The sequence below is a fragment of the Micromonospora sp. NBC_00330 genome (assembly GCF_036136635.1).
GTDB lineage: Bacteria > Actinomycetota > Actinomycetes > Mycobacteriales > Micromonosporaceae > Micromonospora > Micromonospora salmantinae.
In genome coordinates this window covers 2,918,067-3,029,390 of record NZ_CP108012.1, presented here as the reverse complement: position 1 = coordinate 3,029,390, position 111,324 = coordinate 2,918,067, and the positions used below count along the sequence as shown (strand labels likewise).

Here is a 111,324-nt window from a genome sequence, read left to right as displayed (position 1 = left end):
CGCGAGGACAGCATCCGCCGGGAGGGCGCCGTGTTGGATCGTCCCCGGTTCGACCGTGTCGGGCAGGCGTTGCGCGCCGGCTACGGCTGGCGCTGAGGTCTATTCGCGGCTCGGGCCCACCGCGGCACTCTTCGCGTCCGGCGGCGGGTACGGCTGGTCGGCGAGGAGTCGGGCCAGGTGCGCGGAGTTGAGCGCCAGGGCCTTCGTGGTGCGGCCGGTGGTGTCGGGCTTGGGGCCGGCGTCGCGGTAGTCCACGGTCTGCAGTGCCTCACCGACCCAGTAGGTAGCGGCGGCGGCGGCGATGGTGAACCCGACCTCGTTGAGCGCCTGCTGCACCTCGCCGATGGTGTGGTGGGCGCCGTCCTCGTTGCCGACCACTGCGACACCGGCCACCTTGCCGTAGGTGAGGAGCCGGCCCTCGGCGTCGGTCTCGGAGAGTTCGGCGTCGAGGCGTTCGAGGACCATCTTGCAGACGCTGGAGGGCTGGCCGAGCCAGATCGGCGTGGCGATGATCAGCACCTGGGCCGCCATCAACTTGGCGCGGATCGCCGGCCAACCGTCGCCGTCGCCCTCGTCCGTGGACACCCCGAAACGCACGTCGTGATCGACGACGCGGATCATCTCGCCCTCCACGCCCTGCGCGGCCAGTTCGGCGAGCACCTCCCGACCGAGCTGCTCGGCGCTCGACGGCGTCGGTGACGGCTTGAGGGTGCAGTTGAGTACGAGGGCGCTGATGGTCGCCACGTCGGTTCCTCCCGGCGGTCGTGATTCGGGTACCGACTTCCCATACCCGGATAGGACGTCTCAGAACGCCCCGGCGACCGGCAAAACCGCTGGGTCGGCGGCGGGTGCGCTGGCATGGTGTCCGCATGGTGCAGGACGTCGCACTGGCCGAACAGGTGCGGACGGGCTTCGGCCTGCGCCTGTCCACGATGGAGCCGGTCACCTCCGGCGCGGACCAGCACGCCCGACTGTGGCTGGCTCAGACCGCCGACGGCGCTCGGTACGCGGTCAAGCTGAGCGGTAGCGGCACCCCGGCAGGCCTGGCCGTGACGGCGTACCTGGCCGAACAGGGGGTGCCGGGCGTCGCAGCGCCGCTGCGGGCCGACGACGGACGGCTGTCGCTCGACCACGACGGCCGCCGCCTCTCGGTGGTGCCGTGGGTCTCCGACCAGCGGGCGCTCGACGGCCCGATGACCGGCGCGCACTGGCGTGCGTACGGCGAGGTGCTGGCCGCCGTGCACGAGGTGCCGGTGAGCGACGAGCTGAGCCGGCTGCTGCCGGCGGGCGGCGCCGCGTACCCCTCGATCGTGACCGCGACCCGCGCGATGGCCGCGCGGCTGCGCGACCCGGACCCGGCCGACCTCGTGGACCCGCTGGTGGCGGAGCTGGCGGGGGTGTGGTCTGCGGTGGCCGACCGGCTGGGGGTGCTGATTCGCGAGGTCGAGCGACGCGCCGTCGACCAGCGCGACAGGCCCGGCTCGAATGTCGTCTGCCACGGCGACCCGCACCTGGGCAACCTGCTGCTCGGCGCGCACGGGCGGGTCTGGTTGATCGACTGGGACGACGCTGTGCTCGCCCCGCCCGAGTGCGACCTCATGTTCGTCCTCGGTGGGGTGCTCGCCTTCGCGCCGATCACTGCCGAGCAGCAGCAGGCGGTGCTCGCCGGTTACGGCAGGACCGACGTCGACCCGGTGCGCCTGGCCTGGTTCCTCGCGGTCCGCGCGCTGGACGACCTCAGCGACTGGACCCGTCAGGCCGTGGACCTCGACGCCGAGGCGGCCGACCGGGATCGGGCGGCGCGGATCGTGCGAGGGCTGGTGTCACCGATGGGTCTGGTCACCCTCGCCGACGCGGCGTTGCACGACAGTGACCGGCGGCTGTGAGCGGCGATCACGCCGTCTACCTGGGACAAAAAGTAAGGCAAAGAGCGGATTCGCTCTCTGCCACCTCCAACATATATCGCACCGGGGGCCTTGCGGCAAGACCCGGGTGGTGCCGCAGAATCTCCAGCCGACGCCCAAATCTGGGAAAATCGGGGGATTCCATGATCGATGTCATCATTGCTGGCGGCGGACCGACCGGCTTGATGCTTGCCAGTGAGTTGCGGCTGCATGGGCTGCACGCGCTCGTGCTCGATAAGCAGACCGAGCCGACCAGCTACGTCCGCGCGCTCGGCCTGCACGCACGCAGCATCGAGGTGATGGACCAGCGAGGTCTGCTGGAGCGGTTCCTCGCCCTCGGACAGCAGCACCCGGTCGGGGGCTTCTTCGCCGCGATTCCCAAGCCGTCGCCGGGCGGGCTGGACACCGCCCACGCGTACGTCCTCGGCATTCCGCAGACCACCACCGACCGTCTCCTGAACGAACACGCCAGCGAGGTCGGCGTCGAGATCCGGCGCGGCAGCGAACTCGTCGGGCTGAGCCAGGACGACAACGGGGTGGGCGTGCGGCTGGCCGATGGTACGCAGTTACGGTCGCGCTACCTCGTCGGCTGCGACGGCGGTCGCAGCACCGTACGCGGGCTGCTCGGTGTCGGCTTTCCCGGCGAGCCCAGCAGCGTCGAGACGCTGCTGGGCGAGATGGAGGTGGGCGTGCCGCCGGAGACGGTGGCCGACGTGGTGGCCGAGGTCCGCAAGACCCATCTCCGATTCGGTCTCGGGCCCCTCGGAGACGGGGTGTACCGCGTCCTGGTCCCGGCCGAGGGGGTGGTCGAGGACCGCACGGTCCCGCCGAGCATCGACGACTTCAGACACCAACTGCGGGTGTACGCGGGCACCGACTTCGGTGTCCACTCACCACGCTGGCTCTCCCGCTTCGGTGACGCCACCCGGCTGGCCGAGCGTTACCGGGTCGGCCGGGTGCTGCTGGCCGGCGACGCGGCGCACATCCACCCGCCGACCGGCGGGCAAGGGCTCAACCTCGGCATCCAGGACGCGTTCAACCTCGGCTGGAAACTGGCCGCCGAGCTCAACGGCTGGGCGCCGGAGGGGCTGCTGGACAGCTACCACAGCGAACGGCATCCGGTGGCCTCGGACGTGCTGAACAACACCCGGGCGCAGATGCTGCTGCTCTCACCCGAGCCGGGGCCGCGGTCCGTGCGCCACCTGCTGTCGGAGCTGTTGGACTTCGAGGACGTCAACCGGTACCTGATCGAGAAGATCACCGCGATCGGGGTCCGCTACGACTTCGGCACGGGCCACCACATGCTCGGGCGCCACATGCGTGACGTACGGCTGGGACGGGGGCGCCTCTACGAGCTGATGCACGGCGGCCGGGGTCTGCTGCTCGACCAGACCGGCCAGCTCTCGGTCGCCGGCTGGGCGGAACGGGTCGACCACGTCGTCGACGTCAGTGAGGAACTGGAGGTGCCCGCCGTGCTGCTACGGCCCGACGGTCACGTGGCGTGGGTGGGCGACGACCAGGCCGGCCTGCTCAGCCAGCTGCCCAGGTGGTTCGGCGCGCCCGTCACCTGAACGGTCAGCGCTCGCCGAGGAACGCGCTGTCGACCAGTTGGCGGGGTGATCGGGCGCCGCCGAGGCTCTTTGCCTGGTACATGGCCGCGTCGGCGCGGCTGAGGGCGTCGGTGAGCTGGGCCGGGCCGGTCACCGGGGCGAGCCCGACGGAGGCGGTGACCCGGACGCTGCATCCGCTCAGCCGGATCGGCGCGGCGACGGTCTCGCTGAGCCGGCGGGTCGAGTGCTCGATCCAGCGCCGGTCGACTGTGGGGCTGGAGAGCAGCCCGGCGAACTCGTCGCCTCCGAGGCGGGCCACGAGGTTGTCCCCGGCGAAGCCGGCGAGGCGTTCGGCAACACTGATCAGCACCTGGTCGCCGGCGGCGTGCCCGTACCGGTCGTTGATCTGCTTGAAGTCGTCCAGGTCGAGCACCACGGCGATCAGCGGCTGGCCGGCGGCGTCGGTGAGCAGGGCGGCTGCCAGGCGGTAGAAGGCGCGTCGATTGGGCAGCCCGGTGAGCGGGTCGTGGCTGGCGGCGTGCCGTTCGGCGGCCAGCTCGGCCTGGAGGTGACCGATCTCGGCCTCGGCGCGCACCGCCCGTCGGCGTAGCTGCCAGGAGGAGAGCAGCGCGCCCGCCGCGCAGACGCCGGAGGCGACACTCATCGGATCCGGCACGAACCCTCCCATCGCCGCGACCGCCTCCAGCCTTCGGTTGACGCGGCACGCCGCGTCGGGCCCAGTTTTGCCTGATCGTTGCCCGTGTCGGGGTAACTCAAAGTGAACGGATGGGCACCGATCATGTGCGTTATCATGCTCGCCGTCGGATGCAGATGCAATAGCAGATGCACGTGCAGAACCGTCCAATGTCGATACCGCACCCCCTCGCCGTCACCGCTCCTCCCACGGCCACCGGCGGGCTCGTAACAGAAAGACGCCCCCATGCAGCAGCCACCCAATGGCGTACCGATCCACCAGTTGCCTCCGCTGAGCTGGCAGAAGAGTCGCCGCAGCAACCCCAGCGGCAACTGCGTCGAACTGGCCGAACTGCCCGAGGGAGCGGGCATCGCGGTCCGCAACTCACGACACCCGGAAGGGCCGGCGTTGATCTACACGGTGGATGAGATCGCCGCCTTCGTTCTCGGTGCGCGGGACGGAGATTTCGACCACCTGATCAACTGACCGTCCGGGGGTGGGTCGTCCCGGTGACGGGACTTATTCACCGGCGCGGAGGAGTTCACCTCACTGTCGGTCCATGGCATGCTTACACGTCGGCCGGGCCGGGGCGCCCGGCCGTCGTGGGTCGGTGTCCGGAGGTCCGCACGTGACGATGGTTCCCGCCGAGGGTGGCCCGACAACCGGGCCGACAGTGCTGCGCATGCTGCTCGGCGCCCAACTGCGCCGCCTCCGGGAGTCCAGCGGGGTGACCCGGGAGGGCGCCGGCTGGGAGATCCGCTCCTCCGAATCCAAGATCAGTCGGATGGAGCTGGGTCGGGTCGGCTTCAAGGAGCGTGACGTCGCCGACCTGTTGACCCTCTACGGCGTCACCGAGGACCACGAGCGTGACGCGCTACTCAAGCTCGCGCGGGACGCGAACAGCCCCGGCTGGTGGCACCGCTACGGCGACGTGTTGCCGTCCTGGTTCCAGTCGTACCTGGGCCTGGAGGCCGCCGCCGCGCTGATCCGCAGCTACGAGGTCCAGTTCGTGCCCGGCCTCCTGCAGACCCGGGAGTACGCCCGGGCGGTCGTGCTGCTCGGGCACGGCGCGGCCGGCCCGGGCGAGATCGACAGGCGCGTCGGGCTGCGGATGCAGCGTCAGCAGCTGCTCCAGCGGCAGAACCCGCCGCAGCTCTGGGCCGTGGTGGACGAGGCGGCCCTGCGTCGCCCCATCGGCGGCGCCGAGGTCATGCGCGGTCAGCTCACCGCGCTCATCGAGGCGACCAAGTCGCCCCACATCCGGTTGCAGGTCATCCCGTTCGCCGCCGGTGGCCACGCCGCCGCCGGGGGCGCCTTCACCATCCTGCGCTTCGGCGACCAGGAGCTTCCGGACATCGTCTACATCGAACAGCTCACCAGCGCCATCTACCTGGACAAGCGCGACGACCTGGATTACTACGCGGTGGCCATGGAGCGGCTCTGCGTCGAGGCCGAGCCGCCCGAGCGTACGGCGGAGATCCTCGGCGACCTGCTGGACGACCTCTACCCGGCCTGACTCCCGACTGACGTCCGTCCACCGTCCATGGTCGTCGAGCACGCTGTGGCCGTCGCCCGCCTGCCCTGACCGCTGCGGCCCCGCGGGGTCTCTCAGTCCACGTATTGACCGACGCCGACCGGTCGGGCTAGTCTCTGTATCGATACAGACTGGATCGATACAGAGAGGTGCCGGTGAAGCCAACACTGCAAGCCGTGGCCGACGCCGTCGGCGTCTCGCGCAGCACCGTGTCCAACGCCTACAGCCGCCCCGACCAGCTCTCCGCCGCCCTGCGCGAGCGGATCCTGGACGCCGCCCGGCAACTCGGGTACCCCGGCCCCAACCCCACCGCCCGCTCCCTGCGCCGAGGTTTCGTCGGTTCGATCGGGGTGCTGTTCACCTCGCAACTGTCGTACGCCTTCACCGACCCGTTCGCGGTCCGCTTCCTCGCCGGTGTCGGCGCGGCGGCCGAGCGGCACGGCACCAGCATGCTGCTGGTGCCGCTGCCCCCGGCGGTGACCGACGCCCGACAGGCGGTGGAGAACGCCGCCGTCGACGGGTTCTGCGTCTACTGCGTCGCCGACGAGGAATGGGCGTTGGACGTGATCCGCCAACGCGGGCTGCCGTTCGTCAGCACTGCCGCCCGCGACGAAGCCGGCGCCGACGAACGGTTCGTCGGCATCGACGAGCGGGCCGCCGCGCGCAGCGCCGCCGCGCACGTCGCAGGGCTCGGGCACCGTCGGGTGGCGCTGCTCGCCGACTCCGTGCTGCCCGACGCGCCGGCCGGCCCGCTCACACTGACCGGGGTCGACCAGGTGCCGCACCCGACCACCCGAGGTCGGCTCAGCGGGTTCGCCGACGCCTTCGCCGAGGTCGGCGTCGGCTGGGCCGAGCTGACGCTGGTCAACGTCCCCGGCAACAGCCGACCGGCGGCAGCCGCAGCCATCGCCGGTCTGTTCGACCAACCCGCGCCCCCGACCGCCGTGCTGGCCGGCTCCGACGTCCTCGCGCTCGGTGTGCTGGACGCCCTGGCCGCGCGGCCCGCCCATGATCGTCCCAGCGTCTCGGTGACCGGCTTCGACGACGTCCCCGAGGCCGCCGCGGCCGGCCTCACCACCGTCCGGCAACCGGCCGAGGAGAAGGGTCGGATCGCCGCCGAGCTGCTGCTCGACCCGCCCGCGGACGCCGCGGCCGGCCACGTGTTGCTGCCCACCGCACTCGTCGTCCGGGGCTCCACCGGACCTGTCCCGAGGAGTTGACCATGGAACTTCCCACCGGATACATCACCGCGCTCGACGCCATGAACCGGCACGTCAACTCGGCCCGACCGGATGCTCCGGTCCAGGTCGAACACCCCCGCCGGGCCCTGCTCGCCCCGACCCGACAGGTCACCGCCCTGGCCCTGCGTCGGCTCGCCGACCGCATCCAGCCGCGACCGCTGCCCGCCAGCCCGCGCTGCTCCTGACCCGCACCAATCCCATTCCGGTACGCACGGGACGAACAGTGTGGGTCCGGGCACGCAGAGTGGTCGACTGCGGTGTTGCCAGGCAGACTGGTGAAGCCATGTCGCCGCTCACGCCTACTCTCCGCCTCCACGACCGCTACGTACTGCACGAGCGGATCGGTCTCGGTGGCATGTCCGAGGTGTGGCGAGGCGACGACGAGGTGCTCGGGCGGCCGGTCGCGATCAAGGTGCTCGCCGGGCAGTTCGCCACCGACCCGCAGCTGCGGGCCACCATCCAACGCGAGGCCCGCGCGGCCGCCCGGCTGACCCACCCACACGTGACCCAGGTGTACGACTACGCCGAGGCGACCCTGGCCGGCGGCGTCGTGGTCCCGTACCTGGTGATGGAGCTCGTCGACGGTCACAACCTGGCCGACCGGCTGCGGACCGGGCCTCTGCCCTGGCCGGAGGCGGTCCGGGTGGCCGGGCAGATCGCCGCCGCGCTGGCGGCCGCGCACCGCATCGGCGTCGTGCACCGCGACGTCAAGCCCGGCAACGTGATGCTCACCGACACCGGCGCCAAGGTGCTCGACTTCGGCATCGCCGCGCTCGGCGGCCTCGACAGCCAGTCCGGCGAACCGCTGATGGGCACCCCCGCCTACTTCGCCCCGGAACGGCTGACCGCCGGCCCTCCCGACCCGGCGAGCGACGTGTACGCCCTCGGCGCACTGCTCTACCGCACCCTCACCGGGCGGGCGCCACTGCCCGTGCAGAGCTGGGAGGACGCGCTGGAGGTGCACCGGCGGGGCACCCCGGTGCCGCCGCTGCGGGTGCCCGGTCTTCCTGCCGACATCGCCGAGCTGACCGTCGCCTGCCTGGCCGCCAACCCGGCCGACCGGCCGAGCGCCGCGCATCTGGCCCGCCGCTTCGGCGCCGGACAGCCGGTCGAGCCGCCCACCGAGCTGCTGCGCATCCGGCCGGCCGCCCACCCGCCCACCCTGATCGACAGGTCGGTGGTGGCCCGCCCCGTCCCCGCACCCGTCGCGCCGGCCCGACGCCGTTCGCGTCGGCCCCTCGCCGTGCTCGTCGCGGCAGTGCTCGCCGTGCTGATCGGCGTCGGCGTCCTGTTCGTGGAGGATCCGCTCGGCAACCCGGGCACACCCGACCCGGCCGAGATCGCCGCTGCGCCGTCGACCTCCGCCCCGGCCCCCGCACCCACGACACACTCGCCGACGCCGGCCGCACCGTCCTCGCCACCCCCCGCCGCCAGCACCGCGCCCTCGACCGTCGGACAGCAGCTACCGGTCAGCTTCCGGGAGGTGAGCAGCGAGTTCGCCGCCGTCCTCGCCACAGCGGTCGCCCGTGGTGACGTCGACCCGAAGATCGCCGAAGATCTGCGTGACGACCTGGCCGACCTTAACCGCCGCACCAGGGACCGCGCCGAGCGCGTCGCCGACCTACGGGACCACATCGCCGAGCTGGTGCGGCGGGACCGTCTACCAGCGCAGACGGGCGCGAAACTGGACGCTCTGCTCGCCCGGGCCGACAGCTTCTCCACCAGCCGTACGGACGACTGATATCCCCGTCGATACCGCTGGCATGATGTCCCGATGCGGACACGTCTGATCTTCGTGCGACACGGCGAGTCGGTCCACCAGCTCGAAGGAATCATCGGTGGGCCACGTGGCTGTCGGGGCCTCACCGCCCTCGGCCACGAGCAGGCACACGACCTCGCCAACCGGCTCACCGCCGAGGTCGCCACCGACGGTCCGGTGGCGGTCTACTCGTCGGTGCTGCGCAGGGCCGTCGAGACCGCGCAACCGATCGGCGCGGCGTTCGGGGTTCGGCCCGTGGCCGACTGTGGCCTCTGCACCTGGCACACACCCCCGTACGCCGACGGCCTGCCGACCGCCCTCTTCCGCACCGACCACGCGGTGGCGGGTGGCGGCGTGTTCCGACCGTTCGAGGAGGGCAACGAGAGCTGGGCAGAACTGGTGGTCCGCGTCAGCCGCGCGATCATGGAGATCGCCCACCGGCACCGGGGCTCCACAGTGGTCCTGGTCGGCCACAGCGAGACCGTCGAGGGCGCCTTCCACGCGTTGGCCGCGCAGCCGGTGTTCCGGGCGTTCGACCTGGACGTGCCCCCGGCCTCGATCACCGAATGGACCACCGACCACGACCCCGGCGGTTGGCCACCGGCCCGATGGACGCTGCGCCGCTTCGCCGACACCGGCGGGTGGGTCAGAGGCTGACCCAGCCCACGCGGCCTTCAACCCGCCCGGGCTGGGGCGGTGCTAGTCGGCGGCCAGGATCTGCTCGCGCAGGATCTCCGCGTGCCCGCAGTGCTGCGCCAGCTCGCGCAGCACGTGCAGGTAGACCCAGCGCAGCGGCAGTGGGCCGCGCCGGTTGCCGCGAAGCAGGTCGTCGAGACCCAGGCTGGACGTGGCGCGGCGGGAGGCTTCGCAGGCATCCCGGTGCGCGCGCTGGACGGTGGCGATCGTGTCGCCGTCATCGAGGATGAACGACTCGTCCGGCGTGGCCGGGATGCCGATCTCGGTCCGGGGCCGACACGTGACGGCCTCGTCGAACCAGACCCTCTCCACGAACGCGGCGTGCTTCACCAGACCCAGCAGCGTCGTCCGGGACGGCACCAACGACCGGCGCGCCTGCTCCTCGGTCAGCCCGTCCAGGTAGCCGTTGAGCGCTCTGCGGTGCTCGTCGATGAACGCCTCGAACTGCGCCTGGGCCGACTGCCCGACGACATCATCGGCGAAGGTCGGAGGAAAGGAGGTCATTCCCGAAGCATTTCAAGGTCATTGCCGCCGCGCAAACAGCACACTCAGCCAAAGGAGAGAAGAGCGCCGCGCTCGTCGAAGCGGGCGGTGCCCGCCCAGGCGATCTCCCAGCGGTTGCCCTCCGGGTCGGCGATGTAGCCGGAGCGCCCACCCCAGGACCGGTCGGTCGGCTCCGCCACCACCGTCGCCCCCGCCGCGACGGCGGCTCCGAACGCCGTGTCGACCTCGTCGCGGCTGTCGACGTTGCAGGCCAGCGTGACCCCCGACCAGCCACCGGCCGGCGCGGGCACACCCGGCGCCGCCTCGGCGGCCAACTCCGGCAGCGGGTAGAGCGCCAACAGCACACCACCGAGCAGGAAGGCCGACCAGCCGTCGTCACTGGCTGGCAGCTCGGGCCAACCCAACGACCGGTAGAACGACCGCAGCGCGGCGACATCGCGCGCTCCCAGTGTGACCACTGACAGCCGGGAGGGGACAGTGCTCATGGGCCGACCGTAACGTGGTCGCCGTCCGCCACCCGCCCGGAGCGGACCACGGTGGCGTACGCGCCGACACACGGCTGGGGACCCATTCCGGGTGAGCAGGTCGCGCCAGCGATGGGGTTGCTTGGCGCTGGCCACCCGTCCACTGGCCCGATCCAGCAGGGCCAGCACGCGGTCACCCGCGACGCCGGTCTCGCCGATGTCGGCGGCCGAGGTCCGCTCTCCGAGCAGCGACTTGACCGGGTACCGCCGCAGCTGCACCACCCGTCCGGAGATCATTCCGTCACCCTAACCGCGCCCGCCGCCGCCCCGGTCGGGCGACGTGAGGCTGACGCTGACCGACTCGCCCGGGTCGGTGCCCGCGCGGGCGTACACCTCGCCGTCCGGCGTCCAGACGCCCGACCGCCCCGCCGCCTCGGTGTAGCCACCGCCGGTCGACCCGGCGAAGCTCGCCACCGCCACCCAGACCCGGTGCGCGGCGGTGATCCGGTGCGCCCGCTGGTCTATCACGGCGGCGTCGCCGGCCGTCTCCAGGACGCCCGCCGCGTACACGTCGATCCCGAGCGCGGCCGTCCGGTCCGCGTGCGCGGCCACGCCGGTGTCCTTGCAGATCGCCAGCCCCACCCGCCAACCGTCCACATCGAGCACGACCGGGGCATCGCCGGGCCGGAACCGGCGGGCCTCGGCGTCCCCCAGCCACATCTTCCGGTACGCCACCGTCGCACCGCCGCCGGTCACCGCCAGCATCGCGATGTGGTCGCCGGTGACCGGCGCACCGACCAGGGCCAGCGCACCCGCCTCGGCGCACGCCTCGACCAGCGGCGCCAACCGCGGGTCGTCGACCGACACGACCGGCGCGTCCAACTCGTACCCGGTCAGCGACAGCTCCGGAAAGACCACCACCCGGGCGCGCGCCGCGCGGACCGCGGCGGCGTGCGCCCGCGCGTTCGCCGCGACATCCAGGGGTACGCACGGCGGCTGGACCACAGCGAGCCGCAGCGGGGTGCGGCTTTCCACACCCCCACCGGTGTGGTCGACCCGCGCTGTCGGGCGGTCGGCCCCATGGTCGGCTCTCAGGATGACTTCGTAACGTGGGCGCATGATTCGAACGTCCCACGCCGTGTTCGCCACCGGAACCCCCGCCGCCGCAGCGGAGCCACCACAGGACGGGATCGTCGGCTACGTCACCGACCTGGTGGAACGACTCGGTGGGCCGGGTGCCGGCCTGGCAGTGGCGTTGGAGAACCTCTTCCCGCCGATCCCCAGTGAGGTGATCCTGCCGTTGGCCGGGTTCGTCGCCGCGCAGGGACGGATGAGTCTGATCGGTGCGATCTTCTGGACCACGCTGGGTTCGGTCGTGGGCGCGCTCGCGCTCTACCTGATCGGCGCGGCCCTGGGGCGCGACCGGATGCGCGCCATCGTCTCCCGGCTTCCGCTGGTCAAGCTCAGCGACGTGGACCGGACCGAGGCGTGGTTCCTGCGGCACGGTGTGAAGGCGGTCTTCTTCGGCCGGATGATCCCGATCTTCCGGAGCCTGATCTCCATCCCGGCGGGCGTGGAGCGGATGCCGGTGACCACGTTCCTGCTCTACACCACACTGGGCAGCCTGATCTGGAACACCACATTCGTGCTCGCCGGCTACCTGCTGGGCGACAACTGGCACCTCGTCGAGGGCTACGTCGGCACGCTCCAGAAGGTGGTGATCGTGGTCTGCGTGGCGGCGGCCGCCTGGTTCGTCGGGTCCCGCGTGCTGAAAGCCCGTCGCGCCGCCCGCAACCCCGAGCCGACCGAGCCCGAGCAGAGCGCACTGAACGGGATGCCCGACCCGGGCGGTCGCGGCACCCTCTACCGAAGCGGATCCTGGGCCTCGGACGAGCGCTAGTCAGCCCTCTTCTTCTACTTCACTCACGCGCCACCCGGGTCGCCTGCGGGCGGGTCAGATGACGCAGAGCAGGGGGAACGGGCGTGGTGCGGAAGGCGGGCGAGGTGGTGGGGGAGCGGCGTATCGGCAGGTGGTGCCTTCGGCTCCGGCTGCCGCTCGGCGTCGCCGTCGGCATCGCGACGGCCGCCGTCGAACTCGCCTTCCTCGCCGTCGTGGCCGCCGCATCCAGCGTGCGCGCGGTAGCGCCTGCGGCCGGCCGTCGGATTGCCGGCCTGACCGACCGGTACGGCGGGCGGCTGGCGCGGATGGAACATCGCCGCCTCGTCGGGCTGCTCGCCGCGGAGGATCTGCCCGCGCCGACCACCGTGGCGACCCGGCGGCAGCTCGGCTACCTGGCCGCCCGGCTGCTACCCGGCACGCTCGGCCTGCTGGCGTACGCCGTGCTCGGCGTCGGCCTGGTGCTGGCCGGGATCGTGCTGCGCGCGGCGGTGCGCGGAGAGCTGACCCTCCTCGACGCCCTGTCCCAGGTCGGCGTCGGGGCGGTGCTGTTACTACTCAACGTTCAGGCCGTTGCCAGCATCGCCGCGCTGGACATCCGGCTGGCGCGACGACTGCTCGGGCCGGGAAGTCGGGCGGAGCTGACGCGGCGGGTCCACGAGCTGACCACCAGTCGGGCCGGGGTCATCGCCGCGGTCGACGCCGAACGGCAGCGCATCGAACGCGACCTGCATGACGGCCTCCAACAGCGGCTGGTCGCCCTCGGCATGCTGCTCGGCCGGGCCCGGCGCGCCCGCGACGCCGACCGCACACACGCGCTGCTCGCCCAGGCGCACCAGGACGTGCAGCGGGCCATCGAAGAGTTGCGCGAGGTGGCGTGGCGGGTCTACCCGTCAGCACTTGACGACAGCGATCTGGGCGAGGTCCTGGCCATCGTCGCCCGCGGATCCGAGGTGCCGGTGCGGATCCGTTGCGAGCTGCCCGTCCGCCCCGAGCGGCAGGTCGAGACGGTGCTGTACTTCGTGGCCTGCGAGGCGCTCACCAACGCCGCGAAACACGCCGCCGCTACCCTGGTCACTGTCGAAATCGGAGTACGGGATGGGTGGATCCGGATGCGCGTACACGACGACGGCGTCGGCGGGGCGGAACCGACCGGACGCGGGTTGTCCGGCCTTGCGCGACGGGTCGCCGCGCTGGACGGTCGGCTGCTGGTGACCAGCCCGGCCGGCGGTCCGACGACAGTGGTGGCGCAACTGCCGTGCGACTAGTCCTGGCCGAAGACTCGACGCTGCTCCGGGAGGGTCTGACGCGGCTGCTCGCCGACGAGGAGCACGAGGTGCTCGCGGCGGTCGGGACCGCTGACCAGCTTGTCGAGGCGGTCGGACGATCACGTCCCGACGTGGTCGTCACCGATGTCCGGATGCCACCCAACCACACCGATGACGGCCTACGGGCCGCCCTGGAGATCCGTCGTCGGTGGCCCGACACCGGCGTCCTCGTGCTCTCCCAGTACGTGGAGCGGCGTTACGCCGGGCGGCTGCTCGCGGACCGTCCCGAAGGAGTCGGCTACCTGCTCAAGGACCGGGTCGCCCAGGTAGACGACTTCCTCGACGCACTCGACCGGGTCGCCGCCGGAGGCACCGCCCTCGACCCGGAGGTGGTCCGTCAGGTGGTGGCCGGCTCGGACCGGCCCGACCCGTTCGGTCGGCTCACGCCGCGGGAACGGGACGTGTTGCACGAGATGGCCCAGGGCCACACGAATCTCGCCATCGCCCAGCGGCTGCACGTATCGCAGAGCGCTGTCGAGAAGCATGTCAACGCGATCTTCGACAAACTCGACCTCGCACACGCAACGGGCTACAGCCGACGAATCCTCGCAATCCTGCGCTACCTGGGCAGCTGACCCGCCCAGCTCGTGGGCCGGGCACGGCGGCCGGCCCGGCGTGCGGGATCGCAGGCCTGGGCACGCGTGGGCGGGCAGAAATGCAGGATCGGAATCGGACGCGCGCTCTGGGGCCGGACGCGCGGATCGGAGGCCGGCCACACGGTCTGGTCCGGACGTGCGGGTCGGAGGCCGGCCACACGGTCTGGTCCGGACGTGCGGATCGGAGGCCGGCCACGCGGGGCCAGCCGGCATGCAGGATCGTAGGCCGGGCATGCGCGGGCCGGGGCCCGGCATGATCGACTCGGGTTTCATGAAGTCGGGGTGTCCGGGCGTCCGGGATGCCCCGACTTCCGTGAACCCGAGTGGATCACGCCCGGCCAGGGGTGGTTTGGGGTCGCGCGAGCCTCGCCGTCTGGGCGGTTTGCCCGTTGATGGGTGTTTGTGGGGTGTGGCCGGGTGCACTCGTGGGCCGGAATCATGGCCGGGCCGGGGTCGTTACATACCCTGACGATCGCAGTACCACCGACCCGCCGTCCGACCTCGGGGGCTGGTCACGCCGGTTGGAATGCCAGCCCGCGCCCGGTCGTTACAGTCCCCACGAACGACCGCAGGCACCGCCACGACGAGGGTGCCGGAAGATGGGCCACCCCCGGAATGACCCTGGCCCCCGGGTCGTTACACAGGGACCCGGCGCCACGAGCCCCCCCCGCTCGCCAGGTCGCCGACCCGACGCCCGACATGGCGTCACCCCTCAAACTTTCCCCCTTTGTACCTGCAGCGCCGGACGAGGTGCTCACACCCTGCCGCCGCCCCCCTTGGCGGTGTGGGTGTTCTACCCCCGAAGGAGCTACCCCCATGAACACGATCTTCCGTAAGAGCGTTCTGTCTGTTGCTGGTCTCGCGTTCGCCGGTGGTGTGTTCGCCGGTCCGATCGCCGCCCACGCCAACCCGGTGGATGCCAAGCCCGTCGCGGTGGCCGTGCAGTCGGCGGCGCCGAAGCCGCAGGGCGACCAGTCCCGGATCACGCTCAACGACGAGCAGACCGCGAACGTGAAGGCGATCATCGCCGCCACGAAGAAGGCCGGTCTGCCGGAGCGGGCCGCGGTCATCTCGATCGCGACGAGCCTGCAGGAGTCGAAGTTGGAGAACCTGGGTCACCTGGGTGACATGAACGACCACGACTCGCTGGGCCTGTTCCAGCAGCGCCCGAGCTCGGGTTGGGGTACGCCGGAGCAGATCACCGACCCCGCCTACTCGACGACCGCGTTCCTGAAGGGTCTGAAGCAGGTTGACGGGTGGCAGGACATGGCGCTGACCGACGCCGCGCAGACGGTGCAGGTCTCGGCCTACCCGGACGCCTACGCCCAGTGGGAGCAGCAGGCCACCGACCTCGTCGCCCAGCACTGGAACAGCTGACCCCGCACGCTTGAACCACAGCACCACAGCACCATCGCAAACGAGCACGCAGCACCACCGCACGGCAACACCACCGCAGGACACCGACCACTGGCCGGCACTCGCAAACCGGGGTGCCGGCCAGCGGCACTTCCGTTTCCGCGTGTGGCAGGCGCATGGTGGTTGGTCGCGGATCGTTGCGATGCCGGGTGCCCGCCGAATGCGGATTCGGCGACGCCGGTCCCCGCCGGAGGTGAATGGGGCGACGCCGATCCTCGCCGGATGCGGATGGGGCGACGCCGGTCCCCGCCGGATGCGGATGGGACGACGCCGGGTGCCCGCCGGGGATGTGGGGATGTGGGGATGCGGCGATGCCGGGTGCCCGCCGGGTGTGGATGGCGTGGCCCGGGTCGGTGGCTGCCGGCAGATCTTGGACAGTTTCCGTTACGCGCGAACGGAAACTGTCCAAGATCTCGTGGGTTATGGCCGAAGCGCGGCGCGATGGCGGGTGTCGTGGTCGTGCGGCGAGCGGCAGTGCAGCGATGGGACCCGGCGGCGGAACGGCCCGGCGGGGGTGCGGGAACAACGGCGCAGGCGGGCTGGTTGTGGAGGGTGTCGGTGTGACTCAGTGTCCCCGGGCCTCACCTAATATCGCCCTCGCGGAATACCGTTCGGCTGGAGCCGCGTCGTGCCACTCGCCGAGAGGCGACCTGCACACCGACACCAGCGCCGCCCCCGGCCCACCAGCCGGGGGCGGCGCTGTCTGTGCTCGTCAGTCAGAGCGTCGCGGCACAATGTCCGGATGACTGACGCGCAGCCGTGGTCCGAGCAGTCTGGCGTGCTCGTACTCCCCAGTGGGGCGACGGTGCGCGGACGCCGCGTCGCTGCCGCGACCTCGCCCGCCGACTTCGCCGTGCTGCTGGCACCTGGTCCGGAGCCAGCCTGGCCGCACCGGCGGATCCGGTGGCCCGATTTCTGGGTGCCGCTCGACCGCGCCGAAGCCCTCGACGTCCTAGGGGAGGCGCTGCGACGCGCCCACGACGGTGAACGTGTCGAGGTGGCCTGTCGGGGTGGGGTGGGTCGTACCGGAACGGCCCTGGCCGCGCTGGCGATCCTCGACGGTCTGCCGGTCGAGCGGGCGGTGCCGTGGGTGCGGGCCGGCTACCATCCGAAGGCGGTGGAGACCCCCTGGCAGCGGCGCTGGCTGCGCCGCGTCCCCTGACGGAGCGCCGCCGCCAGACCGCCGCCACCGGATCGCCGCCGACCCGACCGCCGCTGGAGCGCTACCGCCGCCCCGACCGCCGCTGGAGCGCTACCGCCGCCCCGACCCCCGCCGGAGCGCCGCCGCCGTCGCTCCTGCCAGCCGCCCGTGGCGCCGCGTCAGCCGACCGCCGCCGCTGGCACCGTCGAACCACGGTGCACCCGTCGCTGCTGTACTCAGGCCGGTAGCGGGCAGCGGTGTCAGACCTGGCCGATCACCGCCGGGTCGTTGACGTACGCGCGGAGGTGCTTGGCGGTGAGGGTGTCGCCGGTGGCGACCAGCTCGGCCGGTGTGCCGGTGAAGACGATGCGGCCACCGTCGTGGCCGGCGCCGGGGCCGAGGTCGATGAGCCAGTCGGCGTGTGCCATGACCGCCTGGTGGTGCTCGATGACGATCACCGTGTTTCCGGCGTCGACCATGCGGTCGAGCAGGGCCAACAGTTGGTCCACGTCGGCCAGGTGCAGGCCCGTGGTCGGCTCGTCCAGGACGTACGTGGTGGTTTTCTCGGCCAGGTGGATGGCGAGCTTGAGTCGTTGCCGCTCTCCGCCGGACAGGGTGGTCAGTGGCTGGCCGAGGCTGAGGTAGCCCAGCCCGACGTCGACCAGCCGACCGAGGATGAGGTGCGGGAAGAACGCGTACGCCTCGGTGACCGACATGGTCAGCACCTCGTGAATGTTCTTGCCGCGCAGCGTGTACGTGAGCACCTTGTCGGTGAAGCGTCGCCCCTCGCACCGTTCGCAGACGCTCGCGACGCCGGCCATCATCGCCAGGTCGGTGTAGATGAGGCCGATTCCCTTGCAGGTCGGGCAGGCGCCTTCGGAGTTGGCGCTGAACAGCGCGGCCTTGACCCCGTTGGCCTTGGCGAAGGCGGTGCGGATCGGGTCGAGCAGCCCGCTGTAGGTGGCCGGGTTGCTGCGTCGTGAGCCTCGGATCGGTGACTGGTCGACGATGACGACCCCGGTCCGGCCGCGCAGCGACCCGTGGATCAGTGAGCTCTTGCCGGAGCCGGCCACGCCGGTGACCACGGTGAGGACCCCGAGCGGGATGTCCACGTCCACGTCGTGCAGGTTGTGCAGGTCGGCCTGGCGGATGGCGAGCTGCCCGGTGGGTTTGCGTACCGCCTCGCGCAGTGTCACCCGGTGGTCCAGGTGTCGGCCGGTGAGGGTGTCGGAGCGGCGCAGGCCGGGGATGTCGCCGGTGAAGCAGATCCGACCACCGTCGGTGCCGGCGCCCGGCCCTAGGTCGACCACGTGGTCGGCGATGGCGATGGTCTCTGGTTTGTGTTCCACCACCAGCACCGTGTTGCCCTTGTCGCGCAGCCGTAGCAGCAGGTCGTTCATCCGGGCGATGTCGTGCGGGTGCAGGCCGACTGTGGGTTCGTCGAAGACGTACGTGACGTCGGAGAGGCTGGAGCCGAGGTGCCGGACCATCTTCACCCGTTGCGCCTCGCCGCCGGAGAGGGTTGCCGACTCGCGGTCCAGGCTGAGGTAGCCCAGACCGATCTCGACCAGGGAGTCCAGCAGGTCGCGAAGGTTGGCGACCAGTGGCGCGGCCCCCGGGTCGTCGACGGTACGGACGAACGCGGCCAGGTCGCTGATCTGCATGGCCGAGCACTCGGCGATGGTGCGCCCGGCGATCCGCGACGACAGGGCCGCCGCGTTGAGTCGGGTGCCGCCGCAGTCGCCGCAGCTGGTGAAGGTGACCGCCCGGTCGACGAAGGCGCGGATGTGCGGTTGCATCGACTCGCGGTCCTTGGACAGGAGGAGCCGCTTGACCTTGACCGCCAGCCCCTCGTACGTCCAGTTGTTGCTGCCCACCTTGATCTTGGTGGCCGGTTTGTGCAGGAAGTCCTCCCACTGTTGCGGGGTGAAGTCCTGGAGTTTGACGTCCGGGTCGAACAGGCCGGAGCCGACGATGGTCTGCCAGTACCAGGAGTCGACAGCGAAGTTGGGCACGGTGATCGCGCCGTCGTTGAGGGAGCGCTCGACGTCGACCAGCTCGTTGACGTCGAGGTCGGAGACCCGGCCCAGCCCCTCGCAGGTGGGGCACATGCCTTCGGGCAGGTTGAAGCTGTACGCACCGGCGCCGCCGACGGACGGCTGGCCGAGGCGGCTGAAGAGGATCCGCAGCATGGCGTACGCGTCGGTGGCGGTGCCGACGGTGGAGCGGGAGTTGACTCCCATCCGTTCCTGGTCGACGACGATGGCCGCGCTGAGGTTGCGCAGCGAGTCGACGTCCGGCCGGTTGAGGTTCGGCATGAACGACTGGAGGAACGCGCTGTAGGTCTCGTTGATCATGCGCTGGGACTCGGCGGCGATGGTGCCGAAGACCAGCGACGACTTGCCCGACCCGGAGACACCGGTGAAGACGGTCAGCCGGCGTTTGGGGATGTCGACCGAGACGTCGGCGAGGTTGTTCTCCCGCGCCCCGCGTACCTCGATCATGTCGTGGCTGTCGGCGGCGGACCATGCTGGCTGCGACATACGAACCCTTCACGGAATCGTGGCGGGACTTTGCCCCGCCGGGCACTGGCGGGTTCCATTGTCTCATTCATCCCCATGTAGAGACTTTTTGCGAACTCCGAGTGCTCGCGAAAGCACTACACCCCGTAAAGTCTCAAATCACGTCGTAAGCGGTACGGTGGCTCGCGTGGACGTCGCCTCGAACGATCGGCTGCGCGCCGTGGACCTGGCGGCCACCGTCGGGATCTCGGTGCAGCAGGTGCGCAACTACGTCGAGTTGGGGGTGCTGCCGCCGGTGCGCCGCACCACCAGCGGCTACCGGATCTTCACCACCGAGCACGCCCGGGCGCTGACAGTGGCGCGGCGGTTGGCCGAGGGGCACGGCTGGAGCCGTACCCGGGAGATCATGGCGGCGGTGCACGCGGGTGACCTGCCGGCGGCCCTGGCGGCGCTCGACGGCGGCCATGCCGAGCTGGACCGGGAACGCGCCGAGATTCGCCGGGTGCTCGGTGCCTTCGAGACCGTGCTGGCCAGCCCACCGGCGGCCCGACCCGCACCACGCCACGGCGCCCGCATCGGCGAGGTCGCCGCCCTGGTCGGGGTCCGGACCTCGCAGCTGAGGCTGTGGGAGGAGCGCGAGCTGCTGCGCCCGGGCCGCACCCCGGGCACCAACTACCGGGTGTACGACGAGGCGGAGCTACGCGCGGCGCAGGTCATCGCGTTGCTGCGCCGGGGCGCGTACCCGTTCGAGATCATCGCCGCGGTGCTGGGCGAGCTGCGGACCACCGGGAGCGCCCAGCGGGTCCGCGCCGAGCTGGGCCGCCGCGAGCAGGAGCTGCACACCCGCAGCCTGCGCCGGCTGCGGGGCACCGCCGCGCTGCACGACTACCTGCGCGGTCGCGGCGACGCGAGTTGACCGGCTCCCGTCCCGCCGGGCGATCCTCCTGACTAGGGTCGGGCACATGAGAGCTGCGCTGCTGGCGGCCACGACGTCCGCCGTCCTGCTCGCTCCCGTGCCGGTCGGTGCGACGGGAGCGTCCGCCGCGCCGACGGTGGGCTGCCCCCGGGTTCCGGCCCCGGCGGCGTCCCGCCCACCCCGCCCGTCGCCCCCGCCCGCCGTCGGTGAGCAGCGGATGATCGGCGGCGCGGCGCTGGACACGGCCGGCCTGGTCGTGCCGACCGGCGTCGCCGCGCCGCCGAGGGTCACGGCCACGTCGTGGCTGGTCGCCGACCTGGACAGCGGCCAGGTGCTCGGCGGCTGCGGCCCCCACGAGTACGGCACACCGGCGAGCGTGCAGAAGCTCCTGCTGGCGGCCACGATGCTGCCCAAGCTCGACCCGAAACAGATGGTCACCGTCACCGACGCGGACATGAACATCGAACCCGGCTCCTCGGCCGTGGGCCTGGTCGCGGGCGGCCGGTACACCATCGAGACCATCTGGCTCGGGTTGCTGCTCAACTCCGGCAACGAGGCCGCCAACGCGCTGGCCCGACTCGGCAGCGGGACGGACAGCGCCGCCGGTGTGCGCGCCATGAACGAGCAGGCGCACCACCTCGGCGCGCTCCAGACGCACGCGGTCACCCCGTCCGGGCTGGACGGCAAGGGGCAGTTCACCAGCGCGTACGACCTGGCGCTGATCGCCCGGGCCTGCTTCGCCGAGCCGACCTTCCGCCGGTACGCGCTGACCGAGCAGACGTCGATTCCGGCCCAGCCGGCGCAACGCACCAAGGGTTTCGAGATCCAGAATGAGAACCAGCTCATCTACCGGTACCCGGGGGCGCTCGGCGGCAAGACCGGCTTCACCGACCTGGCCCGGCACACCTACGTGGGGGCGGCGGAACGCGGTGGACGGCGGCTGGTGGTGACACTGCTGGGCGCCGAATCGACGCCGGTACGCGGCTGGGAGCAGGGCGCGGCCCTCCTGGACTGGGGCTTCACACTGCCGCGGGACGCCGCAGTGGGTCGACTGGTCGAGCCCGGCGAGCTGACCGCCACCCCGTCGGCGGCGCCGTCCGCGCTGGCGGCGCCCGGTGCCCCCCGACCGGCGGCGGCCAGCGGGCCCGCGCGTACCGGCTCGGAGTGGCTCTGGTCGGTGACCGCTGTGAGCGGCGCGACGGTGATGGCGTTGTTGGGCGGCCTGCTGTGGCGGCGTCGCCGCCGAATGCCCTGACGGATCGACATCGGGCGCTGCCCTCCATAGACTCCGGTCTTTCTGGCACCACCAGTCCAGGAGGATCCCTGTGTCGAGTGAACTCGAACCGCGCCCCGCAGTGGCGGCACCCCGCCGGCCGGTGCGCGCCCTGACTCGCCTCGCGGGGGTGACAGTGCTCGCCGGGGCACTGGTCGTCGGCTCGTCCGCCACCGCGCTCGCCGCCCCGGGCCCGTCGGCCGACACGGTGCGCGTCTCCGCCGCGCCGCCCGCCGCTGTCGACACCGCCACCCGACCGCCGCGCACCACCCACGGTCCGTGCGCGTACACCGAGACCCCGGACGAACCGGCGGCCCGGCCGGTGCCGCTGCCGCCGGACCCGCGACGCACCCCGTCCCGGGGCAGCGTCCGGGTGACACTGGCGACCAACCACGGGCCGATCGGGCTGACACTGGACCGGGCAGCCGCGCCGTGCACCGTGCAGAGCTTCCTGCACCTGGTGAGCAAGCGGTTCTACGACCGCACCCCGTGCCACCGGCTCACCGCGTACCCGACGCTGAGCGTGCTGCAGTGCGGTGACCCGTCCGGCACCGGTGAGGGCGGTCCGGGGTACCGGTACCGCGACGAGTTGCCGACCGACCTGCCGCCCGCGCCCACCGACCCGACCGGGGAGCGCCGGGTGTACGCCCGTGGCGTGCTGGCCATGGCAAACGCCGGGCCGGACACCAACGGCAGCCAGTTCTTCCTGGTCTACGCCAACTCCGCGCTGCGCCCCAACTACACGATCTTCGGCGAGGTCGACGGGGCCGGCCTGGCCACGCTGGACCGGATCGCCGCCGGGGGAGTGGCGCCGACCGCCGAGGACCCGGCGCCGGTCGACGGCGCGCCCGCACTGCCGGTGACCATCCGCAAGGCCGTCCGCTGGCACCACCACCACTGACCGTGCGGCGCGGTGGGTGACAATCGGTCGCTCACCGCGCCCGCCGTGGGTGACTCTCGGCCGGGCCCGGCTTCGCCGGAACTTTCGGGAACGGACCGGAACCGGTCCAACCGGTTTCCGACGCAGTTCCGGCCGTCACGTCGAGGTGGGCGACCCGGTCAGCGGGGCGGCGGTGCTGTCCCGAGTGACCAACTCGGTGGCGAGTTCCACCCGGGGCGAGTCGATGCCCTCACCCTGGGCCAGGCGCAGCACGGTCCGGGCCGCCAACCGTCCCATCTCGACCAACGGTTGGCGCACCGTGGTCAGCGGCGGTGAGGCCCAGCGGGCTTCCGGCAGGTCGTCGAACCCCACCACGCTCACGTCGTCCGGCACGCGCAGCCCGCGGCGCCGGATGGCCTCGTAAACGCCGAAGGCCATCTGGTCGCTGGAGGCGAAGATGCCGGTCGGCGGGTCGGCGAGGTCGAGCAGCGCGGTCCCGCCGGCGAAACCGGAGGCGTGGTAGAAGTCGCCCGGGTAGACCAGCTTGTCGTCCACCGGCACCCCGGCGGCCTCCAGCCCGGCCCGGTAACCGTCGAGCCGGGCCCGGCTGCACAGCAGGTGCGTGGGCCCGGCCACGAAACCGATGCGCCGGTGCCCGATCGCGAGCAGATGTTCGGTAGCGGCGAGTCCGCCGGCCCAGTTGGTGGCGCCGATCGTCGGCACGTCCATGGCCGGCACGCCGGCCGGGTCCACGACCACCACCGGCACGTTGAGGCGACGCAGCTGCGCGTGCAGCGGCGGGCTCAGGTGCGAGGTCACGAAGATGACGCCGTCGGTGGCCCGGGTGCGCAGGTTCTGCAACCACTGCCGGGCCGCTGTGGGCTGCCGGTGGATCGCGGAGACCACAGTGCCGACGCCCGCGCCGTGCCCGACATCCTCCACGCCCCGGATGATCTCCACGGCCCAGGGGCTGTCCAGGTCGTTGAAGACCAAATCGACGAGACCGGCACGGCGAACACTGCGGCTGGTGCGACGCCGGTAGCCGTGGTGGCGCAACAACTCCTCGACCCGCTCCCGGGTGTCCGGGGCCACATCGGAGCGCCCGTTGAGCACCCGTGACACGGTCGGCACCGACACCCCGGCCTCCCGTGCGATCGCGGTGATGGTCACCCTGCGTCCGTCGTCCGCGCCCACCCGCGTCTCCTTCACCGAGCCGGAGGAGCGACCCACAAGTCGTCGCCCACCGTGTGTCCCGAAACGGCGTGCCCGTTCCACGCGTCATCTTGCCTCACCGATGGGGGTTGACGACATGCCAGGCCGAGCGAAGCTTCGCTGGAGTTGCGGAAAAGTTCCGGAGTTTTTCCGGCTACTTTCGGCCGGCGAACCACAGGGATCCTGGGATGGCGACCCTGGTTGGGCTGATAGACAGGACTCGTGCGCTACCGCCTGGCCGTCGTGCTCGCGCTCGCCGCGCTGCTCGGCGGCTGCTCGCGGCCGGAGCCCCGCCCCGCGCCGGCCGCGCCGCCGCCGACGTCGGCGAGCCCCACACCCACACCCGCGCCGACCCCGTCCACCTCGGTGGCAGCCCCGCTGCCGGGGTTCGTGGTGCTGACCGACAGCGACCCGCGCATCCACGCCGACATCCGGTACGCCACACCGCACAACTTCGTCGGCCGACCGATCACCGGCTACCGCGAGCCGCTGTGCCTGCTCACCCGGCAGGCGGCCGCGGCGTTGCGCCGCGTACAGGACTCCGCGCTGGCCGGTGGGCACAGCCTCAAGGTGTACGACTGCTACCGCCCGCAACCGGCGGTGGACGACTTCGTCAACTGGTCGAAGCGCCCCGACGAGCAGCAGACCAAGGCCGAGTTCTACCCGGACCTGGCCAAGAACCGGCTCTTCGCCGACGGTTACATCGGCGCGCCCACCGCGCACAGCCGCGGCAGCACACTGGACCTGACACTGGTCGACGAGCCCGCCACCAGCCAACCTCCGTACCGGGTGGGGCAACCGCTGGTCGCCTGCACCGCGCCGCGCGGGCAGCGCTTCGCGGACAACAGCATCGACATGGGTACGGGCTTCGACTGTTTCGACTCGCGGGCGCACACGGCCGACCCCCGCATCACCGGGACGGCGCGGGACAACCGTCGCTTGTTGCAGCGGATGATGACCGACGCCGGGTTCGTCAACTACGACCGTGAGTGGTGGCACTACAGCCTGCGCGACGAGCCGTACCCGGACACGTTCTTCGCCGCCCCGGTCGCCCGCTCCTCGGTCGGCTGACCCGCCCCTCGCGCGAGGTCAGGTCCAGTAGAGGATCCGGCAGGCCGGCACGCTGGCGGTGAGTTCGGCGGTGAACCAGTCGCGCAGCTCGGTCATCTGCTCGCGGGGGTAGACGTACTTCACCGCGCCGAACTTGCCGTGCTTACGGGTGCGGGACTCCTCGTCCATCTCCAGTCGGGTGCGCGGGTACCAGCCGAGCAGCACCTCCTTGCTGCCCGGCGTGAACCGGTGGGTGATCAGCTCGGCGGTCAGGTCCAGGTCCGGCACCCCGTCGACCGCCGCGCGGACCTGGTCGAGCAGTTCGCCGTAGCGCTCCCGCCAGTCCGGCAGCGCGATGATCGGCGCGATGGTCAGGCCGACGGGGTAGCCGTCGAGGGCGAGCCGGCGCAGCGCGGCCAGCCGGTCCGGCACCCGGGCGGTGCCACCCTCGAACCGCTCGCTGACCGGGGCGCAGTTGACGCTGAAGCGGACCCGGGTCCGGCCGGCGTGCGGCAGCCCCACGAAGGTGTCCACGTCGGCGTACTTGGTGGTCCAGCGCAGTTGTACGGGGGCGTCCCAGTCGGCGAAGTGCTGCACCGCGCGCCGCCAACTGCCGGTCAGGTGCTCCAGGGCGAGCGGGTCGGTGTAGCAGGACGCCTCGAAGGTGGTGCCCTCGTCGGCGCGCCGCGCGTTGCGGCTGGTCACCGTGCCGCGCCCGGCGTACGCGGCCAGCCCGGCCAGGATGTCGTCGAGGTCCGCGTACACCCGGGTCACCGGTGGGCCGGACAGGGATCCGGCGAGGTAGCAGTACTGGCAGTGCGCCGGGCAGCCCTCGGCCAGGTCGACCCGCCAGTCAGCGCTGGGCGCGATGGGTTGCAGGACGCGCCGCGAGGGTGGGCTCACCACGATCGCCATCGTCGACTTGGCCCGGGCGTAGGTCTCCCGGTCGGTCTGCCCGCGTACCCCGGTGAGCCGGTTGGCGCGCAGGTGTTCCACCTCGATGCCGAGTGCCCGCACCCGCTCGACGATCCGCTGGCCGTGCGGGTGGTCGAGCGCGGCGGGGGTGGCCACCACCCGGCTCGGGGTCCAGCGCCGCGCCGACCGGGCCGGCGGCGCGAGGCCGGCCAGGTCGCGGGTCGGCACCCGTTCGCCGCTGGCGTCGTGCGGCGCGGCGGGTACGTCCACGGCGAGCGGCTGGTCGACGTCGACGGCGTCCGGGCTGGTCATCCGGCCGGGGTACCCGTTGCCGCAGGAATCCCACCCGATCGGCCGCCCCGCGATTGACGCCGTCCATCTGAAGCGCATAACCTTTCATCTATCTGTAAACCTTGTGAACAGATGCACATCGACGCGGCGGCGCGCGTCCCGACCGAAGGGACGATCAGGTGATCGCAGAACTCTCCTCCCGTACCAGACGGATCCTGTCGTTGTTCGTCGCCCTGGTCGTCGCGTTGACCGCCGGTCTCGCGGTCAACGCCTCGCGCAGTGCGCAGGCCGCGCCGACGTTCAAGGTCCTGGCCTTCTACAACGGCACCTGGGACGCCGCGCACATCGACTTCGTCAAGGACGCCCGGGCCTGGTTCCCGCAGGCCGCCGCCCAGCACGGCTTCTCCTGGGAGGCCACCAACAACTGGGGCCTGCTGAACACCGCCAACCTGGCCCAGTACAAGGTCGTCATGTTCCTCGACGACGCGCCGCCCGCAGCGCAGCGGGGCGCGTTCCAGCAGTACATGCAGAACGGCGGGGCGTGGTTGGGCTTCCACGTCAGCGCGTGGACCGACAACCCGTCGAGCTGGAGCTGGTACTACAACACCTTCCTCGGCACCGGCTCCTTCCAGACGAACACCTGGGGACCCACCCGGGTCACGATGCGCGCCGACAACCGCACCCACGCCGCCACCCGGAACCTCCCGGCGACGTTCCCGTCGTCGATCAGCGAGTGGTACTCGTGGAGCAACGACCTGCGGCAGAACCCCAACATCGACATCCTCGCCTCGGTCGACCCGTCCAGCTTCCCGGTCGGCACGGACCCCAACCAGTCCTGGTACGGCGGCTACTACCCGCTCGTCTGGAGCAACCGGCAGTACAAGATGCTCTACGCCAACTTCGGCCACAACGCGATGAACTACAGCACCAACACCGGGCTGTCCTCCACCTTCGACAGCGCCCAACAGAACCAGTTGCTGATCGACGGGCTGCACTGGCTGGCCGGCGTCGGCACCGTCCCGCCGACCACGCCCCCGCCGTCCGACGGCATCTCGCCGACCGCCTGGCACACCGCCGTCAACCGGGCCAGCGGCAAGTGCGTGGACGCCCGCGCCGCGGCCAGCGCGAACGGCACCGCCATCCAGCAGTACGCGTGCAACAGCAGCACCGCGCAGCAGTACCAGTTCGTGCCGACCAGCGGCGGGTACCTGCGGGTCAACAACCGCAACAACAGCGCCCAGGTGATCGACGTGACTGACCGGTCGACAGCCGACTCTGCACGCATCCAGCTCTGGTCCTACAGCGGCGGGAACAACCAGCAGTGGCGCGCCGAGCCCGAGGGTGGCGGTTACTACCGCCTGGTCAACCGCAACAGTGGCAAGTGTCTCGACGTGCCCGGAGCATCCACCGCGGACAGCGTCCAGCTCATCCAGTACACCTGCAACGGCACCGCGGCGCAGTCCTTCCGGCTGGTGCCGCAGTCATAGCTCCACTGCCACGTCCGCGCCGGGGTGAACCGCGACTCGCCCCGGCGCGGGGCCGGCGGCACGAGCGAACCGGGCGGCGACATCCCGGACGACGGCACGCAGCTCCGGCGGGTCGAGCACGTCGAAGTCGACAGCCAGAGTGCTGAGGAAGGCGGCGAGATTGCCCAGCGACTCGCCGCCGGTGTGCAGCAGGCAGGTCCGCTCGTCGATCGCCTCCAGCAGGCCCGCCGTGGTGGGGACCCGCCGCGCCATCGCCTCGGCCGACGCGTGCAGGCGTACCCGGGCGGGGTGTGGCCAGGCCGTGGAGCCGACGCCGCGCAGCACGTGCGCGACCGCGTCGCCACCTGGCGGCTCCCGCGGCGCGAAGCGTGGACCGGTCGGCACCCGGGGTTGGATCCGGTCGCCGCGGAACGTCCGCCAGTCGGCCCGGTCGGTGTCCCACCCCAGCAGGTACCACCGCCGCCCGGTGTAGACCAGACGGTACGGCTCGACGTCGCGCACACTGACCGTGCCGTCATGGCCGGCGTAGTCGAACCGCAGCCGCTCCCGACGGTGCGCGGCAGTGGAGACGGCGGTGAGAGTCTCGGCGTCCACTGTCGGGCCACCGCCCGCGGCGGAGACCGTCGCCGAGCGCAGGGCGTCCACCCGGTGCCGCAGCCGTGACGGCAACGACTGCTCCAGCTTTGCCAACGCCCGCAGCGACGTCTCCTCGATGCCGGTCACCGAGCCGCCAGCCGCCGCCCGCAGCCCGACGGCCACCGCCACGGCCTCGTCGTCGTCGAGCAGCAGCGGTGGCAGCGCCGACCCGGCACCGAGCCGGTAGCCGCCGGCGACCCCCGGGTGCGACTCGATCTGGTAGCCCAGCACCCGCAGCCGCTCCACGTCCGTGCGTACCGTGCGGGTGGTGACCGCGAGTCGTTCGGCCAGCTCGGCGCCGGTCCACTCCCGGCGCACCTGCAGGAGAGTCAGCAGCCGCAGCAGGCGCACGGAGGTCTCCACCATGCCCGCGAGTCTGCACTACGGCTAGCGGCGATATCCATTGCGGACGCGCCGTGGCCCTCCTAGTCTCGTCGATGCAAGGTCAACCGATCACACCCGGAGGGGAGTACGCCATGTCGCGACGCGTCCGCACCGATGCCCGCTGGTGCCTGCTCTCCACCGGCACCCCTTTGCAGCTCACCGCCAATACCCGTGCCTACCGCCCAGCGCGGCGCAACGACCCGGGGTGGCGCGACTGACGCCGACGCTGACGCGTCCGCCGGCCGCCCATCCCACCGGGATCGGGCGGCCCTTTCGTATCCGCGCACCGCCGCTCGCCGCCAAATATGATCATTAACGGTCACCGCACGACAGAAGGAGACCACTATGGGATTCACCCCCCTCGCCGGTACCCGGGCACCGGTCCGGGTCTGGACCGACCCGTACGCCATCGAGCCGCAGGCCGCCAAGCAGCTGCGCAACATCGGCGCGCTGCCCTGGGTGCAGGGTGTCGCCGTCATGCCCGACGTGCATTTCGGCAAGGGCGCCACTGTCGGCTCGGTGATCGCGATGCGGCAGGCCGTCTCGCCGGCCGCGGTCGGCGTCGACATTGGCTGCGGGATGTCGGCGGTCCGTACCTCGCTGACCGCCGCCGACCTGCCGGACGACCTGGCCGGGCTGCGCTCCGCGATCGAGGCCACCATCCCGGTCGGCTTCGCCCAGCGCAAGGACTCGGTCGACACCCGTCGGATCCGGGGCCTGGAGCAGGCCGGCTGGGACGACTTCTGGGGCCGGTTCGCCGGCCTGGACCGGCGGGTGGCGCAGCTGGAGACGCGGGCGCAGCGGCAGATCGGCACCCTCGGCGGTGGTAACCACTTCATCGAGGTCTGTCTGGAGCAGGGCGGCGCCGACGAGGGGCGGGTCTGGCTGATGCTGCACTCCGGGTCCCGCAACATCGGCAAGGAGCTGGCCGAGCGGCACATCGGGGTGGCCCGGGGGCTGCCGCACAACGCCGACCTTCCGGACCGGGACCTGGCCGTGTTCCTCGCCGGGACGCCGGAGATGGACGCGTACCGGCGGGATCTGTGGTGGGCGCAGGAGTACGCGCGGCGCAACCGGGCGGTCATGCTGGCCCTGCTCTGCGGCGTGGTGCGGGAGCACTTCCCGCAGGTCGGCTACGACGAGCCGATCTCGTGCCACCACAACTACGTGTCCGAGGAGAGCTACGACGGGGTGGACGTGCTGGTGACCCGCAAGGGCGCCATCCGGGCCGGCCGGGGTGACCTGGGCATCATCCCCGGGTCGATGGGCACCGGGTCGTACATCGTGCGGGGGCGGGGAAACACCGACGCGTACTGCTCGGCGTCGCACGGGGCGGGGCGTCGGATGTCTCGGGCGCAGGCCAAGCGGACGTTCAGCACGGAGGACCTGGCCGCGCAGACCGCCGGGGTGGAGTGCCGCAAGGACGCCGGGGTGGTCGACGAGATCCCCGGCGCGTACAAGGACATCACCGAGGTGATGGCCCAGCAGGAGGACCTGGTCGAGGTGGTCGCGCACCTCAAGCAGGTGGTCTGCGTGAAGGGCTGACGTGCCGTGCGGGCCGGGGAGACCGGCCCGCACGGCCGCTGGTCAGAAGCCGACGAAGACCCGGCGCAGGTCGTCGACTGTCACCGAGCCGGTCACCTGCACCCCGTCGGGGGTGTGCTGGGGGCCCAGCCGTCCGGTGGCCAGCCGCAGCCACGCCTCGGCCGGGGCCACCAGCTCCCCGTCGGGGCGCTCCGGCGCGTCGACGATCTCGACCTTCTCGCCCAGCCGCAGCCCGAACGTCCGCTCGGGCGCGTGCAGCCGGACCAGCACCGTGGCCTCCCGGCCGGCCAGCTCCTGGGGTCGGCTGGTCCAGGCCAGCATGCCGCCGATCTGGTCGAGCAGCAGCGCCACCGCCCCCGGCGTCACCGCCGCGAACGAGTTGAACGCCACCTCGGCGTCCCACTGGTGCAGGGCGAACTCGCTGAGCCGGAACCGGGCCGCGGTGGCCACGTCGACCGGCTCCGGCAGGAAGCCGAGGTCGATCCGCATCGAGGCCCGGGTCTCGGCGTCCAGCGCCTCGTACGCCTCGACCAGCCGCTCGTTGGTGGCCAGGAACCCGGCGGCGTGCTCGGCCGGGGACATCGCGTCCCAGCGTGCCCAGACGCCACGGTTGAAGTCCCCGTCCGGGCCGGGCGCGCCGGAGCGTGCGGCGTCCAGCGTCGCCAGGTTGATCTCGGCGCCGCTGCCCAGGTGGCTCAGCACCTGGGAGACCTGCCACTCGCTGGCCCCCGACGGCCGGAGCAGGTCGTCCTCCTTGAGGTCCCGTACGAGCGCGGCGAGCTCCTCGTGGCCCGCGCGCAGAGCTGTGATGATCTGGTCAGCAGGGGTCGACATGGATCTCCTCAAACGGATTTTCGACGATGGTCGGGACGTTACCGGACGTGGCCGCCGGCCGGCCCGCCCCGGGGTCGGGGCGCTCCGGCCGGCGGCCACGTCGGTCAGGCTCAGCCCATGTGCACGGTGTTGCCGGTCGGGATGTCCTCCTTGCGGACCTTCACCAGGACCAGGGTGGCCAGTCCGGCGAGCACGATCAGCGCCGCGCCCCAGGCGAAGGCCACCCGGTAGCCGTGCACCAACGCCTCGACCTGGTTGACCGGGTTCGGCGCCCGCCCGACCAGATAGGCGGCGACCGCGCTGGTGTAGAAGGTGTTCAGCAGCGCGGTGCCGAGCGAGCCACCGATCTGCTGGGTGGCGTTGAGCGTCGCGCTGGCCGCGCCGGCGTCGTGCTCCGGCACCCCGACCAGGGCGAGGCTGGACAGCGGGACGAAGGTGAAGCCCAGCCCCAGGCCCAGGACGACCTGCGCGGGCAGCAGGTGGGTGAGGAACGAGGTGTCCACGTCGATCTGGGTCAGCACCAGCATGCCCAGGGCGGCGAGCGCCGAACCGGCGACCATCAGCGGCTTGGCACCCAACCGGGGCATGAGCTGGCTGGCGCCACCCGCGGCGATCAGCACACCGGCGGTGACCGGCAGGGAGGCGAGACCGGCTTCGAGGGGCTTGTACTGCAGCACCACCTGGAAGTAGAAGGTCAGGAAGAGGAACGCCCCGAACAGGCCGGCGCCGATCAGCGTCGAGGTGAGGAACGCGCCGCCCCGGTTGCGGTCCAGCAGGATCCGCAGCGGCAGCAGCGGGTGGCTGGAGCGCAGCTCGATCACCACGAAGACGGCGAGCAGCACCACGCCCGCGGCGATGAAGCCGAGCGTCGCGGTGGCGTCCCAGCCGTCCTCGGCGGCCTTGGTGAAGCCGTAGACCAGGGAGACCAGGCCGGCGGTCACCACGATCGCACCGGGCACGTCGTAGCGGGTGTTGCCGTGGGCCCGGCTCTCCGGCACCAGCGGCAGCGCGAACGCGATGGCGACGGCGGCGACCGGGATGTTGACCAGCAGGCACCAGCGCCAGTCGGCGTACTCGGTGAGCACCCCGCCGAGCAGCAGGCCGACCGCCGACCCACCGCCGGCGATCGCGCCGTACACAGCGAAGGCCTTGGCCCGCTCGGTGGCCTCGGTGAACAGGACGGTGAGCAGCGCCAGCGCGGCCGGGGCGAGCAGCGCGCCGAAGGCGCCCTGCAACGCGCGGGCGGCGAAGAGCATCTCACCGGTGGTGGCCAGACCGCCCAGGGCGGAGGCGAGCGCGAAACCGGTCATGCCGACGATGAACGTGCGCTTACGGCCCCAGTAGTCGGCGATGCGACCGCCGAGCAGCAGCAGACCACCGAAGGCCAGCGTGTAGGCGGTGATCACCCACTGCCGGTTCGCGTCGGTGATCCCCAGGTCGGCCTGGGCCTGCGGCAGCGCGATGTTCACGATCGTGGCGTCCAGGACGACCATCAGCTGTGAGACCGCGATGACCGCCAGCGCGATCCAGCGCCGCGGGTGCGGTGCGCCTGTCGACGCCCCGGCGTTGGGCGCGCCGGGCGCGGTCGAGGTGGTTCCGGGCATGGTGAAGCCTTCCGTGTTGCGAATATCGGTGAATCAGGTCGGCTACGGACGGCCGTGCTGATAGCGGAGTACCGGGATCAGCACCTGGTCGACGACCTGGGTGAGGAACGCGTCATCGGCGGGTAGGCCGTGCGCGACGATGCGGGACATGGTGAGCGCGGGCGCCAGATCGTGGAACAGCTCCCGCTCGCCGGCCTCCGGCGGGATCTCCCCGCGGGAGGCGGCCCGGACCAGGATGGCGGTGCTTGCCACCCGCCCGGCCGGCAGCACCTGGTGACGCACCAGGCGTTCCAGCTCGGGGTTGGTCCGCATGGCGAAGGTCAACGCCTGCATGAGGTCGCAGTCGGCAGTGCAGATCGCGGCCGTGGCCCGCAGCAACTCGATCAGGTCCCCGCGGAGGGAGCCGGTGTCGGGCGGGTTGTGTACACCCACCTGCCGGTCGCGCAGGGCGGCGACGACCAACTCGGCCTTGCCGTCCCAGCGTCGGTAGATGGTGGCCTTGCTGACGTGGGCGCGGGCCGCGACGGCGTCGATGGTCATCCGGTCGAAGCCGACCTCGCGCAGGGTGTCGATGACGACGGTGAACAGGTCGCTGTCGGTGCAGCGCGGACCCCGGGCTGCCGGAACCCCGGCACCCGCGCCCACCTGCTGACCACCCAGCATCCCGACCCCCCGCGAAACGATGTCGTACTGACCTTAGTTCGCGGTTGGCTGATCGTGCAGGTTTTCGTGAGTTGCCTCGCACTCAGCCGACGAAACGGTCACGTTTCACGTGGCGTCAGCCCAGGTGTCAGATTCAGCACGGGTCGCGTGGTCAGGAACCCAGCGCCACTTCCACCTTCTTGCGGGTGCCCCAGCCGGTGCGCCAGCAGGTGGCGATGCCGTACCAGCGGATCGCCCGCAGCACGACCAGGGCGAACACCACAGCGACGGGCGTGAGGAGCCAGGTGCCCCACTGGTAGGCCGTCGACTGGTCCGATCGTCGTACCGTCATGTAGCGGAGCGCCTGCCCGTACCCGACGATCAACGGGACGGCCACCAGCCACGGAATCGCCCGCGGATCGGGGTCGATGATCGGCGACAGGATCGCCACCGCCACGAACAGCACCGTCGCGACCACCGTGGCAGCCCAGCGCAGCAGATGCAGCCACCACGCGATCGACCGCAACGACAGGTACCGGACCCGCCACCAGGTCCTGATGAAGCTGCCGCGCATCCAGCGCAGGAACATCCGGCAGAAGTGCCCGGCGTTCTCCGGCATGAGGGAGAACGCGAACGCCGACGGCTGCTGCACGGTACGTCCCCGGACCATCGCGAAGAGGGTGAGCAGTGAGTCGTCGGAGAAGGGCACCCGCTGGCCGAAGAACGTCTCCGTCAGATACGCGCCGAGGTTGTCGCGAACCACCTCCGCGCGGTAGGCGGCGATCGGGCCCGAGTTCACCCACACGCACCCGAACACCGACAGCGACGACCGGTCGGTGAGCTGCCCGGTCACCAGCCACAGGTCGGTGAACCGGGTGAGGAAGCTGCTGCGCACGTTGGCGGCCATCACCACCCCCGCGACGGACTGCACCGCCGGATCGGCGAAGGGCTTCAACAACTCCCTGAGGGCGTCCGGGTCCGAGATGGTGTCCGAGTCCACCGTCCAGTAGACGTCGGCTGCCGGTGTCGACCGCACCGCGGCGGCCTGGGCGTGCCGTTTCCCGGCATTGGGTTGGATGTGCCAGGCGGCGATGATCCCGTGTACGGGGGCGACGTCGAGAAACCACCGCTTGATCGGCTGGTAGCCCTCGGTCAGCTTCGACCCGTCATCCACCACGTAGATGGTGTTCGGTTTGCGGGTTTGGAAGATCATGGATTCGAGGCAGGCCCGCAGCGCGCCCGGATCCTCGTTGTACGCCGGCACGATACCCACCACGTGCAGAGCGTCGAGGTGCCCCTGCATCCGGTCGGTGACAACTGCGGGCTTCTCCAGATAGGAGGTGCCGAGCTGCCAGATCAGCAGCAGGAACATGGCGGCGTACGCGTAGGTGAAGCGGTGACCGCCTCCGTCGATGGCGCCGATCACGGCGAGGACGTGATGGGCGGTCCACGCCGCCGCGGCGGCCAGGACGACCGCCGCGGCGAACAGGACACGACCTCTCGTGACGCTGGCGGTCACTGGCCGACCGACTGCTTACGACGGAACGTCATCCGGATCATGATGAAGCCGATGAGGACGGCGGTCGCTCCGGTGAGGGCGATGGTGAGCGGCAGGGGGAGGGCGTAGCTGCCGATACCGGCCGCGCCGCCGATCGTGACGACGCCCATACCGGTACGGGGAAGGCTGCCACCGGACATGATGTATCTCCGCTCTGCGAGGGATGGTGAGGCTGTCGCGGCGACCGGTGCGACTCCAGTGTGGCCCGGTAGTCACGGGGCTGAACAGCGAATATGACTGTGCGCAATGACGCGCTCACGTTGGCAAACATGTCTACTCAGGTCAATCTCGAAGGTCACGTGAACGGTCGTCCGGCCAGGCCCGACGAGCCTTCCCGCTGCCGGCGTGTCGGAGACGTTCTCACCGGCTCCACGGGGTCTGGCCTGCGCTTTCGCCGCGTGGCCGCGCGAGCCCGGGGAATGCCGACGAGGATCTGCTCTGTCGGGTAGACGTCAGGGCCGCACGTCGCTGTCGACAAACGGATGACGCATCCGGTTAACACCCGCCCTGGCGAGGCGGTCAGTCGCGGGGTGCGAGGACCACCGGCACTGCCATCGTGTTGACCCGCGCGCCGTTCTCGGCGGACACCTCGTACACCTCGACAGTGCCCTTCTGTTCGCGGACCGGGCGCCAGCCGACCACGACGCGGTAGCCGCCCCGGCAGCCGCTGCCGCAACTGGCGGTGCCGAAACCGGTGGCCACCTCCCGGCCGGTGGCGTCCAGCACCCGGACGCTCACAGTGGCCTCGAACACGGTCGCGGTGCCGGTGACGACGAGCGGGGCGGACACGCGCTCGCCGGGGATCGGGCCGGTGACCACGATCGGTGGCAGCAGGTCCGCGTAGTCCGCCCGGTCGACCGGGGCCGCGCCGTCGAGTCGAACCTGACGCACGCTGGGGAACTGGGTGAGCGTCCAGACCACCTGCGCCTCGCGCAGCCGCCGGGTGGCCGGGTCGCCGACGGACGGCACCCGCAACGTCGCCACGTCGTCGGCGATGCGGGTGACCTCGACGCCGGCCGGAAGCAGGGTGATCATCCCGGAGGCGGCCTCGGCCGGGCTCGGCCCGGCGGCCAGTTCGGTCAGCGCCAGCCGGGATGTCGCGACAGTGGCCGGCCGGGTGCGCCGGGTCGGCACGAGCAGCCCGGCGCGGACGTACCACAGCTCGATGGTCACCGGGTCCGGCCGGCGCGTGCCGGTGGACGCCGCCGTCAACGGACCCGGCGGCCGGTTCGTGGGCTGTGGTGTCGGTGCCACTGCCCGGGTCGGGATGGGTTCCGGGCGGTCGGTGGGTGCGACGCTCGGCGGCGGCGCCGTGGGCGCCGGGCCGAGGTCACCGGAGCGGGGAGTGCCGCAGCCGCCGAGCAGGAGCGCCGCGACCAGCGCCGATGCTCCCAGCCCGACCGCGCCGTGGCCGGTCATCCCACACCGCCCGGCGTGCCGGCGGGACCGGCAGCGGGCAACTCCAGCCGGAACCGGGTGCCCTCGCCCGGCTCGCTGCGCACGCTCAGCGCGCCGCCGAGCAGCTCGGCGTGCTCCCGCGCGATGGCCAGCCCGAGCCCACTGCCCGGCGCGGAGCGAGACGGATCGACCTGGTGGAACCGGTCGAACACGCGGGGCAGATGCTCGGCCGGGATGCCCGGCCCCTCGTCGGTGACCTCGAAGACGACCAGGGGGTCGGCGTCCGCCACGCTGGCAGTGATCTCGCCACCGCCGTGCTCGACCGCGTTGGCGACCAGGTTGGCCAGCACGCGCTCCAGCCGACGCCTGTCGGTGCGCGCCTCGACCGGATCACCGGTGACCCGCACCCGCGGCGACCAGCCGCGCGCCGCGACGATGCCGTGCAGCATCGCCAACGCGTCGACCGGCCCGACGGCCAACTGCTCCCGCCCGGCGTCCAGCCGGGAGATCTCCATCAGATCCTCGACCAACCGGCGCAGCCGGACCACGTCGCCGACCAGCAGCCGGGCCGCCGGTCGGGCGTCGTCGGGCAGCTGGTCGAGGTGCTCGCGCAGCAGCGACGCCGCGGCCACCAACGCGGTCACCGGGGTACGCAGCTCGTGCGCGACGTCGGCCGTGAACCGCCGCTCGCGGGCCTGCGCCGCCGACAGCGCCGCGATCTTCGACTCCAGGGCCTCGGCCATCTCGTTGAACGTCGCCGCCCAGACGCTGAACTCGTCGCGCCCGCGTACCGGCAGGCGGGTGGCGAGCAGGCCCTCGGTGAGCGCTCGGGCGGCCCGGCTGGCCCGGCCCACCGGCTCCAACGTGCGGCGGGCCAACGCATGACCCACCGCGGCGGCGAGCAACACCACGAGCACCCAACCGGCCACCAGCGCGGTGCGTAGCTGACCCAGGTCGCCGGCGACGTCGTCTTCCACTGTGATGACGTACAGCTCGGCGGTCGAGCCGGGAACGCGTCCACCGATCACCAGCAGCCGAGGACGCTCCTTCGGCGCGGAACGCTGATAGCCGAGCCGCCCGCCCGCGACGACGGCCCGCAACCGGGTGCCCAGCACCGGGGCGTACGCGGGGTGCGAGGCGCGGGTCGGGCCGTCGACGAGCAGCACGTGCCGACCGCTGGCCTCGAAGCTGGTGAGCAGTTCGGTGCTGCGTTGCTCGGTCAGCGGCAGGAACTGCCCAGCGAGAACGAGTTGGTAGCGGGCGTCGGCGGCGGCCTCGTGCAGCGACGCGTCCAACCAGGACTGCCGCAGCAACAGCCCGGTCCCGCCGGCGAGCAGCCCGGCCGAGACGCCGGCGACCAGGACGAACGCGACCGTCAGCCGGCGCCGCAGGCGCCCGGGGAACACCGCGCGTCCGGCCATCGCCGCCCCCGTCAACCCGTCGACAGTTTGTAGCCGGCGCCGCGTACGGTCCGGATCAGCAGTGGCTGCGCCGGGTCGTCCTCGACCTTGGCGCGTAGCCGCTGCACCGCCACGTCGACCAGTCGGGAGTCGCCGAGGAAGTCGTGGTTCCAGACCAGGTCCAGCAGCAGTTCCCGGGTGAAGACCTGACCGGGCCGGCGGGCCAGCTCCAGTAACAGGCGGAATTCGGTCGCGGTGAGCGCCACCTCCCGGCCGCGCCGGCGGACCACGAAGCCGCCCGGGTCGATCTCCAGGCCGCCGACCTCGATGACTGTCGAGGGGGCCGGCACGCTCACCCGGCGCAGCACCGAGCGGACCCGGGCCACCAGCTCGGGCAGGTCGAAGGGCTTGCGCAGATAGTCGTCCGCGCCGCACTCCAGGCCGACCACCACGTCGATGGTGTCGGTGCGCGCGGTCAGCATCAGGATCGGCACCTGGCTGGTCCGCCGGATCTCCCGGCAGACCTCCAGACCGTCCAGGCCCGGCAGCATGATGTCGAGCACGATGAGGTCGACCGGGTGGGCGCGGAACGCGGCCAGCGCCTGTCGCCCGTCGACGGCGGTGTCGACCCGGAAACCGGCGCGGCGCAGACCGAGGGCGGTGACCTCCCGAATCGAGAAGTCGTCCTCGACCACCAGCACGCGGCCCTCCATCACCCGAGGGTAGACCCGGCGCCACAGTGCGTAGTCCTGGCGAAACGGCCGACATCGGCGGCCGGCTGGCCCCCTCCGGGCACTGCCCAACCGCTACCTTCAGGTGCCTTCGGCACCCCTGAAACAGCTCACACGAAAGGGCACGACGTGAAACGTCATGGCTGCGTGATCCGACTCCGCCCCGAGCAGCGGGAGACCTACCTGCGGTTGCATGCCGCCGTCTGGCCGAGCGTGGAGAAGACGCTGCGCGAGGCGAACTTCCGCAACTACACCATCTTTCTCCACGACGATCTGCTCTTCGGCTACTACGAGTACGTGGGCGACGACTACGAGGCCGACCTGCGGCTGATCGCGGCGGACCCGCAGACGCAGGAGTGGTGGAAGCTGACCGACCCGTGTCAGGAGTCGATCGCCGAGCCCGGCTCGGGGGACTTCTGGGCCCCGATGCGCGAGGTCTGGCACCTGGCCGACGAGGCGGTCGGGCCGGGCTCTGGCAGCTAGTTGACACGGATGGTCGGGGCCGGCCGGTCCCGACCATCCGAGTCGACCGGCGGTAGGCGATCCCGAGGACGTTCGTACGCCCCAGCGGGGTGACAACTCAGCTCCCGCATTGAAGAATAGCTTCATTCCGTCATGTGAATTCGTCAATATATTACGGAGGAAGCGTGCTCACGAGAAGGAACCTGCTCGTCGCCGCCGGTGCGGCGGTGGTCGGCGTCGTACCGCTGGCCGGCCCGGCCACTGCCGCGTTGCCGCAGCTGGACATGGAGGCGTTGATCAAGGCGGCGCAGATCGACCCGCGTCGGCCGGACACCGCGCTGACCGAGGGGGCCAAGGACAGCGTCCTGCTCGTGGAGCGCGCACTCCAGGCGAGAGGGCTGCTCTCGTCGACGTACGTCGACGGTCATTTCGGCACCAGCACGATCGCCGCGTACGCCGCGTACCAGCGGTCGCTGGGCTACACCGGTCTCGACGCCACAGGTCTTCCCGGCCCGTCGTCGCTGCGGTCGCTGGGGGAGGGCCGTTACGCAGTGGTCAGGGCGATCTCGCCCGGCAGCGTGGTGACTCTGCGCGGTGTGCAGGTCAACACCCGCACCAGGTCGATGCTGCTCGAGGCCGAACGCCTGCTCGGCCGCCAACTCGGCATCACGCAGGGCTCGTACAGCAGCGGTGTGGGCGCCTCCGCCGGCACGCACGACGGCGGCGGCGCGCTCGACCTGTCGGTCAGCGGTCTCTCCTCGGCGGTCCGGACGGACGTGTTGCGTCGGCTGCGCACTGTGGGCTTCGCCGCGTGGCTGCGGACCCCGGCCCAGGGGGACTGGGGCTACCACATCCACGCCATCGCGCTCTCCGACACCGACCAGTCGACAGGTGCGCAGAACCAGGCCGGCGACTATTACCTCGGTCGTAACGGCCTGGCCAACCGGGGCGTCGACGATGGACCGGCGGTCAGCCCGAAGCGGACCTGGGAGGAGTACCAGCGGTCGCTCTGAGGCGCAGTGACGCCGACGCCGAGCCCGAGGACGCGGGCTGGTGAAACGACGCGGCACCGCACGCCGAGCGGCGTGCGGTGCCGCGGCCGGTCGAGCTGCGAGAATCGGTGGTCGGGCTCGTCCGCTATGTCCTGAGACTCCGTCGTCTCACGCCGACGTCAAAATCGTCGAGAAAAAGTTCGAGCGTGCTGTCGATTGGGATCGGTTCAGTTCGTAGCCCTGGTGAGAGCCCGGCATCGCAACGGGCCGCACACCCACTGGAGGGCACGATGACCGCCACTGCGAACACGACCCGCGCCACCACGTCGAACGTCGGCGCGCTGATCCGGACCGGTGTCGCCGCCACTGTCGCGGCGAGCATCGCCACCATGGCCGTCGCCGCCGCCGGAAACCTGGCCGGGATCAGCCTCGAGCTGGGCGACGCCCCGATCCCCGTGACGGGGTTCGGCGTGCTGACCGCCGTCTTCTCGCTTCTCGGCGTGATCATCGCCGCGTCGCTGGCACGTTTCGCCCGGCGCCCCCGGCTCACGTTCGTCCGCACGACAGTGGTGCTGACGGCACTGTCCCTGGTGCCGGACGTGATCGCCGACGCCGAGGTGGCCACCAAGGCGCTGCTGATGCTCACCCACCTGGTCGCGGCCGCGATCGTGATCCCCGCCGTCGCGCGCCGCCTGGCCGCCTGACCTGTACCCATCCCACCATCGAGCTACCGGAGGATCGTCATGAAGCAGTACCTGCTGTCCGTGCACGTCGTCGAGGGCGCGCCGACGCCGTCCGACGAGGAAACACAGATCATGTTCAGGGAGACCGGCCGGATCAACGACGACATGCAGGCCGCGGGCGCCTGGGTCTTCGGCGGGGGACTCACCTCGCCGGACAGCGCCACCGTCGTCCGGGTCGAGAACGGCGCCACCGCCATGAGCGATGGACCGTTCGCCGAGACGAAGGAGCACATCGCCGGGTTCTGGGTCATCAAGTGTCCGGACCTGGACGCGGCGCTGGCCTGGGCCGAGAGGTGTGCGGCGGCCTGCGGCCCGGTCGAGGTGCGCCCCTTCGACGACCTGTCCCAGGCCTGACCGGTAGCCGGTCTCCCGACATGGACCTGGCGAGCGTCTACCGCGCGGAGTACGGCCGCTGCGTCGCCACCCTGGCCCGCCTCCTCGGTGACATCAACCTCGCCGAGGAGGCCGTCCAGGACGCCTTCACCACGGCGCTGCAGAAGTGGCAGACACTGCCGCCGAACCCGGGCGCCTGGATCGTGACCACCGCACGCAACCGTGCCGTCGACCGTCTCCGCCGGGAGTCGACCCGCGAGGCCCGGCACGCCCAGGCCCTGCTGCTGTATCACCAGGATGAGCCCTCGGAGGTGGGACCGGTGCGGGACGACCAGCTACGACTCATCTTCACCTGCTGTCACCCGGCGCTGGCCCCGGAGGCGCGCACGGCTCTCACACTGCGCCTGCTGGGCGGCCTCGACGTACCGGAGATCGCCCGTGCCTACCTGGTCCAGGAGGCGACCGTCGCCCAGCGGATCGTGCGTGCCAAGAAGAAGATCCGCGACGCCGCCATCCCGTACCGGGTGCCGGCCGAACATGAGCTGCCGGACCGGCTGCCACCCGTCCTCGCGGTGCTCTACCTGATGTTCAACGAGGGGTACGCGTCCACCGCCGGCCCGTTGATCAGGACGGACCTGTGCGCCGAGGCGATCCGGCTCGCTCGCGAACTCGCCGCGTTGATGCCCGACGAGCCCGAGGTCCTGGGTCTGCTCGCTCTGCTGCTGCTGACCGAGGCGCGCCGCCCGGCCCGGCTCGGCCCGACCGGCGACCTGGTGCTGCTGGCCGACCAGGACCGATCACTGTGGAACCGGCCGCTCATCGCCGAGGGTCACGACCTGGTCCGCCGATGCCTGCGTCGCAACCAGCCCGGCCCGTACCAGATCCAGGCCGCGATCAGCGCTGTGCACACCGACGGCGCCGCCACCGACTGGCCGCAGGTCCTGGCACTGTACGACCAGCTCCTCGCTCTCGCGCCGACCCCGGTCGTGGCGCTCAACCGTGCGGTCGCCGTCGCCGAGGTGCACGGGCCGGCGGTGGCCCTCGCCGCGTTGGAGGACATCAACCTTCCGGGCTACCACCGGCTGCCCGCCACCCGGGCCGAACTGCTCGCCCGGCTCGGACGGGACGACGAGGCCCGAGCCGCCTACGACCAGGCCGCGGCACTGGCCACCAACGAGACCGAGCGGGCCTACCTGGAGACCCGTCGCACCGAACTCACCAGTGAACGGAGAACATCATGACCGCTACCTACACCATCGACGTCTTTTCCAGCCTCGACGGCTTCGGCACCACCAGTGGAAACTGGGGCGGGTACTGGGGTAAGCAGGGCCCGGAACTGCTCGCGCACCGCCTGTCCTCGTACAGCGAGGAGCAGCGCATGGTCTTCGGGGCCAACACGTACCGGGTGTTCGCGCAGATGCTGGCCGCGAGCACCGACGAGTCCGAGGTCCGCGACGCCTGGGTGACCCGGATGAGGAACCTCCCGGCGACAGTGGTGTCGAACACGCTGGAAGGCCCGCTCGACTGGCCGGACGCGACAGTCGTGCGCGGGGACGCCGTCGACGTCGTCGCCCGGCTCAAGGAGGAGTCCGCCGTGCCCCTGCGGTCGCACGGCAGTCTGTCGTTGAACCGGGCGTTGATGGCCGCCGGACTCGTCGATTTCGTCCAGGTGACGCTCTTCCCGGTGATCACCGGACAGACCGGCACCGAGCCGATCTTCCAGGGAGCGGCCGACTTCGACCTGGAGTTGGTCGAGAGCCGGACCCTCGACGGTCGCACCCAGGAGCTCGTCTATCGGCCCACCCTGCACGTCTGACTGACCCGGCTCGGCGAACCAGCCGTTCGCGCGCGCCGGCGGCCGGATTGCGGCGGGCGAGGGCGCTGTCGAGGATCCGGACGGCCTGCCCGACGTCACCGGGCCCAGGTCACCACTGGTGGGCGACGTCGAGCACCACCCGAGAGTGGGTGCCGGGACCGGCGAGCACGAGCACCCGGAACGGCAACCGCGCCCGTACGCCGACGGCGAAGGTGCTGTAGCCCTCGAAGCTGCCGCCGAACACCACGTCGCGCAGCGTCGGGTAGCGCAGCGGGTTCGCCACGTGCTCGCCGACCGCGTAGGGCACGGTGCCCAGGTGATCGTCGTCGTACGACGGTGCCCGCAGCGAAACCCGTAGCAGCGCGCTGCCGGCCGTGTACGGCGACAGCGCCAGCCCTTCGCCCTCGGTCCACGTCTCGCCGTAGCCGATCGCGTAACCGTCGACCGGGCCGTTGAACTCGAACACCACCCGGTCGTAGCAGTCGTGCCGGCCGGTCCGTACGTCGATCAGCGGGGCGTCGCTCAGCGCGCCGGCTGCCTTCTCCGCGCTGCCCCAGGTGATCCCGCAGTACGCCGCTGCGGTCGTGGTGCCGGCGGCGGTGCTGCTGCCGGCGCTGGCGACCAGCCCGGCGAGGGCGACCGCCAACGCGGTCAGTGCGCTCCTGATCCTCATTGTGGCTTCTCCGTTCGATACCGGGGTCACGTCGCGGCGGCGCTGCCGGTGACCCTCTGCCGCCACCGTCGTCCTGCCCCGGCACGGGCGCTTCGCTGCGACGTAACCGCTGGGTAACACCCTCCACGCCGCCGGTATGACGCTTCCGCTATGCCGAACATCGGTCGCCGTCACATTAATATCTACGTGCATCGATGAGCTGGTGGCCGACGGCCGCCGGACGACCGCAGGGGAGTACCCGATGTTCCGAGGACAACTGAGACGCGCGGCGCTGGCCATGCTGGTGGCGATCCTGGCGGCGGCCGGGATGCAGCTCGCCACCGGTGCGCCGGCCGCCGCCGTCCGGACCGTCTACTACGACGCGAGCCGGACCGGCGAGTTCCGCACCAACTTCGACCAGGCGGCGCAGATCTGGAACAGCCGGGTCAGCAACGTGCGACTCCTGGCCGGCACCCCGGCCAGCATCACCATCTACGTCGACGAAGGCTGGCCCCGCGCGCAGCCGACCGGTCTCGGCTCGGGCCGGATCTGGATGGGCCGCACGGCCGTGAACCAGGGCTACGACCGCACCCGCATCGCCACCCACGAAGTCGGCCACATCCTGGGTCTGCCGGACCGGCGCACCGGCCTCTGCTCCGACCTGATGTCCGGCAGCAGCGCACCGGTCTCCTGCCGCAACGCGAACCCCAGCGCCGCCGAGGCGAGCCGGGTGAACTCGCTGTTCGCCGGCACCCTGGCCGCGCCGGCCAGCACGACCTACACCTGGAACGGCGCCTCGGACATCAGCCCGCTGGTGGTCGGCGGCCGGCCGGCCACGGAGAACTACCCCTTCATGGTGTACGTCTCCGGCTGCACCGGCACGCTGATCAAGGGAAACTGGGCGGTCACCGCCAAGCACTGTTCGACGCCGTCCTCGGTGCGGGTGGGCAGCGTCAACCGTTCCAGCGGCGGCACCGTGGTGCGGGTGACCCGGGCGGTCAACCACCCGAGCGTCGACGTCAAGCTGCTGCAACTGGCCAGCTCGGTCACGTACGCGCCGGCCCCGATCCCGAGCACCTCCGGCGCTGTCGGAACCGCCACCCGGATCATCGGCTGGGGCCAGACCTGCGCCCCGAGGGGCTGCGGTTCGGCCCCGGCCGTGGCCAACGAACTCGACACGTCCATCGTGGCCGACAGCCGGTGCTCCGGCATCAACGGCCCGTACGAGATCTGCACCAACAACACCAACGGCAACTCCGGCGCCTGCTACGGCGACTCGGGTGGGCCGCAGGTGCGCCAGGTCAACGGAGTGTGGAACCTGATCGGTGCCACGAGTCGGGCCGGCAACAACAACTCCACCTGCGCCACCGGCCCGTCCATCTACGTCGACCTGCCGTCCATCCGGTCCTGGATCAACACCCAGGTCGGCGGCCTGCCCGTCTGACCACCTCGGACGCTGTGGGCGGAGGACGTGCGACAGGCGACCTCCGCCCTCGGCGCAGGTTCTAGGGGACTGGGCCACCCGCGGCGGCGAGTGCCTCCAGGAATTCCCGGAGACGGCGCTCGCGGCGAAACCGTCCCTCGAAGAGGCCGATCTGCCACGCGGCCGGGCTGTCGACGCTGCTGCGCCAGTGCTCGGCCAACTTCTGCGTGTCAGCGCGCGCCGTCAGCGCCTCCGCTGCCGCGAGTGGCAGGTCGAGGACGAGGAGCGGGCCGCCAGGGCTGTCGCGCTCCACGCGAACGCCGCTGAGGGCACGGGCCGGCAGCCGCAGGTCCCACCAGGCCGGGTCATCGGGGTCGGCGTCGGCCAGTTCATCGGCCCACACTCCGCGTAGTCGGCCGCGGACCTCTCCGTCGGTGACCGACAGCATCGGGAGCCCGGCGCCGCAGGAGTACCAGGCGCCAGCAGCAGAAGTCGCCACGATGTAGAGCAGGGGAACAGCCACCACCACGGCGGGCGCGGCGACGAACGGCAGCCACGGCACCTGAGAGGCCAGCGGCGCGGTCACGAAGGGAGCCAGGAGCGCGGCGACGGCCACACCGAAGACCCCGCCGGCAGTCACCGGGCGCATCTGGTAACCGGCCTTGACCGGTCGCAGCGTGCCGAGCAACCGCAGCAGGCGTCGGCGCATGCGCAGCTCTGGCGCCCCGGTGCTCATGACTGGCCGAGGCCGGCGCGCAGCTGCTCGAGTTTGTCCCGCTGGGTGTCGACGAGCCGCCGGTACTGGGCAACCTGTTCCTGGGCCTGGCGCACTGCGTCGGCGCCGTACACGTCGGTGCTCCGAGTCACCTGCGAGACCGCGTCCGCCAGGCTGGCGCTGGCCGCGTCGGCGGCCCGGCCGGCGGCGGCAAGAATCGCCTCTCGCAGCTCGTAGGTCTGCATCCGTCGGGTGCCCGCCGCCAGGTCGATGTCGACGAGGCGACCGCTCGCGTCACACGTCGCTCGTACCAGCTCCGCGTCGTCGGTGCCCTCGCCGGTGAGATTCTGCATGGAGGCGGCGAACCGGGTCGCCTGTTCGGCCATGCCCTCGATCCGGCGTTGCACGTCTGGGTCGATCACGAAGGCTCCTTATGGCGGGGTCAGGCGAAGTTCTCGCCGACGCGGAACTCGGTCAGGTCCGGTGTGCCTGCCGCGCCGTCGTCCGGCAATGCCATCAGCTTCAGAAAATCCTTGGCGAGCCCATTGATGAGCGCCAAGGCCAGCCCGCCCAGCGCGGTCACCCCCGCGATCATCGTGGTGGTGGAGCCGGCCACAGCGGCTCCGGCCGCCTGGATGATCGGCTCCAGCGCGGGGGCGAAACCGGGTATGAGTTGGGCGGTGCGCATGGTGATCAGCCAGGCCAGGAACGGCATCGTCATCGCACCCAGGGCGATCCACAGACCGGCGAGCGCGATCTCCAGAGAGTGCAGAGTCTCGCCCAGGGTGCGGATGTATGCGCCGAGCTCGTCGAGATGGGCCTTGAGCCTGGTCGACATGATGACGAAGCTGTCCTTGCCCTGGCCCTTCCAGGTCGCTGTCGCCGCCGAGCAGATCTTGTCGAAATTCGTGTTGAGCGACTTCTGCAGATTGTCGCCGTGACGCATCAGATCGGCACCCGCCTGGGCGATTCCGAGCGGGTTGGCCACGAACAGGGCCGCGCCGGTCACACCGACGATGAACGTCGGGCACAGCGCGCCGCAGGCCGACATGCCAGCCATGATCGCGCCGATCTCCGCCAGCGTGATCGAGGCGCCAGCGGCGACGAGCAGCGCCGGATCCTGGGCAAGGTCGGCAACACCGGTCTTGCCGTAGGCATCGCCGAAACTGCTCATCGGCCCCGGCGTGCCGCCAAACCCGCCTACGTGCAGGTTCTCCGCGCGCTCGTACTGATCCGCGACCACGCCGAGTTTCTCGCCGATCTGCCGGCACACGTCCGCAGCACCCCGCACGTCCTTCACGAGGAACTCAACGCGCTGGATGTAGAGCGCCTCCACCGGCGACAAGGCGAGGCCGAAGCCGGGCGCATCAACGACGGAGTTGCGGGCGAACTCGTCCGCCTCGTTCGCGTAGTCCTCAGCGATCGTGGTGCCGAGGGTTCGCGCACGCGCGCGAACGTCAACCGGGTCCACCGCGAAATCGACCATGCCGCCCCTCGCTCCCCGCTGCGTTCCTGGCATCGTAGGCGAGGAGGGCGCAGCCGGCTGTCCTCTGACGTGACACGCGTTCGTCGCCCCGGCAGCGGCGGTCACCGCACGCCCACTCCCTGCGGTAGCGTGCCGGGCACATCGGCACATCGGAGGTGGCGTCATGCCTACCGTCGTGGTCCTCGCGCTGACCCTCGCCCTCGCGCCCGCGCCGTCCCCGTCGGCCACCTCTCATCCGCTCGGTGACATCGTCGGTGGCGTCGGCCAGATCGTCGACGACCTGCTCGGTGGCGACACGCCGAGTGCCGCCCCGGCGCCGAGCGCCACCCCCACCGGGGCGGCCACGCCGAGTCGGCCACCGGTCGCCGGTCAGCCCAGCCCGGTGGAACCCACCGCGATCCCCGGGCCAGCCGGGCCGGCGAACGGCGTCTTCACACCCGCCGCCCCCGATCGCCGCACCGCTGGCGAGGACACCGGCACCCGCGAGGCCGTCGTGCCCTGGCACGGCGGCGACACCCCCGCGCCGACCCCGCCGCCGGCGCTCGCCAACCCCACCCGGAATGCCTGGCCACCCGCGTCGTACCTGCTGGTGGTGGCGGTCCTCGCGGTGCTGGCACTGCTGCTCCTGCGCCGCCGGGCACCGGCCCCCGCCGCCGCACCCGACCCCGGTCCGCCACCGGGTTCCGGGCCGCCACCGGATCCCGGCCCGGTGCCGGACAACGTCAGCCGACTGCCGACCAGCCTCAACGCCATCTACGAGATGGGCCGGCAGGACGAGCGACTCGACCAGGAGCGCCGCCGGCGTACCTGAGGGCACGCCGTCCTCACGATGCCGAATAAGCGCCCTCACGCCGGGGGATCGCGTCGTCGTACGCCCCGACCGGCCCGCTGTAGCGGGCCTTGCCCTTCGGGTACGGCCAGGCGTTCGCGGTGCAGCCGTGCAGGCCCAGCGTCTGCTGCTGCATCGCCGGCGCGGGTCGGCCCCGCCCGGGGCACCGCTCGTGGCCGTACCCGAGTTTGTGCCCCACCTCGTGGTTGACCATGTACTGCCGGTAGGTCTCCAGCGTCGCGCCGTAACCCGGTACCCCCTTGACCCAGCGCGCCACGTTGAGCACCACCCGGCCACCGTTGCGACAGGAGGTGTAGGCGTCCGGCACGTCCTGGCAGAGGGTGTCGCGGGTGCCGGGGGTCGCCAGGTAGATGGTGAAGTCGGTCGGTTCGCCGGCACCGACCCGGCGCAGCCGCCACGCCCCGCCCGCCGTCCACCCGCGTGGGTCGTTCAACGTCGTGGTGATCGCCGTGGCGATGTCCTTCGCCGGCAGGCCCCGGATGTCGCGCTCGACGGCGACCCGGTAGCGCAGCAACCGGCCGCCCGTCGCGCGCGCTGGGGTCGTCTCGCCGGGCGCCACCGACCAGCGGTTACTGCCGGTGGCGGGGTAGCTGACCGGGACGACGGGCGCGGAACTGGGTCGGACCTCGGCGGCCCGGGTCGGCCGACCGGTAGGTGTCGCCGGTCCGCTGGGCAGCGGCCCGGCGGCGACCGGGTCGGTGGCGGGTTGCCCGGCGGCGGGCAGGCCGCACCCGGTGAGCAGCGCCACCACCAGCAGCGACGCCATCGAGGCGGGTCCCCGGCGGCGGGTAGCCTTCGTCGACATGTATCTCCCCTCGCGCGTCGCTCGGCGGCGGCGCGGAGGAGAAGACGGGTGACAGTGGCGAAAAGTTGATGTGACCCAGCGCTCAACCTTTCGCCGGCCTCGCCCGTCTCTAGCTCTGTGGCACGGGGAGGGTTCGCGGTGGCGCGGGGTGACGCGGATTTCGTCGAGTTCGCGCGGGCGGCGTCCGCGCGACTGGTGCACGCCGCGTTCCTGATGACCGGCGACCATCACCAGGCCGAGGACGCCGCGCAGACCGCGCTGGTGCGCACCTACGCGTCGTGGTCGCGGATCCACGACGACGACGCCTACGGGTACGCCCGCCGCACGCTGGTCAACCATCTGGTCGACGGGTGGCGACGGCCGATGCGGGAGTACCCGACCGACGAGGTGCCGGAGCAGCGGCGCGGCGACGTGGCCGACGACGTGGCCACGCGGCGTTGGTTGATCGGCATCCTCGGTGCGCTCAGCCCCCGAGAGCGCGCCATCGTCGTCCTGCGCTACTACTTCGACCTGCCGGAGGCGCAGGTGGCCCGGGAACTGTCCGTATCCGTCGGCACGGTCAAGAGCACCAGCTCGCGGGCCTTGGAGAAGTTGCGCACCGCCGCGCCCCGCGCGGCCGATGAGGGGGCGCGCCGATGAGCGAGCTGGAACGGCTCCGCCACGCCATGCGGGCGACCGAGCGTCCCGACGCCGTGCTCGATCTGGACACCGTGATGCGCGAGGGACGTCGGTTGCGTACCCGTCGACGCGTCGCCGGAGCCGGCGCGGCGACGCTCGCGACCGGCCTGGCCGCCGTGGTCGTCGTGGTGGCGGTCGGCGCGCCCGGGCCGGGCGACCCGGCACCGACCGAGCACCCGCCGCCGGTCGCCGTCGCTCCACCGTCGGTCGGTGTCTCGCCGTGGGCGGAGAAGTCGCTGGGCTCCACGCCACCGCCGACTGTGGGCCGCGACGAGCCTCCACCGAAGCCCCTGGGCCAGATCGTGGACAGCGGGGTGCGGCACGGCGCCGAGCGTCGGGTCTACTACTTCATCCCGGTGTCCGTGCCCGGTGAGCCCAAGGTGTCCATCGGACTGGCCGCCGGTCGCCAGGCGCCGGACGGCTCGTTGAGCACCGACATCCTGGTCAACGACGTCGACGGCAGCGACCGCAGCGCCGGGTTCCACCAGATCGGCTACGACGAGGGCTTTGCCGCGCCGGTGCCCACCTTCGGCTACTTCGTCGGCCCCGCCAAGCGGATCATCGGCACCGTCGACGGTCGGCAGGTCGACGCCCGAGTGGCGCCGTGGAGTGGCGACAAGCAGGTGCTGATCTTCTGGTTCGACCCGGCTCGGCTCACCCCGGGAGAGCGGCTGGACGGCATCATCGCCCGCGACGCCGGCGGCCGCCGACTCTGACGCGCCGCCGGCACTCAGACCAGTCGACGCTCGATGGTCACCGTCGTCCCCTCGGCGGTGGAGACCAGCCGCACGTCGCCGTAGGCGTTCATCAGCAGGGCGCCGCGCCCCCGGTCCATCGCCGGCCGGCGGTCCCGCCAGGTGCCGAAGTCCCGTACCGAGATCCGGATCAGCCCGGCACCCACCTGGACGCGCACCCGTACCTCCGGACGGCTGGGTCGCTGTGCGTGCTCGACGGCGTTGTTCATGGCCTCCGAGGCGGCGAGCAGGAGGTCTTCCAGCACGTCCGGGTCGACGTCCAGCTCGCCCAGTGCGCCCCGGACGTCGCGACGCATCGCGGCGGCGGAGGTGGCCGCGGACGGGTACGTCCACCCGACGTCCAGGAGGTCGCCCAGCCCGTCCGGCGCGGGCTGGGCCTCCACCGCCACTGACGCGTCGCGGACGGCGTCGACCACCGGGGTCGGCGGAACGGGGCCGACCGGGGCGGTTCGTGCCGGCGGGGCAGCGACAGTCGCCGGGTCGCCGACGACGGCCGCGGCAGGGGTGCGGTCGCGGGCTCGGCGGATGCTGGCCCGGATGCGGGCGATCAACTCGGCCGCGGCGAACGGTTTGACCAGGTAGTCGTCGGCGCCCAGGCTCAGGCCTTCCACGCTGGCCTCCCCGCCGGCACGGGCGGAGAGCACCAGCACCGGCAGCGTCCGGGTCATCGGGTCGGCGCGTAGCCGGCGCACCAGGTCGAAGCCGTCCAGCACCGGCATCATCACGTCGGTCAGGACCAGGTCGGGCAGATCACTGTGGATCTCGTCGAGGGCCTGCCGGCCGTCGGTGACGGCCCGCACGCGCCAACCCTGCCCGGTGAGCAGCCGGGTGAGGTACGCCCGCATGTCGGCGTTGTCGTCGGCGAGCAGGATCCGGGCGCCGGCCAGCTCGTCAGTGGCCGCCCCGGACGCGGGATCGGGCTCGGTCAGCGCGTCGTCCGGTTCGGTGAGCCAACCCATCGCCTCCTCGACGGCGGCGCGGGCCGCGTCACCCCGTCCGTCCACCGCAGGCCCGGTGACCGCGGTGCGGTGCGCCGCCGACCAGGGCAGCGTCACGGTGAACCTGCTGCCGACGCCCACCTGGCTGGTCACACGCACGTCGCCGCCCTCCAGCCGGGCCAACTCGTGCACCAGGGCCAGGCCGATGCCCGTGCCCTCGTGACTGCGCGAGCGGGCGCCCCGCACCCGGTGGAAGCGTTCGAAGAGTTTCGGCAGGTCCCGTTCGGCGATGCCGATGCCGGTGTCCGCGACGGTGAGGCGCACCTCCTCGTCGTCGGCGTCGAGGGTGACCCGGATGCGGCCGATGAACGTGTACTTCAGCGCGTTGGAGAGCAGGTTCGTGACGATGCGTTCCCAGTTGACCGGGTCGACAGCGACCGGCCGGGGCAGCGGTGGGCAGCTCACCTCGAGGGTCAGCCCGGCCCGCTCGATGGCGGCCCGGAACACCCCGGCGAGCTCGGCGGTCAGCGCGGCCAGATCCACCACCCGGGCGTCGCTGCGCGCCCGCCCGGCCTCCAGGCTGGAGAAGGTGAGCAGGCTGTTGACCAGCGTCAACAGTCGGGTGGCGTTACGCCAGCCGGTCTCCACCCGCTCCCGCTGCACCGCCGCCAACGGCGCTGTGGCGTCGGTGAGGGCGTCGGTCAGCGGACCGAGGATGAGGGTCAACGGGGTACGGAACTCGTGGCTGACGTTGGCGAAGAAGTCCGTCTTGACCCGGTCCAGTTCCGCCATCGCCTCGACCCGGCGCCGCTCCTCCTCGTACTCCTGGGCGTTGCGCAGCGCCACGGAGATCTGCTGGGCGAGCAGCTGGTGGAAGGAGCGGTACGCCTCGTCGAGCCCTCGGCTGGGGCTGACCCCGGCGAGCAGGACGCCGAGCGGCTGGTCCTCGTCGGCGGACGGCAGCGGCAGCGCCAGCGCGGTGCGGACCGGGTCGTTCCACGGGCCGGCGGGCAGCGGCAGCCGGTCGGCGACGTCGGTCACCTGGGTCACCCGACCCTCGGCGGCGTCCGTCAACCCCCAGGCGTACGCGGGCGGACCCGGGTCGGTCAGCTCGACGGCGTCCGGCAGCGACCGGGCGTGCCAGTGGTCGCCGCCCGTGCAGGCGACCCGGCGCAGCGCCGTGCCGTCGCGCAGGTAGATGGCGGCGAACGGCACGTCCAGGGGGTGGCCGTCGATCACGTCGATCATCCGAGCGCCGGTGGCGTCCACGTCGACGGTGCGCCCGTCGCCGAGCACTGACAGGTCGCGCAGGAGACGCAGCCGGCGTTCGCCGACCACCTGCTGGGTGACCTCGCTGCACACGGTCAGTACGCCGACGGTGCGGCCGTCGTCGTCGCGGGCGGGGGCGTGCGAGACGCTGAAGTACGCCTCCTCGCGGTAGCCGGCCCGCTCCAGCAGCAGTTGCAGGGCGGGGACCCAGCTGGCCACCCCGGTCGCCATGGCCTCCTCGATCAGCGGGGCGAGCACGTGCCAGCCCTCGGCCAGCGTCACTCGTACGTCGTCGCCGAGCGCGGCGGGGTGCTTGTCGCCGATCAGCGCGGAGTACGCGTCGTTGTAGAGCTGGGAGTAGCTCTCGCCCCAGAGCAGCAGCATGGGATACCGGGAGGAGAGCACCATCCGGACGGCGGCGCGCAGGCTCTGCGGCCATCCGTCGACCGGGCCGAGCGGCGTGCCGGACCAGTCCAGTTGTGCCATCAACCGCCCGGTGTCGCCGCCGAGAAACAGGTCGGTGCTGGGTCGTGTCACGCTCGATCCGACCCCATCGCAAGCCCCCGTTCCGGGCCCGACGACCCCTGCCGCGTTACCTACCCATCCTGACACCTCTACTCACCTGTGCCGACGCCGGTACCCACCGTCGAATCGGCGGCGGTTCGGGACGAACGACCGATGCTCTAGAAATAGATATCTGTAAGTGTCTCGGGTATCTCTCCAACCCCGAGGAGCCCCCATGAGAGGCAGAACGCTGAGCGCGGGAATCGCGCTCGCCGTGTTCGCCGGGATGACGGTGCCGTTGGCCGCCCAACCGGCGACCGCGTCACCTCCGACCGCCACGACGGTGACCCGGCCGATCGCCGCGTCCGCCGCCGCGTTGGCCGCGCCGGACATCTCCATCACCAACGTCCAGGCGCACCTGACCCAGTTCAACGCCATCGCCACCAGCAACGGTGGCAACCGACGGGCCGGCTCGGCCGGCTACACCGCCTCGCTCAACTACGTCAAGACCAGGCTCCAGTCGGCCGGCTACACAGTCAGCGAGCAGTACTGCTCCAGCTGCCGGTACCCGTCGAACAACCTCATCGCCGAGTGGCCCGGCGGCCCGGCCGACCAGGTGGTCATGTTCGGCGCGCACCTGGACGGCGTCGCGGCCGGTCCGGGCATCAACGACAACGCCACCGGCTCGTCGACACTGCTGGAGAACGCGCTGGTCCTGGCCGCGCAGAACCCGACAGTGACCAAGCGGGTGCGGTTCGCCTGGTGGACCGACGAGGAGCAGGGGCTCAACGGCTCCCGGTTCTACGTCAACTCGCTCAGCGCCACCCAGCGCGGCTACATCAAGGGTTACTACAACTTCGACATGGTCGGCTCGACCAACGGTGGCTACTTCATCAACCGGGTCACCTCGACCACGGCGGCGCCGCTGAAGGCGTACTGGGACTCTTTGGGCCTGCAACCGGAGGAGAACGTCGAGGGTCAGGGCCGCTCCGACGACTACTACTTCCAGCAGGCCGGCATCCCCACCTCGGGCTACGCCGCCGGCGCCAGCGCCCGCAAGACCAGCGCCCAGGCGGCCAAGTGGGGCGGCACCGCCAACTCCGCGTACGACCCCTGCTACCACCGGTCCTGCGACACCACCGCCAACGTCAGCGCCACGGTGCTGAACCGGGCGGCCGACGGTGTCGCGTACGCGCTGTGGCAGCTCGCCGTGGGCGGCGGCACCCCGACCTGCACCGGCGGCCAGGTGGTCGGAAATGGTGGCTTCGAGAGCGGCAGCACGCCGTGGACCGCGTCCTCCGGCGTGATCACCAACGCCAGCGGCCAGCCGGCCCGGAGCGGGTCGTACAAGGCGTGGCTCAACGGGTTCGGCAGCACCCGCACCGAGAACCTGTCGCAGTCGGTGACACTGCCGGCCGGCTGCGCCACGTACACGCTGTCGTTCTGGCTGCACATCGACACCGCCGAGACCACCAGCTCCACGGCGTACGACCGGCTCACCGTGCAGGCGGGCTCGACCACGCTGGCGACGTACTCGAATCTCAACGCCGCGACCGGTTACGTGCAGCGCAGCCTCAACGTGGCCGCGTTCGCCGGGCAGACGGTGACGCTGCGGTTCACCGGCACCGAGGACTCCTCGTTGCAGACCACCTTCGTGATCGACGACGTGACGTTGCAGGCGAGCTGACCGCGTACCCGAGAAAGGGCCGCCACCGGTTGTCTCCGGTGGCGGCCCGTCGCGTGGTGGGTCAGGGGAGCTGCGGGTAGAGCGCGGCGACGCCGCCGGCCAGCCCGGCCTGCACCTGGCGGCTGAGGTCGTCGGCGAGGATCTCGTACGCGTCGGCCTCGACGCCGTCGACGCCGATGCGGGCGATCGCCGCCGGGTCGGACTTCGGGCCGGTGATGTCCGCGGCCATGTCGGTGTCCAGGTAGCCGACGTGCAGGCCGGCGACCCGGACGCCCCGGTCGGCCAGTTGGACGCGCAGCACGTTGGTCATCGCCCACTCGGCGGACTTGGCGGCGCTGTAGGCAGCGTGGGTCGGGGAGCCGAACCAGGACAGGACGGAGAGCACGTTGAGGATCGTTCCGCCGCCGTTGGCGGCGATGACCGGCGCGAACGCCCGGATTGTCGACAGGGTGCCGATGTAGTGGGTCTCCAACTCCAGCCGGACGAGGTCCAGGTCGCCGTCGAGCAGGTCGGTCCGGGTGTCGATGCCCGCGTTGTTGATCAGCAGGTTCACGCCGCCGGCCAGCTCGGCGGCGGCGGCCACCGAGGCGGGGTCGGTGATGTCGAGGCGGACCGGCGTCACGCCGGGTAGGTCGACGCTGTCGGGGTTGCGGGCGCCGGCGTAGACGGTGGCGCCCCGGGCGAGGAGTTCGGCGGCCAGGTGCCGGCCGAGGCCACGGTTGGCGCCGGTGACGAGGGCGGTGCTTCCAGCGATCTTCATGGCCGTCACGCTATCCGACCTGACTTCTGTTAAGCAAAGTCAGCTATGTCACGGGGGTGGTCGACCGGATCGGGAATACGACCCGGACGCGCCCACACCCCGACCGGTGACGACTCGTATCCTTTCCGCGAACCTTCGCACGAGCCGAGATGGGAGACGGTGTGAGCAACCAGGCCGAAACGTTGGAATTCCAGGCCGAGGCGCGTCAGCTCCTCCAGTTGGTGGTCCACTCGATCTATTCGAACAAGGACGTCTTCCTGCGGGAACTCATCTCGAACGCGTCCGACGCACTGGACAAGCTCCGGCTGGCCACCCTCGTCGACAAGGACCTCGTCGCCGACACCGACGACCTGCACGTGACCCTGGAGATCGATCGCGACGCCCGCACCCTCACCGTGCGCGACAACGGCATCGGGATGACCCGCGACGAGGTCGTCCAGCTGATCGGCACGATCGCCAAGTCGGGCACCGCCGAGCTGCTGCGCCAACTGCGCGAGTCCGCCGACGCCCACGCCAAGCAGGACCTCATCGGCCAGTTCGGCGTCGGCTTCTACGCCGCGTTCATGGTCGCCGACCGGGTCACCCTGCTGACCCGCAAGGCCGGCGAGACCGGCGGCACCCGCTGGGAGTCCACCGGCGAGGGCACCTACTCGATCGAGGCGGTCGACGAGGCGCCGCAGGGCACCACTGTGACGCTGCACCTCAAGCCGGCCGACACCGAGGACAACCTGCACGACTACACCGCCGAGTGGACCGTCCGCGAGATCGTCAAGCGATACTCCGACTTCATCGCCTGGCCGATCCGGATGAGCGTCGAACGACCCGGCGCCGACGGTGAGGCCGCCACCCGCGAGGTGCAGACCCTCAACTCGATGAAGGCACTCTGGGCGCGGCCCCGCGACGAGGTCGACGCCGCCGAGTACAACGAGTTCTACAAGCACGTCAGCCACGACTGGGCCGACCCGCTCGAGGTCGTGCACATGAAGGGCGAGGGCACCTTCGAGTACGAGGCGCTGCTCTTCCTGCCCAGCCACGCCCCACTGGACCTGTTCTCCCCGCAGGGCCGCCGTGGTGTCCAGCTCTACGTCAAACGCGTCTTCATCATGGACGACTGCGAGGCGCTGGTCCCGACCTACCTGCGCTTCGTCAAGGGCGTGGTCGACGCGCACGACCTGTCGCTGAACATCTCCCGGGAGATCCTCCAGCAGGACCGGCAGATCCAGATCGTCCGCCGCCGCCTGGTCAAGAAGGTCCTCGCCACGGTCAAGGACCTCAAGGCCAACCACGCGGAGCGCTACCGCACCTTCTGGACCGAGTTCGGCGCGGTGGTCAAGGAAGGGCTGATCGACGACACCGACAACCGGGACACCCTGCTGGACATCCTGTCGGTGGCCTCGACCAACGACCCGGCCGAGCCCACCGACCTGGCCGGCTACGTGTCGCGGATGAAGGACGGCCAGAGCGACATCTGGTACGCCACCGGCGAGTCCCGCGCCGCCATCGAGAACTCTCCGCACCTGGAGGCGTTCCGGGCCAAGGGGCACGAGGTGCTGCTCCTCACCGACCAGGTCGACGAGGTGTGGGTCGAGCGGGTCGGCACGTACGACGGTCGGCCGCTGCGCTCGATCGCCAAGGGCGAGATCGACCTGGACACCGACGAGGAGAAGCAGCAGGCGGAGGCCGAGCGCGAGCAGCAGCGACAGGAGTTCGCCGGGCTGCTCGACTGGCTGGGGACCACCCTCACGGACAGCGTCCGGGAGGTCCGCCTGTCGTCGCGGCTGACCACCTCACCGGCCTGCGTCGTCGGCGACGCCCACGACCTCACCCCGACCCTGGAGAAGATGTACCGGGCGATGGGGCACGAGATCCCCACGACCAAGCGGATCCTGGAGATCAACCCCGGTCACCCGCTGGTGTCCGGGCTGCGCAAGGCCCACGAGCAGGGCAGCGACAGCGCCGCCCTGACCGAGACCGCCGAGCTGCTCTACGGCCTGGCGGTGCTCGCCGAGGGCGGTGAGCTGGCCGACCCGGCCCGCTTCACCCGGACGCTCGCCGACCGGCTGGCGCGCACCCTGTAGGCGTACCCCCGGCCGGCGGCCCGCCCGGAACAGCGGGCCCGCCGGCCGGTCACGTCACTGGCCGGGGATCACCAGACCCGACTCGTAGGCGATCATCACCGCCTGGGCGCGGTCGCGCAGGTGCAGTTTGGTGAGCAGGTTGCCGACATGGGTCTTCACCGTGTGCTCGCTGAGGTGGTGGTGGGCGGCGATCTCGGCGTTGGACAGACCGGCCGCAATCAGGCGCAGCACGTCCGTCTCGCGGGCGGTCAGAGCGGTCACCGCGGCGGCCCGGACGGGGTCCGGATGGCCGCGCCGGTGCAATTCGCCGATCACCCGGGCGGTGACGGCGGGAGCGAGCAGGGCGTCCCCGGCGGCGACCACCCGGACCGCGTTCACCAGGTCGGCTCGGGGAGCGTCCTTGAGCAGGAAGCCGCTGGCCCCGGCCCGCAGCGCCGCGTACAGGTAGTCATCGGTGTCGAACATGGTCAGGGCGAGAACCCGGCTCGTGGTGAGCGCGCAGACCTGTCGGGTCGCGGCGACGCCGTCGAGGACGGGCATGCGCATGTCCATCAGCACGACGTCGGGGCGATGGTCGAGGGCGGCCCGCACCGCGGCCGCGCCGTCGGGGGCCTCGGCGACCACCTCGATGTCCGGCTCGGCGCCGAGGATGGTGGCGAACCCGGCCCGGAACAGGTCCTGGTCATCGGCGAGCACGACACGCAGCATCAGAGCACCGCCGGTGCCGACAACGGCAGGGTGGCGGTCACCGTGAAGCCGTGGCCGTCGCAGGCCGGGCCGGTGCGCAGGGTTCCGCCGCAGGCGTGGGCGCGCTCGCGCATGCCGACGATCCCGTACCCGGGCCCGCCGGTCTCGGACGCCTGGTGGCCGCGGCCGTCATCGGTGACCGACACGGTCAACGAGTGCGCCGTGTGGTCCAGTCGAACGCGAACCGATCGGGCCCCGGCATGCCGCACCACGTTGGTCAGCGCCTCCTGCACGATCCGGTAGGCGGCCACCCCGACGTCCGGGGGCGGTGCGAGCGTCGGCTCGACGGCACCTGCGGACGGCGAGACGGTGAGCGTGGCATCGAGGCCGGCGGCCCGGACCCGCTCGACGAGGACGGGAAGCTGGTCCAGACCCGGCTGGTCGAGTGGGTGGTCGGCGGGTTCGTGCAGGCTGCCGACCGCGCGGCGGAGCTGGACGACAGCGTCCCTGCCGGTGGCGGCGATCGTGGCGAACGTGGCATCGGCGCGATCCGGCTGGTCTCGGACCAACAGCGGACCCGCCTCCGCCTGGACGATCATGACGCCTACCGCGTGGGTGAGGATGTCGTGCAGATCGCGGGCGATCCGGGTGCGTTCGCGCAGCACCGCCGCCGCACGTTCACCGGCGATGCGACGATCGCGTTCGGTGAGAGCCGCCGCCTGGGTTCGACGGGCCCGCGTGCTGGTGCCCAGCGCGTACGCGAAGAGGTAGGCGACCGACAGGTAGCGCAGCACCTCCACGTCCGGGCGGGGATAGAGCAGCGAGACCAGCAGTCCGGCGGCGGTGAGCGCGATGCCGAGCAGGCGGATCGGCAGGGAGGCCCGCGCCGCGAACGTGTAGAGGCAGACGAGCGGTCCGACCGGCAGCAGTGGGGGCGCGCCGAGCGAGGCCGAGACGGTCGTGGCGACGCCCACGACGAGGGCGACCCGCAGCAGCGCCCGGTCCCGCCACAGCACCGGCACCGACGACGCGACAGCGAGCGGCAGCACCCACCACGCACGTGGCCCACCGGCCAGCGCGGGCAGCACAGTCGCGGCCACGGCGGTCACTGTGACGGCGAGATTGACGTACCGCTTCACGTCGGCAGTATCGTCCGGCCCGGCCCGCTGACGCCTCCCTCCACGGGACCAGATCGATCCGGGCTCGTACGGCGATCCGCTCCGGCCGCCCGCGCCGCACGCTCGACAAATGACGACGATCCTCGCCACGCTCCTGAGTGGCCTGTTCTGGCTCGCCGGCACCGGGCTGCATCCGGTCGCCGCGCTGACCTGGCTCGCCCCGCTCCCGCTGATCCTCGCCTCGACGCGGGTACGCCCGAGGACCGCACTCTGCGCGACCGCCCTCGCCTGGTTGATCGGTCAGGGCGGCGTGCTCGGCTACTACCTCGGGACCCTGCGACTACCGGTCCCCGTGGTCGCCGGTGTGGTCCTGCTCGGCGTCGGCCTGGCGACCGGCACGGTCCTGCTCGCCCGCGGACTACTGCTGCGCGGACGAACGGTCCTCGCCGTCCTCGCGGCGCCCTCGCTGTGGGTGCTGGGGGAGTACGTCGCGTCCCGCTTGCTGCCGCACGGCGCCTGGTGGAGCCTCGCCTACACCCAGGCCGACGTCCGCCCGGTGATCCAACTGACCGCGCTCACCGGAGTCTGGGGCGTCACCTACCTGCTGCTCGCCGTCCCGATCGCCCTCGCCGCCCTGCGCCCGAGCCCTCGCCCGGCGCTCACCTGCCTGCTCGTCCTCCTGCTCGGCGCCAGCGGGTGGTCGGCCTGGTCGCTGAGCCGTTCCCCCGAGCCGGCCGCGCGACTGACCGTCGGCCTGGTGGCCCTGCGCCAGCCCGAGGACGGGCTTCCGATCGACCGGCCGCCCGGGCATGACCTGCTCGCCCGTTACGCCGCGCGGGTCGAGGGTCTGGTCGCCCGTGGCGCACGGATCGTCGTGCTGCCGGAGAAGGTGTTCGCCGTGACGGACACGACGATGCCCGTGCTCGTGGCCGCGCTCCAGCAGACCGAGGCCCAGGTAGTCGTCGGCGCGGTGCGGCATCGGGCGGACAGGGCGAGCAACGTCGCACTGGTGCTCGAACCCGGCGGGACCGTCGCGACGTACGAGAAACAGCATCTCATCCCGGGCCTGGAAGACTGGCTGACGCCGGGTGAGGACGAGGTGCTCGTGGACGGGCGGTTCGGCGTCGCGATCTGCAAGGACCTCGACCATCCCGGTCTGGTCCGGCGGTATCGGGCGCAGGGCGCCTCGGTGCTGCTCGTCCCCGCCCTGGACTTCACCTCCGATGGCTGGCTGCACGGACGGATGGCCCTTGTCCGGGGCGTCGAGAACGGGCTCGTCGTGGTCCGGGCTGCGGCGTTCGGCCGGCTGACGGTCACCGACCCCGGCGGCAGGATGGTGGGTGAGGCCACCGCCGGGGACGCGGAGTTGCTGCTCACCACGCCGACGTCGGGGTGGGGCACCGTCTATTCGCGTACCGGAGATTGGTTTCCGCTGTTGTCGGTGGCCCTGTTGGTCCTGGCCGTGGGTGGGGTGGTGCCGGTTACCAGCGGTTCCAGTGGGCGAACGCGTCCGCGTCGGCCCGCGGACCGGGCTTGAAGTCGGTGCCCAGGGTGTACGCCACCGGGGTGAGGGCGACCTGCACGACCGTGTCGTAGGGGATGCCGAGTAGTTCGGCCATCTCCCGCTCGTAGCTGAGATGGCTGGTGGTCCAGGCGGTGCCGAGCCCGCGTTCCCGGGCGGCCAGCATGAAGCTCCAGAACGCCGGGATGACCGAACCCCAGGCCCCCGCCTGCCCGCGCACGCTGTCCAGTTCGGCGCGTGACTCGACGCGGAGACAGGGGATGAGCAGCAACGGGACCTCGTGCAGGTGGTCCGCCAGGTGTGCCAGACTGCCGGCGATCCGACCCCACTGCTCGGAGGCGAAGTTCATCCGGCTGAAGGCCGGCCCGGTGCCGCCCGATGCCGGTGGCGGCGCCATCAGGCCGAGTCGCCACAGTCGGGCGACGGCCGCCCGGGTCTCGCGGTCCTCGACGAAAATGAAGTCCCAGCGCTGCCTGTTGCGGCCACTGGGTGCCTGGAGCGCGATGCGCAGACAGTCCTCGATCACGTCGCGGGGGACCGGGCGTCCCAGGTCGAGACGTTTGCGGACGGCGCGGGTCGTGCTCAGGACCTCGTCGGCGGACAGGCCCAGCGTGCTCGGCGGGTTCTTTCCGGTCGATGTGGCGTCGGTCATGCGGGCACTCCTACTCGCTCCGGCAGGTCAAGGTTGGCGATGATCGCCGAGAGGATGCCCGGAAACCGTTCGTTGATCTCGTCGGCCCGCAACTCGTGGCGACGGAAACTGCCGTTCGGCGTGACACGGAGGACGCCGGCGGCCCGCAGGACCTTCAGGTGATGCGAGAGCGTGGAAATGCTGACGTCGGACAACGCGTCGAATTGGCCGCAGACGACGCCGCCGGCCTGCGCCAACTGCCGTACGACGCTGAGGCGTACCGGGTCGGCCAGGGCGCCGAGCAGGGTGGCCAGGTCGACCGAGGTGAGATCGGGATGATGCAGGGCTCTCATGAGGGCCATGCTAGCTTTCATTTCGGGATTTCGAAAATAATCCAAATGAGGAACGGAGCACCGGCATGTCCATCGACACTGTGATCTTCAGCGGGGAGGGCCCGCACGCCGACCCCTGGCACCCGCTGGCCGAAACCAGTGCCACGCTGGCCCGGCTGATCGGCGACGAGGGTTCGGTCGCGATCGTGACAGCCGTCGACCAGCTCAAGGTCGCGCTCGACGGCGCGCGCCTGCTGGTGGTGAACGCGAGCGCGGACCGCACAACCCCGATCCCCGAGGACGAGATCTTCGCCCGCGTCCTCGACGACTTCCTGGCCGGTGGCGGCAGCCTGCTCGCCGTGCACAGCGCCACGATCGCGTTCCCCCAGTCGACAACCTGGCGTTCCACTGTCGGTGCCGCCTGGGCCCACGGCCGGACCTTCCACCCGCCGATCGGCCCGAGTCTCATCCGGCGCAGCGGTGTGGAACACCCGATCAGCGCCGGGCTCGGGGACTTCGAGGTTCACGACGAGCGCTACACCGAGTTGGAACTGGTCGACGGTCTCGACATCGAGGCCCTCTACGTCCACGACGAGGGCGGCGACACCCATCCGCTCGTCTGGGCGCGCACCATCGGGAGCAGCCGGATCGTCTACAACGCACTCGGCCACGACGCCCGGTCGTACGAGTCACCGGCGCATCAGGAGCTGCTGCGCCGCATCGTGGCCTGGCTCCGCCACGACAGCTGAACGCTCGACCGGACAACCGGCCGAGCGTTCGCCCACGTGGTGCGGATCAGTTCAGGGACTGGTGGCCCGTCACGCCGCGGAGGCGGCCTTCGACCCTCGGTGCGACGCCACCGGGCCGGCGTTCCAGCCCCAGCGGGGGGCCGGTACCGCCACGTCGCGACGCCCATCCGTGTCGACGTCGTCGCTGTCGGTCCCGTCGATGGTCAATTCGACCGAGGCGGGTGTGCTGCGCGCCAGTCGCAGCGAGTGCTCGGCGCCGGTGCGGGCCGCGCACGGCCAGGACTGCCCGGCGCACTGGAGATTGCGGCACCGGCCCTCGTCGTCCGGCTCGTGTGCGCTCAGCACGTCGATCGCCAACTGCCACAGCAGCGGGTCGGTCACGTCGTGCGGGCGCTCGGCGGTGCGACTCGGTCGGTCGCTGGTGTCGTCGGACATGGTGGGCCCCCCTCGTCAGGCTGTACCCCACAAGGGTCACCCGTCAGCCGCCGGCTAAACCGCCGACCTGCTGTGATGTGTCTCTGATCGCAGCTCGGCCGCGGACGCCGCACGCTTATCGGTCAGTCCGGCAGAAGCGGCATCTCCACGCCCGGCTCCCGCCCGAGCAACACCGCCCGGGTGAGCGCCGCTGATCCGAACCGGTCGCGGACCGCGTCGACCGCAGCGTCCAGATCGGACCCGGGGTCCGGCTGGAAGGGCAGCTCAGGCTGGACCGGGTTGTCGTCGAGGTTGCCCACGGAGACACCGATCAGTGTGATACCACGGCGATCGATCTCGGGCAGCGCCGCGCGGAGCAGCGCACGCGCGGCGGCGAGCAGCGGCGTCGTGTCAGCCGTCGCCTTACCCACAGTGTGCGAGCGGGTCGCCCGGGTGTAGTCGCCGAAACGCAACCGCAACACCACAGTGCGGCCGGACCGCCCCGCCGCCCGCATCCGCCGGCTGACCCGGTCGACCAGGCCGGCGAGGATGGCGTCCAGCTCCGTCGAGGCGTGCGGGGTGCGACTCAGCGCGTGCTGCGCGCCCATCGAACCGCGCCGCCGCCCCACCTGCACCGCCCGGGGGTCGCGATTGTGCGCCAGCGCGTGCAGATGCCGGCCGGCGCCCGCACCGAGCAGCGACACCAGCGCCGCCTCACCGAGGCGGGCCACCTCCCCGACGGTACGGATCCGGCGTTCGCGCAGCTTGGCGGCTGTGACAGGGCCGACGCCCCACAGTCGTTCCACAGGCAGCGGGTGCAGGAACGCCAGCTCGGCGTCCGGTGCGACCACCAGCAGGCCGTCCGGTTTCGCCACCCCGCTGGCCACCTTGGCCAGGAACTTCGTGCGGGCCACCCCCACCGTGATCGGCAGGTGGACCCGGTCGCTGACCTCCCGGCGCAGCCGTTCGGCGATCTCGGCCGGTGGCCCGACCAGCCGCCGTAGACCACCCACGTCGAGGAACGCCTCGTCGATGGAGAGCCCCTCGACCAGCGGTGTGGTCTGCCGGAAGATCTCGAAGACCGCGCGGCTCGCCGCGGTGTACGCCGACATCCGCGGCGGCACGACGATCGCGTCCGGGCAGAGCCTGCGCGCCTGCTGGCCGCCCATCGCGCTGCGGACGCCCCGCGCCTTCGCCTCGTAGCTGGCCGCGAGCACCACGCCGCCCCCGACGATCACCGGCCGCCCACGCAGGCGCGGGTCGTCGCGCTGCTCGACCGACGCGTAGAACGCGTCCAGGTCGGCGTGCAGGATGCTGGCGCCGGGCGACACGTACACATGTTCGCATGACGCCCGGCCAGTGCGGCAGTGAGCTGGGCGAACGCTCGGTCAGTCGAGGCAGAACTCGTTGCCCTCGGGGTCGGCCATGATGAGATGACCGGCGCCCAACGGGGGAGTGGGCTCGTGCCGACTGAGCCGCTTGGCGCCATGCGAGACGAGCCGTTCGGCCTCCGCCTCCAGGGCCGCCATCCGCTCGTCACCCTCCAGCCCGGGGGCCGCGCGGACGTCGAGGTGGACGCGGTTCTTCACCTGCTTGTGCTCCGGCACACGCTGGAAGAACAGCCGTGGTCGCGAGCCTTCGGGGTCGACCACCGCCGACGCGTCATTGCGGTTCTCCGGCGGCACACCCATCGCGTCCAGCGCCTGGTCCCAGGACTCGAAGTTCCCGGGTGGGGGCTGCACCTGGTAGCCGAGCGCCTCGGCCCAGAAGGTGGCCAACCCCGCCGGGTCGGCGCAGTCGAACGTGATCTGGACATCGCGCGTCACGGCGGATCCCTGCTTCCTGTTTTCGTCGGTCATGATCCCAGCCTCTCGCTGATAGCGGACAGGGTCGTTCCGCTATCCGTGCAACGATCGACGCGTGACCGTCGAGGCGACGACCGAGCGGGTGCTGCGCCTGCTGGCGCTGCTGCAACGACGCCTGTCCTGGACGGCCGCCGAACTCGCCGCCGAGCTGGGGGTCACCGGCCGTTGCGTGCGCCGCGACGTGCAGCGTCTGCGGGCGCTCGGCTACCCCGTGCACGCGGTGTCGGGCGTCGGCGGCGGCTACCAACTCGGTGCGGGCACCCGGCTGCCGCCGTTGCTCCTCGACGACGAGGAGGCGATCGCGACGGCGGTGTCTCTGCGGCTCGCCTCCGGGGGCACTGTCGCCGGGGCGAGCGAGGCGGCGCTACGGGCGCTCGCGAAGCTCGACCAGGTGATGCCGTCGCGGCTCCGCGCCGAGGTACGGGCGGTGCACGGCTCCACCGACACCCTCATCGGCCCGGTCGCCGAGATCGACGCGGAGTTGCTGGTGACACTCGCCCGATCCTGTCGGGACGGAGTGCGCGTTCGATTCCACTATCCCGGCCGGGACGCCCGTGAGCAGGAACGGAGCGTCGAGCCGATCCGGATGGTCACGACCGGCCGCCGCTGGTATCTGATGGCCTGGGACGTCGACCGCGCCGACTGGCGGACGTTCAGGCTGGACCGGATGCGGGCGGCGGTCGCGACGACCTGGCGTTTTCCGGCGCGCGAGCATCCGGATCCGGTCGCCTTCGTGCAGCGGGCCGTGACCGGTGCGCCGTACCGCTACCTCGCCCGGGTGCGGGTGCACGCCCAACCGGAGCGGTTGCGCGAGGTGGTCCCACCACAGGTGGGGCGGGTCGAGGATGACCGCGACGGATGGTCAGTGCTGGTCGTCGGCGGTGACAACCTGGAGTGGCTGGCCGCGCACCTCGCCCGCCTGGATCACGAGATGGAGGTGCTGGAGCCTCCCGAGCTGCGCGAGGCCGCAGGCCGGCTCGCCCGTCGCCTCGCGGTGCTGGCCGGTGCGACGTCGGAGCCCGGCGCGCGGTGACGCAGCGTGTAGTGGCGCAGCGACACCGGGCTGCCGTCGGGAGCGGTCCATGGTGCCGTGCTGGTGCCGACACACCGCCATCCTGCGCGCTCGTACAGCGCGGCGGCCGCGGTGCCACCGGCGGCTACCTCCAGCACCAGGTCCGTTGCGCGTTTGTCCGCCCACTGGCGGGCCCGGTTCAGCAGCGCGCTGCCCAGCGCCAACCCACGGGCTTTCGGCATCACGAAGAGACGCGCCACCTCGGCCGTCGACCGGCCGGGCGGCCCGTCCACCTGATCGGGGATCCGATGCACCGCGACGTGTCCGACAACGGCGCCGTCGGCGTCGACGGCGACCCAGGCTCGGGCCGGGTGCGGCTGGCGCAGCCAGCGGTGCGGGTCGGCGGGCCAGTTCAGCGGGTACCCGTCGACCCGGTGAACCTCGGCGAGCGCCGCGACGCAGCCGTCCAGGTCGGTGGCACGCCGCCGACGGATGGCGGGTCGGTTCACAGGTCGTCGAACGGGCCGGCGTAGCGGAACTCGCCCCGGATCGACTCGCGCCACGCGTGCGACGGGCGAGCCATGAAGTACTGCGGCCCCCACGGCTGCGGCGGGGTGACGCCCAGCTCGACGGCCGGCCGGAACCCGAAGCGCGGGTAGTAGTCGGGGTGCCCGAGCAGGACCACCAGCGGTTCGTCCCGCGCGTCGGCGGCGCCGAGCACCGCGTGCATCAACGCACTGCCGACCCCGCGTCGCTGCCAGTCGGGCAGCACGCCCAGCGGTCCCAGGCCCAACGCCACCGGCGCACCACCCACCCGGCCGCGGGTGGCCACCACGTGCCCCACCACCTGGCCGTCCGAATCGGTCGCCACCAGGGAGTACGCGGGCAGCCAGCCCTCGTCGGCGCGCAGCGCGTCGACAAGGGTCGCCTCGACCGGTACGCCGTCACCGCCGTCGGCCTTGGCGAAGGCTGCGGAGTGCACCGCCCGGATGGCGTCGACGTCGGCGGGTGTCTCGCGTCTGATCAGCACCGCGCCACCATAGACGCGGCGTGTCACCAGCTCCACGCGTTTATCGCGGCGCTTCGCGGACATGGCGGGAGAACGCTTGATGTCTGTGAGTCATCAAGATGCCGCACAGTCATCAAGCCGATCCGGGATCGGGGCTTGCGACCCGAGCGACAGTGGCCCAGCCGCGGGATGCAGGCTGCCCCCGGGCCTGGGACGCCTGTCCGCGTTGGCTGGGCGGGCGTGGTTTCAGCCGACGGCGGTGGCGGAGGGCGGGGCGCTGCCGCCCTGGGGTGCCTCCGGGGCCATCAGCCGGATGATCTCCGCCTGGTCGGCGCGCGAGGGCAGTCCCCATTCCGGTCGGTAGTCGTACACCTGGTGCAGTGGGGTGGAGCCGGTGCGACCCTCCAGGATCTCCACGGCGTCGGTGCCGATCAGGCCGGGGTGTTCGACGCCGCAGGCCTCGGCGACCTTGGTGAGGTCCCGGCGCAGCGTCCGCAGGTAGTTGGCCGCCCGGACCGACTTCAACGTCGGGTCCAGGCCCCGGGCGAGCCACGCGTTCTGGGTGGCGACGCCGGTGGGGCAGGTGTCGGTGTGGCACTTCTGCGCCTGGATGCAGCCGATCGCCAACATCGCCTCCCGACCGACGTTGACCATGTCGCAGCCGAGCGCGAACGCCACTATGGCGTTGTCCGGCAGGCCGAGCTTGCCGCCGCCGACGAAGACCACCTGTTCGTGCAGATCGTGCTCGGCGAAGATCTTGTACACCCGGGAGAAGCCCTGCTGGAAGGGGAGCGACACGGAGTCGGTGAAGATCAGTGGTGCGGCCCCGGTGCCGCCCTCGCCGCCGTCGATCGTCACGAAGTCCACACCCCGGCCGGTGTCCCGCATCAGGGTGGCCAGCTCCTGCCAGAAGCTCAGGTCACCGACCGCCGACTTGATGCCGACCGGCAGTCCTGTCTCGGCGGCCAGCAACTCCACCCAGTCGAGCAGGCTGTCGCAGTCGGAGAACTCGGCGTGCCGGGACGGGCTGACGCAGTCCTGACCGGCCGGGATGCCCCGGGTGGCGGCGATCTCGGCGGACACCTTCGCCCCGGGCAGCAGTCCACCGAGGCTCGGCTTGGCGCCCTGGCTCAGCTTGATCTCCAGCGCCCGCGCCGGTGCGCCGGCGACCAGGTCCTTCAGTCGGTCGAGGCTGAACCGGCCGTGCTCGTCGCGGCAGCCGAAGTACGCGGTGCCGAGTTGGAAGACCAGCTCACCGCCGTTGCGGTGGTACGGCGACAGGCCGCCCTCGCCGGTGTTCTGCAGGCAGCCGGCGAGCGCCGCCCCCTTGTTGAGCGCGGTGATGGCGTTGCCGGAGAGCGAACCGAAGCTCATCCCGGAGATGTTGACGACCGACTCCGGTCGGAACGCCCGGGCGCGTCCCCGTGCCGCGCCGAGCACCTTCGCGCAGGGCAACCGCACGTCGTGCCCGGCGGTCGGTGACGACGGCGGCACGGCACGGCCGAACGTGCGGTGCTTGATGATCGGGTACCCGGGGGTGTACTCGATGTCGTTGTCAGTGCCGAACCCGAAGTAGTTGTTCTCCTGCTTGGCCGACGCGTACACCCAGCGGCGCTGGTCGCGGGTGAACGGCCGCTCCTCGTTGTTGCCGGCCACGATGTACTGCCGTAGCTCCGGCCCGATCGTCTCCAACAGGTAGCGGGCCCGGCCGAGGACCGGGAAGTTGCGCAGCAGCGCGTGGTCGCGCTGGATCAGGTCCCGCGCGGCGAGGGCCGCGACGGCGGCGGCGACAGCGGGTACGGCTCGACGGGCCCAGGTCATGCCCGGGACTCTTTCCGCCGGGGCGGCGGATCAAACCGGTGAGCCGGCTGGTGGCGGTGCGGGTGCGCCCCGCACCGCCACCACGCGCTCAGCGGTGCCGGAACGACTCCCGGACCGATCCGCCGACGATCGTGCACCACGTGCTCGTGCTGAGTTTGCCGTTGCGCGGCAGCCCGTGCAGCGCCTGAAGGTCCTGCACCGCCCTCCGGGTGGCGTGGTCGTACGCCCCGGTGACGGTGACCGCGTACCCCTTGGTGGCGAGGATTTCCTGCACGGCCGTGACCGGTGCTCCGGCGGCGTGCTGGTCCAGCTCCGGCGCGAGGGTCTCCCAGGTCGGCGTGGTGAGTGTGGCGTCCACGTCCACAGCGATGCCGTTGCGGGCCTGCCAGTCCTGCACCGCCGCGACGGTGGCGGCGTCGAACGTGCCGCTGACGGTCACCGGGTAGCCCCGGTAGGCGAGCAGGTGCTGCACCACCCGGACCGAGGGGGAGTTGACGAAACGCCACAGGTCCGGCCAGCGGCGCGCCGGCACGTCGCCGAGCTTGGTGCCCAGGGCGACGTGCACCCGCCGCCGCAGCTCGGGGAACTGCCGGTAGAAGGCCGCGCCCGGGCACTCGGTGGTGCGGAAGTCCCAGTGGCCGAAGATGTCGTGCGCGTGCAGGCCGTACTGCCGGCAGATCGCGACGCAGAGCTTGACCAGCGAGTCGGTCAACGCCTCGGGTGGCGTCTCGGTGACGTAGGTGCCCTCGTTCTCGATGCCGATGGCCCGGCCGTTCTCACCCGGGCAGTGCGCCGAGATCATCTGCCGGTCGCCGGCTTCGAGGCGCTCCAGGCTGCCCCGGCGGCCCTCCAGCACGTACCCGCCGCGGCTCACCGTGAAGTGTTGGCCGGTGTCCGACCAGCCGTTGCCGTCCATGTGCAGGTCCTGGCAGTCGTGGGCCAGCTTGACCGCCTGCTCGCGGGAGTAGTCGGTGACGTTCGGGAACGCCATGTGGTGCACGATGATCTTGTTGGTGGCGATGGCGCTCACCGACAGCGGGTCTTTCGGTGGGCGAGCGGCCCACTCGTCACAGCTGATGATCCAGTCCAGGTCGGTGCCCGGCGCGGCCTGCGCCGCGCCGGGGAAGGCGAGTTCGCTCCCGACGACGGCGACCGTGGCGGCGCCGAGACCGGCCCGCAGCAGCGTCCGGCGATCCACTTCGGAATGGTCGACGTGCATTGCATCTCCTCCTGCGGCCGACGGCGGGGGGATGAAAAGTAGCTCCAGTGGCCGCACGCACTCCGGAGAATATTGCCAAGATCGCCAGCGCGCCAGGGGTCGGGCCGTCGCGTCGGCGTTTCCGCGCGTCGGGTCGAGGGTAGGTCCGGGGCTGACCGTTCCGGCTGCCCCACTTAAGGAATGACCAGATGAGTGACAACGTCAGCGACGCGGTGGGCGACGCTCTCCGCTCGGTGATGCTCTTCCTGCCCAAGGCCGTCGCCTTCCTGGCGATCCTGGTGGCCGGATGGCTGATCGCCAAGGCCGTACTGAAGATCGTGGAGAAGGTCCTCGAACGGGTGGGCTTCGACCGCGCCGTCGAACGCGGCGGCATCCGCCGCGCGTTGAGCCGCTCCCGGTACGACGCCAGTGACATCGTCGCGAAGCTCGTCTACTACGCGGTGCTGCTGTTCACCCTTCAGCTCGCCTTCGGCATCTGGGGGCCGAACCCGATCTCCGACCTGCTCGGCGCGGTGATCGCGTGGCTGCCCCGCGCCTTCGTCGCGATCGTCATCGTCGTGGTCGCCGCCGCCATCGCCAACGCGGTCAAGGACATCATCAGCGGCGCGCTCGGCGGCCTGTCGTACGGCCGGGTGCTGGCCACCATCGCCTCGGTGTTCATCCTCGGTCTCGGTGTCATCGCGGCGCTGAACCAGATCGGTGTGGCCACCGCGGTCACCACTCCGGTGCTGATCGCCGTACTGGCCACGATCGGCGGCATCCTCGTCGTCGGTGTCGGCGGTGGTCTGATCCGTCCGATGCAGAGTCGTTGGGAGTCGTGGCTGACCCGCGCCGAGCAGGAGTCGCAGCTGATCGCCGAGCACGCCCAGGCGTACCGGGCGGGTCGCCGCGACGCCGAGGCCGAGCTGGCCCGCCGGTCGGCCACCACCACCAGCGGCGCGGAGGCGACCCAGGTGGTGCCCCGGCCCGCCGACGCCGACGCCACGCAGGTGGTGACCCGGCCCACCGATCCGGAGGCCACCCAGGTCGTCCACTTCCCGGTCAGCTCCGACGCCACCCAGGCGGTCGATCGCGGCGCCCTCGACGACGTGACGCCGACGCCGGCCCGGCCCTCCGCGACCGACGACACGACCCAGGTGGTCAGCGGCTCCGTCGACTCGGACGTCACCCAGGTGGTGGGCACCAACGTCGACCCTGACGCCACCCAGGTGGTCACGGGCGGCACCGATCGCGCGGTGCCCGGGCAGCGCACCAGCGACGACAGTGAGACCACCACTGTCATTCCGCCGTTCGACCGGCGCTGACACCAGCGGTACGGCGGCGGGGCGGGATCGATCTGATCCCGCCCCGCCCCTCGTTGTCCGCCCCCGCCTCGCTCACCAGGCACGGTTCGCGCTGCTCGGCACGCCGAAAGCGCTGGCCGCTGCCGCGCGGGTTGTCTAGCATCGCGGGCATGACCTGGCGACATTGATCCAGCAGCGTCGGCCGATCCCGTGGGCCACCACGGGCACCGCACGTCCGGTGTCCGTCTCCACTCCCACGGGAAGGCCCCATGATCCTCATCGATTCGCGCGTGCCCGAGCCGGCGGTCCGTCGGCTGACGGCGACCCTCTACGGGTACGCGTTCCTCAGTGACCTCGTCCTGCTCTACCCGCTGTACGTGGTGTTCTTCGCCGACACCGGGCTGTCGGTGGGGCAGATCGCGTCGCTCTTCGTCATCTGGTCCGCCGCCGGCATCCTGTTCGAGGTGCCCTCCGGCGCCTGGGCCGACGTGCTGTCCCGCCGGCTGCTGCTGTGTCTCGCCCCGCTGGTGGCCGCCGCCGGTTTCGCGCTCTGGGTGCTGCTGCCGTCGTACCCGGCCTTCGCTGTCGGGTTTCTGCTCTGGGGCGCTGGTGGCGCGCTGGTCTCCGGTGCGTTGGAGGCGTTGGTCTGGACCGAGTTGGACCGGCTCGGCGCGGTCGGCCGGTACGCCCGGGTGCTCGGGCGGGCGCGGACCGCGGGTGTGCTGGGCGTGGTGGTCTCCGGAGTGCTCGCCGGCCCGGTGCTCGCCGTCGGCGGGTACCCGGCGGTCGGCGCGGCCAGCGTGCTCGCCTGCCTGCTCGCCACGATCGTCGCCACCCGCCTCCCGGAACACCGCGCGCCCGCCGCCGTACGCGTCCCGGTCGCCGAGCCGGCAATGGCCGCCCGGCCGGTGGGCGCCGCACCACCGGGGCAGGACGAGCCCGCTAGCCCGGACGACGATGGTGACCTGGGGTGGTGGGACACGCTGCGGGCCGGAGTGTCGCAGGTCCGCACCCGTCCGCCGGTACGGGCCGCCGTGCTGCTGGTTGCCGTGGTCGCCGCCGACTGGGGTGCCCTGGACGAGTACACCCCGCTGCTCGCCCTGGACACCGGCGTCGGGGCGCAGGCCGTACCCCTGCTGCTCCTGCTGCTCTGGGCCGGAGTGACGGTCGGCGGGCTGCTCGCCCCGGCGGGGGAGCGGCTGGGCAGCCGAGGCTACGCCGCGCTGCTGGGGCTGGTCGGCGTCGCGCTGGCCACAGGTGCCCTGCTTCGGCACCCGGCGGGGTTCGTGCTGCTCGCGGTGGCCTTCGGCGCCGCGCAGTTGGCCACAGTGCTGGCCGACGCGCGGCTCCAGGCGCGGATCACCGGCACCAGCCGCGCCACAGTCACCTCGCTGGCCGGGATGGCCACCGACGTGCTGATCATCGTGACGTACGCCGGCTACGGTCTGCTCGCCACGGCGGCCGGCAACGCGCTGGCGTTCGCGCTGACCGCCGGGGCGTACCTCGTGGTGGCGCTGGTGCTGCTGACCCGCCGCCGGTCGCCGGCCCGCCTCGGCCGCCGTGCCGGAGCTGCTGATGACTGAGAGTCGCGGTGACCTGAGCCACCGTCACGTAAGGTTATGTCGGGAATCCTTGACACGTCGGGAAGTTCCGACGCATCCTTCCTGACGTGCCCGACGACGACCTCTTTCTCGCGCTGGCGAATCCGGTCCGCCGACGTTTGCTGGAACTCCTGACCGACGGGCCCCGCACGGCCGGCGACCTCGCCGCCAGCTTCGACCTGAGCCGGCCGGCCGTCGCCGAGCACCTGCAAATCCTGCGGCGGGCCGGGCTCGTGCACGACCAGCCCACCGGACGACAACGGCACTACCACCTGACCGCCGAGCCACTCGCCCAGGTGGGCGACTGGCTCCACCCCTTCGAGCGGTTCTGGCGTCACCGCCTCCGCACCCTTGCCGACATGCTCCAGGAGGAGACCATGACAGATACCGCCACCATCGCCGTGGACCAGTTCATCGCCGCGCCGCCGTCAAAGGTCTGGCGCAGCCTCACCGAGCCGGAGTTGCTCGCCCGCTGGTGGGTACCGGGCGACGTCGCCGCCGTCGTCGGTCACCGCTTCCACCTACAGATGCCCGGTTGGGGAGCGGTGGCCTGCGAGGTCACCGAGGTCGATCCCGAGCGGCGTTTCGTCTACACGTTCAACGAGAACTGGACGCTGACCTGGCGGCTGGTTCCCGAGGGCAACGGCACCCGACTGTTCCTGGACCACTCGGGCTTCGACCTCGACGACCCCCGGGCCCGGGACGCCTTCGCGCGGATGGGGCCCGGCTGGCGGGACACGATCCTGCCCGGCCTCGCCCGGTTGGCCGCCGACCTGCCGGACTGATCACCCCGAATCGACGAGGTGCCCGGCGGGGGCCCGAGGAGGCCGCCGCCGGGCCGCACTGTCAGCCGGCCATGTGCAGGAACGACCACTGGTGGCCGTCGAGGTCGCGGAAGCCGCGCATGTACATCGGCCCGTTGGCCATCCCCGGCCCGAGCGACTCCCCACCGGCGACCGCCGCCTGGTCGACCAGTTCGTCGACCTGCCCCCGGCTCGACGCCGACAGGCCGACGATGACCTCCCGGCTGGTCGCCGTGTCCGTCGCGGCGACCCCGGTGTACGCCTCGAAGCCCGAGCGGAGGTGCAGCACCAGCCGGGTGGTGTCGGAGACGGTGAGCACCATGCTGTCGCCGTCCGGATCGGCCTGGTCGCTGGTGAAGCCGATCGCCCGGTAGAACTCGGTCGCGGTGGTCAGGTCGCGCACCGGCAGGTTGATGAATGTCATGGTCATCGCTGGTCTCCGTCCGTTTCGAGCAGTGCCTTCAGTGCGGCGAGCCGGTCCCGCCAGTACGCCTTCAGCTCCGCGGCCTGCTCGGCTCCGGTCAGCTTCTCGTGCAGGACGTTGACCCGGGCCTTTGACTCGCCGACAGCGTCGATGCCGACGACGATCCTGGTGGGGCCACCGGCCCAGTCGGCCCGGAAGCTGCGCGGCGCGGTGGCGGTGCGGACACGTACCTCGACGTCGGGCAGCCAGTGGGCGCGTGCCGTCTCGTCGGCGAACGCCTCGAACAAGCGCAGCGCCGGCACGGCAATCGTCTTTGCCTCCGCGTTGCCGGCGGCGTGAGCGCCGGGAGGGAGGTGCGGCGCAGGACTACGCCGACGTCATCCTACGCCCCAACGGCCGTCAGGGTTGGTCACCGTCGAGGTAGACCCACCGGCCGTCCTCGCGGACGAACCGGCTGTGTTCGGTCACCGTGCCGGGCCGGCCCGCGTCCCGGTAGTGGGCGTGGAAGGTCACAGTGCCGGCGGTGTCGAGCAGGCCGCCCCGCTCGGTTTCCACGATCTCCAGTCGGGTCCATCGCTGCCCCGGGTCGAGCTCCAGGGAAGCGGGCCGGGTCGAGGAGTGCCAACTGCGCAGCAGGTAACCGGAGTCGCCGAGGGCGAAGGCGCTGAACCGGGAGCGCATCAACGCCTCGGCCGTCGCCGGGGCCTCGCCGCCGTGCGCCGGCGCGCAGCAGTCCGCGTACGCCCGGCCGGAACCGCACGGGCACACCCGTCCCGTTGTCGCGTTCGCCCGCCGACGTCCCCCACCCTTACCCACGTCGCCATCCTGCCGCACCGGCCCTAGTCCAGCGGCACCGGCAGCGGTACCGGCCGCTTGGCCACCCGGTCGTCGCCCGACGACTGGCCGCGTAGGTGCCGGGCCAGCCAGGGCAGCAGGTGCCGGCGGGTCCAGGCCAGCTCGGCGCCGAACACCTCGCCGCGGCGCCGCCGGGGTGCCGGCGGCAACGGTTGTGTCCAGGAGTCGTCGAACCCGGGCAGACCCGCCGTGTACGCCAGCGCGGCGGCGATGCGCTCGTGCCCGGCGCTGTTGGCATGCAGCCGGTCGTCGCTCCACAGCCGGGGATCGGAGGAGACCGGGTGGGCGCCCAGGTCGAGGAGGGTGGCGCCGGTCCGCGCGGTGGCGGCCCGCAGCGCCTCGTTGAGCGCCAGCATGCGACCCCGCAGCGGCCGGGCCAGCGGCATCACGGGCGCCGGATCCGGCATCGTGAAGGTCAGCACTGTGGCCCCCTGATCGACCAGTGCCTGCTGCATCGCCGCGACATCCCCGGCGACCTGGTCCGCGTCGAAGGAGGGGCGCAGCACGTCGTTCATACCGGCGACCACCGTGGCCAGGTCGGGGGCCAGGTCGAGGGCGGGCTGGAGCTGCTCGGCGCGGATCAACGCGGTGGTCCGGCCACGGATGGCCAGGTTCGCGTATTCCAGACCGCCCTGGGCGCGGGCCACCGCCAGGGCGAACCGGTCGGCCCAGCCCCGGTAACCGCCGAGACCGTCCGGGTCGTCGAGCCCTTCGGTGGTGCTGTCACCGATCGCCACGTACCTCTGCCACATCACCCGCGCGAGGTTAGCCCTCCGTCAGCTCAGGCGGACCGCCGGCCTCACAGCCAGCCGGAGCGGCGGAACAGCCGGTACAGGAACAGGGCAGCCGCCGCCATCAGGGTGACCGCTCCGGCGTAGCCGTAGCGCCAGGCCAGCTCGGGCATGTGGTTGAAGTTCATTCCGTAGATGCCGGCGATGCCGGTCTGGGTGGCCGCGATGGCCGCCCAGGCGGCGATCTTGCGCATGTCGTTGTTCTGCTCGACGGCGAGTTGCGCCAGCCGCGACTGGACGATCGAGGTGAGCAGGTCGTCGTACGCGGCTACCCGGTCCACCGCCCGGCTCAGCCGGCCGTCGACGTCGACGAACCAGCGGTGCAGGGCACGCGGCGGGCCGTCGGGTTCGAGCAGCGTACGCATCGGCGCCTGCAACGGCAGGACTGCCCGCTTGAACTCCACCACCTCCCGTTTGAGCTGGTAGATGTGTTGGATGTCGGTCGTGCGGTCGCGGGCGAACACCGCCTCCTCGACCCGCTCCAGGTCCCGTTCCACGTGCCCGGCCACCTCCAGGTAGGAGTCGACCATACGGGCGCAGACCGCGTACGCCACTGCCCACGGTCCGGCGGCCAGCAGCGCGGTGCGGCGCTCGATGTCGGCGCGGACGCTGCGCAGCGCACCGGCGGCGCCGTGCCGCACAGTGATGGCGAAGCGGTCGCCGAGCAGCACCATGACGTCCCCGGTGTCGATCACCTCGGAGGTGTCGGTCAGCTCGTCGTGCTCCACGTACCCGGCCGTGCGCAGGACCAGCAACGTGACCGGGCCGTGGCGCTGCACCGTGGGCCGGTGCCCGTCGGCGAGGGCCTGTTCGACGGTCAGCTCGTCGAGGCCGAAGGTCTGGCCGACCGCGGCGAGCACCGCCGGGCCGGGATCGTGCAGTCCCAGCCACACGAAGGCGTCGCGGCCGTGCCGCGCCCGGGCGTACGCGTCGGCGTAGTGCGGTTGACCGGGTTCCCGGCGGCCGTTGACGTAGACGGCGCAGTCGACCACGGCGTCCGGGTTGGACCGGCGGGGGGTGGGGGAGTCGCCCTCGACCCGTCCGAGCAGTCGCCGGGCCAGGGCGAGTACGCCTCGACCGGTCCGGTCCCGTACCGGTCGCTGATCCACCCGTGCCTCCCCGTCGCCGGCGCACCGTCCCGATCAGGGGATGGTGCCACCGCATTCTGCCGAGCGGGGTCCGGCTCCCGACAGCGGGGGAGGTGGCGCGGGCGGCGCGGGCCTGCGGCTCGGTTCGGGCCTGCGGCTCGGTTCAGGCGGTGCGGGTGGCGAAGACGACGACGTTGTCGACGTAGTTGCCGGTCGTCGCGTCGAACCGGCCGCCGCAGGTGATCAGGCGCAGCCCGGCGGCGTCCGCCGGGCCGTAGACCAGTGTGGTGGGGAAGTGCTCCTTGGGGTAAGCCCGGACGTCGTCCACTGTGAACGTGGCGACCCGTGCGTCGGCGCGGGTGACCTGTACCTGTTGTCCGGCGCGAAGCCGACCGAGGTCGAAGAAGACCGCCGGGCCGGACGGTGCGTCGACGTGTCCCACCAGGACGGCGTTGCCGGTCTCACCGGGGCTGACCCCGTACCGGTACCAGCCGGCGAGGGTGGGCCGGTCCAGTGGAGGCACCTCCAGCACCCCGGCGGCGTCGGCGCCGACGGGGACGATGTCGGCGCGTACGTCGATGGCGGGGATCTGCACCCGGACCGGCGCGGCGGGTGGCAGCGGCGCCAGGTCCGGTGCGGGATGGGTGCGGGTCGGCGCGTCGGCCGACGGTCGTGGTGGCCGCGCCGGGTCGGCGGTGAGGCCGACGGTGATCAGTCCGAGCCCGGTCACGCCGAGCAGGGCTACCACTGCCGGCAGGGTCCGCCGCGACCGCACGTGTGCGCCTCCGTACCGGATCGTCGGGGTGCCCGCACCGGTGTCACCGGCGCGGGCACCCGTCTCAGGGATGGAACGGTCGCCGATCAGGCGACAGTGGACACCGGACGGCGCCGGCGGATCAGGATCACCGCGCCGGCGAGGGCGGTGCCGAGCAGCGTGCCGCCGGCGGCGAGAGCGCCGGTGTCACGGTTGTCGCCGCCGGAGCCGGCCGGCGCGCCGCCGATCGGGGTGACGGCGAAGGTGGCGGTGCCGGCCGAGCTGCCGTCGCCGCAGGTCGCCGCCACCGTGTACGTGCCCAGGGTGAACCCGGCGGTGAAGAGCTCGGCGCTCAGCCCGCCGCCGGCGGCGGCCGTGGTGGATCGGACGTTCTGGTCGCGGTTGGGACCGGTGACCCGGAAGAGGGCGTCACCCGACTTCGGGTTGCAGGTCGTCGCGGTGAGCACGACGGTCCCACCGACCGGGGTGGTGGCCGGTGACACGGTGGTGTCGGCCAGTGCGGCGCCTGGCAGCAGGAGCGTGCCGAGGCCCACGCCGAGCGCCGCCGAGCAGAGTGCTGTTGAGACCTTCATACGCGTCTTCCCTCACTTTTCGTCCGCTGACTGCGTGGGACGTCGTTCGGGTGGCCAACTCCGTGACTAGCACCGGTGTGCCCAACACTAGGTTGGGTTGGGTCCTCGATCAGGTGAAAATGAGAAATCCTCGTTGCCGTCACGTGTCCACCCGAAGGCGGGGCGAGCTGCGGAAAGGCCCGGACGGCCCGACCGACACCGGTGCTCCGATCGATGTCCATCCGGTCGGGCTGTCGTCGCTGTGTCGATGGCGAGGTATTGCCGCAGACGGCGGAAATGCACCGCCCGGCCGGGCGCGGTCCGCCGCCGGGCCCGATCCAAGATCCGCACAAGAACAGGGATATAGGGGCCTCGCGCGGTCTGGAGGCCCCTATATCCCTGAAGTTGTGCAGATCTTGGGCCGGCCGGTGCGCCGGATGGGTGCCCGGGTCAGCGGGTCGGGGTCGGGTCGGGCATCGGCTCGCCGGTCTCCAGCAGGGTCTTGAGGCTGGCCAGCAGCTCCGGCCAGCCGCCGCTGCCGTCGAGCTGGCCGCTGATCGCCCGGTGCATCTCACTGTCCGGGGAGAAGCCGTCGTGGATGACGGTCAGCCGGACGGTCGACCCGCTGTGCGGCTCGATCTCGAAGGTCACCGTCGACCGGCGTTCACCGAGCCGGGCGGCCAGCTCCTCGGCGGACCAGCCGAAGTGCTCGGCGTGCTCGGGTTGGAAGCCGTGCCAGCTGTAGGAGAGTCGGCGGTACGGCTCGGCGACGAGCACCCGCTGGCCGAGGTCGCGCGGCTCGCCGTCGGGTGCGTCCTGCCACAGCACTGGTGAGCCGACCTGCCAGTCCGAAACCAGCGCGACTCCACCCCAGTAGCGACGGGTGAACGCCGGTTCGGTGAGCGCGGACCACAGTCGCTGCGCGGTGGTGGTGACGTAGGTGGTGTAGACGAAGGTCGGGCTCTCCATGGGTTGTCGCTCCAATGCGGTGGTCAGGTCGGCCAGGGTGACGGCGCGCTCCCGGTCGTAGCGGCTGAGCCAACGGTCGGCGATGGCGTTGATCGGGGCGGCGTTGAGGTAGTGCAGCTTGTCCCGGCCGCGCCGGACGGTGGTGACGAGATCGGCGGCCTCCAGGACCGACAGGTGCTTGCTGACGGCCTGTCGGGTGGTGGCTAGCCCGTCGCACAGCTCCCGCAGGGTCTGGCCGTTGCGCTCGTTGAGTCGGTCCAGCAGTCGACGCCTGCTGGGGTCGGCCAGCGCCCGAAACGCGTCGTCCATCGGCCCTCCCCGCAACAGGCAACCATTCGGTTGCCTGCCAAGTTATGCAACCAGCCGGTTGCCTGTCAAGCTGACCGCGGGCGGCCATCTGCCGGAGGGATAAATCCCCGTGCGTGCAGGGGAGACGCTGGTAGGTTCGCTCGCCGTGACACGGAACGTGGGAGCTGGCCTGGGACCGGTGTTCGCCAAACTCTGGGCGGCGAGCACCCTGTCGGCCCTGGGCAGCGGCCTGGCCACCGTCGCCGCGCCGCTCTTCGTCGCGTCGCGCACCGATGACCCGCTCGTGGTCGCCGGGGCGTCGGCGGTGGCGTGGCTGCCGTGGCTGCTCTTCGCCCTGCCCGGCGGGGTGCTGGTGGACCGGATGGACCGCCGCCGCCTGATGATCGTCATCGACCTGGTCCGGGTGGTAGCGCTCGCCGTTCTGGCCACTGCGATCCTCAGCGGCCGGGGCGGGGTGGCGCTGCTGTTCGCGGTGCTGTTCCTGGTCAACACCGGTGAGATCGTGTTCCGCGCGGCGAGCCAGGCCATGGTTCCGGTCGTGGTGCCGCGGCACCGTCTGGAGCGCGCCAACGGCTGGCTCAGCGGCGGCGCCACCCTCATGCACAGCATGCTCGCCGGCCCGCTCGGCGGCTTCCTGTTCGCGCTCTCGGCGGGCAGCCCGTTCCTGGTCAACGCCGTCACGTACGCCCTCAGCGCCGTACTGGTGGCGCTGATCGGCGGTGACTTCCGGGCCGCCGTCGGCGACACGCACGCACTCCGTACCCGCTCGATGGGCGGCGAGATCGTCGAAGGACTGCGCTGGCTGGCCAACCAGCGGCTGCTGCGCACGATGGCCGTGCTGATCGGTCTGCTCAACGTGACCCTCACCGCCGCGCTCGCGGTGCTGGTGCTGCTCGCCGGCGAGCGGCTCGGGCTCGGATCCGTCGGCTACGGCCTGCTCTTCACCTGCATGGCCACCGGTGGGGTGCTCGGCGCACTCCTCGGCGACCGGATCATCGCCCGGATCAGCGCCACCTGGACGATCCGGATCGGCCTGCTCGTCGAGGCGGGGCTGCACCTGGCGTTGGCGGCGTCCCGCAGCACCATCGTGGTCGGGTTCGCGCTGTTCGCCTTCGGCGTGCACGGCGGGCTGTGGAACATCGTGTCGAACTCGCTGCGCCAACGACTCACCCCGGCGAACCTGCAGGGCCGGGTGGCCAGCACGAACCTCTTCGTGGCGGCGGGCGGCAACTGCGTGGGCGCACTGCTGGGCGGGCTGCTCGCCGCCCGATTCGGCATCACCGCGCCGTACTGGGTCGGATTGGTGGTGGCGATCGGCGTCTCCGCCGCCACCTGGCGGGTCTTCAACCGCGCCGCTGTCGCGCGCGCCTATGCCGACCCGACCCCGGTCGAGTCGCCCGCCCCGGTGGCCTGAGCGCCGTTGCGGCCCATCCGGCGGTGTCGGGCGGCGGTGTGGCAGCGTGGTGCGGGTGACCGACTCCGCGCCGCTCGACGTCGACCTCGCGCTGCTCGGTGGCGGCGGCGCCGCGTCGTTGCTGCTCGCCGCGCTGGACCGGCACGGTGTCCGGGATCTGCGGATCGCCATCGTCGACCCCGTGCGCCGTCGCGGTCAGGATCGCACCTGGGCGTTCTGGGGTCACCCCGACAGCGACCTGGACCCGCTGCTCAGCGCGAGCTGGCAGCAGGTCGAGGTGGCGACGGCGGCGCGACGCCGCGTCCTTGACCTCACCCCGCTGCGGTACGCCATGCTCCGCTCCGGCCCGGTCTACGACCGGGCTGCCGACGCCGAGCGTCGCCTCGACGCCACGCGGATCGTCGCGCCCGCCGAGACGGTGCGCGACGACGGCGCCCGGGTGCTGGTGCGTACCGGCGACGGGCGCCGGGTACGGGCCGGCTGGGTGCTCGACTCCCGTCCCCGGCCGCCGGCGAGAGCGGGGCGAACCACCTGGTTGCAGCACTTCCGAGGGTGGTGGCTGGAGGCTGACCGGCCGGTGTTCGACCCGACGCGTGCGGTGCTGATGGACTTTCGTACCCCGCAGCCGCCCCGGGGCGTCTCCTTCGGGTACGTGCTGCCGGTCAGCGACCGCTACGCCCTGGTCGAGTACACCGAGTTCTCGCCGGACCTGCTGACCGACGCCGGGTACGACGCGGCGCTGACCGGCTACCGGGATCTGCTCGGGCTGGATCCGACCGGGCTGCGGGTGCGCGAGGTGGAGAACGGGGTGATCCCGATGACCGACGCGCCGTTCCCGGCCCGGCCCACCCCCCGCGTGGTCCGGCTCGGCACGGCCGGTGGCGCGACCCGTCCCTCCACCGGCTTCACCTTCTCCGCCATGTACCGCCAGGCCGACCAGGTGGCCCGCGCCCTCGCGGCGGGCCGCGCGCCGGTGCCCGAGCCGGCCTACCCGCGCCGGCACCGCTGGATGGACGCGGTGGCGCTGCGGGCACTGGACCGGGGCGGGGTGGGCGGTCCCGAATTCTTCGACCGACTCTTCGACCGCAACCCGGCCGAGCGGGTGCTGCGCTTCCTCGACGGCGGCACCACTCCGGCCGAGGAGGTCGCGATCATGAATTCGACCCGGCTGTTGCCGATGATCGCCGCGACCGCCGGTGACGCCGCACACCGGGTGCGTGACCGGCTGCGCCCCACCCGGCCCGCGCCGGCCATCCCACCCGCTGTGGTGGGTTCGACGCCGACGGCTCGGCGCGCCGGCCCCCCGAGCGGGGAGGACGACGTCCGCGCCCGGTAGGTTGCCGGGCATGGTGGACGCGGCGGCCGGCAGGGGCGTGCAGATCTGGACCGACGGGGCGTGCAGTGGCAACCCCGGTCCGGGTGGTTGGGGTGCGCTGCTGCGCTACGGCGATCACGAGCGGGAGCTGTGCGGCGGTGAGGCCACGCCCACCACCAACAACCGGATGGAGCTGATGGCGGCCATCCAGGCGTTGGAGAGCCTGAACCGGCCGGTCACCGTGGAGCTGCACACCGACAGCACGTACGTGCGCAACGGCATCACCAGTTGGCTGGCGTCGTGGAAGCGCAACGGTTGGCGAACCGCCGCGAAGCAGCCGGTGAAGAACGCCGACCTGTGGCAGCGGCTGGAGGCGGCCTGCGAACGGCACGAGGTCACCTGGCTGTGGGTCAAGGGGCACAACGGCCACCCGGAGAACGAGCGGGCCGACGGGCTCGCCAACAAGGGCATGACCGAGGCCCGGGGCGCGCTGACCAGCCGCTGATCCCGGTCAGCGAGTCGCGTCCGGGTGCCCCGGCATGCTGGAACCGCCGCCGCTGCTGCCGGACGAACCACCGGCGACGCCCGAGTTGTCGGGCTCGGTCACGATGTCCGGCCGGACGTCGGTGTCCGCCGGTGCGGGGACCTCGGTGTCCGCGTCGACCTGCACCAGTGGCGTCTGGCCGGCCTCGTCCTCGCTGTGCTGCGGGTCGCCCGGCTGCTCACCTTGGCGATTTCGGTAGCCCACGCCGTGCCCCCCGTCGATGCCGGTCCGCGTCGGCGCTGGCTACCCGGCGTCGTCCCGGCCGAAACCTGACCCGCCGGCGGGGACCGCCGACCCGACCGTCTCGGCCTGCGGCGCAGCGGACGGCAGCCGCAGCGTCCGGCGGCGGCTGAGCGCGACGACCAGCGCCAGCGCGAGCGCGCCGACGACCACCAGGAACGCCCAGGTGTTACCGAGGTGGTCGTTGACCACGCCACTGGTCGCGGAGCCGGCGGCGATGCCGAGTTGCCCGGCCGTCTGCAACCACCCGTACGTCTCGGGTAGCCGGACCGCCGGGGTGGACCGGGCGAGGATCTCGTCGGTGACGGCGAGGAACGGTGCCAGCGCGAGACCGAAGACCGCCAGCGCGACGGCCATCTGCTGCACGTTGCGCGGCAGCAGCAGCGCCACCGAGGTGGCGGCCAGCGTGCCGAGCATCGTCAGGTACGCCGCCGCCGGGCTGCCGGGCCGCCCCCGGCTCGCCAGCAGCACGCCGCCGGCCAGGCTGCCCACCGACCAGACGGTCACCAGCAGCCCGGCCTGGTCCGGGTGCCCGACGGTGGTGGCGAACGCGGGCACCAGCACCCACATCGCGCCGATGCCCATCATGTAGCCGACGTGGGTGCCGACGACGGTGCGGCGGGTGGCCTGACCGGGCAGCGCGGATCCCTTCCCGCGAGGCTGCCGGTCGGCCTCGCGCGGTGGCAGCACGGCGACCATGCCGAGCAGCCCGGCGCTGCCGATCACCGCGAAGGCGAGCAGCGCGGCCGTGGGTCCACTGATCAGCAGGCTCAACGTCACCGCCAGGGGGCCGCCCACGTAGAGCACCTCCTGCCCGACGGCGTTGACCGCGTACGCGCGGGCCAGCGCGGCGGGGGCGACGAGCCGGGCGAGCTGGGCGCGTCCGCTGCCGACCGCCGGTGGCGTGCTGAGCCCGGCCGCGGTGGCCAGCGCCACGAACGCCACCGGTTCGGTGGTGACGGCCAGGCCGAGCAGGGCGAGCAGGTGGGCGAGGCCGGTGGCGAGCAGCACCGGCCGGGCGCCGAGCCGGCCCAGGAGTCGGCCGACCAGCGGCGCGGTGACCGCCAGCCCGATTCCGCAGCCGGCGCTGGCCACGCCGGCGGTGGCGAAGCTGCCGGTGTTCTGGTGACCGAGCAGCACGACGAGCAGTTGCCGCAGCGCGACCGGTAGCTGCGCCACCGTCATCAACATGATGAGCAACATCGCCCGACGGGGTACATTCACAACTTATGAATCTACCCGAGGACGGCTCGCCAAACCTGCTCGGCGCACTCGCCCTGCACGTCGGCTCGCGGATGCGGTCGTCGGTCAGCGCGTCCGTCGGTGCCGGCGGCGCGCTCGCCGAGGCGCTCGTCGTCCTCAAGGACCAGCCGGGGGTGACCGCCGAGTGGTTGGGCCAGGTGCTGGGGCTGACCCAGCCCGGCGTCGCGCACCTGGTCCGGCGGCTCCGGGAACAGGGCTGGGTGGAGCGGCGTCCCGGCACCGACGCGCGCAGCCGCGCCCTGCACCTCACCACCGAGGGCACGGCGGCGGCCGCCCGGACCCTGCGAGCCCGGCAGGAGGTGCTGACCGCGCTGCTCGCCCCGCTGAGCGCCGAGCAGCGCGCCCAGCTCGCCGACATCGCCCGCGCCCTGCTGCGCGACGAGGTGGCCGACGCCGGCAGCCTGGCCCACCTCTGCCGGCTCTGCGACCGCGCCCGCTGCCCACAGTGCCCGGTCCACGCCGGCTTCCAGGAGTTGACGGGAGCGTGCGGCGGACCGGATCGGGCCGAACCTAACGGCGACGACCCCGACGGGCGGGGGAGCGGGCCGGCTGACGGACCGGTGTGAGCGGCAGCGCCGTCCAGTGCGCCGGCCGGGTGAGCGTCTGCGGCAGCCCCGTGTGGGTGTCGCCCCGGGCGGCGTCCAGCTGGGTCTGGTGCAGGAAGAGCGTGCGCCGCAGGTCCGCGCCCCGCAGGTCGGCGCCGCGCAGGTCCGCGCCGGTGACGTCGGCCAGGGCGAGGTCCGCCCCGCGCAGGTCGGCGCCGATGAGCAGCGCCCCGCGCAGGTTGGCCCGGCGGAGGTCGACGCGGCGCAGGTCCACCCCGAGCAGGTGCGCGCCCCGCCGGTCGGCGCCGCCGGGGGCGCGGGCCGCGTCGCTGGCCCGGGACAGCAGCGGGTTGACCCGGTTCCGGTGGTCGGCGACGTCCACCGCGCGAAGCTGCGCCGGGTCACCCTCGGTGAGCGTCAGCGTCTCGGCGCGGACGCGTTCCAGCTCGGCGCGGAGGTCGGCCGGCGGGCGCAGCGCCACCGCCTCGGTGAGGTACCAGAGCAGTTCGTGCAGCGGTCGCAGCACCGCGAACGCCTCCGCCATCGCCGGCAAGGTCTCCGGCGCGTCCCGCCAGTCCCGCCCGCCGAAGGTCACCTGGGCGACCTGCTGCCCGGCACCGAAGCAGTCGAACACCGTGCAGCCGGGAAAACCACGCTGCCGCAGCTCGGTGTGGATGCCGCAGCGGTGGTCGGGGCGCAGGTTGGGGCAGGGCGAGCCGGCCGGCTTGTCGATGGCGAAGTCCGCCGACGCCGCGAAGGCGGGCACCACGCAGCACAACCCGAAGCAGCGTCCGCAGTCGGCGCGTAGCTGCGCCGCCCCGGACGGCGGTGCGGTGCGGTGCGACACGCCGACGGTCCTCCTGGCGATCAGGGTGGACCACCATTGTTTCCTGTACCGCGCCCACGGGTCGGTCCGGGGTCACCGTGCGTGCGTGTCACCGGCCGTCGCGGGGCGGGGCGCCGGGGTACGGGCATCGCCCGGTGGCGGCACCAGTCGGCGGACGTCCCGCTCGCCGTCGTCGTGCCCGTACTTCTGGTCGAAGTGCCGTTTCACGACGGCGACCGGCGTGCGGTCCCCGTCGGCGGGCTCGGCCAGCGCGAACACGCCGGGCGCCGCCCCGGGAGCGCGGGGCGGCAGCACGGCTCGCACCGTCAGCGGCCCGGTCACCCGGAACCCCCGGCAGTCGACGTAGTGCTGTCCCTCCACAGTCACGAACGGCACGCGTACCTCGACCACGTCCGACTCGTCGTGGCGCAGCGTGACCATTACCGACCAGTACCGCTCCAGGTCGAGGGTGGCCTGCTCGTGCTCCCACAGCTCCTCGAACCGGGCGTGCACGAAACCGCCCCACGGGCTGTCCATGTCCACCTCGAGCTGTGGCACGTTGAACGACAACTTCCCGATCGGGAAGAACGAGATCAGCGCCCGCCCGTCCCACTGGTAGAGCTGGATCGACGGGGACGCGTCGTAGAGCCGGACCTGTAGGCGGTGGCGCAGCCGCGAGTCGAGCGCGTCGGCGAACGCGGCCAGGTGGCGCAGATTGGTGCGGATCTGTCGGGGAACGTCCACCCGTTGCCGTTCCAGCTCCTCGGAGCGTTGCTGGGCGGCTGTGCAGTCGGGGTCGAGCAGGAGCAACTGCACCTGGGCGCCGTTGGCCAGCGCCGCGCGCACCGCGCTCAGCGTCTCCTCCCGGTGCCGTTGCTCCAGCAGGATCGTCCAGGTGTCGAGGATGCGCACCCGACGGCCGGAGCGGTGCAGCCGCGCCACGAACGCCTGCTGGTCGAAGCTGAGGTGCTCCTGCACCCGCGCCTTGCGGGCCTCCTCGAACAACGGATCGAAGATGACGTACGAGATGGCCGCGAGGACGACGCTGGCCCCGAGGTTGAGCAGCAGGTCGCTGAGAAAGCCGGTGCTGCGCCAGGCGGCCAGCAGCATGACGACGGCGATCGCGAAGAGTGCCCCACCGACGACGAAGGCGCGTCGTTGCCGTCCGCCCCGACCAGCCCACCCGGGCATCCGGTCCCCTTCCGCCGTCGGTCGGCCCCACCGCCGCTTGCTGATCACCGGAGTTCGGAGGATACGTGCCCGCTTTGCTGGGCGCTGTCCCGTTCTCCGAGCGGCTGGTTCGCCGTTCGGACCCGCTCCGCCGCTCATAGGGTGACGGTAACGGAGTCGTGCGACCACGGAGGGTGGCGGGGGTGGACGAGAGCGAACGTGAGCAGGCGCTTCTCACCGTGCTGACCACCGAGCACTATGCGTTGCAGACGTCCCGCGCCGGCACCATCGCCGAGGCCACCGGCCGCGCCACCATCTTCCTGTCCGTCCTGTCGGCGGCGCTGATCGGCCTCGGCTTCGTCGCCAGCAACGACAAGCTGGTCCGGCCGTACCTGGCCGCGGTGCTGCCGACGCTGGTCATCCTCGGGGTGCTGACGTTTCTGCGGCTGGTGGAGACCACCGTGGAGAACTCGTTGGACCTGCGGCGGATCCAGCGCATCCGGGCCTACTACCAACACAGTTTCGCCGGCGAGCACGACTTCTTCGCCGACGCGGTGGTTGCCGACGACGCCATGAGCACGTCCTGGAACCTGGTCGGCACCCGACCGGGGCGGTGGGAGTTCCTGCTGACCACTGCCGCGCTCGTGGGCGCTGTCAACGCGGTGCTGAGCGGGCTCGGCATCGCCCTGGTGGCCACGACCGTCGGGGCCGGGGGCGCGTTGACGGTAGTGGTCGGGGTGCTGGTGGCGGTGGTGGCGTTCGGTGTGCAGTTCGCGTACATCGTCCGGGCGTCGGCCGCGCCGATGCGCTGACGGCGCCGGCCGGCGCCGCTCAGACCGATCGCCAGTCGTCGTTCGTCAACGCCGCGGCCTGGGGACCCATCAGCAACATGCCCCCGTCGACCGGCCAGGACGCGCCGGTGACGTAGCTGGCGGCGGGGGAGGCGAGCAATGCGACAACGGCGGCCACCTCCCGGGCGTCGCCGGGCCGCCCCAGCGGCACGCCGGGCCGTTCCTGGGTGAACGGGTCGACATCCTCCTGACCGGTCATCGGCGTGGCGATCTCGCCCGGGGCGACGGCGTTGACGGTGATCCCGTCGGCGGCCAACTCCTGGGCCATCACCCGGGTCAGCAGCCCGAGCCCGCCCTTCGCGGCGCAGTACGCGGCGGAGCCCACCCGGGGCGCGTGCTCGTGCACGCTGGTGATGTTGATGATCCGCCCGCCGGCGCCGGTGGCCCGCATCCGTCGCGCGGCCCGCTGGGCGCACAGGAAGGGGGCGTCCAGGTCGACGGCGAGCACCTCGCGCCACTGCTCCCACCCGGTGTCGACGAACGGCGCCGAGGCCCCGGTGCCGGCGTTGTTGACCAGCACCCCGATGCCGCCCAGCCGATCGGCCAACTCGTCCACCACCGCCGCCGCGTCCGGCAGCCGGGTCAGGTCCACCTCGGCGACCTCGCAACGCCGCCCTGTCGCGCGGACCTCGGTGGCCGTTCGCTCCGCGCCGTCGGGGTCGCCGTACCAGGTGATGCCGATCTCGAAGCCGGCAGTGGCCAGCGCCACCGCGCAGGCCTTGCCGATGCCGGAGTCCGCGCCGGTGACGACGGCGATCCTCGGGTAGTTCTCGTATCGCTGTGGCATGCTGCCGCACTACCCCGGCGGGGCCGGCCCAACCGCCACGGGGACCACGACCCACCTGCCGACGGCGTACCGTCGCCCGATGCGGATCACCCGATTCACGCACGCCTGCGTCCGCGTCGAGCACGACGGCGGGGTGCTGGTCGTCGACCCGGGGACGTGGAGCGAGCCGCGGGCCCTGGTCGGCGCGGACGCCGTCCTGGTCACCCACGAGCACACCGACCACATAGACGTGTTGCGGCTCGCCGGTCTCGGTGTCCCCGTGTACGCGCCGGAGGGCGCCCGACTGCCGGATCTCGCCCCGCTGCCGGTGACCCGGGTCCGTGCGAGCGAGCGGTTCACGGCGGCCGGCATTGCGGTCAGCGCGCACGGCGGCCGGCACGCCGCGATCCACGAGGGGCTGCCCGACTGCCCGAACCTCGGCTACCTGATCGGCGGCGAGGTCTACCACCCGGGCGACGCCCTGCACGTGCCGGACGAGCCGGTGCGCACCCTGCTCGTCCCGGCCCAGGGGTCCTGGCTGCGCCTCGACGAGGCGATCCGCTTCGCACGCGCCGTGGGCGCGGCGGCGGCGTACCCGATCCACGACGCGCAGCTCAACGACCGCGGCCTGGCCAGTGTCGCGGGTTGGTTCGCCGAGACGATCCCCGGCTACCGTCACCTGCTGCCCGGCGACACCGCCTGACCCCTGTCGTCGCCCGCCGCAGCGGTGCGGAAACGGGGCGCGGCGGCGGTGAGCACCGCAGCGGTCGTCGGGGCGGACCACCCCTCGGTCAGCTCCGTCACGAGGTCGGCGACCAGCCGGGTCACGGCCGGCCCGCCACCCGGGTGCAGCGCCTCGGCGACGATCAGCACCGACGAGGTGCCCGCCCGCACTGCCGACCAGCCACTCTGCCGGTTCGTCCACCGTCGGGCGTGTGCCCGCCCGGCGGAGTCGACGAAGGTCACCTCGCCCGGGTCGGGATGCTCGGTGTAGCCCGCGAAACTCAGGTACGCCTCGTCGCCGTGTGCCGGCCGGACCAGAAGGTCGCCGTCGACCCGGTCCAGGTCGAGCGCCGCGACCGGAATGGCGTACGCGGCCGAGATGGCGTTGCAGAGGTCGACGAGCGGGTGCACCCGGGGCAGTTCGCCGTCCAGGCGTAGCCGACGCAGCAGCGCCTCGGCGGCGCACCGGTACCTGGTGGGCCGCAGCCCCATCGCCGCGTACGCCCGCCGCCACGCCTGGATCTCCGGGAACCCGCTCTCGGCCCCACCGGCCAACCGCCGCCGCGCCTCCGCGAGATGAGCGGCAGTGCGTGCCGTCACGTCGACGGTGGCGGTGATCCCGGCGGCCTGCACCACACCGGCGACCAGATCGGGGTATGCATCGCGAAGCCGCGGAGAGTGTTCGAAGTACACGGTGGTCCTATCGTTCGGTGAGGGCGAGGGTCACGCCGAGCGCGACGAACGTGCCGGCGGCGGATCGGCGCAGCCAGTCGGTGACCCGGGGTCGGGTCAGCACCCGGTCGCGTACCCGGGCCGCGAAGATGCCGTAGCCGCTGAACACCACGAAGGTGAGCAGCATGAACACCGCGCCGCAGCCGAGCATCGCCCGGGTCGAGCCGGGTGCCGTGGTGTCCACGAACTGCGGCAGGAACGCGACGAAGAACATCGTCGGCTTCGGGTTGAGCAGGTTGACCAGCACCCCGGAGACGATCACCCGGATCGCCGAGCGGGGTGGGGCGTCGGTGGTCACCGCGAAGGCGTCGCGGTCGCGCGCCATGGTCCAGGCCAGGTAGAGCAGGTAGCCGACGCCGAGGTAACGGACGGTCTCGAACGCCACGGCGCTGGTCTGCATCAGCGCGGCCAGTCCGGTCATCGCGGCCAGCAGGTGCGGCAACGTCCCCAGCGTGCAGGCGAACGCGGCCAGCACCCCGGCCCGCGCACCCCTCGACAGGCCGGCGGAGAGCGTGAAGATCACCCCGGTGCCGGGGGTGACCACCACGATCAGCGTGGTGATCAGGAACGGGATGGTCACGATCGTCCTCCGGCGGAGTTGGCAGGTCTGGCTCCTGCTCACTCTGCTGCCACAATGGTCCGATGGGCAGAGCCAAAGTGACTGCGTCCGAGAGGTCCATATCGGCCGGGTCCGACTTCCTGCACCTGACCATCACCGACGCGACGCCCGGCGGGCGCGCCGACTGGCTGACCGACCGGCTGCGGCAGGCCATCGCCGAGGGGCGGGTGCCGGTCGGTGACCGGCTGCCTCCGACCCGGGTGCTCGCCGCCGACCTCGGTGTCTCCCGGGGCGTGGTCACCGAGGCGTACCAGCGACTGACCGAGGAGGGGCACATCGCCGGTAGGGGCCGGGCCGGCACTGTGGTCGTCGCCGCGCCGGCCGCACCCACGCCCACAGCGGCCGCCGTGCCAGCGCCGGTCACGACCTTCCCGCCGGCACCGGGCACCGACATCTTCGACGCGGTACGCGCGGCGCACGCGACAATCGACCTGACGCCCGGCGTACCCGATCTTGCCGCCTTCCCCCGCGCGGACTGGCTGCGCGCCGAACGGAGCGTGCTGCGCCGCCTCGCCGCGGCCGACCTCGGCTACGGCGACCCCTGTGGCACGCCCGTGCTGCGACAGGCCGTCGCCGCCTGGCTGGCCCGCAACCGCGGCATCAGCGTCGACCCCGCCGAGGTGATCATCGTGGCCGGCGTCTCCCAGGCGCTCGGGCTGCTCGCCCAGGCACTCACCGCCGCCGGCGTCGACCGGATCGCCGTCGAGGACCCGGGCTCGCTCGGGGTGCGACAGCACCTGAACAACTGGCGGATGGACACCCCGCCGATCAGCGTCGACGACGCCGGGCTGCGGGTCGACGAGTTGACCGCCAGCGGCGTACCGGCAGTGATGCTCACCCCCGCGCACCAGTTCCCGACCGGCGTGGTGCTCGACGGTGACCGCCGCCGCCACCTCGTCGCCTGGGCGCGGGCCGGCGGTCTGATCATCGAGGACGACTACGACGCCGAGCACCGCTACGACCGTCCTCCGGTGCCGGCGCTGCGTGGTCTGCTGCCCGAGCAGGTCTGCTACGCCGGCAGCGTCTCCAAACTGCTCGCCCCCGCCCTGCGGGTCGGCTGGCTGCTCGTGCCGCCGCGGCTGCGCGAGGCCGTGGTGGCCGCCAAACGCAACGCCGACCTGGGCAACGCCGTGCTACCGCAACTGGTGCTGGCCGAGTTGATGACCTCCGGCGCCTTCGAGCGGCACCTGCGGCTGCTGCGCCGGCGACACATCCGCCGGCGGGACGCCATGATCGCCGCGCTGGCCCGCGCGCTGCCGTCGGCGACGGTGCACGGCGCCGCCGCCGGTCTGCACCTGATGATCACGCTGGACGACGCGGTGGTCGACACCGAGCTGGCGGCGGCGACACTGGCGCGCGGGGTGAAGGTGCAACCGCTGTCCTGGCACTGCCAGCGGCCGTACCGGCCCGGCCTCGTGCTCGGCTACGCGGCCCGTACGCCCACCGAGATCGAGGACGGCGTCGCCGCTGTCGCCGCCGCGCTCGGGTCCTAGGACCGTCCGTCCACCGTGCTCGCCGGCGTATCCTTCGCCGGTGGGACTGCGGTTCGAGACGCGCGGGTCCGACTCGCCATGGGTCGACACCGTGTGGACCTGCACGAGCGAGCAGGTCACCGCGATGACGTCAGTGGCAGGGGTGCGCTGGGGCCTGGTGTTCTGGGAGCAGGCTGGCCGGACGTACGCGAGCATCACCGGTCCCGAGACCCGCACCGGTACGGCGCCGGTGCCGGAGGGCGCGACCTTCACCGGCATCGAGTTCGCCGTGGGCACCTCGCTGCGGACCGTGCCCACGGCGACGCTGGTCGACGGCGGCATCGAGCTTCCCGACACCACGCGCCGGACCTTCCGGCTGGACGGCGCGCGCTGGGAGACGCCCGGCCCCGACGACGCCGAGGCCCTGGTGGACAGCCTCGTCCGGGCCGGGACCGTGATCCGTGACCCGCTCGTCGCCGAGCTGCTGCGAGGCCACCGTCCGGCCGTCTCGGCGCGTACCGTCGAACGCCGGTTCCGCGCCGCGACCGGGCTGACGCGCGGCGCGATCCGGCAGATCGAGCGGGCCCGCGCGGCGGCGGAGCTGCTGGCTACCGGAGACCCGGCCGCCGACGTGGTCGCCAAGCTCGACTACTTCGACGAGCCGCACCTGGCCCGGGCACTGCGCTGCTACCTCGGACGCACCGTCCGGCAGCTACGCGAGGGCACCGGCGGCGCCATCGCCCTCGACCTGGATCAGCGCCTGACGTCGTAGATCACCTTGAGGATCCCGTTCGGGTAGCTCTCCGACTCCCGCAGCGTCAGCATGTGCTTGTCGCGGTCGGCCCGGCCGAACAGGCTCTTGCCGGCACCGAGCAGCACGGGGAAGACCAGCAGGTTGTACTGGTCGATCAGCCCCTCATCGGACAGCCGTCGGGCCAGCTCCGCGCTGCCGTGGATGAAGATCGCTCCGCCCTCGCTCTGCTTGAGCGCGGCGACGTCAGCGGTCGAGCGCAGGATCGTCGTCGGCCCCCACCCGTCGACGAGCGCGTCGTCGGACAGCGTGCTCGACACCACGTACTTGGGCAGCTCCTTGTAGTCGGCATGGTCCTCCGAACCGGGCCAGACCGGCGCGAACGCCTCGTAGCTGCGACGGCCGAACATCAACGCCGTCGTGTCGGCGAGCTCCTCGCCCTTCAGCGACCAGGCCTCTGGGACGAACTCGAGGTCCTTGAACACCCAACCGCCGCTGCGGTGCTCCTCACCAGGCCCGCCGCCGGGCGAGTCCACGACGCCGTCGAGCGACATGAAACCGGTGTAGACCAGGTTGCGCATTGCGGTGTCTCCTCATGCTCGGAAGCGGGCTGCCGGGTCCAGGCTAGATCGCTGTCGCTGCGCTGTCTTGGACGGAAACGACAGCCGGTGGTGCCGTGATCGGGCCCCGGGCCGCGTCGGGCGGATGAGCCCGCTCAGCCCAGGAACAGCTGGACGAGGACCAGCACGGCGAGCAGCGCCGGCCCCCGTGACCCCTGACGCATCAGGTCGACCGGGATCATTCCGAACGGCGTGTTGACAGTCGCGCCGCCGTAGTCGATAGGTGGGCGGGTGCCGGCCCGGAACGCGGCGGCCACCACCCCCAGCGCCAGCGTCGGCGCCAGCCAGGCCGGCCCCGGATCGACTGTCGGCAGGGTCAGCAACCACCACACGCCCGCGCCGACAGCCGGCACCACCACGTGGATCCCGCGCAACAGGTTGTCGCTGCCACCGAGCGCCCGGCGCAGCCCGGGTGAGCGGCTGACCGACCGCAGACCGCCGGTCAGCCGGTTGGCGGCGAGGTACGCGAACACCACCTGCGTGGCCCCGGCCAACCCGGGCAGGGCGAGCGCGGCAGCGTACTGCACCCCGATCAGCGCCGCCCAGATCAGCACGGCGCTCGGGTGGCGGCGCAACCGGCGGACGTCGGCCTGGAGCAGCGCCCACCAGCCGGGGCCGGGCCGGAACCGGCGGCTGCGAACCCGGCCGATCCGGCGCCAGCGGCGGCTCTCCACCAGGCCGGCGAGCAGGCTCGGATCCAGCAGGATCGTGGCCGTGGCGGCGGCGTTGGCGAACTGCGCGCCGGTGGTCAGGGTGGCCCGGTCGACCCGGGGCAGCGCGCGTACCGCGAGGATCATGCCCACGCCCGCGAGGGGCACCGCGGCGGCGAACAGCGCGACGGTCGGCGTCGTCGCCGGCCGGGACAGCCCGTCGCCGAGACGGCCGACGAGCACCACCAGGGCGGTGATCACGGCCGCCGCCACCATCGGCGCCGCCCCGACCACCGTCGGCCAGCGTCGCCCCGACCGGCTGCTCTGGGCGACGACGCTGAGCGCCAGCGCCGCCGCACCCCACCCCGCGCCGGCTGCCGCCGCCCAGCCCAGGGCGGACGGTTCACTGACCCCACCGAGCGCCGCCACCGCCACTCCCAGCGCCGCGGTGCCGGCCGCCGCGCCCAGCAGCAACAGGACGAAACGGGGCGCGAGCCAGGCCCGCCGGTCGATGGGCGCGCTGGTCGCCCAGCTCTGCGTCGCCGGGGTCACCAGCAGCGGGCCGAGCGCGCGCAGACCACGCCAGGCGAGCCCCGCGCCGGCCAGCAGCGCGGCGACCGCCAGCCACCACCGCACGCCCGGCTCGGCCTGACCCACCGTGGGGGAGTCCAGCAGATCGCGGCTGGCGCTGATCGCGAACCAGCCGTACATGCCCACGAACAGGACCATGACGTACGCGTCGCCGAGCACGTCGCCGAGGGAATGGTCGTGGTGCCGGCTGCGGGCCTTGCGCAGGTGCGTTCGCACCTGCCGGGCGGTCGGCACCCCGACCGGCGCGTCGGCGATCGTGGCCGGCGCGGCGGTCACTTGCCGATCTCGATGCGCTCGTCGACCACCGCGTCGATCAGCTCCGGGTCGTGCGAGGCCAACAGCACGGCAGTGCCCGCCGCCCGTTCCCGCAGGAGCCGGTCGGCGAGCCACTGGCGCCCGCGGACGTCCAGCCGCTGCTCGGGCTCGTCCAGGATCAGCACCCGGCGAGGCCGGACGAAACAGGACGCCAGCGCCAGCCGGCGGCGCTGCCCGCTGGACAGCGTCACCGGCAGTTGGTCGCGGGCCGGCTCCAGACCCAGCTCGGCGAGGACCTCCTCGACCGGCTCGGCGTCACCCCCGTGGGCGTACGCGACCAGCTCCAGGTGCTCGACCACCGACAGGTCGGGGAAGAAGTCGATGTCGTCCAGAGCGGCCGCCACCAGCGCCCGCACCTGAGGATCGGTCTCGTCGGCCCGGCGGCCCTGCACCAGCACCTCACCCGCGTCCGGCCGGTCGGCGCCGACGACACAGCGCAGCAGAGTCGTCTTGCCACTGCCATTGGGGCCCAGCACCACAGCGATCCGGCCCGCCGGGAGCGTGAAGCTCACCTCGTCGAGCACGACCAGGTTGCCGAAGTTGCGACTGAGTCCCCGTACCGAGAGCGCGTCCACGATCACAGAGTCTCCCAGAGCCACGCCACCGACCAACCCGAGCGACCTACGTCACCCGGCTGTCGGCGTCGTCCTCCAGTCGGGCGTCGGCGGCGGCCAACCCCTGGGCGTCGGCGACCTCCTCGGCCACCGCAGCCGCGTCCGCCCAGTGCCGCCGCGCGTCGGCCTGGTCGCCCAGCGCGGCGCAGGCGTCACCCAGGTAGAGCAGGGTACGCGCCAGCCCGGCGGTCGGCCGGCTCTCCTCGCGCAGCCGGCGGCTCTCGGCCAGCAGCTCGTACGCCGTCCGCGCCTGCCCCGGGGTGCTGCTCAGCAGCGTCGCCCCGGCGTTGAGCAGCGCCGTCGCCCGGCTGGTCGGGTCGTTTACCGACTCGTACTCCCGCAGCGCGGCCCGCCACGCCTGGGCGGCGTCCAGGTGCTCACCGAGCGCCGCGTGCACCAGCACCAGGTTCGTCAGCGCCGCCGCGTACCCGCGCGCGTCGCCCACCGACCGGAACGTGTTGGCCGCTCGGACCAGGTGGTGGTGCGCGGTGTCCGGTTCGCCCCGGGCCAGTTGGGCCGCGCCCAGGCCCAGCTCGGTGAGGGCGTGCCCGGCCCGGTCGGCGCCGGAGCGGTGTCGACGGGACATCTCCAGGTGCTCCACCGCGTCGTCGAGCTGCCCCAGGTCGAGCAGGGCCAGGCCGAGGTTCATCCGCGCCTGGGCGTTGCCCCGCCGCCCCCGCTCGTTGACCGCCAGGGTGAGCGCGGCCGCCGCCCCCTGCGGGTCGTGCCGGCGTCGACGCAGCACCCCCAGTTCGTTGTGCGCCCACCCGGCGATCTCCGGACGGTCGTCGGCGGTCGGGGTGGCCAGCACGGTGCGGCAGACCTGCTCCCACTCGTCGAGCCGCTCGGCGTACGCCAGCCACCCACACAGCGCCACTGCCAACCGGAACCACCACCGGCGGACCCGGCGAGGCAGAGTCTCCTTCGCGCCGGCCGGCACCCGCACCACCGCCAGCAGCAGCTCCTGGTGCAGGTCGAACCAGCCGTACGGGTCGTCGTCCAGCGGCAGCGACCACTCCCGGTCCCCCGGGGAGCCGAGCACCGCCAGGTTGGCCGCGTGCCGTTCGGCCCGGCGGGCCAGGTGCCGGGTCAGCCGGGCCTGCGCGGCGACCCGGGCCCGGACCGGATCCGCGTCCCGCAGGTGCAGTCGGGCGCTGCCGGCCAGCAGCGGGCGGATCTCGTAGCGGTCGCCGGGGGCGCCGACCACGAACGCCGCAGCGGCCAACCGGTCGAGCAGTGCGGTCACCAGCTCGGGGTGCCGCCCGGCCAGCGCGGCGATGGTGGGCCGGTCCACCGGGGCGGGGACCAGCGACATCAGCCGGTACAACCGTCGGGCCTGGCGGGGCAACACCCGGTACGCGATGTCCCGTTCGGTGACCAGGCGGGCCGCCGGTGAGATGGCGAGCCGCTGGTGCGGTGGCGTCTGCACCGCGCGGCGCAGCGCGTCCAGCACGTCGGAGTGCCGCCAGCCGTGCTGAGCGGTGCGGTAACCGAGCGCGCGGACCGTACGCGGTTGCCGCCCGCACAGGTCGACGATCTCGCCTACCGCCGGATCGGTGCGCGGGTCGGCGCGACGGACCCGGGCGGCGGGCGCGGCCCCGCCCGCCGTCGCGAACAGCTCCACCGCCTCGGACGTGCCCGGCTCGGCGATCCAGTGCGCGACCACACCCTCCAGACCGACCAGCGCCGGACCACCGGCGAGCAGCAGGCGGCAGGTGCGCGCGGTGGGCGGCAACAGTGGCCGGACCTGGTCGGGACGGTCGACGTTGTCCAGCACCAGCACGATCTTGCGACCGTCGAGCTGACCGCGCAGCGCGTCGGCGGCGGCGGCGAGCGCGTCCGGTCGGCCGGAGGTCGGCGGGGCGGTGCCCAGGATCCGGGCCAGCGCGGTGAGCACCTGCCGGGCCGAGCGGGGTCGGCCGCGCCGCCGCAGGTCCAGGTAGTACTGCCCGTCGGGGAAATCCTCCCGGCACTCGTTCGCGGCCTGCACCGCGCACGCGGAGGTGCCCACCGCGCGTCGGCCCAGAACCGCCACCGCGTGCTCCCGGGCGAGCAGACCGACCAGCGCGTCGACGTGCTCCTCACGACCGGTGAACTCGGCCGTGTAGGGCAGATTGGGCGCCCCGGCGGCGGGGGTGGTGAGCACCTCCGTCGGCTCGGGGTCGACGTCCCGGCCAGCCCGGCGGCGGCGCACCTCGTAGACCACGTAACCGACGACGCCGCCGGAGGCCAGGACGATGGTCACCGGCCCGAGCACGCTGGCCGCCAGCTCGGAGAGGACGTTGCCGGCCAGGTTGCTGGCCACGTTGGCGAGGACGCTGCCGACCACGCCGCCGATCGCGATCAGCGCCGGCCAACGTGAGCCGCCACGCGAACCACCCGGCCCGGTCACCGCACACCCCCGGAGACGAGCCCGGCGACCAGGTGCCGCCGCGAGAGGACCACCAGCACCACCGGCAGCACCGAGGCGAGCACCGAGCTGGCGGCCAGCGCCCCACTGTTGCTCACGAAGCTGCGGGTCTGCTCGGCCAGGAACGGCCCGAGCGGCGACGACCCCGGCCCACCGAACAGCCGCCCCACCACCAGGTCGTTCCAGACCTGGACGAACTCCAGCACGGAGACCGCCACCACCGCCGACAGGTTGTGCCGGGCCAACCGGCGCAGGGTGTGCCACCACCGGCGCCCGCCCAACCGGGCGTCGCGGACCTGCTCCACCGGCAGGTCGGCGAACGCGTTGCGCAGCACCAGCACCGCGAACGGCACGCCCAGCGCGATGTGCACCAGGGCCAGGCCCTGGGCCGTGCCGGAGGAGAGCACCAGGCCCAGCACCTCGTTGACCGGCCCGGCGATGACCTGGATCGGCACGACGCTGGCCGCCAGCAGCAGCAGCCCGGTGGCCTGCGCGGCCGGCCCGGTCAACCAGGCCAACGGGTACGCGGCCAGCAGCGCGACCACCAGCACAGTGGCGGTCACCGCGGTGGCCAGCAGCAGGGTGAAGCCCAGCGTGCGCCACAGTTCGGTGCCGGTGACCAGGTCGCGGTAGGACTCGCCGTTCGGCGGCGCCGACCACCAGCCGCGCGCGGCGGCGTCCACCCGACCGTGCGCCGACGTGGCGACCAGCACCGCCAGCGGCACCAGCCAGGCGATCGCGGCACCCGCCGCGAGCAGCCGGAACACCCGCCGGGGCGGGGCGACCGGGGCGGGATCCGGCGCCGCCTCGACGCGCGGCGGGGGCCAGGCCTGCCGGACGAAGAGCGCGGCCACCATGATCCCGCCGATCACCGCCACCAGCCACACCACGCCGAGCGCGGCGCCGTCGCCGGTGGTGGTGCCCCCGGACGTCTGCCAGATCCGCAGCGCCAGCACCGAGGCCTCGTCGCGGACCGAACCGGGGGTCATCACCAGGATGAGGTCGAACGTGCGGCTGGTGCCGACCGCCACCAACGCGAAGACCACAGCGGTCGTGCGCAGCAGCAGTGGCCGCCATTGCGCGTCCCACAGCACGTGGCGACGCGTACCGCCGTAGGCGCGGACCGCGTCGGCGAGGCTCGGCGGCACCGCGTCCAGCGCGGACCGGAAGACCAGCACCGCCAACCCGACCCAGGCCCAGACGAACGCCGACATCAACGCGACGGTGACCATCCCCGGCCCGAGCAACTGCGGGGCGTCCTCGACCGAGCGGCCGGCCAGTCGGGTCGCGACCAGTGTGGCCAGCCCCCGGCTCGGGTCCGGGTCGTACATCAGCCGGAAGGTGACCCCGGTGACGACCAGCGGCAACGCCACCGGCACCAGGAGGATCAACCGGACCAGGCCGCCCTCCTGGGAGCGGCGGGACGCGGCGGCGAGCAGATAGCCCAGTGCCGTCACCACCGCCGGCACCAGCAGCGCCCAGAGGACCGTTCGGCCGACCACCGCGCCGGTGCCCGGTGCGGCGAGGGCGGTCCGGAAGTGCGCCGCGCCGACCCAGCGACCGTCGGTGGTGACGCTGGCGTGCATGGTCCGCAGCACCGGCCACAGCACCAGCCCGCCGAGCAGCACCGCGGCCGGCAGCAGCAGGGCCGACGTGGCCCCCGCCGCCGGGTAGGCCCGACCCCGCCGGGCCGGACCGACGTCGTCGAGGACCGCCAGTTCGCCGAGGACGCGCACCTGGCTCATCGGCCGCCCCCCGCGCTGCGGGCCGCCGCGGCGAGCAGGCTGGTGGCCCGGCGGATCGCCTCGCTGGCGCGGACCCCGTCGGTGACGTCGGCGAAGAAGCCCTGCATGATCCGCCAGATGCCGACCCCGTCCGAGCCGGTGAACGCCCCGCGCAGTTGGTCGGAAAGGTCGAAACGCAGGGTGCCGGGGGCCCGCATCTCCGTGGCGAGTTGCTTGCCGACGCCGTCGGTGTAGCTGGTGATCGAGACATTGGTGTTGGGCGACAGGTAACCGCCTTGGCGTAGCCACGGCTGGAACGAGTCGGCCCTGGCGAGCCATTCGACCAGTTCGACCCCGCCCTGGGCGTCGGCGAACGCCACCGCCGCGTCCCCACCGACGATCAGAGGACCGCCGCCCGGCTGGGCGCCCGGGAACCGGAACGTGGCAGGTGCCTCCGGGCCGCGTCGGAACGGACGGACGACGTCGGCGGTGAAGTCGGCTCCGAGAAGCATCACCGCCCGTCGGGTGTGCACCACCTGGATCACCGACTCCTCGTACTGGGTGAGCAGGGCACGACGGCCGCCGCCGACAAACGCACCGTCGATGCTCCACAGCCCGGCGAGGCGGTCCAGGGCGTCGCGTACCGGCTTGTCCCGCCAGTCGGCGCCCTGTTGGGCGAGGGCGTAGTAGCTGTCGGGTGCCATGTCGGCCAGGACGTTCTCGAACCAGTCGGTCAGCACCCAGCCGTCCGCGGCGCCGATGGCCAGGGGCACCGGGCCGCCGTCGCGTCGAGCGCGCGCGGCGAGCTCCCTGGTCCGCTGGAGCAGTTCGTCCCAGGTGGTCGGCGGCGCGGGCAGCATCGAGGGCAGGTGCCAGACCAGCGACTTGTGCGCCGCCTTGACCCACACGCCGTAGCGTTCGCTCTCGGTCATCAGCAGATCGCTCAGCTCGACGCGCACGGCGTAGTCGGTGGACGGGCGCACCGGGCTCAGCCAGCCGCGCTGGGCGTACTCCGTGACCAGGCCGGGGCGCGGCAGGATCGCCACGTCCGGGCTGGTGCCGGCCAGGTGTCGGGCGCGCAGGAACGCGTCGATGTCGTTGCCGGCGCTGATCACCTGCACCGGGGCGGGGTAGCCGGCGACGACCTCGCGGAACCGGTCCAGTTCACTGGTGCTCCAGACCACGGCGACCTGCACCGACCGGGTTCCGCCGGAGCAGCCGGCGGCCAGGGCGGTGGCGCCCGCGGCGGCGGCGCGCAGCAGAGTGCGGCGACTCACCGGGGCGGCCGACCTCATCGGGCCGCCTCGCTCGGCTCGGTGACCAGCTCGTGGCGTACCGGTATCTCGGCCAGGGTGGCCGGGTCGGCGGTGCAGACCAGCACCGCCACTCCGGGGGCGTCCGGCGGCGAGAGGCGAGGCATCAGGTCACCGAGGCGGCTGTCGCCCGCCGAACCGGCCGGCAGGTCCACCACCAGCACCTCGGGCAGGCAGGCCGCCGCTCGGGCGAGCGCCACCCGGAACCGCTGGGCGTCGGAGATCTGGTGCGGCAGCAGGGCGAGGGAGAGCGCCAACTCGAGCCGGTCGACCACCGTGGCCGTCCAGTCGTCGGCCACCTCGTGCACCCGTTCGCGTTTGCGTTGGCCGTACTCGATGTTGCGCCGCACCGTGAGCTGCGGCAGCAGCGCGCCACCGGCGGGCACGTAGCCGATCTGCCGGCGGGGCGGCGGCAGGCTGGTGACGTCCCGGTCGCCGACGAGGACACGACCGGTCACCGGCGGGGCCAGCCCGGCCAGCACCCGGGCGACCGCCGTGCCGAACCGGGGCGGCGCCACCAGGGCGGCGAGTGTGCCGGCGGGAACGTCGAGGGTCACCGGCCCCGTGCCGGGGACGGCGACCAGTGCGCGTAGCCGTAACGTGACCCTCACCTCCGGTGACCATTGACGACCGTCCCAGGGTGGCACACCGTGACGACAATCGACGCCCCCGACCCTTCCACTGTGGAGATGGGCGGGGCTGTTCAGGCGGGGGAGTAGAGCGCGGCGAGCCCGGCCGCCGTGGCGGCCAGCCGTTCGCGCAGCGCCACCGGGGCCAGCACCTCGACGTCGGCGCCGAGGCGCAGCAGCTCACCGTGGGCGTGGGTGAGCGACTCGATCGGCAGCACCGCTGTCACCCAACCCCGCGCGTCCGGCGGCCCGGCGCTGCTGTCCATCGCTGTGACCACCGGATCGCTGCCTACCTCGCGCAACCGCTCCCGCCCGGCGGGGGACAGCCGGACGTGGGCCTCGTCGCGGTGCAGCCGGGCCCGGAACTGCACCACGTGCGCCCGCCACCAGGACGGCAGGTCGAAGTCGGCGGGTCGGTCGAACTCCTGCGCCAGTGGTGTCAACGCGAGGATCTGGTTGACCCGGTACGTCGCCGGCGCACCCCGGCCGGGCTGGTCGGCCACCACATACCAACGGCCGCCCTTGAGCACCAGGCCGTACGGCTCCAGGACCCGGGTCACCTCGCCGTTCCAGCCGCGGTAGCGCACCTCGACGCGGTGCTGCCGCCAGACCGCCTCGGCCGTGCGGGCCAGCTCGGGGGAGGCGTCGCCGTCGGCGTACCACCCGGGAGTGTCCAGGTGGAAGCGTTGTTGCAGTCGGGTCGCCCGGTCGCGCAGCGGCGCGGGGAGCGCGGCGTGCAGCTTGAGCTGCAGCGCTGCCACCACGTCGCCGTAGCCCAACTCGTCGGCGGGGCCGGGCAGCCCGGCCAGGAACAGCCGGTCGGCCTCCTCGGCGGTCAGCCCCGTCAGGCGGGTCCGCCAGCCGTCGACCAGTTGGTAGCCGCCGGCGTGCCCGGCCTCGCCGTAGAGCGGGATGCCGGCGGCGTGCAGCGACTCGACGTCCCGGTAGATGGTGCGGGGGGAGACGGTCAACCGCTCGGCGAGCTGCGCGGCGGTCAACCGCCCGTGCGACTGGAGCAGCAGCAGGACGGAGAGAAGTCGAGAAGCCCGCACTTCACTGACACTAGTTGTCAGGGGACCCGTCCTACCGTCCCGGCATGGCATTTCGCGACAAAGATTTACGAACGCCCGGACCAGTGCTGATCGGCGGCCGGCACCTCAAGCGCTACCACATAGACCAGCCGGAGCGACCCGTCGAACCCGAGGTGGAGAAGGCCGCGTACGACCTGCTGCCCGACCTGCTGGCCGACGTCGTCGACGACGGCACCCCGGCCGCCGGGTGGGTGGTGCTGCACCGGGGCGCGGACACCGGCGCCTATCTGCTGGCGTACACCTGGGTGTGGGACAACGCGGTGGAGGTCCGTGTCGCCGCGGCCGGGCAGCCGGCGCTGGACTGTCCCGACGACGACCCGGCACACTTCGTCCACCTACGCCGCCCGGCAGTGGGCTGCGTCTGGGAGTTGGCGGTTCTGGAACACGAGCGGGCCGCCTGGGTCCGGCACATGCTGCTGCCGGAGAGCCCGAATCTGACCGATTATCTGCGTGACACGCGAGCGGAAGGGCCGGTGGGCCGCTGATGGGCGACTTCGACTTCTTTGTGGGCACCTGGAACGTCGTCAACCGGCGGCTGCGCAAGCGGCTGGTCGGCTCCGACGAGTGGGAGGAGTTCCCCGGTGTGTCGGTGGCGCACGGCTTCTTCGCCGGCGGCGGTCACTTCGACGAGATCACGTTCCCGACCAAGGGCTCTGCTGGCGCCACGATCCGGATCTTCGATCCGGCCCGGCAGGAGTGGTCGATCTACTGGATGAGCAGCGACACCGGGGTGCTGGGGCTGCCGCCGATGGTGGGCCGCTTCGTCGACGGGGTCGGCCACTTCTACGCCGACGACCAGCACGAGGGACGCCCGGTCCGGTGCCGGTTCATCTGGTCGGGCATCAGCGCGACCACCGCCCGCTGGGAGCAGGCGTTCTCGGTCGACGGCGAGCAGACCTGGGAGACCAACTGGATCATGGACTTCACCCGAGCATCGGAGGACTAGCCTCCAGGCCATGCGGAGATGGCAGCGGATGGACCCGTGGGGTGCCCGCCAGGTGTTCACCGGGTTCATGCTGCTGGTCGGGTGCACAGTGGCCGCCACGACGTCGGTCCTGGCCGGGCGGGCGCTGATCCGGGGTGAGATCGACGCGCGGACCGCCCTGGGCATGGCCGGCGTCTTCCTTGTGATGGGGGTGTGGCTGACTTTCGTCTTCCGGTTGCACCTGGCCGGGATCTACGTCAACGATCGGGGTGTCCGGCTCCGGCACGTGTTCTCCACTCGCACCCTGCCCTGGTCGCGGGTGACCAGGTTCGAGGCGAGCCCGGCGCTGTTCCTCGGTGAGCCCACGTCGCGCCTCGCCTGCTGGGTGCGCACGACCGACGGGGCGTTCGAGTCGGCGGTCCAGCGGCGGTCCCGGCGCGTGGGCTGGCGGAAGGAGAACGGGCCGGTGCTCGACGCGGCGGACTTCGACCGGTTGCTCGTTCGGCTCGCCGACGAACGTGCCCGGGCTCGACTCGACGGCGGCGCAGTGGTCTTGCGCTGACTGTCGGCCGAACAGGCGCGGTGTTAGGGTCCGATCACCGGCCCGGATGGAGGAACGCGATGGCCTCCGACCACGTCGTCACCGACACCGTCGACACCTGCACCGCGAACGGTGTCCGACAGGCCTGCGGCGCGGAGGCGCCCGCCCGCATCGTGTCACCGCGACCGGGCTCGACCTGCGCCGCGGCTACGTGCTCCCGTCGCGTCGAACGTCGGTAACCGCCAGCAGAGGAGCAGGCTCGTGCAGAGGTTCGACTTCGCCGGCGCGACCGCCGTGGTCACCGGGGCGGCCAGTGGCATCGGGGCCGCGCTGGCCCACGCGTTGGCCCGCCGAGGCAGCGATCTGGTCCTGCTGGACCGCGACGCCGAGCGGCTGGACGCGGTCACCACAGCGGTCCGCGCCGACCACCCGGATCGCCAGCTCACCACGTACGTGGTGGACCTCGCCGACCAGACCGCCACCGCCCAGGTGGCCGCGGAGATCGGTCAGCGGCACCCCCGGATACGCCTGCTGATCAACAACGCCGGCGTGGGCCTCGGCGGTCGGTTCGACCAGGTGACGTTCGACGAGTTCAGTTGGGTGATCGACGTCAACTTCCGGGCCGTGGCGCAACTGACCCACGCGCTGCTGCCCACCCTCCGGGCCGAGCCGGGCGCGCACCTGGTCAACATCTCCAGCCTGTTCGGGCTGATCGCGCCGGCCGGGCAGACCGCGTACGCGGCGAGCAAGTTCGCCGTACGCGGCTTCACCGAGGCGCTGCGCCACGAGTTGGTCGACGACGGGATCGGGGTGACCTCGGTGCACCCCGGCGGCATCCGCACCCGGATCACCGAGAACGCCCGGATCGGCAGTGGTGTCTCCCACGACGAGTACGCCGCCGGTCGGGCGCAGTTCGAGAAGCTGCTGACCATCGCGCCGGAGCGGGCCGCCGAGGTGATCCTGCGCGGCGTCGAGCGGCGTCGGGGCCGGGTGTTGATCGGCTGGTCGGCGAAGCTGCCCGACCTGCTGGCCCGGGTCATGCCGGCCTCGTACAACCGGCTCCTGGTCACCGGCCTGAACCGGGGCGTGGTCCGCCCTGCGCCGGCCGCTCCCGCCGTCCCCGCGCAACGCCCCGCCGACACCCTCGTCGACCCGGCCCGCGAGGTGGCGTGACCGCAGTCAGGCCGCGTCGGCCACCCTCGCGTTCGGGCCGACGTCGCGGCGTCGCAAGAGGATGGTCAACGCCACGAGGGCGACCAGCAGCGCCGCCATCACGTACACCGGGGCCGGACCGAGCGGTGCGAGCAGTGCCAGCAGCGCGACGACCGGGAAGGCGACGACCACCGCGCCGTGCTGCTGCCGACGTACGTGCAGCAACCAGACAGTGAGCAGGAAGACGGCGGCCGGGACGGCCACCGCGTACCCGACGGTCCTCTGCGAGATGTGCGCGAGGTGTCGCTCGTGGTCCACCGACACGCTCAGCCCCGCGCCGACGGCGGCGATCGCGGCAAAGATCAGGTAGTGGCCATAACCCCAGACCAGGGAGTACGGCTGCCGGTCGGGAGCCTTGTTCGGCCGGTCGAAGTAGAGCCACCAGAGCGCGAAGACGATGACCGCGCCGGCCGCCGCGAGCGACCAGAGGTCGTGTTCCCCGGCGTCGAGCCCGTCCTGGATCGCCAACGAGACGGCCCCCACCGCCTCACCGAGCACGATCAGGGTGAACAGCCCGTACCGTTCGGTGATGTGCGCCGGGTGCCACGGGGTCATCCCGGGGCGTTCGGCCACCGCCGGCACCAGCAGGTCGGCCAGAGCGAGCAGCACGAACGACGCGATGCCCCACTCGGCGGGCAGCAGCAACCGCAGCAGCCAGCCGAGCTGCACCACCGTCACGCCGATCGCGTAGCGGGTCGCCGCCGCCCGGTGCGCCGGGTCGCCGATCGCCGCTCGGCTCCAGTGCACGACGGCGGCCAGCCGCATCACCACGTACCCGTAGGTGATCACGGCGAAATCGCCGTCGGTGAACGCCCGGGTCACCCCGGCGGCAATGATCAACGCCCCGGCGATCTGCACCAGCGTGGTGATCCGGTAGAGGTCGTCGTCGGTGTCATAGGCCGAGGCGAACCAGGTGAAGTTCATCCACGACCACCAGATCGCGAAGAAGACCATCAGGTACCTGCTCAGCGCGTGGCCGAGGTGACCCTCGGAGACGTCGTGGTGCAGGTTGCCGGCGGCCTGCGCCACGGCCACCACGAAGCACAGGTCGAAGAAGAGTTCCAGCGGCGTGGCGGTGCGGTGCGGCTCGTCGCGACGATGTGGGCGCATCGGCCGGTAGAACGGCCGTACCGGCCGAGGTTGGGTCACCGCAGCTCCTTACGCCGCCCGCCGGGTCAGCCGCGCCGACGGCCGTGGGTCAGCCCCTCCAGCACCAGGGTCAGCCCAGCGCCGACCAGCCAGACGTCCTTGGCCAGCCCCGCGCCCTGCTGGGTCGGGCGGAGGCTGCCGGGTTCGCGCATCCCCGGCGTCTTCAGGTACAGCTGCACCAGGCCCGCGCCGAACGCGGTCAGGCCGAGCCCGACCAGGGGCGCCGGGACGAACGGCGCGATCAGCGCGGCTCCCAGGGCGATCTCCGAGTACGACAGCAGCTTGGCGAAGCGGGTCGGCTCCAGTTGACCGAGCTGGGGCATGGCGGCGACCGCCATGCCGTGCAGGCCCTCCGCGGCGGTGCCCTCCAGAGTGCGCTTGCCCAGACCCGAGTTGAGGAAGTACGCGCCGATGCTGACCCGTAGCGGCAGATGCGCGAATTTCATTGTCACTCCCGTTGGCCGTGGTCGAATGCGGCCCGCGTACCCCGCACCGCCCGCGATAACCCGCCGGGCCGGCTGGGCTGGCCGTGGTGGTCGCGGTAGGTTCGCCGGGGGCCCACCGCCGAGCCCGTGGCACACCCGCCCACCCCGGCACCCGGCCCCGCCGCAGACCACCAGCAGGAGGCGAAGTGAGCCAGGAAGTCCGGGGAGTCATCTCCCGCAGCAAGGGCGCGCCGGTCGAGGTCACCACCATCGTGGTGCCCGATCCCGGGCCCGGTGAGGCGATCGTCCGGATTCAGTCGTGCGGGGTCTGCCACACCGACCTGCACTACCGCGAGGGTGGCATCAACGACGACTACCCGTTCCTGCTCGGTCACGAGGCGGCGGGCATCGTGGAGCAGGTCGGCGAGGGCGTCACCGACGTCGCCCCGGGCGATTTCGTGGTGCTCAACTGGCGGGCGGTCTGCGGGGTGTGCCGCGCCTGCCGTCGGGGTCGGCCCTGGTACTGCTTCAACACCCACAACGCCACCCAGCGGATGACCCTCATCGACGGCACCGAACTCGCCCCGGCGCTCGGCATCGGGGCGTTCGCCGAGAAGACCCTGGTGCACGCCGGGCAGTGCACCAAGGTCGACCCGGCGGCCCGACCCGCCGCCGTGGGCCTGCTGGGCTGCGGGGTGATGGCCGGGCTGGGTGCGGCGATGAACACCGGAAACGTCACCCGGGGCGACTCGGTCGCGGTGATCGGCTGCGGCGGCGTCGGGGACGCGGCGGTCGCCGGTGCGCTCCTCGCCGGCGCCACCACTATCGTCGCGGTCGACACCGACAGCCGCAAGCTCGACTGGGCCCGCACGTTCGGCGCCACGCACACGGTGAACGCGTCCGAGACCGACCCGGTCGAGGCGATCCGTGCGGCCACCGGTGGCTTCGGCGCCGACGTGGTGATCGACGCGGTGGGCCGACCGGAGACGTGGAAGCAGGCGTTCTACGCTCGCGACCTGGCCGGCACCGTGGTGCTGGTCGGCGTACCGACCCCGCAGATGCAGATCGAGCTGCCGCTGCTGGACGTCTTCGGGCGTGGCGGCGCCCTCAAGTCCAGTTGGTACGGCGACTGCCTGCCCAGCCGGGACTTCCCGATGCTCACCGAGCTGTACCTGCAGGGCCGGCTCGACCTCGACGCGTTCGTCACCGAGGAGATCGCGCTCGACCAGGTCGAGAACGCCTTCGACCGGATGCACCACGGCGACGTGCTCCGCTCGGTGGTGGTGTTCCCGTGACCGCCCGCGTCGACCACGCGGTCACCTCGGGCACGTTCTCCCTGGACGGGCAGACCTTCGACGTGGACAACAACGTCTGGGTGATCGGTGACGACCGCGAGTGCGTCGTCCTGGACGCGCCGCACGACGTGGCGACGATCCTCGCCCTGGTGGGCGACCGGCAGGTCCGGGCGATCCTGGCCACCCACGCCCACGACGATCACGTCCGGGTGGCGCCGGAGCTGGCCGAGGCCACCGGCGCGCCGGTCCTGCTGCACGCCGCCGACCGGGTCCTCTGGGACATGGTCCATCCGCACCTGCCACCCAACGGCGAGCTGCACGACGGGCAGAGCATCGAGGTGGGTGGCACCACTCTGCGGGTGCTGCACACCCCCGGGCACAGCCCCGGGGCGTGCAGTTTCCACGCGCCGGAGCTGGGCGCGGTGTTCACCGGCGACACGCTCTTCGCCGGTGGCCCGGGCGCGACGGGTCGCTCGTACAGCGACTTCGACACCATCGTCCGGTCGATCCGCACCTGCCTGCTGACCCTTCCCGCGGAGACGGTGGTGCACACCGGCCACGGTGACGACACGACGATCGGCGCGGAGGCCCCGCACCTGCAGGAGTGGCTGGACCGCGGCCACTGACGCCCTGCGGGCGTCTCAGGTCGGGCTGACATGTCGGTCGACGGGCTCAGCGTTCGTCGGCCGCGCCCAGCACCGGTTTGACGTCCAGGATCGGGGTGCCGTCGAGGGCCTCCAGGTCGGCCACCTCGGCGCGCAGCCCGTCCACTGCCAGGACCCGCACCCGGTGCAGCCCGATCGGGTTGGGCCGGTGCGGTGAGCGGGTGCTGAACACCCCGGTCTCCGGCCGGTTCTCGTCGCCGCGTGGGTGCACGGCGAGCACGTCGCGCCGGGCACGGTCCAACCAGGTCAGCACCAGGATTTCCGTGCCGACCCGCAGGTCACGCAGGGCCCGCTCGACCTGCGGGTCGAAGACCAGCCACGCCGTCGGCGCACCCTCGTCACCCTGCCGTGGCGCGCTCGCCGCGTCGGTCAGCGACGAGGCGACCCGGCCGACCGGGTGCAGCAGGTACGCGCCGTCACTCACTGCCTCGACCATCGTCGCTCCCTCCTGGACGGTCCCAACCTAGCCCCGCCGCGGCGATAGGATCCCGCTCATGGCCGCCGACTCGCCCGCTCCCGTTGTCCGTCAGCTGCGCCTCGTGGTGGAGGCCGCCGACCACGAGGCCGCCGTCGCGTTCTTCCGCGACGCGTTGGGTCTGCCGGAGGAGGCGGCGTTCAGCGGCGATGGGGACGCGCGGGTGGTGATCCTGGACGCCGGCCGCGCGACCCTGGAGATCGCCAACCCGGCGCAGAAGCGCATGATCGACGAGGTCGAGGTGGGCCGGCAGGTCGCGCCGCGGATCCGGGTGGCCTTCGAGGTGGACGACGCCGAGGCGACCACCGCCCGGTTGGTAGCCGCCGGGGCCAGCGAGGTCGCCCCGCCCACCCGCACACCCTGGCAGTCGCTCAACTCCCGGCTCGACGCCCCGGCCGACCTGCACATCACCATCTTTCAGGAGCTGGGCACCGGGATGGACGACGACGACCCCGGACATGACGGCGACGTCTGATCGCGGCGGCCTGCGCGCCGCTGCTCTCACCGAGGAGCAGACGGCTGCCGTCGCGTACGTGCGGTCGTTGGCCGTGGTCGAGCGTCCTTCCGCGCTGGCCGCCATCGCCCGGCAACTCACCACCGCCGACGTCGGCCACCGCGCGGAGCATCTGCTCGGGGCCATCCAGTCCGGGCGGCTGACCGTCAACTTCCACCCCGACCGGTTGTGTGCCGACGGCCGGACCGTCGCCGACGCCCTGGCCGAGGACGGGGTGTACCGCAGCCAGTTCGTCACCGGGATCTCCAACGGTGGGCTCACCGCGTACCCCGGTGGTGACCGGGACCGCTGGGAGCACCGGATGTTCGACGGCGCGTACCAGCGGCACGGCGTGACGCCGGCGCATCGGCCCACGTACGGCGGCCTGAACCTGCTCGACCACGCGGACGGCGCCTGCCCCCGCTTCGGCTCCTGCCACCTGCGGCTGCGCCCGGCGGTGCTGAGCCGGGCGACCTTCTGCCTCGGCGACAGCCACCTCAGCCCGGAGGTGGTGGGCACTGCCGACGCGTTCGAGGCGGTGCTCGCCGGGCTCCTGGCCGGCGTCGCCGCCACCGGCGAATGCCTGGGCCGCGCCGGGACAGACGTCGCCACGCTGGCGCGGACGTTGCTGGACCCGCCGACCACCCCGGGCGCGGTCGGTCGCTCGCTCGACGACTACGTGGAGGCCCAGGTCCACGGCACGCTCGACCTCGCGTACGACGTCGAGGAGTTGGTGGCCGACCCGTCCTTCGCCGGCACTCCGACCGGCGCGACGCTGGAATCGATCGCCGAGCGGTTCGGTTTCCCTGTGCGGTGGCACCCCGGCTTCGTGCTGGCCGTCGACCAGGTCGAGGCGGAGTTCCGGGGGCCGGAGATCCCGGTGCTGGCAGCCCGGGTGCACCGGGAGTTCGCCCGGTCGGGCGACCCGGTGGACGCGGCGCTGATCGGTCGGGCGGCGGCCTCGGTGGTCGTTGAACCGCACCGCTGGGCGGATCGCGGCCCGATCACGGACACCCTTCAGCACCTCAAGCAGCTCTGGCACGTGCTGGTCCGCTTCGGCGCGCCGTACGGCACCTGATCTGCCGGCTCGTCACGGCCGCGTCGATCGTCCGTTTTCCGTTGACGTTCCGCCGGTGGCATCCGCCATCCGATTTCCCCAGGTGACCGGACCCGCACCTCACCCCGGCCCCGGCATTTCCGGAATGCCCGACAGGTGAACCTGGTTGTGTCCCCCGTACCGCCGGAGCCCAAACCCATTTCCGCGGTCATCTCCCGAGGAGTGTTCACCCCGGAGCGCTCCGCACGATCGAAAGGGCAACCATCGTGAAGGTCGACTTCACTCGATGGCTCCCCGCCATCGCTAAGGACTCGTACCGCAAGACCGCGCTGAGCGTGGCGGGTGTGGCAGCCCTCGGCGGTCTGGCCCTCGCGCCGACCGCGGTCGCCGCACCGGTCACCTCCGGACCGCACCAGGGCGCCGTCGCCGCCATCGACCGCGCCACCGGCAAGGCCGCCACCACGGCACGCCAGGATGAGCAGCCCGTCGAGTCGGGTCTGACCACCGGCTCCGCCACCGGCAAGCCGCCGGCCGGCAAGCCGAGCCGAGCCCAGCTGATCCCGCACGGCATCGAGGGCGCGCAGTCGCGCGTACCGCTCGACGACGCGCAGCTGGCCAACGCCCGGGCCATCGTCGACGCCGCCAAGAAGACCGGCGTCGGTGACCGGGGCGCGGTGATCGGCGTCGCCACCTCGCTGCAGGAGTCGAAGCTGTACAACCTCGGCCACCTCGGCGCGTACAACGACCACGACTCGCAGGGCCTGTTCCAGCAGCGTCCGTCGTCCGGTTGGGGCACGCCCGACCAGATCACCGACCCGGAGTACGCCGCCACGGCGTTCTTCACCGCACTCAAGAACGTCGGCGGCTGGCAGGACCTGCCGCTGACCGCCGCCGCTCAGACCGTGCAGGTCTCCGCCTTCCCGTACGCGTACGCGCAGTGGGAGGAGCAGGCGGCGGACATCGTCCAGCAGATGTGGTGACACCCGCACACGAAACCGGCCGGCCCCCTTCGACGGGAGCCGGCCGGTTTCTTCGTGTCCGCGTACCTCAGCAGGCCGGGTAGAGGCGGCGGGTGCCGACACCGGCCGCGTACGCGTCCCGGTCGCTGAACCGGCAGCCGTAG

General features: G+C 72.2%; 118 protein-coding genes and 1 pseudogene (2 of these 119 running past the window's edge). 57 read left to right on the top strand and 62 right to left on the bottom strand.

Features of this window, described 5'->3' with window-relative positions:
- Positions 1–96, top strand: the 3' end of a protein-coding gene (locus OG598_RS13665; RefSeq protein WP_030336385.1) for a type II toxin-antitoxin system PemK/MazF family toxin. 396 nt of this gene lie to the left of the window's left edge; only the last 96 of its 492 coding nucleotides appear in the window; its start codon lies off the left edge, out of view; its stop codon occupies positions 94–96.
- A 3-nt stretch (positions 97–99) separates the two neighbouring features.
- Here the strand turns inward: OG598_RS13665 and OG598_RS13660 are convergent, their stop codons facing one another.
- The gene (locus OG598_RS13660) at positions 100–744 is read right to left on the bottom strand and encodes a flavodoxin family protein (protein WP_328654783.1); all 645 of its coding nucleotides are present in this window, start codon (positions 742–744) and stop codon (positions 100–102) included.
- Between the two features lie 125 nt (positions 745–869).
- Between OG598_RS13660 and OG598_RS13655 the strand changes: the two genes are divergently transcribed.
- Together OG598_RS13655 and rox are read left to right on the top strand one after the other, a co-directional pair.
- On the top strand, positions 870–1,886 hold the full coding sequence (locus OG598_RS13655) for a phosphotransferase enzyme family protein (protein ID WP_328654782.1): 1,017 nt from the start codon (positions 870–872) through the stop codon (positions 1,884–1,886).
- A 161-nt stretch (positions 1,887–2,047) separates the two neighbouring features.
- Positions 2,048–3,475 carry a rifampin monooxygenase gene (gene rox, locus OG598_RS13650; protein WP_328654781.1) on the top strand — a complete coding sequence of 476 codons (1,428 nt, stop codon included), beginning with the start codon at positions 2,048–2,050 and terminating at the stop codon, positions 3,473–3,475.
- Between the two features lie 4 nt (positions 3,476–3,479).
- Here the strand turns inward: rox and OG598_RS13645 are convergent, their stop codons facing one another.
- The gene (locus OG598_RS13645) at positions 3,480–4,130 is read right to left on the bottom strand and encodes a GGDEF domain-containing protein (RefSeq protein WP_091407349.1); all 651 of its coding nucleotides are present in this window, start codon (positions 4,128–4,130) and stop codon (positions 3,480–3,482) included.
- 264 nt (positions 4,131–4,394) lie between these two features.
- Between OG598_RS13645 and OG598_RS13640 the strand changes: the two genes are divergently transcribed.
- The 6 genes from OG598_RS13640 (at position 4,395) to OG598_RS13615 (ending at position 9,339) form a co-directional block, all read left to right on the top strand.
- Positions 4,395–4,634, top strand: coding sequence for a DUF397 domain-containing protein (locus OG598_RS13640; RefSeq protein ID WP_091406718.1), 240 nt, complete (start codon positions 4,395–4,397; stop codon positions 4,632–4,634).
- A 148-nt stretch (positions 4,635–4,782) separates the two neighbouring features.
- Positions 4,783–5,664: a helix-turn-helix domain-containing protein gene (locus OG598_RS13635; RefSeq protein WP_442931508.1), complete on the top strand. Its 882-nt coding sequence runs from the start codon at positions 4,783–4,785 to the stop codon at positions 5,662–5,664.
- A 194-nt stretch (positions 5,665–5,858) separates the two neighbouring features.
- Positions 5,859–6,902: a LacI family DNA-binding transcriptional regulator gene (locus tag OG598_RS13630; protein WP_328654779.1), complete on the top strand. Its 1,044-nt coding sequence runs from the start codon at positions 5,859–5,861 to the stop codon at positions 6,900–6,902.
- A 2-nt stretch (positions 6,903–6,904) separates the two neighbouring features.
- Positions 6,905–7,108, top strand: a complete 204-nt coding sequence (locus tag OG598_RS13625; protein WP_328654778.1) for a hypothetical protein — start codon at positions 6,905–6,907, stop codon at positions 7,106–7,108.
- Between the two features lie 98 nt (positions 7,109–7,206).
- Positions 7,207–8,664 (top strand): serine/threonine-protein kinase, encoded by a 1,458-nt coding sequence (locus OG598_RS13620; protein WP_328654777.1) that lies wholly within the window; start codon positions 7,207–7,209, stop codon positions 8,662–8,664.
- Between the two features lie 33 nt (positions 8,665–8,697).
- Positions 8,698–9,339, top strand: coding sequence for a histidine phosphatase family protein (locus OG598_RS13615; protein WP_328654776.1), 642 nt, complete (start codon positions 8,698–8,700; stop codon positions 9,337–9,339).
- A gap of 42 nt (positions 9,340–9,381) precedes the next feature.
- Here OG598_RS13615 and OG598_RS13610 read toward each other — a convergent pair whose 3' ends face one another.
- The 3 genes from OG598_RS13610 to OG598_RS13600 are packed head-to-tail and all read right to left on the bottom strand — an operon-like array spanning position 9,382 to position 11,381.
- Positions 9,382–9,882 carry a DinB family protein gene (locus OG598_RS13610; RefSeq protein WP_328654775.1) on the bottom strand — a complete coding sequence of 167 codons (501 nt, stop codon included), beginning with the start codon at positions 9,880–9,882 and terminating at the stop codon, positions 9,382–9,384.
- A gap of 44 nt (positions 9,883–9,926) precedes the next feature.
- On the bottom strand, positions 9,927–10,643 hold the full coding sequence (locus OG598_RS13605) for a VOC family protein (protein ID WP_328654774.1): 717 nt from the start codon (positions 10,641–10,643) through the stop codon (positions 9,927–9,929).
- Positions 10,644–10,652: 9 nt separating this feature from the next.
- Complete coding sequence (locus OG598_RS13600) at positions 10,653–11,381, bottom strand: carbon-nitrogen hydrolase family protein (RefSeq protein WP_328655326.1); 729 nt, start codon at positions 11,379–11,381, stop codon at positions 10,653–10,655.
- Positions 11,382–11,463: 82 nt separating this feature from the next.
- Here OG598_RS13600 and OG598_RS13595 point away from each other — a divergent pair, with 82 nt between their 5' ends.
- From OG598_RS13595 to OG598_RS13575, 5 genes are all read left to right on the top strand, one after another.
- A complete protein-coding gene (locus tag OG598_RS13595) occupies positions 11,464–12,246 on the top strand; it encodes a DedA family protein (protein WP_328654773.1) in 783 nt (260 codons plus the stop codon).
- 83 nt (positions 12,247–12,329) lie between these two features.
- Positions 12,330–13,511, top strand: a complete 1,182-nt coding sequence (locus OG598_RS13590; protein ID WP_328654772.1) for a sensor histidine kinase — start codon at positions 12,330–12,332, stop codon at positions 13,509–13,511.
- Positions 13,502–14,146, top strand: coding sequence for a response regulator transcription factor (locus OG598_RS13585; protein ID WP_328654771.1), 645 nt, complete (start codon positions 13,502–13,504; stop codon positions 14,144–14,146). The genes OG598_RS13590 and OG598_RS13585 overlap by 10 nt, the downstream gene beginning before the upstream one ends.
- An 837-nt stretch (positions 14,147–14,983) precedes the next feature.
- Positions 14,984–15,544 carry a hypothetical protein gene (locus OG598_RS13580; RefSeq protein WP_328654770.1) on the top strand — a complete coding sequence of 187 codons (561 nt, stop codon included), beginning with the start codon at positions 14,984–14,986 and terminating at the stop codon, positions 15,542–15,544.
- A gap of 781 nt (positions 15,545–16,325) precedes the next feature.
- On the top strand, positions 16,326–16,745 hold the full coding sequence (locus OG598_RS13575; RefSeq protein ID WP_328654769.1) for a protein-tyrosine phosphatase family protein: 420 nt from the start codon (positions 16,326–16,328) through the stop codon (positions 16,743–16,745).
- Between the two features lie 239 nt (positions 16,746–16,984).
- Here OG598_RS13575 and OG598_RS13570 read toward each other — a convergent pair whose 3' ends face one another.
- On the bottom strand, positions 16,985–19,267 hold the full coding sequence (locus OG598_RS13570; RefSeq protein ID WP_328654768.1) for an excinuclease ABC subunit UvrA: 2,283 nt from the start codon (positions 19,265–19,267) through the stop codon (positions 16,985–16,987).
- 166 nt (positions 19,268–19,433) lie between these two features.
- Between OG598_RS13570 and OG598_RS13565 the strand changes: the two genes are divergently transcribed.
- The 3 genes from OG598_RS13565 to OG598_RS13555 all read left to right on the top strand — a co-directional run bounded on the left by OG598_RS13565 (position 19,434) and on the right by OG598_RS13555 (position 22,336).
- Positions 19,434–20,162 carry a MerR family transcriptional regulator gene (locus OG598_RS13565; protein WP_328654767.1) on the top strand — a complete coding sequence of 243 codons (729 nt, stop codon included), beginning with the start codon at positions 19,434–19,436 and terminating at the stop codon, positions 20,160–20,162.
- A gap of 46 nt (positions 20,163–20,208) precedes the next feature.
- Complete coding sequence (locus tag OG598_RS13560; RefSeq protein ID WP_328654766.1) at positions 20,209–21,417, top strand: D-alanyl-D-alanine carboxypeptidase family protein; 1,209 nt, start codon at positions 20,209–20,211, stop codon at positions 21,415–21,417.
- A gap of 70 nt (positions 21,418–21,487) precedes the next feature.
- Positions 21,488–22,336, top strand: a complete 849-nt coding sequence (locus OG598_RS13555) for a peptidylprolyl isomerase (protein WP_328654765.1) — start codon at positions 21,488–21,490, stop codon at positions 22,334–22,336.
- A gap of 135 nt (positions 22,337–22,471) precedes the next feature.
- On the opposite strand, the gene OG598_RS13550 is transcribed toward OG598_RS13555, so the two are convergent.
- Positions 22,472–23,509, bottom strand: coding sequence for a LacI family DNA-binding transcriptional regulator (locus OG598_RS13550; RefSeq protein ID WP_328654764.1), 1,038 nt, complete (start codon positions 23,507–23,509; stop codon positions 22,472–22,474).
- Between the two features lie 240 nt (positions 23,510–23,749).
- Here OG598_RS13550 and OG598_RS13545 point away from each other — a divergent pair, with 240 nt between their 5' ends.
- The gene (locus tag OG598_RS13545) at positions 23,750–24,598 is read left to right on the top strand and encodes a M15 family metallopeptidase (RefSeq protein ID WP_328654763.1); all 849 of its coding nucleotides are present in this window, start codon (positions 23,750–23,752) and stop codon (positions 24,596–24,598) included.
- A gap of 18 nt (positions 24,599–24,616) precedes the next feature.
- On the opposite strand, the gene OG598_RS13540 is transcribed toward OG598_RS13545, so the two are convergent.
- Positions 24,617–25,804, bottom strand: a complete 1,188-nt coding sequence (locus tag OG598_RS13540; RefSeq protein WP_328654762.1) for a spore photoproduct lyase family protein — start codon at positions 25,802–25,804, stop codon at positions 24,617–24,619.
- 158 nt (positions 25,805–25,962) lie between these two features.
- Here OG598_RS13540 and OG598_RS13535 point away from each other — a divergent pair, with 158 nt between their 5' ends.
- Entirely contained in the window at positions 25,963–27,270 is a 1,308-nt protein-coding gene (locus tag OG598_RS13535; protein ID WP_328654761.1) for an RICIN domain-containing protein, read from the top strand.
- On the opposite strand, the gene OG598_RS13530 is transcribed toward OG598_RS13535, so the two are convergent.
- Entirely contained in the window at positions 27,265–28,272 is a 1,008-nt protein-coding gene (locus OG598_RS13530; RefSeq protein WP_328654760.1) for a helix-turn-helix transcriptional regulator, read from the bottom strand. The genes OG598_RS13535 and OG598_RS13530 overlap by 6 nt on opposite strands.
- A 110-nt stretch (positions 28,273–28,382) precedes the next feature.
- On the opposite strand from OG598_RS13530, the gene OG598_RS13525 reads away from it, so the two are divergent.
- A complete protein-coding gene (locus tag OG598_RS13525) occupies positions 28,383–28,508 on the top strand; it encodes a hypothetical protein (RefSeq protein ID WP_328654759.1) in 126 nt (41 codons plus the stop codon).
- Between the two features lie 127 nt (positions 28,509–28,635).
- Positions 28,636–29,835, top strand: a complete 1,200-nt coding sequence (locus OG598_RS13520) for an RtcB family protein (protein ID WP_091406679.1) — start codon at positions 28,636–28,638, stop codon at positions 29,833–29,835.
- Between the two features lie 42 nt (positions 29,836–29,877).
- Here the strand turns inward: OG598_RS13520 and OG598_RS13515 are convergent, their stop codons facing one another.
- From OG598_RS13515 to OG598_RS13480, 8 genes are all read right to left on the bottom strand, one after another.
- Positions 29,878–30,669, bottom strand: coding sequence for a maleylpyruvate isomerase family mycothiol-dependent enzyme (locus tag OG598_RS13515; protein WP_328654758.1), 792 nt, complete (start codon positions 30,667–30,669; stop codon positions 29,878–29,880).
- A 110-nt stretch (positions 30,670–30,779) separates the two neighbouring features.
- Positions 30,780–32,273, bottom strand: coding sequence for an MFS transporter (locus tag OG598_RS13510; protein WP_328654757.1), 1,494 nt, complete (start codon positions 32,271–32,273; stop codon positions 30,780–30,782).
- 42 nt (positions 32,274–32,315) lie between these two features.
- Positions 32,316–32,936, bottom strand: coding sequence for a TetR/AcrR family transcriptional regulator (locus OG598_RS13505; RefSeq protein WP_328654756.1), 621 nt, complete (start codon positions 32,934–32,936; stop codon positions 32,316–32,318).
- Between the two features lie 151 nt (positions 32,937–33,087).
- Complete coding sequence (locus tag OG598_RS13500; protein ID WP_328654755.1) at positions 33,088–34,434, bottom strand: glycosyltransferase; 1,347 nt, start codon at positions 34,432–34,434, stop codon at positions 33,088–33,090.
- Positions 34,431–34,613, bottom strand: a complete 183-nt coding sequence (locus tag OG598_RS13495; RefSeq protein WP_210786778.1) for a hypothetical protein — start codon at positions 34,611–34,613, stop codon at positions 34,431–34,433. Before OG598_RS13495 ends, OG598_RS13500 begins: the two co-directional genes overlap by 4 nt.
- A gap of 379 nt (positions 34,614–34,992) precedes the next feature.
- Positions 34,993–35,892 (bottom strand): Gmad2 immunoglobulin-like domain-containing protein, encoded by a 900-nt coding sequence (locus OG598_RS13490; protein ID WP_328654754.1) that lies wholly within the window; start codon positions 35,890–35,892, stop codon positions 34,993–34,995.
- Positions 35,889–37,292, bottom strand: a complete 1,404-nt coding sequence (locus OG598_RS13485) for a sensor histidine kinase (RefSeq protein ID WP_328654753.1) — start codon at positions 37,290–37,292, stop codon at positions 35,889–35,891. Before OG598_RS13485 ends, OG598_RS13490 begins: the two co-directional genes overlap by 4 nt.
- 11 nt (positions 37,293–37,303) lie before the next feature.
- On the bottom strand, positions 37,304–37,984 hold the full coding sequence (locus OG598_RS13480; protein ID WP_328654752.1) for a response regulator transcription factor: 681 nt from the start codon (positions 37,982–37,984) through the stop codon (positions 37,304–37,306).
- Between the two features lie 147 nt (positions 37,985–38,131).
- Between OG598_RS13480 and OG598_RS13475 the strand changes: the two genes are divergently transcribed.
- The 6 genes from OG598_RS13475 (at position 38,132) to OG598_RS13450 (ending at position 42,348) form a co-directional block, all read left to right on the top strand.
- On the top strand, positions 38,132–38,485 hold the full coding sequence (locus OG598_RS13475) for an L-rhamnose mutarotase (RefSeq protein ID WP_328654751.1): 354 nt from the start codon (positions 38,132–38,134) through the stop codon (positions 38,483–38,485).
- A 164-nt stretch (positions 38,486–38,649) separates the two neighbouring features.
- Complete coding sequence (locus OG598_RS13470) at positions 38,650–39,477, top strand: peptidoglycan-binding domain-containing protein (protein ID WP_328654750.1); 828 nt, start codon at positions 38,650–38,652, stop codon at positions 39,475–39,477.
- Between the two features lie 269 nt (positions 39,478–39,746).
- Entirely contained in the window at positions 39,747–40,160 is a 414-nt protein-coding gene (locus tag OG598_RS13465) for a DUF6069 family protein (protein ID WP_328654749.1), read from the top strand.
- Between the two features lie 39 nt (positions 40,161–40,199).
- The gene (locus OG598_RS13460; RefSeq protein ID WP_328654748.1) at positions 40,200–40,553 is read left to right on the top strand and encodes a YciI family protein; all 354 of its coding nucleotides are present in this window, start codon (positions 40,200–40,202) and stop codon (positions 40,551–40,553) included.
- 20 nt (positions 40,554–40,573) lie between these two features.
- On the top strand, positions 40,574–41,773 hold the full coding sequence (locus tag OG598_RS13455; protein ID WP_328654747.1) for an RNA polymerase sigma factor: 1,200 nt from the start codon (positions 40,574–40,576) through the stop codon (positions 41,771–41,773).
- Complete coding sequence (locus OG598_RS13450; protein WP_328654746.1) at positions 41,770–42,348, top strand: dihydrofolate reductase family protein; 579 nt, start codon at positions 41,770–41,772, stop codon at positions 42,346–42,348. The genes OG598_RS13455 and OG598_RS13450 overlap by 4 nt, the downstream gene beginning before the upstream one ends.
- A gap of 109 nt (positions 42,349–42,457) precedes the next feature.
- On the opposite strand, the gene OG598_RS13445 is transcribed toward OG598_RS13450, so the two are convergent.
- Positions 42,458–43,021: an AMIN-like domain-containing (lipo)protein gene (locus OG598_RS13445; RefSeq protein ID WP_328654745.1), complete on the bottom strand. Its 564-nt coding sequence runs from the start codon at positions 43,019–43,021 to the stop codon at positions 42,458–42,460.
- 136 nt (positions 43,022–43,157) lie between these two features.
- Between OG598_RS13445 and OG598_RS33555 the strand changes: the two are divergent.
- Positions 43,158–43,736: pseudogene (locus OG598_RS33555) on the top strand (snapalysin family zinc-dependent metalloprotease); the annotation flags it as partial.
- A 3-nt stretch (positions 43,737–43,739) separates the two neighbouring features.
- Positions 43,740–44,444 (top strand): S1 family peptidase, encoded by a 705-nt coding sequence (locus OG598_RS33550; protein WP_442931507.1) that lies wholly within the window; start codon positions 43,740–43,742, stop codon positions 44,442–44,444.
- A 61-nt stretch (positions 44,445–44,505) separates the two neighbouring features.
- On the opposite strand, the gene OG598_RS13435 is transcribed toward OG598_RS33550, so the two are convergent.
- Genes OG598_RS13435 through OG598_RS13425 form a run of 3 tightly spaced genes read right to left on the bottom strand, consistent with a single transcriptional unit; the run spans position 44,506 to position 46,624 of the window.
- Complete coding sequence (locus OG598_RS13435) at positions 44,506–45,132, bottom strand: hypothetical protein (protein WP_328654743.1); 627 nt, start codon at positions 45,130–45,132, stop codon at positions 44,506–44,508.
- 23 nt (positions 45,133–45,155) lie between these two features.
- Complete coding sequence (locus OG598_RS13430) at positions 45,156–45,560, bottom strand: YbaB/EbfC family nucleoid-associated protein (RefSeq protein ID WP_328654742.1); 405 nt, start codon at positions 45,558–45,560, stop codon at positions 45,156–45,158.
- 20 nt (positions 45,561–45,580) lie between these two features.
- Positions 45,581–46,624, bottom strand: a complete 1,044-nt coding sequence (locus OG598_RS13425; protein WP_328654741.1) for a hypothetical protein — start codon at positions 46,622–46,624, stop codon at positions 45,581–45,583.
- A 163-nt stretch (positions 46,625–46,787) separates the two neighbouring features.
- Between OG598_RS13425 and OG598_RS13420 the strand changes: the two genes are divergently transcribed.
- Complete coding sequence (locus tag OG598_RS13420) at positions 46,788–47,435, top strand: hypothetical protein (protein WP_328654740.1); 648 nt, start codon at positions 46,788–46,790, stop codon at positions 47,433–47,435.
- Between the two features lie 13 nt (positions 47,436–47,448).
- Here the strand turns inward: OG598_RS13420 and OG598_RS13415 are convergent, their stop codons facing one another.
- Positions 47,449–48,279 (bottom strand): DUF3152 domain-containing protein, encoded by an 831-nt coding sequence (locus OG598_RS13415; protein WP_328654739.1) that lies wholly within the window; start codon positions 48,277–48,279, stop codon positions 47,449–47,451.
- Between the two features lie 138 nt (positions 48,280–48,417).
- On the opposite strand from OG598_RS13415, the gene OG598_RS13410 reads away from it, so the two are divergent.
- Together OG598_RS13410 and OG598_RS13405 are read left to right on the top strand one after the other, a co-directional pair.
- The gene (locus OG598_RS13410) at positions 48,418–48,918 is read left to right on the top strand and encodes a SigE family RNA polymerase sigma factor (RefSeq protein ID WP_328654738.1); all 501 of its coding nucleotides are present in this window, start codon (positions 48,418–48,420) and stop codon (positions 48,916–48,918) included.
- A complete protein-coding gene (locus OG598_RS13405; protein ID WP_328654737.1) occupies positions 48,915–49,673 on the top strand; it encodes a hypothetical protein in 759 nt (252 codons plus the stop codon). Before OG598_RS13410 ends, OG598_RS13405 begins: the two co-directional genes overlap by 4 nt.
- Positions 49,674–49,687: 14 nt before the next feature.
- Here the strand turns inward: OG598_RS13405 and OG598_RS13400 are convergent, their stop codons facing one another.
- Complete coding sequence (locus OG598_RS13400) at positions 49,688–52,456, bottom strand: ATP-binding protein (protein WP_328654736.1); 2,769 nt, start codon at positions 52,454–52,456, stop codon at positions 49,688–49,690.
- 202 nt (positions 52,457–52,658) lie between these two features.
- Between OG598_RS13400 and OG598_RS13395 the strand changes: the two genes are divergently transcribed.
- Entirely contained in the window at positions 52,659–54,110 is a 1,452-nt protein-coding gene (locus OG598_RS13395; protein ID WP_328654735.1) for a M28 family peptidase, read from the top strand.
- A gap of 61 nt (positions 54,111–54,171) precedes the next feature.
- Here OG598_RS13395 and OG598_RS13390 read toward each other — a convergent pair whose 3' ends face one another.
- The gene (locus OG598_RS13390; protein ID WP_328654734.1) at positions 54,172–54,870 is read right to left on the bottom strand and encodes an SDR family oxidoreductase; all 699 of its coding nucleotides are present in this window, start codon (positions 54,868–54,870) and stop codon (positions 54,172–54,174) included.
- A 149-nt stretch (positions 54,871–55,019) separates the two neighbouring features.
- Between OG598_RS13390 and htpG the strand changes: the two genes are divergently transcribed.
- Positions 55,020–56,948, top strand: a complete 1,929-nt coding sequence (gene htpG, locus OG598_RS13385) for a molecular chaperone HtpG (protein ID WP_328654733.1) — start codon at positions 55,020–55,022, stop codon at positions 56,946–56,948.
- Between the two features lie 54 nt (positions 56,949–57,002).
- On the opposite strand, the gene OG598_RS13380 is transcribed toward htpG, so the two are convergent.
- Both OG598_RS13380 and OG598_RS13375 read right to left on the bottom strand, forming a co-directional pair.
- Entirely contained in the window at positions 57,003–57,656 is a 654-nt protein-coding gene (locus tag OG598_RS13380) for a response regulator transcription factor (RefSeq protein ID WP_328654732.1), read from the bottom strand.
- Positions 57,656–58,774, bottom strand: coding sequence for a sensor histidine kinase (locus tag OG598_RS13375; protein WP_328654731.1), 1,119 nt, complete (start codon positions 58,772–58,774; stop codon positions 57,656–57,658). The genes OG598_RS13380 and OG598_RS13375 overlap by 1 nt, the downstream gene beginning before the upstream one ends.
- A 109-nt stretch (positions 58,775–58,883) precedes the next feature.
- Here OG598_RS13375 and OG598_RS13370 point away from each other — a divergent pair, with 109 nt between their 5' ends.
- Complete coding sequence (locus OG598_RS13370) at positions 58,884–60,290, top strand: nitrilase-related carbon-nitrogen hydrolase (protein WP_328654730.1); 1,407 nt, start codon at positions 58,884–58,886, stop codon at positions 60,288–60,290.
- Here the strand turns inward: OG598_RS13370 and OG598_RS13365 are convergent.
- Both OG598_RS13365 and OG598_RS13360 read right to left on the bottom strand, forming a co-directional pair.
- Positions 60,235–60,927, bottom strand: a complete 693-nt coding sequence (locus tag OG598_RS13365; protein WP_328654729.1) for a nitroreductase family protein — start codon at positions 60,925–60,927, stop codon at positions 60,235–60,237. The two genes, OG598_RS13370 and OG598_RS13365, sit on opposite strands and share 56 nt — an antisense overlap.
- Positions 60,924–61,259, bottom strand: a complete 336-nt coding sequence (locus OG598_RS13360) for an ArsR/SmtB family transcription factor (RefSeq protein WP_328654728.1) — start codon at positions 61,257–61,259, stop codon at positions 60,924–60,926. The genes OG598_RS13365 and OG598_RS13360 overlap by 4 nt, the downstream gene beginning before the upstream one ends.
- 65 nt (positions 61,260–61,324) lie before the next feature.
- Here OG598_RS13360 and OG598_RS13355 point away from each other — a divergent pair, with 65 nt between their 5' ends.
- Complete coding sequence (locus tag OG598_RS13355; protein WP_328654727.1) at positions 61,325–61,987, top strand: ThuA domain-containing protein; 663 nt, start codon at positions 61,325–61,327, stop codon at positions 61,985–61,987.
- 69 nt (positions 61,988–62,056) lie between these two features.
- Here OG598_RS13355 and OG598_RS13350 read toward each other — a convergent pair whose 3' ends face one another.
- The 3 genes from OG598_RS13350 to OG598_RS13340 form a co-directional block, all read right to left on the bottom strand.
- Entirely contained in the window at positions 62,057–62,422 is a 366-nt protein-coding gene (locus tag OG598_RS13350) for a hypothetical protein (RefSeq protein ID WP_328654726.1), read from the bottom strand.
- A 122-nt stretch (positions 62,423–62,544) separates the two neighbouring features.
- Entirely contained in the window at positions 62,545–63,732 is a 1,188-nt protein-coding gene (gene dinB / locus OG598_RS13345; RefSeq protein WP_328654725.1) for a DNA polymerase IV, read from the bottom strand.
- A gap of 57 nt (positions 63,733–63,789) precedes the next feature.
- Positions 63,790–64,260, bottom strand: a complete 471-nt coding sequence (locus tag OG598_RS13340; protein WP_328654724.1) for a VOC family protein — start codon at positions 64,258–64,260, stop codon at positions 63,790–63,792.
- 61 nt (positions 64,261–64,321) lie between these two features.
- Here OG598_RS13340 and OG598_RS13335 point away from each other — a divergent pair, with 61 nt between their 5' ends.
- A complete protein-coding gene (locus tag OG598_RS13335; RefSeq protein ID WP_328654723.1) occupies positions 64,322–65,299 on the top strand; it encodes a helix-turn-helix transcriptional regulator in 978 nt (325 codons plus the stop codon).
- Here OG598_RS13335 and OG598_RS13330 read toward each other — a convergent pair.
- The 4 genes from OG598_RS13330 to OG598_RS13315 form a co-directional block, all read right to left on the bottom strand.
- A complete protein-coding gene (locus OG598_RS13330) occupies positions 65,191–65,787 on the bottom strand; it encodes a GNAT family N-acetyltransferase (protein WP_328654722.1) in 597 nt (198 codons plus the stop codon). The two genes, OG598_RS13335 and OG598_RS13330, sit on opposite strands and share 109 nt — an antisense overlap.
- Positions 65,784–66,308: a GNAT family N-acetyltransferase gene (locus OG598_RS13325; protein ID WP_328654721.1), complete on the bottom strand. Its 525-nt coding sequence runs from the start codon at positions 66,306–66,308 to the stop codon at positions 65,784–65,786. Before OG598_RS13325 ends, OG598_RS13330 begins: the two co-directional genes overlap by 4 nt.
- 225 nt (positions 66,309–66,533) lie before the next feature.
- Positions 66,534–68,108 carry an FMN-binding glutamate synthase family protein gene (locus OG598_RS13320; protein WP_328654720.1) on the bottom strand — a complete coding sequence of 525 codons (1,575 nt, stop codon included), beginning with the start codon at positions 68,106–68,108 and terminating at the stop codon, positions 66,534–66,536.
- An 88-nt stretch (positions 68,109–68,196) separates the two neighbouring features.
- The gene (locus tag OG598_RS13315) at positions 68,197–69,327 is read right to left on the bottom strand and encodes a peptidoglycan recognition protein family protein (RefSeq protein ID WP_328654719.1); all 1,131 of its coding nucleotides are present in this window, start codon (positions 69,325–69,327) and stop codon (positions 68,197–68,199) included.
- Positions 69,328–69,515: 188 nt separating this feature from the next.
- Here OG598_RS13315 and OG598_RS13310 point away from each other — a divergent pair, with 188 nt between their 5' ends.
- From OG598_RS13310 to OG598_RS13300, 3 genes are all read left to right on the top strand, one after another.
- Positions 69,516–70,631 carry a mechanosensitive ion channel family protein gene (locus OG598_RS13310; RefSeq protein ID WP_328654718.1) on the top strand — a complete coding sequence of 372 codons (1,116 nt, stop codon included), beginning with the start codon at positions 69,516–69,518 and terminating at the stop codon, positions 70,629–70,631.
- Between the two features lie 248 nt (positions 70,632–70,879).
- Positions 70,880–72,193, top strand: a complete 1,314-nt coding sequence (locus tag OG598_RS13305) for an MFS transporter (protein WP_328654717.1) — start codon at positions 70,880–70,882, stop codon at positions 72,191–72,193.
- A gap of 86 nt (positions 72,194–72,279) precedes the next feature.
- Complete coding sequence (locus OG598_RS13300) at positions 72,280–72,996, top strand: metalloregulator ArsR/SmtB family transcription factor (protein ID WP_328654716.1); 717 nt, start codon at positions 72,280–72,282, stop codon at positions 72,994–72,996.
- Between the two features lie 61 nt (positions 72,997–73,057).
- Here OG598_RS13300 and OG598_RS13295 read toward each other — a convergent pair whose 3' ends face one another.
- The 8 genes from OG598_RS13295 to OG598_RS13260 form a co-directional block, all read right to left on the bottom strand.
- Entirely contained in the window at positions 73,058–73,444 is a 387-nt protein-coding gene (locus tag OG598_RS13295) for a VOC family protein (RefSeq protein WP_328654715.1), read from the bottom strand.
- Complete coding sequence (locus tag OG598_RS13290) at positions 73,441–73,740, bottom strand: hypothetical protein (protein WP_328654714.1); 300 nt, start codon at positions 73,738–73,740, stop codon at positions 73,441–73,443. Before OG598_RS13290 ends, OG598_RS13295 begins: the two co-directional genes overlap by 4 nt.
- A gap of 97 nt (positions 73,741–73,837) precedes the next feature.
- Entirely contained in the window at positions 73,838–74,254 is a 417-nt protein-coding gene (locus tag OG598_RS13285; RefSeq protein WP_328654713.1) for a YchJ family protein, read from the bottom strand.
- Positions 74,255–74,277: 23 nt separating this feature from the next.
- On the bottom strand, positions 74,278–75,045 hold the full coding sequence (locus OG598_RS13280; protein ID WP_328655325.1) for an SGNH/GDSL hydrolase family protein: 768 nt from the start codon (positions 75,043–75,045) through the stop codon (positions 74,278–74,280).
- A 47-nt stretch (positions 75,046–75,092) separates the two neighbouring features.
- Entirely contained in the window at positions 75,093–76,193 is a 1,101-nt protein-coding gene (locus OG598_RS13275; RefSeq protein ID WP_328654712.1) for a magnesium and cobalt transport protein CorA, read from the bottom strand.
- Between the two features lie 142 nt (positions 76,194–76,335).
- Entirely contained in the window at positions 76,336–76,947 is a 612-nt protein-coding gene (locus OG598_RS13270; RefSeq protein ID WP_328654711.1) for a class F sortase, read from the bottom strand.
- Positions 76,948–77,033: 86 nt separating this feature from the next.
- Positions 77,034–77,519, bottom strand: a complete 486-nt coding sequence (locus OG598_RS13265) for a hypothetical protein (RefSeq protein ID WP_091406610.1) — start codon at positions 77,517–77,519, stop codon at positions 77,034–77,036.
- Positions 77,520–77,948: 429 nt separating this feature from the next.
- Complete coding sequence (locus OG598_RS13260) at positions 77,949–78,776, bottom strand: ArsR/SmtB family transcription factor (protein ID WP_328654710.1); 828 nt, start codon at positions 78,774–78,776, stop codon at positions 77,949–77,951.
- 145 nt (positions 78,777–78,921) lie between these two features.
- On the opposite strand from OG598_RS13260, the gene OG598_RS13255 reads away from it, so the two are divergent.
- Genes OG598_RS13255 through rnhA form a run of 3 tightly spaced genes read left to right on the top strand, consistent with a single transcriptional unit; the run spans position 78,922 to position 82,010 of the window.
- The gene (locus OG598_RS13255) at positions 78,922–80,190 is read left to right on the top strand and encodes an MFS transporter (RefSeq protein ID WP_328654709.1); all 1,269 of its coding nucleotides are present in this window, start codon (positions 78,922–78,924) and stop codon (positions 80,188–80,190) included.
- Positions 80,191–80,245: 55 nt separating this feature from the next.
- Positions 80,246–81,526, top strand: a complete 1,281-nt coding sequence (locus OG598_RS13250) for a lycopene cyclase family protein (RefSeq protein ID WP_328654708.1) — start codon at positions 80,246–80,248, stop codon at positions 81,524–81,526.
- Between the two features lie 10 nt (positions 81,527–81,536).
- Entirely contained in the window at positions 81,537–82,010 is a 474-nt protein-coding gene (gene rnhA / locus OG598_RS13245; RefSeq protein ID WP_091406604.1) for a ribonuclease HI, read from the top strand.
- 6 nt (positions 82,011–82,016) lie between these two features.
- Here the strand turns inward: rnhA and OG598_RS13240 are convergent, their stop codons facing one another.
- Entirely contained in the window at positions 82,017–82,253 is a 237-nt protein-coding gene (locus OG598_RS13240; protein WP_328654707.1) for a preprotein translocase YidC, read from the bottom strand.
- A gap of 39 nt (positions 82,254–82,292) precedes the next feature.
- Positions 82,293–83,513, bottom strand: a complete 1,221-nt coding sequence (locus OG598_RS13235) for an MFS transporter (RefSeq protein ID WP_328654706.1) — start codon at positions 83,511–83,513, stop codon at positions 82,293–82,295.
- Positions 83,514–83,518: 5 nt separating this feature from the next.
- Between OG598_RS13235 and OG598_RS13230 the strand changes: the two genes are divergently transcribed.
- A complete protein-coding gene (locus OG598_RS13230; protein WP_328654705.1) occupies positions 83,519–84,118 on the top strand; it encodes a MarR family winged helix-turn-helix transcriptional regulator in 600 nt (199 codons plus the stop codon).
- Here the strand turns inward: OG598_RS13230 and OG598_RS13225 are convergent.
- Positions 84,063–84,944, bottom strand: a complete 882-nt coding sequence (locus tag OG598_RS13225) for a pentapeptide repeat-containing protein (RefSeq protein ID WP_328654704.1) — start codon at positions 84,942–84,944, stop codon at positions 84,063–84,065. The two genes, OG598_RS13230 and OG598_RS13225, sit on opposite strands and share 56 nt — an antisense overlap.
- A gap of 72 nt (positions 84,945–85,016) precedes the next feature.
- On the bottom strand, positions 85,017–86,114 hold the full coding sequence (locus OG598_RS13220; RefSeq protein WP_328654703.1) for a DUF5919 domain-containing protein: 1,098 nt from the start codon (positions 86,112–86,114) through the stop codon (positions 85,017–85,019).
- Positions 86,115–86,296: 182 nt separating this feature from the next.
- Between OG598_RS13220 and OG598_RS13215 the strand changes: the two genes are divergently transcribed.
- Positions 86,297–86,905 (top strand): hypothetical protein, encoded by a 609-nt coding sequence (locus OG598_RS13215; protein WP_328654702.1) that lies wholly within the window; start codon positions 86,297–86,299, stop codon positions 86,903–86,905.
- Positions 86,906–86,924: 19 nt separating this feature from the next.
- On the opposite strand, the gene OG598_RS13210 is transcribed toward OG598_RS13215, so the two are convergent.
- Positions 86,925–87,731: an SDR family oxidoreductase gene (locus tag OG598_RS13210; protein ID WP_328654701.1), complete on the bottom strand. Its 807-nt coding sequence runs from the start codon at positions 87,729–87,731 to the stop codon at positions 86,925–86,927.
- Positions 87,732–87,810: 79 nt separating this feature from the next.
- Here OG598_RS13210 and OG598_RS13205 point away from each other — a divergent pair, with 79 nt between their 5' ends.
- A complete protein-coding gene (locus OG598_RS13205; protein WP_328654700.1) occupies positions 87,811–88,413 on the top strand; it encodes an MBL fold metallo-hydrolase in 603 nt (200 codons plus the stop codon).
- Here OG598_RS13205 and OG598_RS13200 read toward each other — a convergent pair.
- Together OG598_RS13200 and OG598_RS13195 are read right to left on the bottom strand one after the other, a co-directional pair.
- Entirely contained in the window at positions 88,386–89,126 is a 741-nt protein-coding gene (locus OG598_RS13200) for a B3/B4 domain-containing protein (RefSeq protein WP_328654699.1), read from the bottom strand. The two genes, OG598_RS13205 and OG598_RS13200, sit on opposite strands and share 28 nt — an antisense overlap.
- Before the next feature lie 7 nt (positions 89,127–89,133).
- Complete coding sequence (locus OG598_RS13195) at positions 89,134–89,745, bottom strand: LysE family translocator (protein ID WP_328654698.1); 612 nt, start codon at positions 89,743–89,745, stop codon at positions 89,134–89,136.
- 62 nt (positions 89,746–89,807) lie between these two features.
- Between OG598_RS13195 and pdxR the strand changes: the two genes are divergently transcribed.
- Together pdxR and OG598_RS13185 are read left to right on the top strand one after the other, a co-directional pair.
- The gene (pdxR, locus tag OG598_RS13190; protein WP_328654697.1) at positions 89,808–91,277 is read left to right on the top strand and encodes a MocR-like pyridoxine biosynthesis transcription factor PdxR; all 1,470 of its coding nucleotides are present in this window, start codon (positions 89,808–89,810) and stop codon (positions 91,275–91,277) included.
- Positions 91,278–91,317: 40 nt separating this feature from the next.
- Positions 91,318–92,028 (top strand): helix-turn-helix domain-containing protein, encoded by a 711-nt coding sequence (locus OG598_RS13185; protein ID WP_328654696.1) that lies wholly within the window; start codon positions 91,318–91,320, stop codon positions 92,026–92,028.
- Here the strand turns inward: OG598_RS13185 and OG598_RS13180 are convergent.
- From OG598_RS13180 to OG598_RS13145, 8 genes are all read right to left on the bottom strand, one after another.
- Positions 92,010–92,588, bottom strand: coding sequence for a dihydrofolate reductase family protein (locus OG598_RS13180; RefSeq protein WP_328654695.1), 579 nt, complete (start codon positions 92,586–92,588; stop codon positions 92,010–92,012). The two genes, OG598_RS13185 and OG598_RS13180, sit on opposite strands and share 19 nt — an antisense overlap.
- A 134-nt stretch (positions 92,589–92,722) precedes the next feature.
- Complete coding sequence (locus OG598_RS13175) at positions 92,723–94,144, bottom strand: DUF6297 family protein (RefSeq protein ID WP_328654694.1); 1,422 nt, start codon at positions 94,142–94,144, stop codon at positions 92,723–92,725.
- Positions 94,141–94,764, bottom strand: a complete 624-nt coding sequence (locus OG598_RS13170; RefSeq protein ID WP_112602474.1) for an ABC transporter ATP-binding protein — start codon at positions 94,762–94,764, stop codon at positions 94,141–94,143. The genes OG598_RS13175 and OG598_RS13170 overlap by 4 nt, the downstream gene beginning before the upstream one ends.
- A 40-nt stretch (positions 94,765–94,804) precedes the next feature.
- Positions 94,805–97,189 (bottom strand): tetratricopeptide repeat protein, encoded by a 2,385-nt coding sequence (locus tag OG598_RS13165; RefSeq protein ID WP_328654693.1) that lies wholly within the window; start codon positions 97,187–97,189, stop codon positions 94,805–94,807.
- Complete coding sequence (locus OG598_RS13160) at positions 97,186–98,952, bottom strand: ABC transporter permease (protein WP_328654692.1); 1,767 nt, start codon at positions 98,950–98,952, stop codon at positions 97,186–97,188. Before OG598_RS13160 ends, OG598_RS13165 begins: the two co-directional genes overlap by 4 nt.
- On the bottom strand, positions 98,949–100,226 hold the full coding sequence (locus tag OG598_RS13155; RefSeq protein ID WP_328654691.1) for an extracellular solute-binding protein: 1,278 nt from the start codon (positions 100,224–100,226) through the stop codon (positions 98,949–98,951). The genes OG598_RS13160 and OG598_RS13155 overlap by 4 nt, the downstream gene beginning before the upstream one ends.
- Positions 100,223–100,855: an ATP-binding cassette domain-containing protein gene (locus tag OG598_RS13150; protein ID WP_328654690.1), complete on the bottom strand. Its 633-nt coding sequence runs from the start codon at positions 100,853–100,855 to the stop codon at positions 100,223–100,225. Before OG598_RS13150 ends, OG598_RS13155 begins: the two co-directional genes overlap by 4 nt.
- Positions 100,856–100,947: 92 nt before the next feature.
- Positions 100,948–101,925 (bottom strand): helix-turn-helix transcriptional regulator, encoded by a 978-nt coding sequence (locus tag OG598_RS13145; RefSeq protein WP_328654689.1) that lies wholly within the window; start codon positions 101,923–101,925, stop codon positions 100,948–100,950.
- Between the two features lie 83 nt (positions 101,926–102,008).
- Here OG598_RS13145 and OG598_RS13140 point away from each other — a divergent pair, with 83 nt between their 5' ends.
- From OG598_RS13140 to OG598_RS13125, 4 genes are all read left to right on the top strand, one after another.
- Entirely contained in the window at positions 102,009–102,449 is a 441-nt protein-coding gene (locus tag OG598_RS13140; protein WP_328654688.1) for a hypothetical protein, read from the top strand.
- Positions 102,449–102,910, top strand: a complete 462-nt coding sequence (locus OG598_RS13135; protein ID WP_328654687.1) for a hypothetical protein — start codon at positions 102,449–102,451, stop codon at positions 102,908–102,910. The genes OG598_RS13140 and OG598_RS13135 overlap by 1 nt, the downstream gene beginning before the upstream one ends.
- A gap of 10 nt (positions 102,911–102,920) precedes the next feature.
- The gene (locus tag OG598_RS13130; RefSeq protein ID WP_328654686.1) at positions 102,921–103,451 is read left to right on the top strand and encodes a hypothetical protein; all 531 of its coding nucleotides are present in this window, start codon (positions 102,921–102,923) and stop codon (positions 103,449–103,451) included.
- 240 nt (positions 103,452–103,691) lie between these two features.
- Positions 103,692–104,603, top strand: a complete 912-nt coding sequence (locus OG598_RS13125) for an SDR family NAD(P)-dependent oxidoreductase (protein ID WP_328654685.1) — start codon at positions 103,692–103,694, stop codon at positions 104,601–104,603.
- Positions 104,604–104,609: 6 nt separating this feature from the next.
- On the opposite strand, the gene OG598_RS13120 is transcribed toward OG598_RS13125, so the two are convergent.
- Both OG598_RS13120 and OG598_RS13115 read right to left on the bottom strand, forming a co-directional pair.
- A complete protein-coding gene (locus OG598_RS13120) occupies positions 104,610–105,791 on the bottom strand; it encodes a low temperature requirement protein A (protein ID WP_328654684.1) in 1,182 nt (393 codons plus the stop codon).
- Between the two features lie 26 nt (positions 105,792–105,817).
- On the bottom strand, positions 105,818–106,237 hold the full coding sequence (locus OG598_RS13115) for a hypothetical protein (RefSeq protein WP_328654683.1): 420 nt from the start codon (positions 106,235–106,237) through the stop codon (positions 105,818–105,820).
- Between the two features lie 185 nt (positions 106,238–106,422).
- On the opposite strand from OG598_RS13115, the gene OG598_RS13110 reads away from it, so the two are divergent.
- On the top strand, positions 106,423–107,511 hold the full coding sequence (locus tag OG598_RS13110; RefSeq protein WP_328654682.1) for an S-(hydroxymethyl)mycothiol dehydrogenase: 1,089 nt from the start codon (positions 106,423–106,425) through the stop codon (positions 107,509–107,511).
- Positions 107,508–108,137, top strand: a complete 630-nt coding sequence (locus tag OG598_RS13105) for an MBL fold metallo-hydrolase (RefSeq protein WP_328654681.1) — start codon at positions 107,508–107,510, stop codon at positions 108,135–108,137. Before OG598_RS13110 ends, OG598_RS13105 begins: the two co-directional genes overlap by 4 nt.
- A 46-nt stretch (positions 108,138–108,183) precedes the next feature.
- Here OG598_RS13105 and tsaA read toward each other — a convergent pair whose 3' ends face one another.
- Positions 108,184–108,612: a tRNA (N6-threonylcarbamoyladenosine(37)-N6)-methyltransferase TrmO gene (gene tsaA, locus OG598_RS13100; protein ID WP_328654680.1), complete on the bottom strand. Its 429-nt coding sequence runs from the start codon at positions 108,610–108,612 to the stop codon at positions 108,184–108,186.
- Between the two features lie 58 nt (positions 108,613–108,670).
- Between tsaA and OG598_RS13095 the strand changes: the two genes are divergently transcribed.
- The 3 genes from OG598_RS13095 to OG598_RS13085 all read left to right on the top strand — a co-directional run bounded on the left by OG598_RS13095 (position 108,671) and on the right by OG598_RS13085 (position 111,181).
- Positions 108,671–109,126 carry a VOC family protein gene (locus OG598_RS13095; RefSeq protein ID WP_328654679.1) on the top strand — a complete coding sequence of 152 codons (456 nt, stop codon included), beginning with the start codon at positions 108,671–108,673 and terminating at the stop codon, positions 109,124–109,126.
- Positions 109,110–110,222 carry a DUF3626 domain-containing protein gene (locus OG598_RS13090; RefSeq protein WP_328654678.1) on the top strand — a complete coding sequence of 371 codons (1,113 nt, stop codon included), beginning with the start codon at positions 109,110–109,112 and terminating at the stop codon, positions 110,220–110,222. The genes OG598_RS13095 and OG598_RS13090 overlap by 17 nt, the downstream gene beginning before the upstream one ends.
- 245 nt (positions 110,223–110,467) lie before the next feature.
- A complete protein-coding gene (locus OG598_RS13085) occupies positions 110,468–111,181 on the top strand; it encodes a hypothetical protein (RefSeq protein WP_328654677.1) in 714 nt (237 codons plus the stop codon).
- A 67-nt stretch (positions 111,182–111,248) separates the two neighbouring features.
- Here OG598_RS13085 and OG598_RS13080 read toward each other — a convergent pair whose 3' ends face one another.
- A protein-coding gene (locus OG598_RS13080) for an alpha/beta hydrolase family protein (RefSeq protein WP_328654676.1) crosses the window boundary here: on the bottom strand, positions 111,249–111,324 show its final stretch. It continues 1,295 nt past the right edge of the window; the window shows 76 of its 1,371 coding nt (coding positions 1,296–1,371); its start codon lies off the right edge, out of view; its stop codon occupies positions 111,249–111,251.

What these genes read in the sequence shown, in the direction of transcription:
- OG598_RS13655 (WP_328654782.1), top strand. Translation starts at nt 870, where the DNA reads ATGGTGCAGGACGTCGCACTGGCCGAACAGGTGCGGACGGGCTTCGGC.
- rox (WP_328654781.1), top strand. Translation starts at nt 2,048, where the DNA reads ATGATCGATGTCATCATTGCTGGCGGCGGACCGACCGGCTTGATGCTT.
- OG598_RS13640 (WP_091406718.1), top strand. Translation starts at nt 4,395, where the DNA reads ATGCAGCAGCCACCCAATGGCGTACCGATCCACCAGTTGCCTCCGCTG.
- OG598_RS13635 (WP_442931508.1), top strand. Translation starts at nt 4,783, where the DNA reads ATGGTTCCCGCCGAGGGTGGCCCGACAACCGGGCCGACAGTGCTGCGC.
- OG598_RS13625 (WP_328654778.1), top strand. Translation starts at nt 6,905, where the DNA reads ATGGAACTTCCCACCGGATACATCACCGCGCTCGACGCCATGAACCGG.
- OG598_RS13620 (WP_328654777.1), top strand. Translation starts at nt 7,207, where the DNA reads ATGTCGCCGCTCACGCCTACTCTCCGCCTCCACGACCGCTACGTACTG.
- OG598_RS13615 (WP_328654776.1), top strand. Translation starts at nt 8,698, where the DNA reads ATGCGGACACGTCTGATCTTCGTGCGACACGGCGAGTCGGTCCACCAG.
- OG598_RS13610 (WP_328654775.1), bottom strand. Translation starts at nt 9,882, where the DNA reads ATGACCTCCTTTCCTCCGACCTTCGCCGATGATGTCGTCGGGCAGTCG.
- OG598_RS13605 (WP_328654774.1), bottom strand. Translation starts at nt 10,643, where the DNA reads ATGATCTCCGGACGGGTGGTGCAGCTGCGGCGGTACCCGGTCAAGTCG.
- OG598_RS13595 (WP_328654773.1), top strand. Translation starts at nt 11,464, where the DNA reads ATGATTCGAACGTCCCACGCCGTGTTCGCCACCGGAACCCCCGCCGCC.
- OG598_RS13580 (WP_328654770.1), top strand. Translation starts at nt 14,984, where the DNA reads ATGAACACGATCTTCCGTAAGAGCGTTCTGTCTGTTGCTGGTCTCGCG.
- OG598_RS13575 (WP_328654769.1), top strand. Translation starts at nt 16,326, where the DNA reads ATGACTGACGCGCAGCCGTGGTCCGAGCAGTCTGGCGTGCTCGTACTC.
- OG598_RS13570 (WP_328654768.1), bottom strand. Translation starts at nt 19,267, where the DNA reads ATGTCGCAGCCAGCATGGTCCGCCGCCGACAGCCACGACATGATCGAG.
- OG598_RS13560 (WP_328654766.1), top strand. Translation starts at nt 20,209, where the DNA reads ATGAGAGCTGCGCTGCTGGCGGCCACGACGTCCGCCGTCCTGCTCGCT.
- OG598_RS13540 (WP_328654762.1), bottom strand. Translation starts at nt 25,804, where the DNA reads ATGACCAGCCCGGACGCCGTCGACGTCGACCAGCCGCTCGCCGTGGAC.
- OG598_RS13530 (WP_328654760.1), bottom strand. Translation starts at nt 28,272, where the DNA reads ATGGTGGAGACCTCCGTGCGCCTGCTGCGGCTGCTGACTCTCCTGCAG.
- OG598_RS13525 (WP_328654759.1), top strand. Translation starts at nt 28,383, where the DNA reads ATGTCGCGACGCGTCCGCACCGATGCCCGCTGGTGCCTGCTCTCCACC.
- OG598_RS13520 (WP_091406679.1), top strand. Translation starts at nt 28,636, where the DNA reads ATGGGATTCACCCCCCTCGCCGGTACCCGGGCACCGGTCCGGGTCTGG.
- OG598_RS13515 (WP_328654758.1), bottom strand. Translation starts at nt 30,669, where the DNA reads ATGTCGACCCCTGCTGACCAGATCATCACAGCTCTGCGCGCGGGCCAC.
- OG598_RS13510 (WP_328654757.1), bottom strand. Translation starts at nt 32,273, where the DNA reads ATGCCCGGAACCACCTCGACCGCGCCCGGCGCGCCCAACGCCGGGGCG.
- OG598_RS13505 (WP_328654756.1), bottom strand. Translation starts at nt 32,936, where the DNA reads ATGCTGGGTGGTCAGCAGGTGGGCGCGGGTGCCGGGGTTCCGGCAGCC.
- OG598_RS13495 (WP_210786778.1), bottom strand. Translation starts at nt 34,613, where the DNA reads ATGTCCGGTGGCAGCCTTCCCCGTACCGGTATGGGCGTCGTCACGATC.
- OG598_RS13490 (WP_328654754.1), bottom strand. Translation starts at nt 35,892, where the DNA reads ATGACCGGCCACGGCGCGGTCGGGCTGGGAGCATCGGCGCTGGTCGCG.
- OG598_RS13485 (WP_328654753.1), bottom strand. Translation starts at nt 37,292, where the DNA reads ATGGCCGGACGCGCGGTGTTCCCCGGGCGCCTGCGGCGCCGGCTGACG.
- OG598_RS13480 (WP_328654752.1), bottom strand. Translation starts at nt 37,984, where the DNA reads ATGGAGGGCCGCGTGCTGGTGGTCGAGGACGACTTCTCGATTCGGGAG.
- OG598_RS13465 (WP_328654749.1), top strand. Translation starts at nt 39,747, where the DNA reads ATGACCGCCACTGCGAACACGACCCGCGCCACCACGTCGAACGTCGGC.
- OG598_RS13460 (WP_328654748.1), top strand. Translation starts at nt 40,200, where the DNA reads ATGAAGCAGTACCTGCTGTCCGTGCACGTCGTCGAGGGCGCGCCGACG.
- OG598_RS13455 (WP_328654747.1), top strand. Translation starts at nt 40,574, where the DNA reads ATGGACCTGGCGAGCGTCTACCGCGCGGAGTACGGCCGCTGCGTCGCC.
- OG598_RS13450 (WP_328654746.1), top strand. Translation starts at nt 41,770, where the DNA reads ATGACCGCTACCTACACCATCGACGTCTTTTCCAGCCTCGACGGCTTC.
- OG598_RS13445 (WP_328654745.1), bottom strand. Translation starts at nt 43,021, where the DNA reads ATGAGGATCAGGAGCGCACTGACCGCGTTGGCGGTCGCCCTCGCCGGG.
- OG598_RS13435 (WP_328654743.1), bottom strand. Translation starts at nt 45,132, where the DNA reads ATGCGCCGACGCCTGCTGCGGTTGCTCGGCACGCTGCGACCGGTCAAG.
- OG598_RS13425 (WP_328654741.1), bottom strand. Translation starts at nt 46,624, where the DNA reads ATGGTCGATTTCGCGGTGGACCCGGTTGACGTTCGCGCGCGTGCGCGA.
- OG598_RS13420 (WP_328654740.1), top strand. Translation starts at nt 46,788, where the DNA reads ATGCCTACCGTCGTGGTCCTCGCGCTGACCCTCGCCCTCGCGCCCGCG.
- OG598_RS13415 (WP_328654739.1), bottom strand. Translation starts at nt 48,279, where the DNA reads ATGTCGACGAAGGCTACCCGCCGCCGGGGACCCGCCTCGATGGCGTCG.
- OG598_RS13405 (WP_328654737.1), top strand. Translation starts at nt 48,915, where the DNA reads ATGAGCGAGCTGGAACGGCTCCGCCACGCCATGCGGGCGACCGAGCGT.
- OG598_RS13395 (WP_328654735.1), top strand. Translation starts at nt 52,659, where the DNA reads ATGAGAGGCAGAACGCTGAGCGCGGGAATCGCGCTCGCCGTGTTCGCC.
- OG598_RS13390 (WP_328654734.1), bottom strand. Translation starts at nt 54,870, where the DNA reads ATGAAGATCGCTGGAAGCACCGCCCTCGTCACCGGCGCCAACCGTGGC.
- htpG (WP_328654733.1), top strand. Translation starts at nt 55,020, where the DNA reads ATGGGAGACGGTGTGAGCAACCAGGCCGAAACGTTGGAATTCCAGGCC.
- OG598_RS13380 (WP_328654732.1), bottom strand. Translation starts at nt 57,656, where the DNA reads ATGCTGCGTGTCGTGCTCGCCGATGACCAGGACCTGTTCCGGGCCGGG.
- OG598_RS13370 (WP_328654730.1), top strand. Translation starts at nt 58,884, where the DNA reads ATGACGACGATCCTCGCCACGCTCCTGAGTGGCCTGTTCTGGCTCGCC.
- OG598_RS13365 (WP_328654729.1), bottom strand. Translation starts at nt 60,927, where the DNA reads ATGACCGACGCCACATCGACCGGAAAGAACCCGCCGAGCACGCTGGGC.
- OG598_RS13360 (WP_328654728.1), bottom strand. Translation starts at nt 61,259, where the DNA reads ATGAGAGCCCTGCATCATCCCGATCTCACCTCGGTCGACCTGGCCACC.
- OG598_RS13355 (WP_328654727.1), top strand. Translation starts at nt 61,325, where the DNA reads ATGTCCATCGACACTGTGATCTTCAGCGGGGAGGGCCCGCACGCCGAC.
- OG598_RS13350 (WP_328654726.1), bottom strand. Translation starts at nt 62,422, where the DNA reads ATGTCCGACGACACCAGCGACCGACCGAGTCGCACCGCCGAGCGCCCG.
- OG598_RS13340 (WP_328654724.1), bottom strand. Translation starts at nt 64,260, where the DNA reads ATGACCGACGAAAACAGGAAGCAGGGATCCGCCGTGACGCGCGATGTC.
- OG598_RS13320 (WP_328654720.1), bottom strand. Translation starts at nt 68,108, where the DNA reads ATGACCTGGGCCCGTCGAGCCGTACCCGCTGTCGCCGCCGCCGTCGCG.
- OG598_RS13315 (WP_328654719.1), bottom strand. Translation starts at nt 69,327, where the DNA reads ATGCACGTCGACCATTCCGAAGTGGATCGCCGGACGCTGCTGCGGGCC.
- OG598_RS13310 (WP_328654718.1), top strand. Translation starts at nt 69,516, where the DNA reads ATGAGTGACAACGTCAGCGACGCGGTGGGCGACGCTCTCCGCTCGGTG.
- OG598_RS13305 (WP_328654717.1), top strand. Translation starts at nt 70,880, where the DNA reads ATGATCCTCATCGATTCGCGCGTGCCCGAGCCGGCGGTCCGTCGGCTG.
- OG598_RS13295 (WP_328654715.1), bottom strand. Translation starts at nt 73,444, where the DNA reads ATGACCATGACATTCATCAACCTGCCGGTGCGCGACCTGACCACCGCG.
- OG598_RS13280 (WP_328655325.1), bottom strand. Translation starts at nt 75,045, where the DNA reads ATGTGGCAGAGGTACGTGGCGATCGGTGACAGCACCACCGAAGGGCTC.
- OG598_RS13265 (WP_091406610.1), bottom strand. Translation starts at nt 77,519, where the DNA reads ATGAAGGTCTCAACAGCACTCTGCTCGGCGGCGCTCGGCGTGGGCCTC.
- OG598_RS13260 (WP_328654710.1), bottom strand. Translation starts at nt 78,776, where the DNA reads ATGGACGACGCGTTTCGGGCGCTGGCCGACCCCAGCAGGCGTCGACTG.
- rnhA (WP_091406604.1), top strand. Translation starts at nt 81,537, where the DNA reads ATGGTGGACGCGGCGGCCGGCAGGGGCGTGCAGATCTGGACCGACGGG.
- OG598_RS13230 (WP_328654705.1), top strand. Translation starts at nt 83,519, where the DNA reads ATGAATCTACCCGAGGACGGCTCGCCAAACCTGCTCGGCGCACTCGCC.
- OG598_RS13220 (WP_328654703.1), bottom strand. Translation starts at nt 86,114, where the DNA reads ATGCCCGGGTGGGCTGGTCGGGGCGGACGGCAACGACGCGCCTTCGTC.
- OG598_RS13210 (WP_328654701.1), bottom strand. Translation starts at nt 87,731, where the DNA reads ATGCCACAGCGATACGAGAACTACCCGAGGATCGCCGTCGTCACCGGC.
- OG598_RS13205 (WP_328654700.1), top strand. Translation starts at nt 87,811, where the DNA reads ATGCGGATCACCCGATTCACGCACGCCTGCGTCCGCGTCGAGCACGAC.
- pdxR (WP_328654697.1), top strand. Translation starts at nt 89,808, where the DNA reads ATGGGCAGAGCCAAAGTGACTGCGTCCGAGAGGTCCATATCGGCCGGG.
- OG598_RS13180 (WP_328654695.1), bottom strand. Translation starts at nt 92,588, where the DNA reads ATGCGCAACCTGGTCTACACCGGTTTCATGTCGCTCGACGGCGTCGTG.
- OG598_RS13160 (WP_328654692.1), bottom strand. Translation starts at nt 98,952, where the DNA reads ATGAGCCAGGTGCGCGTCCTCGGCGAACTGGCGGTCCTCGACGACGTC.
- OG598_RS13155 (WP_328654691.1), bottom strand. Translation starts at nt 100,226, where the DNA reads ATGAGGTCGGCCGCCCCGGTGAGTCGCCGCACTCTGCTGCGCGCCGCC.
- OG598_RS13135 (WP_328654687.1), top strand. Translation starts at nt 102,449, where the DNA reads ATGGGCGACTTCGACTTCTTTGTGGGCACCTGGAACGTCGTCAACCGG.
- OG598_RS13130 (WP_328654686.1), top strand. Translation starts at nt 102,921, where the DNA reads ATGCGGAGATGGCAGCGGATGGACCCGTGGGGTGCCCGCCAGGTGTTC.
- OG598_RS13115 (WP_328654683.1), bottom strand. Translation starts at nt 106,237, where the DNA reads ATGAAATTCGCGCATCTGCCGCTACGGGTCAGCATCGGCGCGTACTTC.
- tsaA (WP_328654680.1), bottom strand. Translation starts at nt 108,612, where the DNA reads ATGGTCGAGGCAGTGAGTGACGGCGCGTACCTGCTGCACCCGGTCGGC.
- OG598_RS13095 (WP_328654679.1), top strand. Translation starts at nt 108,671, where the DNA reads ATGGCCGCCGACTCGCCCGCTCCCGTTGTCCGTCAGCTGCGCCTCGTG.
- OG598_RS13090 (WP_328654678.1), top strand. Translation starts at nt 109,110, where the DNA reads ATGACGGCGACGTCTGATCGCGGCGGCCTGCGCGCCGCTGCTCTCACC.